This window comes from Neisseria sp. P0021.S007 (assembly GCF_051956855.1).
Genome location: NZ_JBQCXA010000006.1, coordinates 1 through 115343, shown reverse-complemented (window position 1 = coordinate 115343; position 115343 = coordinate 1). Strand labels below are relative to the sequence as shown.

At 47.7% G+C, this 115343-nt stretch carries 100 protein-coding genes, 1 other RNA gene and 3 pseudogenes (1 of these 104 running past the window's edge); 42 read left to right on the top strand and 62 right to left on the bottom strand.

The genetic code is table 11. The annotated features are described in order from the left end of the window. The 4 genes from ACTHUR_RS08735 to ACTHUR_RS08720 all read right to left on the bottom strand — a co-directional run. Positions 1 to 104 carry the 5' portion of a DUF456 domain-containing protein gene (locus ACTHUR_RS08735; protein WP_004519724.1) on the bottom strand. 385 nt of this gene lie to the left of the window's left edge, so only the first 104 of its 489 coding nucleotides appear in the window; the start codon lies at positions 102 to 104; its stop codon lies off the left edge, out of view. A gap of 143 nt (positions 105 to 247) precedes the next feature. After that, positions 248 to 1474, bottom strand: coding sequence for an MFS transporter (locus ACTHUR_RS08730; protein WP_440361170.1), 1227 nt, complete (start codon positions 1472 to 1474; stop codon positions 248 to 250). Positions 1475 to 1574: 100 nt separating this feature from the next. After that, a complete protein-coding gene (locus ACTHUR_RS08725) occupies positions 1575 to 1973 on the bottom strand; it encodes a hypothetical protein (RefSeq protein WP_004519722.1) in 399 nt (132 codons plus the stop codon). 96 nt (positions 1974 to 2069) lie between these two features. Continuing rightward, entirely contained in the window at positions 2070 to 4115 is a 2046-nt protein-coding gene (locus tag ACTHUR_RS08720) for a TonB-dependent receptor (RefSeq protein ID WP_049336630.1), read from the bottom strand. 395 nt (positions 4116 to 4510) lie between these two features. Here ACTHUR_RS08720 and ACTHUR_RS08715 point away from each other — a divergent pair, with 395 nt between their 5' ends. Further along, a complete protein-coding gene (locus ACTHUR_RS08715) occupies positions 4511 to 5131 on the top strand; it encodes a TetR/AcrR family transcriptional regulator (protein WP_004519720.1) in 621 nt (206 codons plus the stop codon). 91 nt (positions 5132 to 5222) lie between these two features. Here ACTHUR_RS08715 and ttcA read toward each other — a convergent pair whose 3' ends face one another. Together ttcA and ACTHUR_RS08705 are read right to left on the bottom strand one after the other, a co-directional pair. Then, complete coding sequence (gene ttcA, locus ACTHUR_RS08710; RefSeq protein ID WP_004519719.1) at positions 5223 to 6182, bottom strand: tRNA 2-thiocytidine(32) synthetase TtcA; 960 nt, start codon at positions 6180 to 6182, stop codon at positions 5223 to 5225. Positions 6183 to 6310: 128 nt separating this feature from the next. Further along, positions 6311 to 6664: a RidA family protein gene (locus tag ACTHUR_RS08705; RefSeq protein WP_070695578.1), complete on the bottom strand. Its 354-nt coding sequence runs from the start codon at positions 6662 to 6664 to the stop codon at positions 6311 to 6313. Between the two features lie 99 nt (positions 6665 to 6763). On the opposite strand from ACTHUR_RS08705, the gene ybaK reads away from it, so the two are divergent. The 5 genes from ybaK to hemB all read left to right on the top strand — a co-directional run bounded on the left by ybaK (position 6764) and on the right by hemB (position 10633). Then, entirely contained in the window at positions 6764 to 7249 is a 486-nt protein-coding gene (ybaK, locus tag ACTHUR_RS08700) for a Cys-tRNA(Pro) deacylase (RefSeq protein WP_004519716.1), read from the top strand. 15 nt (positions 7250 to 7264) lie between these two features. Beyond that, complete coding sequence (locus ACTHUR_RS08695) at positions 7265 to 7852, top strand: DnaJ domain-containing protein (RefSeq protein ID WP_004519715.1); 588 nt, start codon at positions 7265 to 7267, stop codon at positions 7850 to 7852. 3 nt (positions 7853 to 7855) lie between these two features. After that, complete coding sequence (locus tag ACTHUR_RS08690) at positions 7856 to 8728, top strand: DMT family transporter (protein WP_049344792.1); 873 nt, start codon at positions 7856 to 7858, stop codon at positions 8726 to 8728. Between the two features lie 160 nt (positions 8729 to 8888). Continuing rightward, the gene (locus tag ACTHUR_RS08685) at positions 8889 to 9599 is read left to right on the top strand and encodes a DUF6973 domain-containing protein (RefSeq protein ID WP_004519713.1); all 711 of its coding nucleotides are present in this window, start codon (positions 8889 to 8891) and stop codon (positions 9597 to 9599) included. A 32-nt stretch (positions 9600 to 9631) separates the two neighbouring features. Next, positions 9632 to 10633, top strand: a complete 1002-nt coding sequence (gene hemB, locus ACTHUR_RS08680; protein WP_003683488.1) for a porphobilinogen synthase — start codon at positions 9632 to 9634, stop codon at positions 10631 to 10633. Positions 10634 to 10824: 191 nt separating this feature from the next. On the opposite strand, the gene lipA is transcribed toward hemB, so the two are convergent. The 3 genes from lipA to ACTHUR_RS08665 all read right to left on the bottom strand — a co-directional run bounded on the left by lipA (position 10825) and on the right by ACTHUR_RS08665 (position 12815). Beyond that, positions 10825 to 11808, bottom strand: coding sequence for a lipoyl synthase (lipA, locus tag ACTHUR_RS08675; RefSeq protein ID WP_003683323.1), 984 nt, complete (start codon positions 11806 to 11808; stop codon positions 10825 to 10827). 129 nt (positions 11809 to 11937) lie between these two features. Next, the gene (lipB, locus tag ACTHUR_RS08670) at positions 11938 to 12540 is read right to left on the bottom strand and encodes a lipoyl(octanoyl) transferase LipB (RefSeq protein ID WP_004519711.1); all 603 of its coding nucleotides are present in this window, start codon (positions 12538 to 12540) and stop codon (positions 11938 to 11940) included. Next, positions 12540 to 12815, bottom strand: a complete 276-nt coding sequence (locus tag ACTHUR_RS08665) for an HP0495 family protein (protein ID WP_004519710.1) — start codon at positions 12813 to 12815, stop codon at positions 12540 to 12542. Before ACTHUR_RS08665 ends, lipB begins: the two co-directional genes overlap by 1 nt. A 213-nt stretch (positions 12816 to 13028) precedes the next feature. Here ACTHUR_RS08665 and lon point away from each other — a divergent pair, with 213 nt between their 5' ends. The 5 genes from lon (at position 13029) to ACTHUR_RS08640 (ending at position 18583) form a co-directional block, all read left to right on the top strand. Continuing rightward, entirely contained in the window at positions 13029 to 15488 is a 2460-nt protein-coding gene (gene lon / locus ACTHUR_RS08660) for an endopeptidase La (RefSeq protein ID WP_049333811.1), read from the top strand. 185 nt (positions 15489 to 15673) lie between these two features. Then, entirely contained in the window at positions 15674 to 15943 is a 270-nt protein-coding gene (locus ACTHUR_RS08655; protein ID WP_003683413.1) for an HU family DNA-binding protein, read from the top strand. A gap of 349 nt (positions 15944 to 16292) precedes the next feature. Continuing rightward, entirely contained in the window at positions 16293 to 16562 is a 270-nt protein-coding gene (locus ACTHUR_RS08650; protein WP_036490759.1) for a FeoA family protein, read from the top strand. A 27-nt stretch (positions 16563 to 16589) separates the two neighbouring features. Further along, entirely contained in the window at positions 16590 to 18458 is a 1869-nt protein-coding gene (gene feoB / locus ACTHUR_RS08645) for a ferrous iron transporter B (protein ID WP_049336637.1), read from the top strand. Continuing rightward, positions 18455 to 18583 (top strand): FeoB-associated Cys-rich membrane protein, encoded by a 129-nt coding sequence (locus ACTHUR_RS08640; RefSeq protein WP_003683546.1) that lies wholly within the window; start codon positions 18455 to 18457, stop codon positions 18581 to 18583. The genes feoB and ACTHUR_RS08640 overlap by 4 nt, the downstream gene beginning before the upstream one ends. A 115-nt stretch (positions 18584 to 18698) precedes the next feature. On the opposite strand, the gene ACTHUR_RS08635 is transcribed toward ACTHUR_RS08640, so the two are convergent. The 8 genes from ACTHUR_RS08635 to yhbY form a co-directional block, all read right to left on the bottom strand. Continuing rightward, a complete protein-coding gene (locus tag ACTHUR_RS08635; RefSeq protein ID WP_049333815.1) occupies positions 18699 to 19352 on the bottom strand; it encodes a DUF1287 domain-containing protein in 654 nt (217 codons plus the stop codon). A 222-nt stretch (positions 19353 to 19574) separates the two neighbouring features. Then, positions 19575 to 20951 carry a UDP-N-acetylmuramate:L-alanyl-gamma-D-glutamyl-meso-diaminopimelate ligase gene (mpl, locus tag ACTHUR_RS08630; RefSeq protein ID WP_049344804.1) on the bottom strand — a complete coding sequence of 459 codons (1377 nt, stop codon included), beginning with the start codon at positions 20949 to 20951 and terminating at the stop codon, positions 19575 to 19577. Between the two features lie 404 nt (positions 20952 to 21355). Beyond that, a complete protein-coding gene (locus ACTHUR_RS08625; protein WP_003683576.1) occupies positions 21356 to 21694 on the bottom strand; it encodes a P-II family nitrogen regulator in 339 nt (112 codons plus the stop codon). A gap of 89 nt (positions 21695 to 21783) precedes the next feature. Beyond that, a complete protein-coding gene (gene lpdA / locus ACTHUR_RS08620; RefSeq protein WP_049344805.1) occupies positions 21784 to 23568 on the bottom strand; it encodes a dihydrolipoyl dehydrogenase in 1785 nt (594 codons plus the stop codon). A 77-nt stretch (positions 23569 to 23645) separates the two neighbouring features. Then, positions 23646 to 25277 (bottom strand): dihydrolipoyllysine-residue acetyltransferase, encoded by a 1632-nt coding sequence (aceF, locus tag ACTHUR_RS08615; RefSeq protein ID WP_440361169.1) that lies wholly within the window; start codon positions 25275 to 25277, stop codon positions 23646 to 23648. 137 nt (positions 25278 to 25414) lie between these two features. Beyond that, entirely contained in the window at positions 25415 to 28078 is a 2664-nt protein-coding gene (gene aceE / locus ACTHUR_RS08610) for a pyruvate dehydrogenase (acetyl-transferring), homodimeric type (protein ID WP_004520617.1), read from the bottom strand. A gap of 620 nt (positions 28079 to 28698) precedes the next feature. After that, positions 28699 to 30126 (bottom strand): tetratricopeptide repeat protein, encoded by a 1428-nt coding sequence (locus tag ACTHUR_RS08605; protein ID WP_004520615.1) that lies wholly within the window; start codon positions 30124 to 30126, stop codon positions 28699 to 28701. 224 nt (positions 30127 to 30350) lie between these two features. Continuing rightward, a complete protein-coding gene (yhbY, locus tag ACTHUR_RS08600) occupies positions 30351 to 30638 on the bottom strand; it encodes a ribosome assembly RNA-binding protein YhbY (protein ID WP_004520614.1) in 288 nt (95 codons plus the stop codon). Between the two features lie 111 nt (positions 30639 to 30749). On the opposite strand from yhbY, the gene ACTHUR_RS08595 reads away from it, so the two are divergent. Together ACTHUR_RS08595 and ftsH are read left to right on the top strand one after the other, a co-directional pair. Next, positions 30750 to 31370 (top strand): RlmE family RNA methyltransferase, encoded by a 621-nt coding sequence (locus tag ACTHUR_RS08595; protein ID WP_004520613.1) that lies wholly within the window; start codon positions 30750 to 30752, stop codon positions 31368 to 31370. Positions 31371 to 31440: 70 nt separating this feature from the next. Then, the gene (ftsH, locus tag ACTHUR_RS08590; protein ID WP_004520612.1) at positions 31441 to 33402 is read left to right on the top strand and encodes an ATP-dependent zinc metalloprotease FtsH; all 1962 of its coding nucleotides are present in this window, start codon (positions 31441 to 31443) and stop codon (positions 33400 to 33402) included. 284 nt (positions 33403 to 33686) lie between these two features. Here ftsH and tpx read toward each other — a convergent pair whose 3' ends face one another. The 3 genes from tpx to trpS all read right to left on the bottom strand — a co-directional run bounded on the left by tpx (position 33687) and on the right by trpS (position 35858). Next, the gene (tpx, locus tag ACTHUR_RS08585; protein ID WP_004520611.1) at positions 33687 to 34181 is read right to left on the bottom strand and encodes a thiol peroxidase; all 495 of its coding nucleotides are present in this window, start codon (positions 34179 to 34181) and stop codon (positions 33687 to 33689) included. Between the two features lie 43 nt (positions 34182 to 34224). Continuing rightward, the gene (locus ACTHUR_RS08580; RefSeq protein WP_004520610.1) at positions 34225 to 34764 is read right to left on the bottom strand and encodes a hypothetical protein; all 540 of its coding nucleotides are present in this window, start codon (positions 34762 to 34764) and stop codon (positions 34225 to 34227) included. Positions 34765 to 34847: 83 nt separating this feature from the next. Continuing rightward, positions 34848 to 35858, bottom strand: a complete 1011-nt coding sequence (gene trpS, locus ACTHUR_RS08575; RefSeq protein WP_004520609.1) for a tryptophan--tRNA ligase — start codon at positions 35856 to 35858, stop codon at positions 34848 to 34850. Positions 35859 to 36116: 258 nt separating this feature from the next. Between trpS and clpB the strand changes: the two genes are divergently transcribed. Together clpB and ACTHUR_RS08565 are read left to right on the top strand one after the other, a co-directional pair. Continuing rightward, positions 36117 to 38690: an ATP-dependent chaperone ClpB gene (gene clpB / locus ACTHUR_RS08570; RefSeq protein WP_049336134.1), complete on the top strand. Its 2574-nt coding sequence runs from the start codon at positions 36117 to 36119 to the stop codon at positions 38688 to 38690. A gap of 229 nt (positions 38691 to 38919) precedes the next feature. Beyond that, positions 38920 to 40905: a site-specific recombinase gene (locus ACTHUR_RS08565; protein WP_440361168.1), complete on the top strand. Its 1986-nt coding sequence runs from the start codon at positions 38920 to 38922 to the stop codon at positions 40903 to 40905. A gap of 65 nt (positions 40906 to 40970) precedes the next feature. On the opposite strand, the gene clpP is transcribed toward ACTHUR_RS08565, so the two are convergent. From clpP to ACTHUR_RS08510, 11 genes and pseudogenes are all read right to left on the bottom strand, one after another. Beyond that, complete coding sequence (gene clpP / locus ACTHUR_RS08560; RefSeq protein WP_003683589.1) at positions 40971 to 41591, bottom strand: ATP-dependent Clp endopeptidase proteolytic subunit ClpP; 621 nt, start codon at positions 41589 to 41591, stop codon at positions 40971 to 40973. Positions 41592 to 41680: 89 nt separating this feature from the next. After that, positions 41681 to 42991, bottom strand: coding sequence for a trigger factor (gene tig / locus ACTHUR_RS08555; RefSeq protein WP_440361167.1), 1311 nt, complete (start codon positions 42989 to 42991; stop codon positions 41681 to 41683). Positions 42992 to 43183: 192 nt separating this feature from the next. Beyond that, positions 43184 to 44827: pseudogene (locus tag ACTHUR_RS08550) on the bottom strand (DNA translocase FtsK); the annotation flags it as partial. A 98-nt stretch (positions 44828 to 44925) separates the two neighbouring features. Next, positions 44926 to 45628, bottom strand: a pseudogene (locus ACTHUR_RS08545) (DNA translocase FtsK 4TM domain-containing protein); the annotation flags it as partial. Positions 45629 to 45816: 188 nt separating this feature from the next. Continuing rightward, entirely contained in the window at positions 45817 to 46368 is a 552-nt protein-coding gene (locus ACTHUR_RS08540; protein WP_049336128.1) for a hypothetical protein, read from the bottom strand. A gap of 36 nt (positions 46369 to 46404) precedes the next feature. Continuing rightward, the gene (locus ACTHUR_RS08535; protein ID WP_004520602.1) at positions 46405 to 46758 is read right to left on the bottom strand and encodes a hypothetical protein; all 354 of its coding nucleotides are present in this window, start codon (positions 46756 to 46758) and stop codon (positions 46405 to 46407) included. Between the two features lie 47 nt (positions 46759 to 46805). Next, positions 46806 to 48725: an ATP-binding cassette domain-containing protein gene (locus tag ACTHUR_RS08530; protein WP_070695595.1), complete on the bottom strand. Its 1920-nt coding sequence runs from the start codon at positions 48723 to 48725 to the stop codon at positions 46806 to 46808. A gap of 169 nt (positions 48726 to 48894) precedes the next feature. After that, positions 48895 to 49662, bottom strand: coding sequence for an amino acid ABC transporter ATP-binding protein (locus tag ACTHUR_RS08525; protein WP_371460221.1), 768 nt, complete (start codon positions 49660 to 49662; stop codon positions 48895 to 48897). Between the two features lie 9 nt (positions 49663 to 49671). Continuing rightward, positions 49672 to 50388, bottom strand: coding sequence for an amino acid ABC transporter permease (locus tag ACTHUR_RS08520; protein ID WP_083325003.1), 717 nt, complete (start codon positions 50386 to 50388; stop codon positions 49672 to 49674). Then, a complete protein-coding gene (locus ACTHUR_RS08515; RefSeq protein WP_070850484.1) occupies positions 50378 to 51202 on the bottom strand; it encodes an amino acid ABC transporter substrate-binding protein in 825 nt (274 codons plus the stop codon). Before ACTHUR_RS08515 ends, ACTHUR_RS08520 begins: the two co-directional genes overlap by 11 nt. Before the next feature lie 155 nt (positions 51203 to 51357). After that, a complete protein-coding gene (locus ACTHUR_RS08510; RefSeq protein ID WP_440361166.1) occupies positions 51358 to 53268 on the bottom strand; it encodes an alpha-amylase family protein in 1911 nt (636 codons plus the stop codon). 664 nt (positions 53269 to 53932) lie between these two features. Here ACTHUR_RS08510 and ACTHUR_RS08505 point away from each other — a divergent pair. Genes ACTHUR_RS08505 through ACTHUR_RS08495 form a run of 3 tightly spaced genes read left to right on the top strand, consistent with a single transcriptional unit; the run spans position 53933 to position 56861 of the window. Beyond that, a complete protein-coding gene (locus ACTHUR_RS08505; protein ID WP_049344813.1) occupies positions 53933 to 54712 on the top strand; it encodes a (Fe-S)-binding protein in 780 nt (259 codons plus the stop codon). Further along, on the top strand, positions 54709 to 55410 hold the full coding sequence (locus ACTHUR_RS08500) for a LutC/YkgG family protein (protein WP_049344814.1): 702 nt from the start codon (positions 54709 to 54711) through the stop codon (positions 55408 to 55410). Before ACTHUR_RS08505 ends, ACTHUR_RS08500 begins: the two co-directional genes overlap by 4 nt. Further along, the gene (locus ACTHUR_RS08495) at positions 55407 to 56861 is read left to right on the top strand and encodes a LutB/LldF family L-lactate oxidation iron-sulfur protein (RefSeq protein ID WP_049344815.1); all 1455 of its coding nucleotides are present in this window, start codon (positions 55407 to 55409) and stop codon (positions 56859 to 56861) included. Before ACTHUR_RS08500 ends, ACTHUR_RS08495 begins: the two co-directional genes overlap by 4 nt. A 187-nt stretch (positions 56862 to 57048) precedes the next feature. On the opposite strand, the gene ACTHUR_RS08490 is transcribed toward ACTHUR_RS08495, so the two are convergent. Beyond that, positions 57049 to 60882 carry a DUF3683 domain-containing protein gene (locus tag ACTHUR_RS08490; protein ID WP_049336118.1) on the bottom strand — a complete coding sequence of 1278 codons (3834 nt, stop codon included), beginning with the start codon at positions 60880 to 60882 and terminating at the stop codon, positions 57049 to 57051. Between the two features lie 260 nt (positions 60883 to 61142). On the opposite strand from ACTHUR_RS08490, the gene ffs reads away from it, so the two are divergent. Further along, positions 61143 to 61239: signal recognition particle sRNA small type (gene ffs, locus ACTHUR_RS08485), an RNA gene on the top strand. 117 nt (positions 61240 to 61356) lie between these two features. Here ffs and ACTHUR_RS08480 read toward each other — a convergent pair. The 4 genes from ACTHUR_RS08480 to ACTHUR_RS08465 form a co-directional block, all read right to left on the bottom strand. Continuing rightward, complete coding sequence (locus tag ACTHUR_RS08480; RefSeq protein ID WP_003679234.1) at positions 61357 to 62574, bottom strand: uracil-xanthine permease family protein; 1218 nt, start codon at positions 62572 to 62574, stop codon at positions 61357 to 61359. Positions 62575 to 62741: 167 nt separating this feature from the next. After that, positions 62742 to 63053 (bottom strand): hypothetical protein, encoded by a 312-nt coding sequence (locus ACTHUR_RS08475; RefSeq protein WP_004520589.1) that lies wholly within the window; start codon positions 63051 to 63053, stop codon positions 62742 to 62744. Positions 63054 to 63115: 62 nt separating this feature from the next. Further along, the gene (locus ACTHUR_RS08470) at positions 63116 to 63754 is read right to left on the bottom strand and encodes a hypothetical protein (RefSeq protein WP_004520588.1); all 639 of its coding nucleotides are present in this window, start codon (positions 63752 to 63754) and stop codon (positions 63116 to 63118) included. Next, the gene (locus ACTHUR_RS08465; RefSeq protein ID WP_004520587.1) at positions 63754 to 65016 is read right to left on the bottom strand and encodes a multifunctional CCA addition/repair protein; all 1263 of its coding nucleotides are present in this window, start codon (positions 65014 to 65016) and stop codon (positions 63754 to 63756) included. The genes ACTHUR_RS08470 and ACTHUR_RS08465 overlap by 1 nt, the downstream gene beginning before the upstream one ends. A 192-nt stretch (positions 65017 to 65208) precedes the next feature. Here ACTHUR_RS08465 and ung point away from each other — a divergent pair, with 192 nt between their 5' ends. Further along, positions 65209 to 65868 carry a uracil-DNA glycosylase gene (ung, locus tag ACTHUR_RS08460; protein ID WP_049336116.1) on the top strand — a complete coding sequence of 220 codons (660 nt, stop codon included), beginning with the start codon at positions 65209 to 65211 and terminating at the stop codon, positions 65866 to 65868. A gap of 54 nt (positions 65869 to 65922) precedes the next feature. On the opposite strand, the gene ACTHUR_RS08455 is transcribed toward ung, so the two are convergent. The 5 genes from ACTHUR_RS08455 to ACTHUR_RS08435 all read right to left on the bottom strand — a co-directional run bounded on the left by ACTHUR_RS08455 (position 65923) and on the right by ACTHUR_RS08435 (position 69591). Then, positions 65923 to 66996, bottom strand: a complete 1074-nt coding sequence (locus ACTHUR_RS08455) for a sulfate/molybdate ABC transporter ATP-binding protein (protein ID WP_049336114.1) — start codon at positions 66994 to 66996, stop codon at positions 65923 to 65925. After that, complete coding sequence (gene cysW / locus ACTHUR_RS08450; RefSeq protein ID WP_049336112.1) at positions 66993 to 67853, bottom strand: sulfate ABC transporter permease subunit CysW; 861 nt, start codon at positions 67851 to 67853, stop codon at positions 66993 to 66995. Before cysW ends, ACTHUR_RS08455 begins: the two co-directional genes overlap by 4 nt. An 84-nt stretch (positions 67854 to 67937) precedes the next feature. Beyond that, positions 67938 to 68774, bottom strand: a complete 837-nt coding sequence (gene cysT, locus ACTHUR_RS08445; protein ID WP_003683475.1) for a sulfate ABC transporter permease subunit CysT — start codon at positions 68772 to 68774, stop codon at positions 67938 to 67940. Positions 68775 to 68934: 160 nt separating this feature from the next. Continuing rightward, positions 68935 to 69384 carry a DUF4124 domain-containing protein gene (locus tag ACTHUR_RS08440; RefSeq protein WP_049336110.1) on the bottom strand — a complete coding sequence of 150 codons (450 nt, stop codon included), beginning with the start codon at positions 69382 to 69384 and terminating at the stop codon, positions 68935 to 68937. 12 nt (positions 69385 to 69396) lie between these two features. Then, complete coding sequence (locus ACTHUR_RS08435; RefSeq protein WP_049336152.1) at positions 69397 to 69591, bottom strand: hypothetical protein; 195 nt, start codon at positions 69589 to 69591, stop codon at positions 69397 to 69399. Positions 69592 to 69776: 185 nt separating this feature from the next. Between ACTHUR_RS08435 and ACTHUR_RS08430 the strand changes: the two genes are divergently transcribed. Further along, entirely contained in the window at positions 69777 to 71405 is a 1629-nt protein-coding gene (locus ACTHUR_RS08430) for an ABC-F family ATPase (RefSeq protein ID WP_049336108.1), read from the top strand. A 183-nt stretch (positions 71406 to 71588) separates the two neighbouring features. Then, a complete protein-coding gene (locus ACTHUR_RS08425; RefSeq protein ID WP_440361165.1) occupies positions 71589 to 74057 on the top strand; it encodes a type 1 secretion protein in 2469 nt (822 codons plus the stop codon). Positions 74058 to 74151: 94 nt separating this feature from the next. Here ACTHUR_RS08425 and ACTHUR_RS08420 read toward each other — a convergent pair whose 3' ends face one another. Further along, on the bottom strand, positions 74152 to 75369 hold the full coding sequence (locus ACTHUR_RS08420; protein WP_004520574.1) for a D-alanyl-D-alanine carboxypeptidase family protein: 1218 nt from the start codon (positions 75367 to 75369) through the stop codon (positions 74152 to 74154). Between the two features lie 203 nt (positions 75370 to 75572). On the opposite strand from ACTHUR_RS08420, the gene ilvA reads away from it, so the two are divergent. Next, positions 75573 to 77096: a threonine ammonia-lyase, biosynthetic gene (gene ilvA, locus ACTHUR_RS08415; protein ID WP_004520573.1), complete on the top strand. Its 1524-nt coding sequence runs from the start codon at positions 75573 to 75575 to the stop codon at positions 77094 to 77096. Between the two features lie 59 nt (positions 77097 to 77155). On the opposite strand, the gene trmB is transcribed toward ilvA, so the two are convergent. The 3 genes from trmB to ACTHUR_RS08400 all read right to left on the bottom strand — a co-directional run bounded on the left by trmB (position 77156) and on the right by ACTHUR_RS08400 (position 80423). Next, positions 77156 to 77872 carry a tRNA (guanosine(46)-N7)-methyltransferase TrmB gene (gene trmB / locus ACTHUR_RS08410; protein WP_039862398.1) on the bottom strand — a complete coding sequence of 239 codons (717 nt, stop codon included), beginning with the start codon at positions 77870 to 77872 and terminating at the stop codon, positions 77156 to 77158. Between the two features lie 137 nt (positions 77873 to 78009). Beyond that, entirely contained in the window at positions 78010 to 78666 is a 657-nt protein-coding gene (locus tag ACTHUR_RS08405) for a response regulator (protein ID WP_004520571.1), read from the bottom strand. Further along, positions 78663 to 80423, bottom strand: a complete 1761-nt coding sequence (locus ACTHUR_RS08400) for a histidine kinase (protein WP_004520570.1) — start codon at positions 80421 to 80423, stop codon at positions 78663 to 78665. The genes ACTHUR_RS08405 and ACTHUR_RS08400 overlap by 4 nt, the downstream gene beginning before the upstream one ends. Positions 80424 to 80682: 259 nt before the next feature. Between ACTHUR_RS08400 and mobA the strand changes: the two genes are divergently transcribed. Beyond that, positions 80683 to 81264 carry a molybdenum cofactor guanylyltransferase MobA gene (gene mobA / locus ACTHUR_RS08395; protein ID WP_004520569.1) on the top strand — a complete coding sequence of 194 codons (582 nt, stop codon included), beginning with the start codon at positions 80683 to 80685 and terminating at the stop codon, positions 81262 to 81264. A gap of 78 nt (positions 81265 to 81342) precedes the next feature. On the opposite strand, the gene ACTHUR_RS08390 is transcribed toward mobA, so the two are convergent. The 3 genes from ACTHUR_RS08390 to ACTHUR_RS08380 form a co-directional block, all read right to left on the bottom strand. After that, complete coding sequence (locus tag ACTHUR_RS08390; protein ID WP_440361164.1) at positions 81343 to 84462, bottom strand: type I restriction endonuclease subunit R; 3120 nt, start codon at positions 84460 to 84462, stop codon at positions 81343 to 81345. Positions 84463 to 84530: 68 nt separating this feature from the next. Next, complete coding sequence (locus ACTHUR_RS08385) at positions 84531 to 85742, bottom strand: restriction endonuclease subunit S (protein WP_440361163.1); 1212 nt, start codon at positions 85740 to 85742, stop codon at positions 84531 to 84533. Positions 85743 to 85751: 9 nt separating this feature from the next. Then, positions 85752 to 88505 (bottom strand): type I restriction-modification system subunit M, encoded by a 2754-nt coding sequence (locus tag ACTHUR_RS08380; RefSeq protein WP_440361162.1) that lies wholly within the window; start codon positions 88503 to 88505, stop codon positions 85752 to 85754. A gap of 305 nt (positions 88506 to 88810) precedes the next feature. Between ACTHUR_RS08380 and ACTHUR_RS08375 the strand changes: the two genes are divergently transcribed. Then, positions 88811 to 88945 (top strand): hypothetical protein, encoded by a 135-nt coding sequence (locus tag ACTHUR_RS08375; RefSeq protein ID WP_440361161.1) that lies wholly within the window; start codon positions 88811 to 88813, stop codon positions 88943 to 88945. Positions 88946 to 88951: 6 nt separating this feature from the next. Here the strand turns inward: ACTHUR_RS08375 and ACTHUR_RS08370 are convergent, their stop codons facing one another. Then, complete coding sequence (locus tag ACTHUR_RS08370) at positions 88952 to 89938, bottom strand: GlxA family transcriptional regulator (RefSeq protein WP_440361160.1); 987 nt, start codon at positions 89936 to 89938, stop codon at positions 88952 to 88954. A 97-nt stretch (positions 89939 to 90035) separates the two neighbouring features. On the opposite strand from ACTHUR_RS08370, the gene ACTHUR_RS08365 reads away from it, so the two are divergent. Further along, a complete protein-coding gene (locus ACTHUR_RS08365; protein WP_440361159.1) occupies positions 90036 to 90887 on the top strand; it encodes an MBL fold metallo-hydrolase in 852 nt (283 codons plus the stop codon). A gap of 57 nt (positions 90888 to 90944) precedes the next feature. Here ACTHUR_RS08365 and ACTHUR_RS08360 read toward each other — a convergent pair whose 3' ends face one another. Then, complete coding sequence (locus ACTHUR_RS08360) at positions 90945 to 91148, bottom strand: hypothetical protein (protein ID WP_004520559.1); 204 nt, start codon at positions 91146 to 91148, stop codon at positions 90945 to 90947. Between the two features lie 40 nt (positions 91149 to 91188). Between ACTHUR_RS08360 and ACTHUR_RS08355 the strand changes: the two genes are divergently transcribed. Together ACTHUR_RS08355 and ACTHUR_RS08350 are read left to right on the top strand one after the other, a co-directional pair. Further along, a complete protein-coding gene (locus tag ACTHUR_RS08355) occupies positions 91189 to 91536 on the top strand; it encodes a LysR substrate-binding domain-containing protein (RefSeq protein WP_440361158.1) in 348 nt (115 codons plus the stop codon). A gap of 250 nt (positions 91537 to 91786) precedes the next feature. Next, positions 91787 to 92365: an NAD(P)H-dependent oxidoreductase gene (locus tag ACTHUR_RS08350; RefSeq protein ID WP_004520557.1), complete on the top strand. Its 579-nt coding sequence runs from the start codon at positions 91787 to 91789 to the stop codon at positions 92363 to 92365. 57 nt (positions 92366 to 92422) lie between these two features. Here the strand turns inward: ACTHUR_RS08350 and ACTHUR_RS08345 are convergent, their stop codons facing one another. After that, complete coding sequence (locus ACTHUR_RS08345; RefSeq protein ID WP_039862396.1) at positions 92423 to 93055, bottom strand: histidine phosphatase family protein; 633 nt, start codon at positions 93053 to 93055, stop codon at positions 92423 to 92425. 90 nt (positions 93056 to 93145) lie between these two features. After that, a complete protein-coding gene (locus ACTHUR_RS08340; protein ID WP_440361157.1) occupies positions 93146 to 94744 on the bottom strand; it encodes a PEP/pyruvate-binding domain-containing protein in 1599 nt (532 codons plus the stop codon). A gap of 441 nt (positions 94745 to 95185) precedes the next feature. On the opposite strand from ACTHUR_RS08340, the gene ACTHUR_RS08335 reads away from it, so the two are divergent. The 7 genes from ACTHUR_RS08335 (at position 95186) to ACTHUR_RS08305 (ending at position 103723) form a co-directional block, all read left to right on the top strand. Next, positions 95186 to 95839: an IS1595 family transposase gene (locus ACTHUR_RS08335; protein WP_004520552.1), complete on the top strand. Its 654-nt coding sequence runs from the start codon at positions 95186 to 95188 to the stop codon at positions 95837 to 95839. Between the two features lie 160 nt (positions 95840 to 95999). Next, positions 96000 to 98198, top strand: coding sequence for a TonB-dependent hemoglobin/transferrin/lactoferrin family receptor (locus ACTHUR_RS08330; protein ID WP_004520551.1), 2199 nt, complete (start codon positions 96000 to 96002; stop codon positions 98196 to 98198). A 72-nt stretch (positions 98199 to 98270) separates the two neighbouring features. Then, on the top strand, positions 98271 to 99062 hold the full coding sequence (locus ACTHUR_RS08325; RefSeq protein ID WP_004520550.1) for a heme/hemin ABC transporter substrate-binding protein: 792 nt from the start codon (positions 98271 to 98273) through the stop codon (positions 99060 to 99062). Between the two features lie 142 nt (positions 99063 to 99204). Then, entirely contained in the window at positions 99205 to 100146 is a 942-nt protein-coding gene (locus ACTHUR_RS08320; protein ID WP_070625283.1) for a FecCD family ABC transporter permease, read from the top strand. Positions 100147 to 100192: 46 nt separating this feature from the next. Then, the gene (locus ACTHUR_RS08315) at positions 100193 to 100918 is read left to right on the top strand and encodes an ABC transporter ATP-binding protein (protein ID WP_004520548.1); all 726 of its coding nucleotides are present in this window, start codon (positions 100193 to 100195) and stop codon (positions 100916 to 100918) included. Positions 100919 to 101192: 274 nt separating this feature from the next. Beyond that, the gene (gene hutW / locus ACTHUR_RS08310; protein ID WP_004520547.1) at positions 101193 to 103013 is read left to right on the top strand and encodes a heme anaerobic degradation radical SAM methyltransferase ChuW/HutW; all 1821 of its coding nucleotides are present in this window, start codon (positions 101193 to 101195) and stop codon (positions 103011 to 103013) included. 92 nt (positions 103014 to 103105) lie between these two features. Then, positions 103106 to 103723, top strand: coding sequence for an NAD(P)H-binding protein (locus tag ACTHUR_RS08305; protein WP_049336082.1), 618 nt, complete (start codon positions 103106 to 103108; stop codon positions 103721 to 103723). A gap of 154 nt (positions 103724 to 103877) precedes the next feature. On the opposite strand, the gene ACTHUR_RS08300 is transcribed toward ACTHUR_RS08305, so the two are convergent. The 3 genes from ACTHUR_RS08300 to pptA are packed head-to-tail and all read right to left on the bottom strand — an operon-like array spanning position 103878 to position 105773. Further along, positions 103878 to 104579: a glutathione S-transferase family protein gene (locus ACTHUR_RS08300; RefSeq protein ID WP_049336080.1), complete on the bottom strand. Its 702-nt coding sequence runs from the start codon at positions 104577 to 104579 to the stop codon at positions 103878 to 103880. Positions 104580 to 104594: 15 nt separating this feature from the next. After that, positions 104595 to 105485 (bottom strand): alpha/beta fold hydrolase, encoded by an 891-nt coding sequence (locus ACTHUR_RS08295; protein WP_049336078.1) that lies wholly within the window; start codon positions 105483 to 105485, stop codon positions 104595 to 104597. A gap of 57 nt (positions 105486 to 105542) precedes the next feature. Continuing rightward, positions 105543 to 105773 carry a tautomerase PptA gene (gene pptA / locus ACTHUR_RS08290; protein WP_004520543.1) on the bottom strand — a complete coding sequence of 77 codons (231 nt, stop codon included), beginning with the start codon at positions 105771 to 105773 and terminating at the stop codon, positions 105543 to 105545. Positions 105774 to 105879: 106 nt separating this feature from the next. On the opposite strand from pptA, the gene ACTHUR_RS08285 reads away from it, so the two are divergent. Beyond that, positions 105880 to 106785 carry a LysR family transcriptional regulator gene (locus ACTHUR_RS08285; RefSeq protein ID WP_004520542.1) on the top strand — a complete coding sequence of 302 codons (906 nt, stop codon included), beginning with the start codon at positions 105880 to 105882 and terminating at the stop codon, positions 106783 to 106785. Positions 106786 to 106819: 34 nt separating this feature from the next. Here the strand turns inward: ACTHUR_RS08285 and ACTHUR_RS08280 are convergent, their stop codons facing one another. Further along, complete coding sequence (locus ACTHUR_RS08280; RefSeq protein WP_049336075.1) at positions 106820 to 107710, bottom strand: LysR family transcriptional regulator; 891 nt, start codon at positions 107708 to 107710, stop codon at positions 106820 to 106822. Positions 107711 to 107886: 176 nt separating this feature from the next. On the opposite strand from ACTHUR_RS08280, the gene ACTHUR_RS08275 reads away from it, so the two are divergent. The 4 genes from ACTHUR_RS08275 (at position 107887) to ACTHUR_RS08260 (ending at position 110443) form a co-directional block, all read left to right on the top strand. Further along, positions 107887 to 108465 carry an NAD(P)H-dependent oxidoreductase gene (locus ACTHUR_RS08275; protein ID WP_039862395.1) on the top strand — a complete coding sequence of 193 codons (579 nt, stop codon included), beginning with the start codon at positions 107887 to 107889 and terminating at the stop codon, positions 108463 to 108465. After that, positions 108465 to 108737: an aldo/keto reductase gene (locus tag ACTHUR_RS08270; RefSeq protein ID WP_004520538.1), complete on the top strand. Its 273-nt coding sequence runs from the start codon at positions 108465 to 108467 to the stop codon at positions 108735 to 108737. Before ACTHUR_RS08275 ends, ACTHUR_RS08270 begins: the two co-directional genes overlap by 1 nt. 78 nt (positions 108738 to 108815) lie before the next feature. Then, positions 108816 to 109316 (top strand): OsmC family protein, encoded by a 501-nt coding sequence (locus tag ACTHUR_RS08265; protein ID WP_440361156.1) that lies wholly within the window; start codon positions 108816 to 108818, stop codon positions 109314 to 109316. A gap of 86 nt (positions 109317 to 109402) precedes the next feature. Next, positions 109403 to 110443 (top strand): LLM class flavin-dependent oxidoreductase, encoded by a 1041-nt coding sequence (locus ACTHUR_RS08260; RefSeq protein WP_440361155.1) that lies wholly within the window; start codon positions 109403 to 109405, stop codon positions 110441 to 110443. Between the two features lie 74 nt (positions 110444 to 110517). Here the strand turns inward: ACTHUR_RS08260 and ACTHUR_RS08255 are convergent, their stop codons facing one another. Next, a complete protein-coding gene (locus tag ACTHUR_RS08255; RefSeq protein ID WP_004520533.1) occupies positions 110518 to 110946 on the bottom strand; it encodes a LysR family transcriptional regulator in 429 nt (142 codons plus the stop codon). 79 nt (positions 110947 to 111025) lie between these two features. Here ACTHUR_RS08255 and ACTHUR_RS08250 point away from each other — a divergent pair, with 79 nt between their 5' ends. After that, positions 111026 to 111160, top strand: coding sequence for a hypothetical protein (locus tag ACTHUR_RS08250; RefSeq protein ID WP_004520532.1), 135 nt, complete (start codon positions 111026 to 111028; stop codon positions 111158 to 111160). A gap of 162 nt (positions 111161 to 111322) precedes the next feature. Beyond that, a complete protein-coding gene (locus ACTHUR_RS08245) occupies positions 111323 to 111499 on the top strand; it encodes a tannase/feruloyl esterase family alpha/beta hydrolase (protein ID WP_157749784.1) in 177 nt (58 codons plus the stop codon). Positions 111500 to 112108: 609 nt separating this feature from the next. Here the strand turns inward: ACTHUR_RS08245 and ACTHUR_RS08240 are convergent. The 5 genes and pseudogenes from ACTHUR_RS08240 to ACTHUR_RS08220 form a co-directional block, all read right to left on the bottom strand. After that, complete coding sequence (locus ACTHUR_RS08240) at positions 112109 to 112591, bottom strand: hypothetical protein (protein WP_004520529.1); 483 nt, start codon at positions 112589 to 112591, stop codon at positions 112109 to 112111. Positions 112592 to 113050: 459 nt separating this feature from the next. Continuing rightward, positions 113051 to 113341 carry a pentapeptide repeat-containing protein gene (locus ACTHUR_RS08235; protein WP_224783370.1) on the bottom strand — a complete coding sequence of 97 codons (291 nt, stop codon included), beginning with the start codon at positions 113339 to 113341 and terminating at the stop codon, positions 113051 to 113053. A gap of 110 nt (positions 113342 to 113451) precedes the next feature. Beyond that, the gene (locus tag ACTHUR_RS08230; RefSeq protein ID WP_141744544.1) at positions 113452 to 113715 is read right to left on the bottom strand and encodes a hypothetical protein; all 264 of its coding nucleotides are present in this window, start codon (positions 113713 to 113715) and stop codon (positions 113452 to 113454) included. A gap of 18 nt (positions 113716 to 113733) precedes the next feature. Continuing rightward, positions 113734 to 114078, bottom strand: a pseudogene (locus tag ACTHUR_RS08225) (RHS repeat-associated core domain-containing protein); the annotation flags it as partial. A gap of 12 nt (positions 114079 to 114090) precedes the next feature. Then, a partial coding sequence (locus ACTHUR_RS08220; RefSeq protein WP_440361154.1) for an RHS domain-containing protein occupies positions 114091 to 115343 on the bottom strand: 1253 nt, incomplete at its 5' end.

Here is a 115343-nt window from a genome sequence, read left to right as displayed (position 1 = left end):
GCACCACCAAACATCAAACCCAATCCGGGCAAGGCAGGATAAATAGTGCCTAAAATACCGACAACAATGGCGATCAAGCCGAGAACGATGAGAACAGCAGTCATGAGGTTCCTTTTAAATTTAAGAGTGTAATAACGGCAGTATTATGGGCACGTTTTGTTATATTTTCATGAGAGATTGTGCAATAAAATGAAAAATTATCCGGAGGCGCGCTCAATTAAAATTGATGGATAAATATCTAAGCGAATTATTGTGAATCATGTTCTGAATGATTGAATAAATTTCTATTCAAATATAAAAGCAGGCCTACCAATACGGCTAAGTACACTGCAACCCAATACGCATCTGTATAACCAATAGCCTTTGCCAGCCGTAGGGCGGCGAAACCGGCTGCGTAACTGCCGAGCAGGACGACGGAAAATTGCAGGCTGCTGTCGAGTGCAGCGGTGGCGCGGTCTGATTTGTCCATCACCAACGCCAGTATCACCGGCAGCAGCAGCGTGTAGCTCAGGCTCAGGGCGATGATTTGCGCGGGCGGCAGCCAAGGGTGGGCACGTGCGAGCGTATCGATGGCGGTCATGGACACCAAAAGCGGCAGTTGCAGCGCGTAGAGCAGGAATACGAGTTTGCGGCGCGGATAATTGCGCGAAAACCAGCCCGACAGCGGCGTTACAATCAGGCAGGCAACAGGAATGCCCACCGCCAGAATCCCGCCCGTCTGCTTCGGGTTGAAGCCCAAATCCGCCAGCTTGGGCACAAAGGTTGCCGCCATAAACGCATACGGTACGGCAACGGCAAACAGCAAAACCAGCCACCGCCAGCCCGTTTCAGGTTGCTGCCAAAAAGAAACTAGCCGCGTTGCCAACGCCGTCCAACTACCTTGCGCAGTCGGACTTTCCGGCTCGCGGTAGTACAAGAGTTGCAGCAACATCAGCAGGCTGAACGCCAGCATAAAGCCAGCCGCCGCCGTCTGTCCGTATTCCTGATACAGCCACAATACCAGCGCGCCGCCGATCATTTTGCCGCCGCGTGCGGCCATCGTTTGAATCACGCCGCCGAAACCGCGTTCGCGGTGCGGCAGGACGATGCATGACAAACCCAGCATCGCGCAGCCGTACACCGCCGACATCGCCGAGAGCAGTACGCAGCAGGTCAAAAGCAGCGCGAAGTTCTGCGTTATGTCGGTACAGGCCATCAGCCCGAACACTGCCGAAAGTCCCAGCGTCGCCGCCAGCAGCCAGCCGCGAAACCGCCCCGCCGGCCGCCGTTCCATCAGTGCGGCAAACAATACCTTCGCTGCTTCGATACTGCCGATTAAATGAATCCAGCTCAGTTGATTCAGGCTATAACCGTGATTTTTCAAAATAGCGACCAGTGCGACCAGATAAAAACCGGTTAGCGTGAATTTGTAAGTGCTGCCGCCGATAAGCAGCAGCCAGTCGCGTGAGTTTGGGGAAGTCTGATTGTCGGACATCACATGATTCTTTTGAAGATGAGGCAAATAAAGGGACAAGGCCGTCTGAACATATTGGGTGGTAATACTTGATTTGTATTTAAATAGGTTTAGTATCTTTTCAGACGGCCTTCAACGCTTCTTCTGCGCGAAGTAGGGCGGTTGTTTCATCTGCTTCAACGATGTAGTTCACGCCCAGCGCGGGGCCGAGTTTGGACGATTGTTCGCGGAATAACGCCAGTTGTGCCGCGTCGGGTTCGATAAGGAGCATGGCGGCGCAGCGTTCGGACAGTTGCGGCCGATGTGCCTTTATCCATTCGATGTAAGTTTTACGGTCGGCAATGCGCTGTTCGTCGCTTACCTGCCGCCGCATCGGGGTGCAGACGGTGGCGAAGCGGGGGTTTTGGTTTAACAGGGTTTCGAATTCGGTCAGCCAGCCGGCGAAGTCGGCGACGTGGGTCAGGTCGGTCAGGTAGATGGTGCCTTCGGGCAGGGTTTTGGCGGGGGTGAAGTAGTGCATGGGATTCCTTTGGGTGTTTTGGAGGAATAAACGGTAGGCCGGGCATAAATGTCCGACCTATGTTTTTTCAGACGGCCTCTATCATTTCAGCTTCATTTAAAACTTCCATTCCGCACTCACGCCCACGCTTCTGGGGCGTTGGTAGAGCGCGTCTTGGCGGTCGGCGCTGGAAATGAATATGGGTTGGCGGCGGTTGAGCACGTTGTCGGCGTAGAGTGAGACGCGGCCTTGTTTGAAGTTGTAGGCGGTGTAGAGATTGACTTGGTTGTATGCGCCGATTTTGCCCGATTCGGCATTATCGGCGGCGGAGTAGTAGCCGCCGTAGAAGCGCACGTCGCCGCCGGCTTCCCAGCCTTTGTCGTTCAGGTATTTCACGCCGATGTTGGCGGTGTATTTGGGCGCGCGGCCGAGTTTGTTGCCTTCGATGCCGCTGTCGGGATAGCTTTTGATTTTGGTGTTGAGCAGCCCCAGTCCGGTGGTGAGTTTCAGGCTGTCGGTCGCCTGCCAGTCGGCGGCAAGTTCCGCGCCGTAGGTATGGACTTTTTTGGCGTTGCGGATGACGACGGAGTTGGTACCGAGATAGAAGGGGAGCTGCATGTCGCGGTAGTGGTTCAGGAACAGGTTGCCGGAGAGTTGCAGGCGGCGGTCTGCGCTGCGCCAGCGGGTGTACCACTCGTAGTTGTTCACATATTCGGGTTCATAAGTGTAGGTTACGACGGGGCGGCCGAAGGTGATGCCCGCGCCGCCGGGGTTGTAGCCGCGTGCGGCTTTGATGCCGCTGACCCATTGGTCGGTGGGTTTGAAGGCAATGTCGATTTTGGGCAGGAACACGGTCTGGCCTTTGTCTAAATTAAGGTGCAGTGCGCCGCTGCCGCCGCTTCTTTTGTGCGTTTCTTTTTCAAGGCGGGCGGCGGCCGTGATGTCCCATTTTTCGCTGGGGCTGTATGTGGTTTCGGCAAACAGGGCGCGTACGCTGTTGCGGTCGTCAAAGGTGTTGCGGCCGCCGACACTGCGGATGTCCACCCATTCGTCTTGTTTGCTGCGGAAGTAGTGCAGTCCGACAAGGCCTTTCAGACGGCCTTTGTTTGAAAAATGCAATACCGGCTCCCATTGCAGTTCGCGGCCTTTTAGTTCGGCGGGCACGCCTTGCGGGCTGACGGTCATTGGCAGGTGCAGCCGCTCGTTGTGGTAGCGGCCGTAAACCAGTTTGTTTTCCAGTTTCAGATAGTCGTTAAGCTGCCACGATACGTCCCAGATGCCCGATGTCGAGCCGGTTACGAACACGGGTTTTTCTTTTAAAAAACGGCGGCTGGCAGTGTTGCCCATGATTTCGTTTTGCGGCGCGCGCGAACGGATGTGGTTCAGCGTCAGGCGGCTGTAAAAATCGGGATGGTTTTCGGGCGTGAGCAGAAGTTTGAAGCGCACGTTGGTGTTTTCCACGCGGCGCGGATTGCCGGTTGGCTCGTAGGACACGAACGGCTCGTAGCTTTCGCGTTGCTGCCGTTCCGCGCTCAATCTGAAGGCAAGGTTGTTTTTCACAATCGGGCCGGACACTACGCCGGCGATGTTGCGCGTTTTCTGGTTGCCCAAACCCAAGCGTAGCGCGCCTTCCCATTCGTCGGTCGGGTCTTTGGAACGCATCACCACCGCGCCCGCCACCGCGTTCTGCCCGCGCACATGGCTTTGCGGCCCGCGCAAGACTTCCACCTGCTGCATGTCCCACAGCGATTGCGTGCCGAAGGCGTATTCGTTGTAAGTGGCGGAGCGGCCGTCTATGGACAGGTTCAGGCGCGGCCGCGTGCCCGCAAAGAACGCTACCGCGCCGACGGCAGGGCCGGAGCCGTCCACGCCTCGCACGGTCGGCAAATCGTTGCCGCTGCCCAAGTCCACCGTGTTCACAGTCTGTTTGATCAGGTCGGTTGCGGAAAGATTGTGGCCGCTGCGGTCGATGTTCGGCGTGGAGAAAACGCGGTTGGACGTGGCGGTTTCAAAGCCGTTGCGGTTGGTGCGTTCGCCGGTGACGACGACTTCTTCCAACTGCACCTGTTCCGCATCTTGCACCGCATCGGTGGCATAAATCCATTCGGAGGCGAAAGCGGCGGCAATCAATAGGGGGAGGCGGCGGAGGGTGTGTTTCTGCATTTCCTTATCCTTTCAGACGGCATACGTCGGGGTGGATTGAACATCAGGTAATCCAATTGCTCCGTCAGTATGCAAATATTTGTATTTACACATTTACATAAAACAAACTATTAATGTAAAGTATAAGAAATAAGAAACAGGAATGCAAGTGTTTATCATTCACTTTACTTCCCTCTTATCTTGTGAATCATCCAAAAAAATCCCTCTCCTATTTTTGGGAGAAGGTTGGAGGAGGCAGATTCTGTAATCTTCATGAATTTGGCCTGCCAAGCATCCGATAGTCCTCATTCGTAGGGCGGAGCGGAAGGATAAGGAAAGAGGCCGTCTGAAAGCCGTTATATTGCCATTGCCGCTGTGGGGAAATATGATGAGTATCCGACTTGCGGATAACTTTAATGAAAAACCTTTATGAACAAAATCAAAATCTTCTTACCGTCATGACTGCCAGCAAACAACAAACCATCGCCGACACCGCCCGCCGCCTATTCCGCGAACATGGCTTTTCCGCCGTATTCGTAGGCAGTATCTGCGCCGAGGCCAGCGTCAGCCGCGTCACTTTTTACAAATATTACAGCGGTAAAAACGCACTCTTGCAGGAAATTGTTACCGAGCAGAAAAACCGCGTCCGTGCCGAATTTGAAAATCTGCTTGAACGGCAATGCAGCCTGCGCGAAGCCGCCGAGGCTGTGTTTGTCTTGCAAAAACAATCGTTTGAAGAACTTTATTCCGCCGCTTTCCTGCGCGACATTGAAGAGAACACCGATTTGGAGCTGGAGCGATTTTTCCACGAATTGAACGAAGAAAAATACGCTTTTATGCGCGGCTTCTTCCATACTCTACAACAACGCCGCCTGATTCAGCCCGATTTGCCGGTGGAGCTCATTGACCTGTTCATCCGTCAGGCAGATATATTGATGCACCATCCGCAACTGACTGCACTTTATACCGCTGCACCACAAAAGCTGCCGCAGGATATATTGGGGTTGCTGCTGCACGGTTTGTCAGGGAAAGAATAGATAAAAAAGAATAGAAAAAATTTCAAATATGAATATTCAGACGGCCTTTCGGTAAATAGCTACCAAAAGGCCGTCTGAAAATTAAATGGAATTATAAACCGCAGGTTTTGGGTTTGTTTGCCAAAATATTGATGACTTTACGTTCAGCTTTTTGCGGCTCGATTTTGATTTCGCTTTCGTCTTCTTCGCTGCCGTCGGAGAAACGTTCCGGCATTTTTTCGCTGTCAAATGCCAAGTCGCCGCCGTGTTTCAGGCTTTGACCGCGTTCCAAGCCGACAAAGTCGAAAAGTTCGGTATCGGCCAAATGTGATGGAACGACGTTTTGTAGCGCGGAGAACATAGACTCAATACGGCCGGGGAAACGTTTGTCCCAATCGCGCAGCATGTCACCGATGACTTGGCGTTGCAGGTTGGGCTGAGAGCCGCAGAGGTTGCATGGAATAATTGGGAATTGCTTCAGCTCGGCGTATTTGATCAAGTCCTTCTCTTTGACATACGCCAGAGGACGGATGACAATGTGTTCGCCGTTGTCGCTGACTAGTTTGGGAGGCATGGCTTTGAGTTTGCCGCCGTAGAACATATTCAGGAACATAGTGGCAAGAATGTCGTCGCGGTGGTGTCCTAAGGCAATTTTGGTGCAGCCCAATTCTTTTGCGGTGCGGTAGAGGATGCCGCGGCGCAGGCGGCTGCACAGCGAACAAGTCGTTTTGCCTTCGTCCAACACGCGTTTGACGGTGGAATAAGTGTCTTCTTCAACGATTTTATAGGGAACGCCGATGCTTTCGAGATAGGTTGGCAATACTTCTTCGGGGAAGCCCGGCTGCTTTTGGTCGAGATTGACGGCGACCAGTTCGAAATCAATCGGCGCGCTGGCTTGAAGCTGGCGCAGAATGTCTAAAAGGGCGTAGCTGTCTTTGCCGCCTGAGAGGCAGACCATGATTTTGTCGCCCGGTTCGATCATGTTGAAATCGTTAATCGCATCGCCGACAGCGTGGCGCAGGCGTTTGCTGAGTTTGTTGTTTTCTAATTCTTGCTTGGTTTTTTTGGACATGGCTGTTTGTGCTTTGAAATAATAGAAAAATTTAAGGGCGGTATTGTACCGCAAAAGAATAAAGGTCGTCTGAAAAACTGCGCCTGCTTGGTTGAAGCGGCGTTTTCAGACGGCCTGATATTTGTGCTTTATTTGATTTGAAGGGCGGTGATTTTGATTTCAACCTTCCAGTCGGGCGAAGCCAGTTTCGCCTCCACGCAGGCGCGGGCCGGAGCGCGTTCGGGCGCTGTCCATGCGTCCCAGGCTTCATTCATAGCGGCGTAGTCGTTCATATCGGGCAGATAGATGGTGGCTTCTAAAATGTGGGCTTTGTTGGATTGGCATTGGGTGAGCCATGAATCGATTTGCGCCAAAACATTTTCAGTTTGCGCTTTGGCATCGGCTTCAGGATTTTCGGGAACCATGCCGGAGAGGAAAACCAAGCCGTTGGCCACGACGGCTTCCGAATAGCGTTTGTTTGTGCCAAGATAGCGGATGTCCATGTTGTCTCCTGATTTCAAAAAGAAGGTATGGTAACATTGCGACTGTTTACGTTCCACATTTAAGAGGGGCTGTCTGAAAAGGATGGCGGAAAACAACCCATGAGTAAAGCAGAATATCCGGTTACGCAGGCAGTACGCTTTTTACGCAGTAAGAAAATCGATTTTGTCCCTTATGTTTACGCATATGAAGAACATGGTGGTACGGCGCGTTTTGCCGAATGTACGGGCAAGCCCGAGCATCAGGTCATCAAAACGATTGTTTTGCAGGATGAGCATAAAAAAGGTTTGGTTGTTTTAATGCACGGTGACAAACATATTTCCACCCGCAATCTGGCGCGCGAACTGGGTTTGAAACACATCGAACCGGCAACGGCAGATCAGGCGGCGAAATGGACAGGATATTTGGTCGGCGGGACGTCGCCGTTCGGTATGAAAACCGCGTTGCCGGTTTATGTGGAAGAAAGTATTTGGGCTTTGGACGAGATTTTTATCAATGGCGGCAAACGTGGGTTTATCGTAGGCATGAAGCCTGAAAACCTGCGGACGCTTAATCCGCAAGATGTTCATGTTGCAGTGGACGCGTAAAGGAGGGGAATACAGATGGAACAAGTGAATTTATACGAAATCTTGGGTGTATCTCAGGATGCGGATATCAACGTTATCCGCGAAGCTTACGGCAAATTGGTGGCCAATCCGGATATTCAGAAAGATGCGGAGCGTTTCAAAGCCATCGGACAGGCGTTTGAAGTATTGTCTCATCCGGAAAAACGTTTGGCTTATGATGCGGCTATGCAGTACGAGCGTCAGGAAGCCAAAGACAACAGCTTCAATAATACGGCGACAAATGTGGTCAACACGCCCAGCTCTGACGTAAAAAACTATGTTTTTATTGCTTATGTTACATATGCTGTGGGCTTATTGATTTTGTTTACCCCCGTTGTCGGTGTGATTATGGCGTATGTTAAACGCGATGAGGCTCAAGGCAGTATTTACGCCAGTCATATCGATTATTTGATTAAGACATTTTGGGTGTCTTTAGTGGGTACGGTTTTGGGAACTTTTACTACACTGATCTTAATTGGTTGGCTGATTTTATTGGTAACTGCCATTTGGTTTATTTACCGTGTAGTCGTCGGACTGATTAAACTGAATGAAGATAAGCCTGTTTCCAATCAAGGATGGTTTTAAAGCATGGCATATTTATTGGCAAGTATCGTTTGCAGCGTGTTGGTGTCTGTCTTGCTGAAAGTGGCGCGCAAGCAAAAAATCAATATCGAGCAGGCGGTGGCGGTGAATTATATCGTTGCCGTCACTTTGACCATGCTGGTGTTAAAACCCGATTTGAGCAATCCGCAGGTATTTTTACCGACGTGGTGGCTTTTTGCGGCCTTGGGCATATTGCTGCCAAGCGTGTTTGTCATTATGGGCAAATCCGTAGATGCGGCAGGTATCGTCAAATCGGACGCGGCACAACGCTTATCGCTGTTTCTGCCGATTGTCGCTTCATTCACGCTTTTCCATGAGCAGTTGACCGAAGGCCGTCTGATCGGTTTGGTATTGGCATTTACGGCACTGTTTTTCTTGCTTTGGAAAAGCGATGGCGGCAAGAAATCCGGCGGCTTCAGCACGCAAGTAATGCTGCTTTTGAGCGTCTGGTGCGGCTACGGCGTCATCGATATTTTGTTCAAACAAGTGGCGAAAAGCGGTACCGCTTTTGCCGGTAATTTGCTGGTGGCGTTTTGTTTGGCCGGTATCTTGATGTTTGGCTACCTGTTTGCCAAAGGAAGCAAATGGACCAAAGAGGGCATAGTGGGCGGTATGATTTTGGGCTGTCTGAACTTTTTGAATATTGTTACCTACATCTCGGCACACCAAATCATGAAGGATAATCCAACCTTGGTCTTTGCCGGTATGAATATTGGCGTGATTGTTTTGGGTACGCTGATCGGTGCGGCAATATTTAAGGAAAAAATCAGCAGCATTAATGCAGCCGGTATCAGTATTGCTATTTGCTCGATAGCCTGCCTGTTTTATTGGCCGCAGATTCGCAGCTTACTGGGTTAAAAATACTCAGGCCGTCTGAAAGTTTTCAGACGGCCTTATTTTTATTATAAAATAGCCATTCATGCGCTGATTTGGCCGTGTGGAAATTATTTTGCGCTTACGGGCGTTTCTATGTTAAACAAAGAAGTTGAACTCACACAATAATATCGATAGTTACATCATGAAACATATTAAAAAACACATTCAATGCGCCGTTTTCGGCATGCTGGTATTGTCCGGTTGCCAATCGTATCAGGAAGATCAAAGCCGCCGCAGTAAAATGGCTCAATTCGCGCTTAACCATCCCGTGGCCGCCCAAGTTATCGGGATGGAAGACGAAGGCTTAATCAATATGACCAGTAATGCCACACGCTTTGCCGAGCGTACAGGTTTGGACGACAAAGCAAACGGCGACAGCAGGGGAACACAGGTCAATGCCGTACGCCAAGCATTGTGGCAGGCGGCGATTGCTTCTAAATTCGACAGCATTATTGCAGAAAAAGCAGGTAATGCGCGTCTGACGGATATGGAGTTGCGAGAAGGTAAAGACGACTACTTCAGCCGCTACCTTGCCGACCAGGCAGTCGATCAACGTAATAACCGTATCGGCCGCAGTATCGGCAGTGCCAAACCCGACAGCGATATGAAGACGCTGGCGGCAAGCATTTTGTTCTACTACAACAAAGTAGGCTTATGGACGGCTTCCGAAGTGAACAACCGTTGGCGCATCAAACAGGAAAAACTTTCAGACGGCCAGTATGCCGAGGCATTGAAAAATATCGCCAAATTGGATCAAAACGGTATGACCGAACAGGAACGTAATAGTTATAAAACCGGTACGTTCAGCGAAATCAAACGTTCGGTCAAAGCCATACGTCAAGTCGAAGACTGATTTTAAGACTTCATTATTGAAAGGCAATTGTTATGAATTTCCCTCCGCGTTATGTCTCAAACACCCGTATGCGCCGTATGCGTAAAGATGATTTTTCACGTCGTCTGATGCGCGAGCATACTTTGACGGCAGATGATTTGATCTATCCGGTTTTTGTATTGGAAGGCCAGAATCAGGAAGAGGCAGTCCCATCCATGCCGGGTGTCAAACGCCAAAGTTTGGACAAATTGTTGTTCACTGCTGAAGAAGCACTGAAGCTCGGCATTCCTATGCTGGCTTTGTTTCCCGTGGTAACGCAAAACAAAACCGAGTTTGCGGAGGAAGCTTATAATCCTGAAGGCTTGGTGCCGACAGTAGTACGAACCCTGCGCGAGAAATTCCCAGAGCTGGGTATCATGACCGACGTTGCCTTGGATCCCTACACCATTCACGGTCAAGACGGTTTAACCGATGAAAATGGCTATGTCCTCAACGATGAAACCATTGAAGTTTTGGTAAAACAGGCTTTGTGTCATGCCGATGCAGGCGCACAAGTCATTGCCCCGTCAGACATGATGGACGGACGTATTCTTGCCATCCGTGAAGCCTTAGAAGATGCCGGACATATCCATACGCGCATTATGGCGTATTCGGCAAAATATGCTTCAGCGTTCTATGGCCCGTTCCGCGATGCCGTCGGTAGTTCCGGCAATCTGGGTAAGGCAGACAAGAAAACCTACCAAATGGATCCTGCAAATACTAACGAAGCCTTGCACGAAGTAGCATTGGATATTCAAGAGGGCGCAGACATGGTTATGGTAAAACCGGGTCTGCCGTATCTGGATGTCGTCCGCCGAGTCAAAGACGAATTCGGCGTACCGACGTATGCTTACCAAGTTTCCGGCGAATATGCCATGCTTCAGGCTGCCATTCAAAACGGTTGGCTGGATGGCGAAAAAACCATTTTGGAAAGCTTATTGGCATTCAAACGTGCTGGCGCCGATGGTATTTTGACTTACTACGCGATTGAAGCGGCAAAATTGTTGAAGAAGTAAAATAAAGAAATAAATTAAAAAGCGGCAAACAGTGTTTATCCTGTTTAGCCGCTTTTTTGTATTACTTAAGATTGGCTCAATAGGGCCCGACTAAGGTTTATTTTTTGAAAATCTAAAGAGTTTTGCATAAACAAAGGCCGTCTGAAAAAATAGTCCCCTGATTTTTCAGACGGCCTTATATGATTTAAACCTTAGTGGTGGCTGCAACCGCCGTGGGTTTCACGCAAAGCTTCGGCTGCTTGTTCGTCTGCGTGGTAGCTGGAGCGAACCATTGCGCCGATCGCGGCATTAGTAAAGCCCAATTCGTATGCTTCTTTTTCAAAAACTTTAAATTGGTCAGGCGTTACATAGCGTAGGACGGGCAGGTGGCCGTCTGAAGGTTGCAGATATTGGCCGATGGTAATCATCTCGATATTGTTGGCACGCATATCGCGCATTATTTCGCGTACGTCCTCGTCTGTTTCGCCCAAGCCGACCATGATGCCGGACTTTGTCGGGATATGGGGCATCATTTCTTTGTAACGGCGCAGAAGCTCGAGGGAGTGTTGGTAATTGGCACCCGGACGGGCTTTTTTATACAGGCTTGGATGGGTTTCTAAGTTGTGGTTCATCACGTCGGGCGGTGTTTCTGCCAAGATTTCCAGTGCGATGTCCAAACGGCCGCGGAAATCGGGAACAAGGATTTCGATTTTGGTATTCGGGCTGGTTTCGCGGATGGCTTTGATGCAGTCGGCGAAGTGTTGGGCGCCGCCATCACGCAGGTCGTCACGGTCGACGGAAGTAATCACGACATAGCGCAGGTTCATGGATTTAACGGATTCGGCCAAGTGTTTAGGCTCGTCAGGATCCAGCATATTGGGGCGGCCATGACCAACGTCGCAGAACGGGCAGCGGCGGGTACAAATATCGCCCATGATCATGAATGTGGCCGTACCCTTGGTAAAGCATTCGCTGATATTTGGACAAGATGCTTCTTCGCACACGGTATGCATTTTTTGTTCGCGAAGAATGTTTTTGATTTCAAAGAATTTCTTGCCCGGTAATTTGGCGCGGATCCATTCGGGCTTTTTCAATTTTTGTTCCAATGGAACAACTTTAATCGGAATGCGTGCAGTTTTATCTGCGCCTTTCAGTTTGATGCCGCGTTTTGGGTCGTTTTTTACTTCTTCACTCATGGTGATGTGTTCTTTCTGTCGTTATAAAGGCCGTCTGAAAAGCTTATTGTAGTCTTTATGAACTAAGGGCTTGTGGGTTCAGAGGGGCAGTTAAAAGATGGTGTTGGGGTCGAATATTTTCAGACGGCCTTATGCCAGCTCTTTCTGTAAATGCTTGGTCAGTTTGTCTGAAACTTCTGCCAAGCCGGGTGCCGGAGAGACAAAGTCGGCAATTTGGGTCATTTCCATACCGGCATAACCGCAGGGGTTGATATGGGTAAACGGACTTAAATCCATGTTCACGTTAAGCGCCAAGCCGTGGTAAACGGAGCCGTCTTTGATACGCAGGCCCAGGGAAGCGATTTTACGCTCGCCGACATAAACGCCGGGACGTTTGGGGTCGGCGGCTGCTTCGATGCCGTATTCTGCCAAGGTGGCGATGATGCTGTTTTCAAGTGCGGAAACGATATGGCGCACACTGGTCTTACGGCGTTTGAAATTGATCATCGTATAAACGACCAATTGGCCAGGACCGTGGTAGGTAATTTGACCTCCTCTGTCAATTTGGACAACGGGAATATCGTCGCGGATGAGGAGGTGTTCGGGCTTACCGGCCAAGCCTTGAGTGAATACGGGCGGATGTTCGACCACCCATAATTCGTCTTCGGTATTTTCGTCACGCGAGGCATTAAATGCCTTCATGGCTTCGAAAGTCGGCAGGTAATCGACCAAGCCTTTGTGCACGATTTTCATTACAGCACCACTTTTACCAATTCGTGTGAAGTCAGGTCGCGGTAGATATTGTCGAGCTGCTCTTGATTTTCAACATTTACATGGACAGTCGCGCCGGTATAGTTGCCTTTGCTGCTTGGGCGCGTAGTAATGTGGTGCGGCTCGGTATCGGGAGCGTGTTTGCGCACGGTTTCCAAGATGGCGGATTCAAATTCCGGATGAACCACGCCCATGACTTTTACAGGAAAGGTGCAAGGGAATTCAATTAATGATTTTTTTTCGGTTGAGTCTGTCATGGTTTACTACCTTTTTTGGTTAGCCAGGGCCGTCTGAAAAGTTTTCAGACGGCCCAAAATCCGATATATTTTATCGTAAACGTCCATATCGGGCTATTAAAAATGATGTTTTAGAAAATAGGTGCGGATAAGCTGTTTTCAAGTCTTGAAATGGAGCGCTTCAGCCCAATTTTGAGCTACATTCTGATTTAACAATGATTGAGATTTCTAACTATGCCGACAAAAGACAAATATTTCGAGGAATACAGTGCGCTGGCTACCTTGCCTTTACGCGATGTCGTGGTGTATCCGCATATGGTATTGCCGCTGTTCGTCGGTCGTCCTAAATCGATTGCAGCCCTTGAGGCGGCAATGGCTAATGATGATCCGGTTTTCCTGTTGGCCCAGCTTGACCCTAATACAGAAGACCCTAAAGCTGAAGATTTGCACCAAACTGGTACGGTTGCCCAAGTTTTGCAGGTTTTGAAGCTGCCTGACGGCACCGTTAAAGTGTTGGTAGAAGGTATCCGTCGTGCGCGCGCATTGACGGTTGACGAAACAGGCGGACTGTTTTTATCCCATGTGGAGGCGATTGATGAAAACAGCGACAAGGACAATCCCGAAATTGAAGCCTTGCGCCGTACCTTGCTGACTCAATTTGAGCAATATGCGAAATTGAACAAAAAAATCCCTGCCGAAGTTATCAGTACCATCAGCAGTATCGATGACAACAGCCGTCTTGCCGATACTATTGCCGCGCATTTGCAGCTGAAATTAGAGCAGCGTCAATATGTACTGGAGACTGCCGGCATTGTTGACCGTTTGGAATTTCTGCTGGCGCAGTTGGAAGCCGAACTCGATATCATGCAGGTCGAGAAACGCATCCGTGGCCGTGTGAAACGTCAAATGGAAAAATCCCAACGTGAGTATTACTTGAATGAGCAAGTAAAAGCGATTCAGAAAGAATTGGGCGAAGAAGACGAGCGCGACGAGCTGGATGCGCTGGAAAACAAAATCAAAGAAGCAGGCATGAGCAAAGAGGCTGAAGAAAAATGTCTGTCTGAATTGAAAAAACTGAAAATGATGCCGCCGATGTCTGCGGAATCTACCGTCGTGCGCAACTACATCGATACTTTGCTTGAGTTGCCGTGGAAGAAAAAATCCCGTGTCAGCAAAGATATTGCCAAGGCTGATTTGATTTTGAATGCCGACCACTATGGTTTGGAAAAAGTTAAAGAGCGCATTTTGGAATATTTGGCCGTTCAAAAACGTATGGACAAGCTCAAAGGCCCGATTTTATGTCTGGTTGGCCCTCCGGGGGTGGGTAAAACTTCCTTGGGTGAGTCGATTGCCAAAGCCACAGGCCGTCAATATGTGCGTATGGCGTTGGGCGGCGTGCGTGATGAAAGCGAAATCCGCGGCCACCGCCGTACCTATATCGGCTCTATGCCGGGCAAAATCTTGCAAAATATGGCGAAAGCGGGTGTGAAAAACCCATTGTTCCTGCTTGATGAAATCGACAAGATGGGCAGCGATTTCCGTGGTGATCCTGCCAGTGCTTTGCTTGAGGTGCTGGATCCTGAGCAAAACAACAAGTTCGCTGACCATTATGCCGAAGTCGATTATGATTTGAGCGATGTGATGTTTATTGCCACTTCAAACAGCTTGAATATCCCGACTCCGCTGCTTGACCGTATGGAAATTATCCGTCTGTCCGGTTATACGGAAGATGAAAAAATCAATATCGCCATGCAATACCTTGTGCCGAAACAAATGAAGCGCAATGGTGTGAAAGAGGGTGAGTTGGTGGTTGATGAAAGTGCGGTGCGCGATATTATCCGTTACTACACCCGCGAGGCCGGTGTCCGCTCGTTGGATCGCGAAATTGCCAAAATCTGTCGCAAAGTGGTGATGCAGGTTACTTTGAATGAGGACAAGAAAAAAGCGTCCAAATCCAAAACAGTAAGCAAGGCCAAGCCTAAAGCGATTAAAGTTACTGAGAAAAATCTGCATGACTATCTGGGCGTGCGCCGTTTCGACTATGGTGTGGCCGAAAGCGAAAACCGCATCGGCCAGGTAACCGGTCTGGCTTGGACCGAAGTCGGTGGCGAGTTATTGACCGTAGAGGCGGTTGCCTTGCCGGGTAAAGGTACGATTCAATGCACCGGCCAACTGGGCGATGTCATGAAAGAATCGGTATCGGCTGCATGGTCGGTTGTCCGTTCCCGTGCTGAATCAGTGGGTTTGGCGCCTGATTTTTACGAGAAGAAAGACATTCACGTTCATGTGCCTGAAGGTGCGACGCCAAAAGACGGTCCGAGCGCAGGTATCGCCATGACTTTGGCGATGGTTTCTGCCTTCACCAAAATTCCGGTGCGTGCAGACGTGGCGATGACCGGCGAAATCACTTTGCGTGGCGAAGTCTTGCCGATTGGTGGTTTGAAAGAAAAACTGCTGGCTGCTTTGCGCGGCGGTATCAAGCATGTATTGATTCCAAAAGACAACGTCAAAGATTTGGAAGAAATCCCTGAAAATGTTAAAACCGGTCTGACCATTCATCCGGTCAAATGGATTGATGAAGTGTTGGCTTTGGGTTTGGAAGCTCAGCCTGAGCAATGGGCGGCTGAATTGGCGGTTGCCGAGACCCCGCAAACTTCTAAGACGAAGTCAAGAACAAAAGCAACCAAGCATTAAGTTGGTCGTCTGATGTTGCAAAAAATGTGGTTTTGCCCTGAATGCCACAAAAATAGGGCAATTCCACATCTTTTACTTGACATGATAATTTCAGAATTGCTATAAAGTGCGTATGTGCTTTAAAAGTGCTTAAGCCCCGAGTATTCGGGCATTTCATCATTTTTTACGATAGGAAGGGACTAATTGTGAACAAGTCTGAATTGATCGAAGCAATTGCTCAAGAAGCCGGCATTTCCAAATCTGCTGCGCAAAAAGCTTTGGATGCTACTACTAATGCCGTAACCAATGCGTTGAAAAACGGCGACACTGTTACTCTGGTCGGTTTCGGTACTTTCTACGTCGGCGAACGCGCCGAACGTCAAGGCCGCAACCCTAAAACTGGCGAGCCTTTGACTATTGCTGCTGCTAAAACTCCTAAATTCCGTGCCGGTAAAGCATTGAAAGACGCTCTGTAATTTAGAGTCTTTCCCTGAATGGGAATAAAAAACCGATTTGATTCGGTTTTTTATTTTGAAGGCCGTCTGAAACCTTTCAGACGGCCTTTAGTTTGTTGAGTGTATAAAAAGGCTGAAATCCTAATGATAAAAGGATTTCAGCCTTTTTAGTTTATCTTGTTACACTTGATTTTTACATTAATAAGATTTATCATTAGCAAAGAAAATAACAATACTTAAAACAAACCGCACTTATCGAAAGAAGAGGCAAATAGCCACTCATAACCAATCTTTCAAATGTGCCACACATTCGTCATTCTTCTCACGTTTTTTAATAATCTACTTTTAAAACAAATGAAAAGAGAGGCTTATGTCTACCATTCCTTTGTCGCGCCTGAAAAAAGGCGCAGTCGTACATATTGATTCTATTATTTCCAACCCTGTTTTTGGTGAATTGGATTCCTTGGTAACCCGTCGTCTTGCGGATTTGGGTTTTTCCAGCGGAATGCCGTTGCAAGTGATTGCCGTGGGCGGTTTTGGAAGAGGACCGTTTGCAGTACGCTTGGGCAATCAATCCCAATTTTCCCTGCGGTTGGAAGAGGCCGGGAAGATTATGTGTCGTATCGTTGAGGCCGTTTAAGGCCGTCTGAAAGAATAAGGAAAAATGATGGAACTAAGCTATTTTGCCTTGATTGGCGCGCCAAACTGCGGCAAAACCGTTTTGTTCAACGGTTTGACCGGCTCACATGCCAAGGTTGCCAATTATCCGGGCGTAACTGTCGATAAGCGCGAGGGCGCCTTCCTCGACGACGAGGCCGTCCGCATTATCGACCTGCCGGGCACATACAGCCTACGCACGACCAGCCCCGACGAAGCGGTGGCGAAAGATGTAATGGTAGGCAAGATGGGCATTCCGCCCGATGCCATTATTGCCGTTGCCGACGCGACCAACCTGCGTATGACCCTGCGCATGATTTTGGAACTGAAAACGCTGGGACTGCCTATGGTGGTGTCGCTGAATTTGAGCGACGTGGCCCGCAAAAGGGGCTTGAATATCGACGCGGCCAAACTGAGCGAGTTGTTGGATGCACCTGTTTTGGAAACAGTTGCAGTGAGCGCGTCGGGTGTACAGGCTGTACGCGAAGCCGTGGCGAAGCTGCCGCGCAAACGCTCTTTCCCCGCAAACCCCGCCTCTGCCGAACGCACGCTCGATGCGCTGGATAGCGACAAACTTTATCAAGAAGTCGAATCGATTTTGGCACAAGTGGTACGCACCCAGATGACGCTGCCCGCATGGCACAAAAAACTCGACGACATCGTGCTGCACCCCGTCTGGGGCATGATTATGCTGCTGGTCATCCTGTTTATGGTGTTCCAAGCGGTTTACACATGGGCGGCGCCGATTATGGACGCCATCGAAGGCGGCTTTACCGCGCTGGGCGAATGGATAGGCGCCAACATGGAGCCGGGCATCCTCAGCGACTTGCTCGTCAACGGCGTCATTGCCGGTTTGGGCAGCGTGTTGGTGTTCCTGCCGCAGATTACGATTTTGTTTGCCTTTATCCTGCTATTGGAAGACTCAGGCTATCTGCCGCGTGCAGCCTTCCTGCTGGATAACATCATGGCAAAAAGCGGTTTGTCCGGCCGTTCGTTTATTCCCCTTTTGTCCAGCTTTGCCTGTGCCGTTCCTGCCGTGATGTCGGCGCGTACCATTAACGACCCGCGCGAACGCCTTGTTACCATCGCGGTTGCGCCGTTGCTGACTTGTTCCGCACGTTTGCCAGTGTATGCGCTGATTATCGCCGCTGTTATTCCTGACCGTACAGTGGGTGGGATTTTCAACCTGCAAGGCCTGACATTGTTTATTCTTTATATCGTAGGCATTCTGTCGGCTGCATTGGCAGCGTATATCATGAAACGCTTGGCGCGGATGAAAGGCAATGTGCAACAATTCCCACTTTTGATGGAATTGCCGACTTTCCGTACGCCTAACTTCAAACACATCATGACCAGCTTGTGGGATAGGGTAAAAGCCTTCCTGAAACGCGCGGGTACCATCATTTTTGCGTTGGCCGTGGTCTTGTGGGGCTTGGTAAGCTGGCCGCAACCGCCTGAAGGCGCAACCGGTGCCGCCATCGATTACAGCTTGGCAGGTACGCTTGGTCATGCTATTCAGCCGTTTTTTGCACCTTTGGGTTTTACTTGGGAAATGTGTATCGCCATGATTCCGGGTATTGCCGCGCGCGAAGTGGTCGTTGCCGCATTGGGTACCGTTTATGCCGTCAGCGCGTCGTCTGAAGATGCCGTACAAAACGCATTAATTCCCATCATACACAACAACTGGGGCTTGCCGACCGCCTTTGCCTTCTTGGCTTGGTATGTGTATGCTCCGATGTGTGCCGCGACTTTGACCGTGATTAGACGCGAAACCAAATCCACGAAAAATATGCTTATGATTACAGGCTATTTGTTCCTGATGGCTTATTTTGCCGCATTCGTGGTTTACCAAATTTCTTCAAGGATACTATCATCATGACTCAATATATTATCGTCGGCTTGATTATGCTTGCCTGCGTATTCTTCCTCTTGCGAAAATTCGTATTCAAACCGAAAAAACGCGACTGCAGCAGCGGCTGCGGTAAATGCGGCGGTTGTGGTTAAATAAAGAGGGTTAGGTAAAAGTAAAAGGCCGTCTGAAATGGTTTCAGACGGTCTTTTTTATTGCTCTATGGCTTTTCAGATGCAAAACTAGGTATTTAGAGCTTAGCACCAGGATTTATTGAACGGGAAGCCTGAAATGTCCAGTGATGGTGTAGCGGTAGAGGACATCGTCTTCACGGGTTCCTGAACCGATATTATGGATAATCAGGGGCCTGTCTCCGATTTTTCGATCGGAGACGATACCGATATGGGGACGGTTGCCTTTCAGTTCCCAAGTTACAATATCGCCAGCTTGATAGTTTGTATCTTGAACGGCCCAGCCTTGACGCGTGAAATAAGTCATTAGGTTAGGTACGCGGCGGTGGTCAATATTGGTATCAGGTTGTTTCAAACCCCAGCGTTTCGGATAGACGGAAAAGTTGCGGCTCATGTCTTGATGAACAAGATCTTGCAAATCTATATTTTGGTCGCGCAAGGCACGGATAATGACGTCTGTGCAAACGCCTTTTGATATCGGCACATCTCCCATCGGATAAGTGAGCTTCGTGTAAGCTGGGTCGTAACGAAGGGTTTTGCCGATTTGGTTGCGCGCAGATTGTACGATTTTCGGTGATGGTCCTTTGGGTTCGGTAATTTTTTGTTGTAGGAAATCGGTATTAATACTTAGGATAGAATTGTGATGACGAGCAAAAAATACAACTGTTGTAATCAGAAGGATAGAAAGCGCAATACTGAGAACTATGGGCTTAAAGGCTATTTTGTGTTTCATGATATATGCACGGCTTAGATGTTGTCTGCATTATTATCAGATTTTTGAGTGGGTTGGCAATGCATAATGGAAAAATGGTCTTGAGCAAGTATGTACGGGCAAATAATAGATGAGTGTTATTTGGGTATTACCAAAACATTTTTTGTAAATATAGATTTTAAATTGGCATATGATAAAAGGCCGTCTGAAAACTTTTCAGACGGCCTTAGTTATTGGAGAAGGCTATTTCAATGCTTCTAACAGCTTCCCGTGTATTCCACCGAAACCGCCGTTGCTCATGACCAAAATATGATCGCCTGCTTCGGCATTTTTCACAATTTCGGCAACAAAGGCATCGAAGTCTTTGCCTACGTGCAGTTTGTCACCTAAAGGCGCGAGGGCTTCGGCGACGTCCCAGTCCACGCCACCGGCGTAGCAGAACACTTGGTCGGCATTGTTTAAGCTTGCGGGCAGGGCGGCTTTCATGGTACCGAGTTTCATAGTGTTAGAACGTGGCTCGAGGACGGCGAGGATGCGTGCGTTACCGACGTGCTGGCGCAGACCTTCGATAGTGGTTTCGATGGCGGTCGGGTGGTGGGCAAAGTCATCGTAAACAGTGATGCCGTTTACCGTGCCTTTGATTTCCATACGGCGTTTGACGTTTTTAAATGCACTTAAAGCTTCGCAGGCCGTCTGAATATCGACGCCGGCATGACGTGCAGCGGAGATAACGGCGAGGGCGTTCATACGGTTGTGTTCGCCCATCAGTTCCCACGCGACGTGTCCGACTGTTTCGCCGTGATGACGTACGTCGAACGAGCCGTCGGCATGGACGGTACCAACCTGCCAGCCTTGTTCGGTACCAAATTTTTCTACGGGCGTCCAGCAGCCTTTATCCAGAGTATCTTGCAGGCTTTGCTGTTGGCCGTTGCAGACGATGAGGCCTTCAGACGGCACGGTGCGTACCAAATGATGGAATTGGGTTTGAATGGCGCCCAAATCGGCAAAAATGTCGGCGTGGTCGAATTCAAGATTGTTCAAAATGGCGGTACGCGGACGGTAGTGTACGAATTTGGAGCGTTTGTCAAAAAAGGCAGTATCGTATTCGTCGGCTTCGATAACGAAGAATGGGGATTTTGAGTTAGGGTCTTGGCGCGGGGGTTGTGGCAGACGGGCGGAAACGCTGAAGTTTTCCGGTACGCCACCAATCAGGAAGCCCGGAGCGAGACCGGCATATTCCAAGACCCAGGCGAGCATGGAGGCGGTAGTCGTTTTGCCGTGTGTGCCGGCTACACCGAGTACCCAATGATGGTGTAATACGTTTTCAGCAAGCCATTGCGGGCCGGAAATGTAAGGCAGGCCTTTATTCAAAATGGCTTCAATCACATCCATGCCGCGTTTGGCAACATTACCGATAACGTAAATATCGGCTTTAAATTCGTCCAATTGAGCGGCATCAAAACCTTCATGTACGTCTATGCCCAAGGCTTCAAGCTGGGTGCTCATCGGCGGATACATCTTTGCGTCGCAACCGCTGACTTTAAAACCTGCTTCTTTGGCAATAGCCGCTACGCCGCCCATAAATGTGCCGCCGATACCGATAATGTGGATGTGTTTCATGATAAGACTGTCTTTGGATAAATTAATTTTAAAGCCGTCATTATAACGGAGTTTGGATAAAGAAAGGGGTCGTCTGAAAAGTTAGGCAACAACAAGAATAGGAAAAAATGCGAAGAATTGATTTTAAAAGGAGGGCGTTGAGGTTTTGCAAGTATGGGATTGGGGTTAGCCCTGCTTTGGAAAGAGTTATTTGATACGGTAAAGTCGTTCACGAAGGTCAGGTGAAGCATTGCCTCGAACTCCTCCATGCTTGATAGCGTGAAGTTTTCGATAATAGGTTTACTTGGATAGACTTTAGAGAATGGGGGGTATTCAATTAATGCCGTCTGAAAAATAAGTCCTGAGCAAACCACGCTACGACTTATTTTCAGACGGCATTTGTATTCTGTGTTTTGCGATTTCTATTAAAGCGCTGCTTCCGAGCGTTCACCGGTACGGATACGGATAGCTTCTTCAACCGGATAAATGAAGATTTTACCGTCACCGATTTTGCCGGAATGTGCGGTTTCTAAAATGGCATCAACAGCCTGATCGACTTTGTCGTCAGCCAATACCAATTCGATTTTCACTTTAGGCAGGAAATCAACTGCGTATTCTGCGCCGCGATAAATTTCCGTATGGCCTTTTTGGCGGCCGAAACCTTTGACTTCGCTGACGGTCATGCCGGTAATGCCGATTTCAGTCAGGATTTCGCGTACATCGTCGAGTTTGAAAGGTTTGATAATAGCTTCGATTTTTTTCATATTAAGTCTCCTTGTTTGCAAAAAGGCCGTCTGAAACATTCAGACGGCCTTTGTTCCATCAAGTTCGTTCAAATTTTATTTGAGTGAACTTATTTCTTTTTCTGAGCCGGTAGGTCGGTACATACGCCCAATGCCACTTCCGCAGCCATACCGATGGATTCTCCCAGGGTTGGGTGTGGGTGGATGGTTTTACCGATATCGGCGGCATCACAGCCCATTTCAATCGCCAAGCAGACTTCACCGATCATATCGCCGCCGTTAGGACCAACGATACCGCCACCGATGATGCGGCCGGTTTCAGCATCAAAAATCAGCTTGGTGAAACCATTGTCGCAACCGTTGGCAATTGCACGGCCGGAAGCAGCCCATGGGAAGTTGGCTTTGGTAATTTTGCGGCCGGAAGCTTTGGCAGACAACTCGGTTTCGCCAACCCATGCCACTTCAGGAGAAGTGTAAGCAACACCCGGAATAACGCGCGCGTCAAAGTAGGCTTTATGGCCGGCACAGTTTTCCGCAGCAACGTGGCCTTCGTGAACGGCTTTGTGTGCCAACATCGGTTGACCGACGATGTCGCCGATAGCGTAGATGTGCGGCACGTTGGTGCGCATTTGTTTGTCCACTTCGATGAAGCCGCGGTCAGTTACAGCAACGCCTGCTTTTTCGGCGCTGATGAGTTTGCCGTTAGGCGCACGACCGGCAGCCACCAATACGGCATCGTAACGTTGTGGCTCTTTAGGCGCATTTGCACCTTCAAAAGTAACGTAAACGCCGTCTTCTTTAGGCTCAACAGCAACAGTTTTGGTGTTGATCATGATGTTGTCAAAACGGTATTCGTTTTGTTTTTGCCATACTTTAACCAAGTCGCGGTCTGCGCCTTGCATCAGGCCGTCCATCATTTCAACAACATCCAGGCGAGACCCCAAAGTGCTGTAAACCGTACCCATTTCGAGACCGATAATACCACCGCCGATGATCAACAGTTTGCCTGGTACTTCTTTCAGAGCCAGTGCACCGCTGGAATCGATGATGCGTGGATCTTCAGGAATGAAAGGCAGTTTGGTTACGCGGCTACCTGCTGCAATGATACAGTTTTTGAAGGCAACGATTTTTTTCTCGCCGGTAGGAGTCGCTTGCTCGTACACGTCGCCGGTAGTCAGCGACACTTCCAAGTGGTGCGGATCTAAGAATTGGCCGTCGCCTTGGATAACGTCTACTTTACGGCCTTTGGCCATGCCTGCCAAACCGGTAGTCAAACGGGAAACCACGCCGTCTTTGTAAGCACGCAGCATGTCGATATCGAGTTCAGGCTCTGGGTATTTGATACCGTTGGCAGCCAAGTGACGCACTTCATCGATAACGGCAGCATTGTGCAACAGGGCTTTGGAAGGGATACAGCCAACGTTCAAGCAAACGCCGCCCAAAGTTTTGTAACGCTCGACGATGGCAACTTTCAAGCCTTCGTCAGCAGCGGCAAATGCAGCAGAATAACCGCCAGGGCCGCCACCCAATACAACTACGTCGTATTCGGCATCGGCAGAACCGCCGAATTGAGCAGCTTGAGGAGCAGGAGCGGCTGCTTTAGGTGCTTCTTGCGCAGGAGCAGCTGGTGCTTCGGCTTTAGGAGCGGCAGCCGCACCTTCGGCTTCAACGACTGCAATCAAGCCGCCTTCGGAGATTTTATCGCCGACTTTAACTTTAACTTCTTTAACGACACCTGCAACTTCGGCAGGTACGTCCATAGTGGCTTTATCGGTTTCCAAAGTAATCAGGGTATCGTCCACAGCAATGGTGTCGCCTACATTTACTTCAACCGCAATAATATCTACGTTTTCGTGACCGCCAATGTCGGGCACTTTTAATTCAACTAAGCTCATGTCTAATCTTTCTGAATGATGTTCGGACTTCTTTTTTCAGACGGCCTGAGTAAAAAGGCCGTCTGAAAATGCTCGGATTACAGAGTAATGCGGCGGAAGTCTTTCAACAGGTTAGCCAGGAATACGGTAAAGCGCATACCGGCGGCACCGTCGATGACGCGGTGGTCGAAGGACAGGCTCAATGGGCACATCAGGCGAGGAGCGAATTCTTTGCCGTTCCAAACCGGTTTAATTTGGGATTTGCACACGCCCAAGATGGCAACTTCAGGAGCATTCACGATTGGCGTGAAGCCTGTACCGCCGATACCGCCCAAGCTGGAAATGGTAAAGCATGCGCCTTGCATTTCTTGTGGTTTGAGCTTGCCTTCGCGGGCTTTTTTAGACAATTCGGTCAGCTCTTGGCTGATTTGTTTCAAGCCTTTTTGATCCACGTCTTTGATTACTGGAACAACCAAGCCGTTTGGCGTGTCTGCTGCGAAACCGATGTTGAAGTAGTTTTTCAGCACCAAGTTGTCGCCATCCAAAGAGGCGTTGAATTCAGGGAAGGCTTTCAGTGCAGCAACAGAGGCTTTAATGATGAAGGCCAATGGAGACAGTTTCACGCCTTCGCGTTCCCATTCTTTGTTCAGCTGTTTGCGGAATTCTTCCAATTCGGTCATATCCGCTTCCTCGTGTACGGTAACGTGAGGAATCACAACCCAGTTGCGAGACAGGTTTTGACCAGAGATTTTCTTAATGCGAGACAGTTCTTTAACTTCGACGCTGCCGAATTTAGAGAAGTCAACTTTAGGCCATGGCAACAAGTCCAGACCACCGCCCAAAGAGGCAGCGGCAGGTTTGCCTGCACCGCTTTGCATAACGGATTTAACGAAGGCTTTAACGTCTTCGCCCATGATACGGCCTTTCAGACCGGTACCTTTAACTTGACCCAAATCTACACCCAATTCGCGCGCCAGTTTACGTGCGGAAGGACCTGCATGGGCTTTGGCAAAAGCAGCTTCGTCAATTTTGGCAGCTGCAGGTGCAGCTGGAGCAGGCGTAGCGGCTGGTGCGGGAGCAGCAGGAGCCGGAGCAGCGGCTGGTGCAGGTGCGGCAGCTTGAGCGGCAGGAGCAGGAGCAGCTGCGGCGGAACCGGCGGTTTCTACTTCGATAATGGCAGAACCTTCAGATACTTTGTCGCCAACTTTTACAAATACGGCTTTAACAACACCGGCTTCTGTACATGGTACGTCCATAGTGGCTTTGTCGGTTTCCAGAGTAATCAGAGTGTCGTCAACGGCAACAGTGTCGCCAACTTTAATTTCAACGGCAATAATGTCTACATCTGTATGACCGCCAATATCCGGGACAACAACTTTTACAGTTGCCCCGCCTGCAGGGGCTGCGGCAGGAGCGGCAGCGGGAGCTGCAGGAGCCGGGGCTGCATCGGCAGCGGGAGCTGCAGGAGCCGGGGCTGCATCGGCAGCGGCGGCATCGGTTTCAACGGTCAGAATAACACCGCCTTCAGAGATTTTATCGCCAACTTTAACTTTAACTTCTTTCACGACACCGGCTGCATCGGCAGGTACGTCCATAGTGGCTTTGTCGGTTTCTAAAGTAATCAGGGTGTCGTCAACGGCAATGGTGTCGCCTGCTTTAACTTCTACAGCGATGATGTCGACGTTTTCATGACCGCCGATATCAGGGACTTTGATTTCTACGATACTCATTTGAGTTCCTTTAATATTTTCAGTTTGATGCCGTCTGAAAACTGTTTCACACGGCATCGGTACAGTTTGTCTGTTCAAACCATTCAAACATTTGGTTTTCAGACGGCCTAATGTTAACAGGCCGTCTGAAACATCAATTAGCGTTTCCAGCTAGGAGCTGCATCGGCTTTAATACCATATTTTTCAATGGCTTGTTGAACGGTTTCTTTGCTGACTTTGCCCTGTTCGGCCAGAGCGCTCAATGCAGCAACGGCAACGTTGTAGCGGTCAACTTCGAAGAAGCTGCGCAGGTTGGCACGGCTGTCGGAACGACCGAAGCCATCGGTACCCAAGACGTGGTAGTCGTTAGGGATGTAGGCACGGATACGGTCAGCATAGCTGCGGATGTAGTCGGTAGCGGCAATAACCGGACCGTCATGACCTTGCAGTTGAGAAGTAACAAACGGTACTTTTGCAGTTTCCAATGGGTTCAGACGATTGAAGCGTTCCACTTCGATGGCATCGCGGTGCAGCTGGTTGAATGATGGGCAAGACCAGATGTCTGCTTCTACGCCGAAGTCGGCTTTCAACAATTCGGCACCGGCAATGACTTCTTGCAGGATGGTACCGGAACCCATCAATTGGACTTTTTTATCGCCTTTGCCGCCGGCTTTCAGCAAGTACATACCTTTCAGGATGTCTTGTTCTACGCCTTCAGGCATGTCCGGATGGGTATAGTTTTCATTCATCAGGGTGATGTAGTAGAACACGTCTTCGTGGTTAACATACATACGGCGCAAGCCATCGTGTACGATAACGGCTACTTCATATTGGAATGTCGGATCGTAAGTTACACAGTTTGGAATCAAATCTGCTTGAATGTGGCTGTGGCCGTCTTCATGTTGCAAACCTTCGCCATTCAGTGTTGTACGGCCGGCTGTACCACCCAGCAGGAAACCGCGTGCATGCATATCGCCTGCTGCCCATGCCAAGTCGCCGACGCGTTGGAAACCGAACATAGAGTAGTAGATGTAGAAAGGAATCATGGCAAAGTCGTTGTTTGCGTAGCTGGTCGCAGCAGCAATCCAGTCAGCCATAGCACCTGGTTCGTTAATACCTTCTTGCAAGATTTGACCGTCAACAGATTCTTTATAGAACATCAGTTGGTCTTTATCTTGAGGAGTGTATTGTTGGCCTTTAGGGTTCCAAATACCGTATTGACGGAACATACCTTCCATACCGAACGTACGGCTTTCATCTGGAACGATAGGCACCACGCGTTTGCCGATTTTTTTGTCTTTCAACAAAGTAGACAGGATGCGGACGAAAGCCATGGTGGTTGAGAATTCACGGTCACCGCTGGATTTCAGTTGAGTCTCAAATGCTGACAGTTCAGGCACTTCCAGAACTTCTTGGGTAGGTTTGCGTTGAGGCAGGTAGCCACCCAAAGCTTCACGGCGTGCATGCAGGTATTTGTATTCTTCGCTGTCGGGAGCAAAAGTCAGGTAAGGCAGGTTGCCACTGTCGATTTGCTCGTCGGTAACAGGAATGTCAAAGCGATCACGGAATTGTTTCAGAGAAGCTTTGTCCATTTTCTTGGCTTGGTGAGCAACGTTTTGACCTTCGCCGGATGCACCCATGCCGTAACCTTTAATGGTTTTAGCCAAAATGACAGTAGGTTTGCCGTCGGCGTGGTTCACTGCGCGGTCGTAAGCGTTGTACACTTTTTGAGGGTCGTGACCACCGCGGTTCAATGCCCAAATTTGTTCATCAGTCATATCGGCGACCAATGCTTTCAGTTCAGGCGTATTGAAGAAGTGTTCGCGAACGTATGCACCGTCTTTGGATTTGTAAGTTTGGTAGTCACCGTCCAGGCACTCTTCCATACGTTTGCGCAGGATGCCATCTTTGTCTTTTGCCAAGAGGCGGTCCCAACGACGACCCCAGATGACTTTCACAACATTCCAGCCGGCGCCGGCAAAGTTGCCTTCCAGCTCTTGAATGATTTTGCCGTTACCGCGTACTGGACCGTCCAAACGTTGCAGGTTACAGTTGATGACGAATACCAGGTTATCCAAGCCTTCGCGTGAAGCCAGAGCAATAGCACCTTGGCTTTCAGGTTCATCCATTTCGCCGTCGCCACAGAATACCCATACTTTACGGCCTTTGGTTTTAGCTAGGCCGCGAGATTCCAAGTATTTCAGGAAACGGGCTTGGTAAATCGCCATCAATGGGCCAAGACCCATAGATACGGTTGGGAATTGCCAGAAGTCAGGCAACAGGTGAGGGTGAGGATAGGAAGGCAGACCATGACCGGCAACTTCTTGACGGAAGTTGTTCAATTGGTCTTCAGTCAGACGGCCTTCAACGAAAGCGCGTGCGTAGATACCAGGGGCAACGTGGCCTTGGAAGAATACCAAATCGCCTTCTTCGCCTTCACCTTTAGCTTTCCAGAAGTGGTTGAAGCCGACTTCGTACATAGTGGCGGCTGATTGGAAAGATGCAATGTGTCCACCCAATTCCAAATCTTTTTTACCTGCGCGCAAAACGATAGCGGCAGCGTTCCAACGAACGAATGCACGGATACGGTGTTCGATGTTTTGGTCGCCAGGGATGCCTTTTTCGTCTTCAACGGAAACGGTGTTCAAGTATGGAGTAGTGGTGCCATGGGGCATACGGATGCCTTTGTCACGGCTGTATTTGACCAAACTTTCCAGCAGATACTGGGCGCGTTCGCTGCCTTCATATTCTAAAACAGAGCTTAACGCGTCTAACCATTCTTTGGTTTCAATTGGGTCAACATCGTGTAATTGGGTGGACATAATATCTATCCTTGTGTTGAGTGTTTTTCAATGACGGAGTATTACTCCGATATTTTCGTTTGTGAACATATATGAGTTAAAAACGAAAATTCCTAGAGTCAAATTCGAAAAAGTCTTAATTACTGAAATGTTTTCAATACGTTATAACCGTTGATGAAAAATCAGAAAGAATAGAACTTTTTGCGAACCGGCCAACCTGCAAATGCTATCAGTAATTGGGCAAACTGGCAAATCATGCTGTAGATATTGATAGGATGTAAAGGTTAAAATAAGATTTTTTAAAAGAGTTATGGAGCTTGTTTTTAAATCGGGATATTGAGTGGATACAGTAAAAAAGCATCAGATATTTGAGTAAATGGATTCGAATACGAAAAATATTTTTCAAATTTCGTTTTAAATTGAAAGTTTATATTGGATTTAGGGTTTGAAAGAGAAAATTTAGATTATCTGATTCTTTACAAAGAGAATAGGCCGTCTGAAGACTTTAAAGAGATTAAGAGGAAATGGGATTTGAAGATGATAATTATTTAGGAAGAGTAAATGAAAAAATGACATGTACAGGCTTTTAGTTTAGCTCTGAACATGTCATTTATGTAGGAAGTTAGAATTTCAGACGGCCTTTAAACTGCAGAGGATTTTTGGGCAAATTGCTTCCATTGAGCTAAAAGCTCTTTGAGAACATCTTGCTGCTCATGTCCATGTTGGATGGCTTCTTGCAGCCAAAAACATGCGTTATTGATGTCTTTCTCTACACCTAGGCCGTGGTAATAGAGACAGGCAAGATTATATTGGGCCATTGTATCCCTTTGTTTGGCTGCAGCTTCAAACCATTTTGCAGCTTGGGCATAGTCGACAGGTACACCTTGTCCACTGTAATACATCATGCCAAGATTGGTTTGGGATTTGCTGTGTCCATGTTCTGCGGATTGATGGTATAGATCCAGTGCTTCAGCGTAATTTTGTTGACGTTTTAAGCCATAGTGCGCTGCAAATGCCAGTTTGTATAGGCGCTCGGCCTCTTGACGTTGGAGGGCGATTTCTTTGGTTAACTCATAGTTTTGCTGGTTATTCAACGCACTGTCAGATAGAAGTTTTTGGTAAGCGACAAGATTGCCTAAGTCGGCTGCGCGTTGATAATACTGACGGGCGGTGTTTGCATCAACTGCTCGTCCCAATCCGTAGCGATGGATATCTCCCAAAAGGCGCAAGCCTTCCGGATCATTTTGGTCCGCAGCAGACTTGGCGTGTTGATAGGCTTTTTGAGGGTTTCGCTCGGTGTTTTTTCCCAAAAGATAGATTTCGGCAAGTGCTACATGCGCATTGCTGTCACCTTGTGCGGCAGCTTTTTCAAACCATTCCAATGCTTCAGCAGGATTTGATGCGACTAAGAGTTCTGCAAGAGAAGTTTGCGCCGGAACAATGTCGTAATTGGCGGCAATGCGTAAATGTTCGATTGCTTTTTCAGGATTTTGTGCGACACCTTGACCCAATTTATATTGAAGACCAAGTTGCCAGTGTGCTGCAATAAACCCCTGTGCGGCAGATTGCTGGTAGAGTTTATGGGAGTATTCTAAATCAGGGGTGCTTGAGTATTGGTAGTGTTGGGCTAAGAAATATTGCGCCTGAGGGTTTTGTTGCTCGGCAGCTTTCAATGCCCATTTGACTGCTTCTTGGTCATTGCCGCTATCCGCATATAAACGCATCAGGCGCAGCTGGGCCGGGACCAAGTCTTCTTTGGCAAGTTCTTGATAGGCTGAAATAAGCGTTTCTACTTCTGCGCCGTTATTTTCTTGTAATTGGAGAAGATTGTAGCGGGCATAGGGATGACCGGCTCTTGCCGCTTGTTTTAAATATTCAACTGCAATTGCTAAATCTTGTTCGTTTTCTTGGTTTTCGAACAGGCATCCTGCCAGCTGAAATGCAGCCTCAACATGCCCGGCTTCTGCTGCTTCGCAGAGCAATGGGATGGCTCGTGCAAAGTCAGGTGGGTCTTGAGTGATTAATTTTTCTGCTAGCAGAAAAGATTCTTCATATTGTTGAGCATTCATCGGTTTGCTTTTATATTTTGTGAAGGATTAGGAATAAAATAATCGGCCGACAGGGTGCGGCCGTTATGATTTTGTAATTTTGAGGTTATTTACAAAAACAGGCAACCGTATTTGTACTTTTATACTTAGAATAATGGAATAATTTTTTTTATGCTGCATAAATACAACAGAAGGATATGATAAAGTGGGTTGAGAAAATACTTCTGCTGTTTATTCAGTTTAAATTATTTATCATCCGGTTTTTTACGCCACAAAACAAGTAATTTGCCAATATGTTGCACCAGTTGAGCACCCAGTGTTTCACACAGGGCATCACAAATTTCAATACGTTCAGCACGATCATCGCCAAAAACACGGACTTTAATCAATTCGTGTGCTGTCAATGCGGCGTCGGTTTCTTTAATGACGGAGTCGGTCAAACCTTGTTGGCCAACAATAACAACGGGATGAAGGTGGTGTGCTTGGGCTTTCAAGGCCAAAATTTCTTTGGTGCTTAGTTTGTTGTCGCTCATTTTGATAAGTATCCAATTAAAAAGAATAATGGCTATATTGTACGCGATTTAGAACATTTACGGGGGAAATAACGTACAATGCTGATTTCAACTTAAGCATTTCAAATCAAGATGGCTGTACGCTCAAAATCTTCAAAAGCATGGCTGCATGAGCACGTCAACGATCATTATGTCCATATGGCACAAAAAGACGGATATCGTGCCAGAGCGGCTTATAAATTATTGGAAATCAATCAAAAAGATAAATTAATCAAGCCGGGTACGGTTTTGGCGGATTTGGGCAGCGCGCCGGGAAGTTGGTCACAGGTAGCGGCCAAGCTGGTCGGTAAAACAGGGGCAGTGTTTGCTTTGGATATTTTGCCGATGGATGCTATTGAAGGCGTGTCGTTTATTCAGGGCGACTTTAGGGAAGATGCTGTTTTGGAACAGTTTGAAGCCTTATTGGATAATCGTCCGTTAGACCTTGTAATCTGTGATATGGCACCCAATATGTCAGGCAATGCCGTAACAGACCAGGCACGCAGTTTTTATTTGTGTGAACTGGCTTTGGATTTTGCCTCCCAACATTTGAAAACCGGAGGCAGTTTTCTAGTGAAGGTGTTTCAAGGCGCGGGTTATCAAGAGTATACGGCGGCTATGCGTGAAATTTTTGCCAGTGTACAAACTCGAAAGCCGGATGCTTCCCGCAATCGTTCCAGTGAGATTTACCTATTAGGTAAAAATAAACGCTGACAATGTAGGGTAGGTGCTTTAAAATTCTTTCCCTTGATTTTATTTATTTTGTAACCATGGAGCCTGTTCAGTGGGGAATACCATTAAAAACATATTAGTCTGGGTAGTGGGTGGTGCTATGCTTTTAGCAGCATTCAATGCACTCAGCGATAAGCAGGAAGATAAACAGCAAATCGAATATTCTCAATTTATTCAGCAAGTTAATAGTGGCGAAGTATCCAATGTCAATATTGAAGGATCTGTTGTCAGCGGCTATCTGATTAAAGGTGAGCGCACCGATAAAACTGCCTTCTATACCAATGCGCCTTTGGATGACAACTTGGTTAAAACACTGTTGGATAACAAAGTACGCGTCAAAGTGACTCCGGAAGAAAAACCAAGCATGCTGGCCAGTCTGTTTTACAGCCTGCTGCCTGTTTTGTTGTTGATCGGTGCATGGTTCTACTTCATGCGCATGCAAAGCGGCGGTGGCGGTAAAGGCGGCGCCTTCTCTTTTGGTAAAAGCCGTGCGCGTTTGTTGGATAAAGATTCCAATAAAGTGACTTTTGCCGATGTTGCCGGTTGTGATGAGGCAAAAGAAGAAGTACAAGAAATCGTAGATTATTTAAAAGCCCCCAATCGTTACCAAAGCTTAGGCGGTCGTGTGCCGCGTGGTATTTTGTTGGCTGGTAGCCCTGGTACGGGTAAAACATTGCTGGCCAAAGCGATTGCTGGTGAGGCAGGGGTGCCATTCTTCAGTATCTCAGGTTCTGACTTCGTAGAAATGTTTGTCGGTGTCGGTGCGAGCCGTGTCCGCGATATGTTCGAGCAGGCCAAGAAAAACGCTCCATGTATCATCTTTATTGATGAAATTGATGCGGTCGGCCGTCAGCGTGGTGCCGGTTTGGGCGGTGGCAATGATGAGCGTGAGCAAACATTAAACCAATTATTGGTTGAAATGGATGGTTTTGAAAGCAACCAAACTGTTATTGTGATCGCAGCAACCAACCGTCCTGATGTACTTGACCCTGCGTTGCAGCGTCCGGGCCGTTTTGACCGTCAAGTCGTTGTTCCATTGCCTGATATTCGTGGCCGTGAGCAAATCTTAAAAGTACACGCTAAAAAAGTACCTTTGGATGCCTCCGTAGATTTGACTTCTTTGGCTCGTGGTACACCTGGTTTTTCAGGTGCGGATTTGGCAAACTTGGTCAATGAAGCAGCTTTGTTTGCCGGCCGTCGCAATAAAGTTAAAGTTGATCAAAGCGACTTTGAAGATGCGAAAGACAAAATCTACATGGGTCCGGAACGTCGCAGCATGGTGATGCACGAAGATGAAAAACGTGCAACAGCCTATCATGAGGCCGGTCATGCAATCGTAGCGGAAAGCCTGCCGTTTACCGATCCGGTTCACAAAGTAACGATTATGCCTCGTGGCCGTGCATTGGGTTTGACTTGGCAACTGCCTGAGCGTGACCGCATCAGTATGTACAAAGACCAAATGCTGAGCCAGCTCTCAATCTTGTTTGGTGGCCGTATTGCTGAAGATATTTTTATTGGCCGTATTTCTACCGGTGCATCTAACGACTTCGAGCGTGCAACTCAAATGGCACGCGAGATGGTAACGCGTTATGGTATGAGCGACAAAATGGGTGTGATGGTTTATGCTGAGAACGAAGGTGAAGTATTCTTGGGTCGTAGCGTAACCCGTTCTCAAAATATTTCCGAGAAAACCCAACAAGATATCGATGCGGAAATCCGCCGTATTTTAGAAGAGCAATACCAAGTGGCTTACAAAATCTTGGATGAAAGTCGTGATAAGATGGAAACCATGTGCAGGGCACTGATGGATTGGGAAACCATCGATCGAGACCAAGTTTTGGAAATTATGGCTGGTAAACAGCCTAGTCCGCCTAAGGATTACAGCCACAATGTCCGCGATGACAAAGTAGAAGAGCCTGAAGCTCCTGTTGCTGAAGCTGTTGAACCTGTTGAGCAAAATGAGGTTCAGAATACTGAGTCAGTAGAAGCAGACAAAACAGATAAATCTGTATAAGGTTTGAAACAGAAAACGGTAGCTTTTAAGCTACCGTTTTTATTTTGAAGATAAGCTAAAGGTCTCAGGCTAAGTGCGCCTGTTGCTGCCTAAAAGGCGGTTGGATGCCTGATTAATCAGGTATCCAAGAGGGATTAAGGGGGTATTTGGGTAGAATCAGTGGATATTTGAAACACAAACAGCCGAAAATCTTTGTTTAGGTTTCGGCTGTCGGGGGAAAAGGAATTTTGCAAAGGTCTCAGGCCGTCTGAAAATTTTCAGACGGCCTGATTTTATTTGGTTAATTACAAAACAGCCAAAGCTGCTTCGTAGTCAGGCTCGTTCGCAATTTCAGAAACCAATTCAGCGTGGAGAACTTGGTTTTGCTCGTTCAAAACCACCACTGCGCGGGCAGTAAGGCCACGTAATGGGCTTTCTGTCAGTGTAACACCGTAATCGTTAGAAAAGCTGCTGCGGAATGTAGAAAGTGTCACAACATTTTCTAAACCTTCTGCGCCGCAGAAACGGGCTTGTGCAAACGGTAAATCGGCAGAAATGCACAAGACGACGGTATTGTCCAAAGAAGAGGCGCATTTGTTGAAAGTGCGGACGGACTGGGCACATACGCCGGTGTCAATGCTAGGGAAAATATTCAGCACTTTGCGTTTGCCTGCAAAGTTAGCCAATGATTTCTCAGATAGGTCTGCTGCTACCAATGTGAAATCAGGTGCAACTTGGCCGATGGCAGGCAAATTGCCGTTTGTAGAAATAGGAGAGCCTTGGAAAGTAACTTGAGCCATGATTCAGTCCTTGTGTCAGGAGGAAAATAGGATAGGCAGGATTTTAGTAATGACGGCGACGGAAATAGAACATGCCTTCGCTGTCAATTTCTAAAATATAGCGGCCGTTTTGGACGGCGGCATAACCGCTTTTGCCCTCGGTATAAGGCTGCAAAGCAGCGTGTGAAATCAGATAGTCGGTCAGTTTGCTGCCGTCTTGGGCGATATTGTCCACCATTTTTGCAAAGGCAGTGTGGCAGACGCCGTTGGCTGACCAGCCGGCTGAAACGCCTTTTTCATTTTTTTCCATGCATTGGCCGCTGATGACTTCTAAGTCGGTAGGGTGCTTACCAATCAGATTGATAACACCGCCCTCTATGCCGTTAATCGGATAGGTGCGTTGTTTCTTACCTTCTTTCGTTTCGCCGTCTTGAGCTGTACCTAAATCCAAACCGGCTATGGCTTGTTCATCGATATATTTAACTTTGAAGGTAGGCTTGGGCGCTTTGCCTGAAGCAGCATCATTGGCGGCAGTATCTTCAGATTTACCGCCGCAGGCAGCCAATGAAAGGCTGAGCAAGATAAGGGGGAAGGTTTTTTTCATATGAGAAACCCTAGAAAACGATTATATTTCAAATGATAAACGATATTATGGCCGTCTAAAATATTCAGACGGCCTTACTATTATTATTTCAACGGACGAATACCTACTGCATCGCGTACTTTATCCAACAATTCGCGTGCTTCTTTACGCGCTTTTTGTGCGCCGGCCTGCAAAATGTCTTCAATTTGAGAGGGTTTGGCTGTCAACTCATTGTAACGCTCGCGCGGTTCTGCGAGCTCGGCATTGATTTTTGCGCCCAAGAGTTTCTTAGCCTCACCCCAAGCAAGGCCTTCGGCCAGCATTTGTGTAAACTCGGCAGTTTCAGACGGCGTGGAGAAGGCTTTGTAGATTTCAAACAGAGGACTTTCATCAGGCTGTTTCGGTTCGCCGGGCTCTTTCATGTTGGTGATGATTTTGTTAACGGATTTTTGGGTTTTCTTGTCGTTTTCCCAAAGCGGAATGGTATTGCCGTAGGACTTGGACATTTTGCGTCCGTCCAAGCCGACCAAGAGTTCGACATTTTCGTCAATTTTCACTTCTGGCAGGGTGAAGAGTTCTTGGAAGCGGTGGTTGAAGCGGCCGGCAATATCGCGTGCCATTTCAACGTGTTGGATTTGGTCGCGACCGACTGGTACTTCATGGGCATTGAACATAAGAATGTCGGCAGTCATGAGGATAGGGTAGCTGTACAGACCCATTTCCACGCCATGATCCGGATCTTCCTGACCGTTTTCGGTATTTGCCTGTACTGCGGCTTTATAAGCGTGAGCGCGGTTCATCAGGCCTTTTGCGGTAATACAGGTCAGAATCCAGTTCAACTCCATCACTTCGGGAATATCGCTTTGACGGTAGAAAGTGGTCTGTTCCGGATTGAGTCCGCAGGCGAGCCATGTGGCGGCAACAGCTTGAGTAGATTGATGAATCATTTCCGGCTCATGACATTTGATGATGCCGTGATAGTCGGCCAAAAAGAGGAATGATTCGGTATTGGAATCTTGCGCCGCGCGGATGGCCGGGCGGATGGCACCGACGTAGTTGCCCAAGTGTGGAATACCTGTTGTGGTAACGCCTGTTAAAACTCGTTTTTTGCTCATGAAAGTATCCTTCGGCACAAAGGCCGTCTGAAAATAAATATGGTGCCGATTATACCTGATTATTCTTGATTTTTCAGACGGCCTTTTGAGTAAAGAGTAGATGGATAATAAAAGTTATGCACATAAAATCATAAAAATAAAACGTTATAAAACAATAATATAGTAAAAATTGTTGATTAATGGGATAAATGGCTCTTGAGTTATCCACATTTGCGCTTATATAGGCCCTAACAGAATATATTTGAAGAGGAACTTAAAATGAGATTTGATAAATTGACTGCCAAATTTCAGCAAGCTCTGCAAGAAGGTCAAAGTCTGGCTTTGGCTGCGGACAGCAGCTACCTAGAGGCAGGCTTTATCTTAAAAGCGTTGCTTGACGATCAAAACAGTGGTACTGCTGCGTTACTGGCTCATGCAGGTGTGAATGTGCCTCAAGTAAAACAACGTTTGCAGCAACATTTGAGCAGCTTGCCAAAAGTATCCGGTCAAGGTGGCGATATTATGCCTAGCCGTGAGCTGCAAGCTGTATTGAACTTGATGGACAAGGCTGCGACCAAACGTGGCGATGCCTATATCGCCAGCGAACTTTTCCTGCTGGCTTTGGTTCAGCAGAATGATGCGACCGGCAAAATTTTGAAAGAAGCCGGTGCAACCGAACAAAATATCAATGCCGCGATTGATGCGGTACGAGGAGGACAAAACGTGAACGATGCGAATGCCGAAGACCAACGCGATGCTTTGAAAAAATACACACTTGACCTGACTCAACGCGCCCGAGACGGTAAGCTCGACCCTGTTATCGGCCGCGATGATGAAATCCGTCGTGCAATTCAGGTATTGCAACGCCGTACCAAAAATAACCCTGTGCTGATTGGTGAACCTGGTGTGGGTAAAACCGCTATTGTTGAAGGCCTGGCGCAACGTATTGTTAACGGCGAAGTGCCTGAATCCCTACGTAACAAACGCCTTTTGGTTCTGGACTTGGCGGCTTTGATTGCCGGCGCGAAATACCGTGGCGAATTTGAAGAACGCTTGAAAGGCGTTTTGAACGACTTGGCTAAAGATGATGGTAACACTTTGATTTTCATTGACGAAATCCATACTTTGGTTGGTGCAGGTAAAACCGACGGTGCGATGGACGCAGGTAATATGTTGAAACCGGCCTTGGCACGCGGCGAACTGCACTGCATAGGCGCGACTACTTTGGACGAATATCGTCAGTACATCGAGAAAGATGCGGCACTCGAACGCCGCTTCCAAAAAGTATTGGTCGGCGAGCCCAGCGTGGAAGACACCATCGCTATTTTGCGCGGTTTGCAAGAGCGTTATGAAATCCACCACGGTATCGATATTACCGACCCTGCTATCGTTGCCGCAGCGGAGTTGAGCGACCGTTATATTACCGACCGCTTCCTGCCTGATAAAGCGATTGATTTGATCGACGAAGCAGCCAGCCGCATCAAAATGGAGCTGGATAGCAAACCTGAGCAAATGGATAAACTTGACCGTCGCATTATCCAGCTCAAAATGGAAAAAATGCACGTTGCCAAAGAAAGCGATGACGCCAGCAAAAAACGTTTGGAACTGATAGACGAAGAAATTGACGGCCTGCAAAAAGAATACGCCGATTTGGACGAAATCTGGAAAGCCGAAAAAGCGGCGTCTTCCAGTACCGCCGACATCAAGAAACAGATGGACGACATCAAAGTCAAAATCGAGCAGGCCAAACGCCAAGGCGATTTTGCCCGTGCGTCCGAACTCGAATACGGTGAGTTGCCGAAATTGGGCGCACAGTTGCAAGCTGCGGAAAGTAACCCCGACGGCAAAAAACAAAACAAACTCTTCCGTACCGAAGTTGGTGCGGACGAAGTGGCCGAAATCGTTTCCCGTATGACCGGCATTCCTGTGTCAAAAATGATGGAAGGTGAACGCGATAAGCTGCTGAAGATGGAAGAAGTATTACACCGCCGCGTGGTTGGTCAAGACGAAGCCGTGCGTGCTGTGTCCGACGCTATCCGCCGTAGCCGTTCTGGTTTGGCCGATCCGAATAAACCTTATGGCAGCTTCTTGTTCTTAGGCCCGACCGGTGTGGGTAAGACCGAATTGTGTAAGGCATTGGCAGGCTTCCTGTTTGACAGCGAAGATCATCTGATTCGTATCGATATGTCCGAATACATGGAAAAACATGCTGTTGCCCGCTTAATCGGTGCTCCTCCCGGCTATGTTGGCTACGAAGAGGGCGGTTACCTGACCGAACAAGTCCGCCGCAAACCGTACAGCGTGATTCTTTTGGACGAAGTGGAAAAAGCCCATCCCGACGTGTTCAACATCCTGTTGCAAGTTTTGGATGACGGCCGTTTGACCGATGGACAAGGCCGCACTGTGGACTTCAAAAATACCGTTATCGTGATGACTTCTAATATTGGTAGCCAACATATCCAACAAATGGGTACTCAAGACTATGAAGCGGTGAAAGAAGTTGTGATGGAGGATGTGAAAGAACATTTCCGTCCTGAAATGATCAACCGTATTGACGAAGTAGTCGTGTTCCATGGTTTGGATCAGGCCAATATCCGCAGCATTGCGAAAATCCAGCTTAAAGGTTTGGAAAAACGTTTGGAAGTGCAACATCTGCATCTGAAAGTCGATGATGCTGCCTTGGATCTGATTGCCGAAGCCGGTTTTGATCCTGTGTATGGTGCCCGTCCGCTCAAACGCGCCATCCAGTCAGAAATCGAAAATGCGCTGGCAAAAGCATTGCTTGAAGGCAAATATGCACCTGATAGCACAATCCATGTTAAAGAAGAGGGTGGTAAGCTCTTGTTTGCATAGGATTTAAACAATGTAGTATGTTGTTGTAAAAGGCCGTCTGAAAGAATTCAGACGGCCTTTCTTAGTTATTGATTCACATCATATATTTATTATGTAATTTGATTATTCATTGAATTTTAGAGAATATTAATTGAAAATCTTGTGACATGGGTTGATAAAGAATACGATATAATTCGACCTGTTTGCCGAGGTTCTTGCTAAATATCTCATTTTATGTAATAATGCTACAATGCAGAAACTGACTAATCAAAATCTTCACATTATTTTGTCGGAACGCTTAAATGATACCGACTTTGTTCTTATTCTCAATGCATTAATCAAATTTTTGCGCCGAGGAGGTAAAAAACAGGCTTCCGAACGTTTCGATTTGATTTTATCTACTTTAAAACAAGACGATGCTTTATGCCGTCAATTCAGCCTGCGCTTTTATACTTGGCTGTCTAAAGTTCACATTTATCCTGCGCTGATTAAACTGGGTATTTTCTCGCGCCATAGTTTTACCCGGGAAATGGGCATACGGATTTATGAGCGGTTCAGTCCGTCTTATAAAGATTTTTCCAACTTGCGCGAAGTGTTTTTATATCTTTTTCATTCTGAAAACGATGATAAATGGTTGCAAACACTGAGTTTGCGACAATGGTTGAGCATGTATGAATTGTTGCAGGGTAAGGCGGATCCTGCTTTGCTTCAGACGGCCAGCCGACAGTTGGCGGATGCCCGTTTGCGAGCGGTAGAAATGCTGTCTATTTGGATTGCTTCCGAAGCGATTGAGCCAGATTTAATACGGATTGCCCCCCGTTTGTTGGAAGCGGATTCTGCATTTGTCGCTTTACAGCGCGAAATTGCGAAGATGGTGGAACACTATCGCCATAGCGAAGAAGCTTATGACACGGCGCATTTGGAGGTTATGTTTGACCAGTGTGAAAAGCAAATTGACTATTTGCGCCGTCGTGGTACCGGAGCCGGGTCTGGTTCGTCAGTAAAAGTTGCCCACTTGCTCGAACGCCTGCAACAAACCATAGACCGCCTGAAATTGTTGACCAATATTCAAATCGAAACTAGCCGTACCCGCTTAACTGTCAATCTGATGAATGCGATGATTTATGCGGCGGTGGAGCAATACAGCACCAGCCACTTGCGTAAAAGCAGTATCCGAATGCTGGCACGCAGTATTACGGAAAACAAAAGTCATCATGGCGAGCATTACATTACGCGCAACCGTAGCGAATATTTCAAAATGTTTTATTCCGCAGCGGGCGGTGGCGTAATTATTGCTTTGATGGCATTGAATAAAATCCATATTGCGTCTTTGGGGTTCGGCGAGTTTACGACTTCATTCCTTGCCGGACTTAACTACGGCTTAGGCTTTATGCTGATTCATATGCTGCACTGCACTGTTGCGACCAAGCAGCCAGCCATGACGGCGGCGAGCTTTGCCGAGCAGGTGGACTCAAATGAAGGTAGCAAAGCGGTGGACAATAAATTGGCAAAACTGCTGATTGATGTGTGCCGTTCGCAAAGTGTTGCCGTGTTTGGCAATGTATCGATTGCCATATTGTTGGCGGCGGGGATCGCTTGGGGTTATGCCTACACGCATGGTCAGCCTTTATTAAACGAGGCGGTTACAGCCTACCAGCTTAAATCTATTGAGATTTTTACTCAGCCGACCTTATGGTATGCCGCTATTGCCGGTGTATGGTTATTTTGTTCGGGTATTATTGCCGGCTTTTTTGACAATCGTTCCGATTATCTGAACCTGCGTCAGCGTCTGCCGTTTAATCCGTTGTTACGAAAAATCATGCGCCCGCAGCCACGCCGCCTTCTGGCCGCTTATATTCATAAGCATTACGGCTCGCTTATGGGCAATTTTATTTTCGGTATGCTTTTAGGTATGACCGGCTATTTTGGCCATCTTTTCGGCTTGCCGCTGGATATTCGCCATGTGGCGTTTTCTTCGGCAAATTTGGGTTATGCCGCGATTAGCGGTCATGCAGATATATTCACTTTTATGCTTGGCTTGGCAAGTGTATTGGCAATCGGCATGGTGAATCTGGTGGTCAGCTTTTCTTTAGCTTTGGCCGTTGCGCTCCGCTCTCGAGGCACGCGTTTGGGCAGTATGCGTAATCTGCTGAAGAGTTTCTGGAGTCAAGTGAAAGCCAATCCTTTGATTTTGCTGTATCCGGTTCAAGTGAATAACAAAGACAACACGAAGTAAGATTGAAGAAAGGCCGTCTGAATATATATTTTTCAGACGGCCTTTTGATTTAAAAACTATAAAGATTAGGCTTGCAGAGAGGCGCGGTTTTCCAAAACTTGGTCAATCAAACCATATTCTTTAGCTTCATCGGCAGACATATAATTGTCGCGGTCGGTATCGCGTTCCAAGTCGGCCAAATCGCGATCACAATGTTTGGCGAGTAAGCGGTTCAGTTTCTCTTTGATTTTCAGCAGCTCTTTAGCGTGAATTTCAATATCGGAAGCCTGACCAGCCAAGCCGCCGCTGATGAGCGGTTGGTGAATCATGATGCGGCTGTTTGGCAGGGCAAAGCGTTTGCCTTTTTCGCCTGCGGACAACAGGAATGCGCCCATACTTGCCGCTTGACCCAAGCATAAGGTAGAAACATGAGGCTTGATGAAGTTCATAGTGTCGTAAATCGACATACCGGCAGTAACCGAACCGCCCGGAGAGTTGATATAGAAGAAGATATCTTTATCAGGGTTTTCACTTTCCAAGAACAGTAATTGCGCAACAACCAGATTGGCAGATTCGTCTGTCACCGGGCCGATCAAGAAAACGATGCGCTCTTTCAAAAGGCGTGAGTAGATGTCGAATGCGCGCTCGCCGCGACCGCTTTGTTCGATAACGGTAGGGACAAGGTAATTATTGAAATCGAAGGACATTTTTGTCTCCTGTTAATGATGGAAAAGCACCAAAGCATTTAAAGCGCTTCGGTGCTTTTGATTGTCTGTTTCAGACGGCCTTGGAGCAATTAAGCTTGTGCGCCCATTACTTCGTCAAAAGACAGCGCTTTTTCAGTTACTTTAGCTTTGCTCAGAACGAAATCAACAACGTTGCTTTCTACTGCCAAAGAAGTCGGACCTTGCAGGCGGGAAGGCTCTGCGTAGTACCAGTCGATAACTTCTTGAGGATCTTCGTAGCTTTCAGCGAAGTTGGCAACAACGGCTTTGATTTGGTCTTCAGTTGGCTCAAGTTTGTTTTCTTCAACCAATTTAGCCAAAATCAGACCCAAAGAAACGCGGCGTTCTGCTTGTTCTTTGAACATATCCAAAGGCAGATCCAAGTTGGCAGCGTCAGCCATACCTTGGTTAACGAAGTTTTGTTTCATTTCGTTTGCCAAGCGAGCGGCTTCTTCGTTGACCAAAGCAACAGGAACTTGCAAATCGGCTGCTTTGAGCAGGGCGTTCATTACAGATTCTTTAGTTTGTTCACCGATGCGGCGCTCAACTTCGCGGCCGACGTTTTTCTTCACTTCTTCACGCATTTTGGCAACGTCGCCGTCTTCAATGCCCAGAGCTTTAGCAAAGTCAGCGTTAACTTCAGGCAAAGTAGCTTCAGAAACGTTGTTCAGAGTGATGGTGAATACGGCAGATTTACCGGCAACATCTTTACCGCGGTAGTCTTCAGGGAAGTTTACGGTAACGTCTTTGCTTTCATCGGCTTTCATGCCGACAACACCGGCTTCGAATTCAGGCAGCATTTGACCTGCGCCCAATACAAAAGCGTAGTTTTTAGACGCGCCGCCGGCGAAAGGTTCGCCGTCGATTTTGCCTTCGAAGTCGATGATGACGCGGTCGCCGTTTTGGGCCTCACGGTCAACATGGTTGAAACGGGTGCGTTGTTTGCGCAGGATTTCTACAGTTTGGTCAACTTCGGCATCGCCAACAGTCGCAATAACTTTTTCTACTTCTTGGGCAGAAAGGTCACCGATGGTTACTTCGGGGAAGACTTCAAAAATAGCGGCAACTTTGAAAGACTCTTGATCGTCTTGTTCTTCAACGCCTTCAAAGCGTGGGTAACCGGCAACTTTCAATTCTTGAGCAACGGCAACTTCGTAGAATTCGCGTTGTACCAATTCGTTGATAACGTCGTTTTGTGCGCTTGCGCCGTACATTTGGGCAATCATTTTGAACGGTGCTTTACCCGGACGGAAGCCGTCAACTTTTGCACGGCGTTGGGTTTGTTTCAGTTTTTTCTCAGTTTCTGCGTTGATTTTGGACCAAGGCAGAGACAATACTACTTTGCGTTCCAGATTTTCTAAAGTTTCAACAGTTACGCTCATCGTAAGCCCTTAAATTTGTTGTGTTTAAACGGTTATCCTTCTGCTCAGTATTCCGAAAGATTTCGGAAGCGTGCATAAGGTCAAAATTTAGCTGCTTAGTATAACACAATGTTTCACGAATAACATAAAAAGGCCGTCTGAAAAGTAGGAAATTCTTTTCAGACGGCCTTTGCGTTTCAATATTGTTGTTTTTTACAGCTGGTCTTTTTGAGCCAGAATCCGTCGGCTGCCGTTGATGTCTGCAGGAGAGAGAACACCGGCATTTTCAAGCGCATCTACTAAATTGGCGGCACGGTTGTAGCCGATGCGTAATTGGCGTTGCAGTGCAGAAATGGAAGTTTTCCGGCTTTCCAATACGAAGGCAACGGCTTGATCGAATAGCTCATCGCTGTTTGCATTCGGATTGACAATATTGGTGGTTTCGATGGCTGCTTCACCACTGAGCAGACCTTCCACATAATTGGTCGGAGCCTGTTCTTTGACGAAATTGACGACCTGATGCACTTCATCATCGGAAACAAACGCACCTTGCAGGCGTGTCGGTTCCGCGCTGCCCGGTTGCAGGAATAATGAGTCACCGTATTTGAGCAATTCGTCCGCACCCATTTGGTCAAGAATGGTGCGGCTGTCGATTTTGCTTTGTACGGTAAAGGCCATGCGTGTCGGAATGTTGGCTTTAATCAGGCCGGTAACCACATCAACGCTTGGGCGTTGGGTGGCGACAATCATGTGAATACCTGCCGCACGCGCTTTTTGGGCAAGGCGTGCGATTTGCTGCTCAACGGATTTGCGTTCGGTCATCATCAAGTCAGCCAACTCGTCGATAACGACCACAATCAACGGCAGTTTTTCCAGAGGCTCAGGATCATCAGGATTTAAGCTGAACGGATTGAGTAATGGTTTGCCTGCTGCTTTGGCTTGTTCGACTTTTTGGTTGAAACCGTCCAGATTGCGCACGCCGGCATGGGAAAGCAGACGATAGCGTTTTTCCATTTCGGCAACACACCAGTTCAATGCTTGTCCGGCCTCGCGCATATCGGTCACAACCGGGCAGAGCAGGTGCGGAATGCCGTCATAAATGCTCAATTCCAGCATTTTCGGGTCAATCATGATGAAGCGGACTTCGTCGGGCGTGGCTTTAAAGAGCATGGACATAATCATGCCGTTCACGCCGACGGATTTACCCGAGCCGGTCATACCAGCGACCAAAAGATGCGGCATTTTTGCCAAGTCGCCGACAACGGGCGTACCCGCAATATCTTTACCCAAGGCAACGGTCAGTTTGGACTTGGCGTCGGTAAACACGGATGAAGAGAGGATTTCGCTCAACATGACGTCTTGGCGCTTCTCATTGGGCAATTCAATGCCCATGGTGTTTTTACCGGCAATAGTTTCTACGATGCGTACCGCTTGCAGAGACATCGAGCGCGCCAAATCTTTGGACAGGGCGACAATTTGACTGCCTTTGACACCTTGTGCCGGTTCGATTTCGTAGCGGGTAATCACGGGGCCGGAAGTGGCGGAAACAACCTGTACGCCGATGCCGAATTCAGCCAGCTTGGCTTCAATCAATTCTGCGGTCTGTTGCAATTCATCCGGATTGACGGCAACCGGTTCTTCAGACGGCATACGCAACAGGTTCATGTTGGGTTTGTGGTATTCGCCGTTGTTTTTAGGTTCTGTATCGTCAAACAGGGAAGTTTGGATTTTAGGGGGCGGCGCAACGGATACGGCAACAGTTTTACGGTTGCTGCTGCTGCCTGCCAACGGAGCAACCGGAGTGGCGGTAATGGTTTTGGCCTCTTTAACCATGCGGCGCGTATTTTGGGTTTCCAAAGCTTCGGTGCGGACATCTTCTTTTCTATTTTGGAATTGAGACAGTTTTTTCATCAGGCTGCCAAACAGGCCGCCCATATGGCTGCCGGATTTGGCCATGACTTCCAACCATGACACCTGAGCCAACAGGGAAATGGATAAAAGTAACATCACCAGCATAATCAACAGGCTGCCTGATTTGCCCAATAGCCAAGCCAAGCCTGAGCCCGCAAGTAAGCCGACCAAGCCGCCGGCACCAACGGGAAGGGATTCGCTCAATGCGTTGTCAAACAGAAAATGTTCGATAATCGGGCTGCACACCAGCAGGAGAAACAATGCCAAAGCGGCTACGCCATGATTGTAGGGCTTGTGGTTTTCCTGCTTTTTCATGGGGCGGAAGTTTTTGTAGAGGAAAACGCAAGATGCAGCTATCCACCACCAAAACGACAGGCCGAACAGATAATATCCGACATCGGAAAGATAGGAGCCAAAGAGGCCGCCAAGGTTGGCGACATCGTTGCTTTTGGGAACGCTGCGCGACCATGCAGGGTCGTCCATGCTGAAGCTGGCCAAGGAAATAGCCAGATAAATGGTGATAACCAAGCCAAACAGCCATAAAGCATCATTAATCAAGTTTACGACATGCTCGGGGCGCGCTTTTTTTTCTTCGTTTCTTTGCAGCTCTTTGGCGGCCTTGAGGCGTTGGGAGACTTTATTGTCGGCTTGAGTTTGTGCTTTGGTGGATTTGCGTGTGGTCGGTTTGGCTGCCGGTTTGGTAGAGACGCGTTTTTTTGTTTGGGTTTTAGAAGATTTTGCAGTCATGAGATAAAGGCCGTCTGAAAAGACCGGAGGTAATGTGCGTAAAGGGCAAATTATACCGTATTTACTGGGCACAAGAAATTGAAACGGGCGTAATCATTATGGGATTCAGGCCGTCTGTTTGGCGTGACGAAAATTTTGGATTTCGTTTCCACCTATTCAGACGGCCTGATGTTTTGATTGATTTGGACTTACATTCTGCCCAGTTCGCGTTGTAGGGCTTGAATGTTTTTCTCTCTATCCAGAACCGCACCTTGCAGCGTACTGATGGCCTGTTGATTGACGCTGCCACCTTTGGCTGTCCGCGCTTGGCTCAGTTGCTTTTTGGCATCGGCCAAAGCTGCGCGTTCATTGGATAACTCGGTTTCCAGAATAGAGCGGCGACTGTTGACGCCGGAGGATTTTGGAACCGGAGGAGGAGCTGTTTCAGAAGTGGTGCGGACAGGGGCAGGTTTGGGCGTTACCTTATGGTTGGATTTTGCAGCCGTATTTTTGCTTTTTGCCGGAGCCGCTTGTGATGTCGGCGCGTTGAGTGTAGGCGCATCGCTGACCGGGGCATCGTATCGGCTGCTGCTGTATTTTCCGACAATCGGCAAATCGTTGACGGCCTGGCAGTTGCCGCTTGGGCGCGAGGTATAGACAATCGAGCCGTTGACTTCACAGGTGTAAATTTTTGCGGCGTCGGCTTGGCTGTTGAAAACAGCGAGCGGCAGCAGGGATAGGGTAAGCAGATATTTTTTCATGATTCAGATAGGGCTGATTCGTTGCACTTGAGCATTTTATTCTTGTTCAGACGGTATGGGCTGCTGTTTTTTAGCTTTTGCACTGTTTTTGTTTTTGCTCGGTTTGTCGGCTTTTTTCTCTTGTTTATCAGATTTTTCCGCGCGTGCCTTTTTCTTAGGCTTTGCACTTGCGCGTTCATCAGAGGCATTGAGGCTTCGGATGTTAAGGTGGTAACCGCTGCCTTGATGGCCGCTGATTTTAGGCAATTGAGCCTGTGCGCAGGAGGATTTGGGTTCGGAGGTATAGCTGCCGTTGCCGCAGGAGTAGACTGCGGCGGCTGCATGAAGAGAAATGCCCAAGACGAAAGAGGATACGAGGAAGTATCCGGCTTGTTTGATGGTTGAAGTCATGTTTTTCCGTATTGTGTTTTATTTCAGACGGCCTGATGGCTCTATTTTTATTGGGAAAACTCGGCTTCGACATCAACTTGGATTTGCTCAAGCTCTTCCTGCCATTGCAGCCAGTTTTCTTCCAGTTGCGTTAATTTTACTTTAGTTTCTGTTAATTGTGCGAGTGTCTCTTGCAATTTGGGTTTATTTTCTTCTGAATAAGCAGATTCTTGTGCCAAAAATGCTTCACAGGCTGTCTGAATATCAGTCAATCGTGCGATTTCTTTTTCGGCTTTGTCGATCTTCTGCTGAATCGGTTTGCTGCGTTTGGCTTTTTCCTGACGGATTTGTGCTTCTATGCGCTTGGTGTCCTTGCGGCTTTGGCTTTGGGCAGATGCGGCGGGGGCTGCTGCAGCGTTTTCTTGTGCCAACCGCCATTGACGGTAGTCGTTCAAATCGCCGTCGAAGTTGTTCAGACGGCCTTTGTCGATAAGGAGGAAGCTGTCGGTAGTCGCTTCAAGCAGGCTGCGGTCGTGCGATACGACAATCAATGCGCCTTGGAAACTTTGCAGGGCAAGTGTTAGGGCGTGGCGCATATCCAAGTCTAGGTGGTTGGTCGGTTCGTCAAGCAGCAGCAGATTAGGTTTTTGCCAGATAATCATGGCAAGGGCGAGCCGCGCTTTTTCACCACCCGAAAAAGGCTCGGTCTTTTGAACCGCCATATCGCCGACAAAGTTGAAACCGCCTAAAAAGTTGCGGATTTCCTGTTCGCGGACTTCGGGCGAAAGCTGTTGGATATGCCAAACCGGACTTTGATCGGCGCGCAATGTGTCCAGTTGGTGTTGGGCAAAATAGCCGATATTGAGCTTTTCGGAGCGTACGATGCTGCCGGAAAGTAAATCGATTTTTCCTGCCAATGCTTTGATAAATGTGGATTTACCGCTGCCGTTAACGCCCAATAGGCCGTAACGTGCGCCGCTTTCCAGAGACAAGGTGATATCGTGTAAAACGGTATTGTCGCCATAGCCCAAGTCGGCATGGTCGAGTTTCAATAATGGGTTGGGCAGGTGGGTCGGATTGGCAAACTCAAAGGAAAACTCGCTATCCAAATGAGCAGGGGCGATGCGCTCGAGCTTGGCTAATGCCTTCATGCGGCTTTGAGCTTGTACGGCCTTTGTGGCTTTGGCTTTGAAACGGTCGATAAAGGATTGCAGATGTTTGATTTGCGCCTGCTGTTTGACGTAGGCGGCTTGTTGTTGCGCCAGACGTTGGGCGCGTTCGGCTTGATAGAAATCGTAATTGCCGCCGTATTGGGTCAGTTTTTGTTGCGACAGTTCGATGGTGTGCGTTGTGGTGGCATTCAAAAAGTCGCGGTCATGGGAGATGATGATTTGCGTACAGGGCAGGGAAGCGAGATGGTTTTCCAGCCATAGTACGGTTTCTAAATCCAAATGGTTGGTCGGTTCGTCCAAAAGCAGCAAATCAGCACGACAAATCAGCGCTTGGGCAAGGTTGAGGCGCATACGCCAGCCGCCGGAAAAAGATTTGACGGGACGGGTATGTTCTTCTTGTGCGAAACCCAAGCCGTTAAGCAGTTTGGCGGCGCGTGCCGGAGCAGTATAGGCATCGATTTCTTCAAGTTTGGCGTGATATTCGGCTTGCTTCATGCCATCGTTTTGCGCTTCTGCTTGAGCCAAGGCCGTCTGAAAAGCCTGCAATTCAGCGTCACCTTGCAAAACGTAATCTAAAGCGGAGATATCTAAATCAGGCGTTTCTTGAGAGACAGAAGCCAGACGCCATGTTTTGGGAATAAGAATTTCGCCGCCATCTTGTGTGATTTCACCTTTTATCAGCGCAAACAGGCTGGATTTTCCCGTACCGTTTTTACCGATTAAACCAACGCGTTGGCCGGGGTTGATTACGGCATCGGCTTTGTCGAGTAGGACTTTCAAACCGCGTTGGAGGGTGAGTTTTTTAATTTCTATCATGATGGCAGGCAAGGGGGTGTAAAACGAAAGGCATTATTTTACCTGAAAAGACATATAAAAGGCCGTCTGAACAAGTATGAAAACGAAATCACTGATTTCTATTTTACTTATTCAGACGGCCTTTATGAAATGACAGTCGGAAATGCTTTCAAATTGTCTGTCGTTTCAATTAAATTTGAAGATCGCCATTGTCCGCACGGATTTGGCGCAGGAATTTTTGTGTCCGTTCATGTTTGGGATGATTGAACAAATCTTGCGGGCTGCCTTGTTCGACAATAACGCCGCCGTCCATCACGACGACGGTGGTTGCCACTTCTAAGGCAAACTTGATTTCATGAGTAACGACAACCATGGTCCAGCCTTCTTGTGCCAACTCCTTCATGGTATCCAAAACATCTTGCACCAATTCGGGGTCAAGCGCGGAAGTCGGTTCGTCAAACAGCATCAGTTCAGGCTGAATCGCCAATGCTCGGGCAATACCGACGCGCTGCTGTTGACCGCCGGAAAGCTGGTAGGGGTAGAGGTCGATCTTGTCGCCCAAACCGACTTTTTCAAGCAATTTGACAGCCTCTTCACGCGCTTGGGCGACAGGCTTGCCTTGTACGGCAACCGGCCCTTCCATGACGTTTTCCAACGCAGTTTTGTGCGGAAAGAGGTTGTATTGTTGGAACACCATGCCGGACTTGCGGCGCAGTGCCAAAATATCGTGTTTGCTTGGTTTTTTGGAAAAATCGATGCTTAACGGCTGTGCGTTGTCAAACTCGATCTGACCTTGTTCAGGCATTTCCAAAGCGTTTAAACAGCGTAAAAACGTGGTTTTGCCCGAGCCGGACGGGCCTAGGATAACAACCACTTGTCCTTTGCCGACATCCAAATCGATGCCGCGCAAAATGGTATTTTCGCCAAAGGTTTTATGGATATTGCGGATTTTAATCATGACAACTCCTTATTTGGCGACATAGCGGTCAAAGCGTTTTTCCAAGCGCGCCTGAATCATAAACAGCACTTTGCAGAAGCACCAATAAACCAATGCGGCTTCGATATAAACGGGCAAAAAGTCATAAGTACGGTTTGCTGTCTCTTGGGCAACACGGAAAAGCTCGGTTACCGTTACTACGGCGGCAAGCGAGGTATTTTTGAACAAGCCGATAAACTCGTTGCTCAAAGGCGGTACGGCAACGCGGAATGCCTGTGGCGCGATAATGCGGCGGAACGTCTGCATATAGGTCATACCGATGGAGAAACCGGCTTCCCATTGGCCTTTAGGTACGGACAAGATTGCCGCGCGTATGGTTTCGGAAGCGTATGCGCCGACATTGAGCGAAAAGCCGATGATGGCGGCAGGAATCGGATCGATATAGATGCCGACGGAAGGCAAACCATAGAATACGATGACCAACTGCACCAAAAGCGGCGTACCGCGAATGACGGAAATATAAAATTCTACCAGCTTCAGCAAGCATTTTTGGAAAACACCACCGGAGGGCATGATCCGCACCAAAGCAACTGCTACGGCAATAATCATGCCGATAACGAAAGAAGCGATCGCCAAAGGCAAAGATACTGCGAAGCCGGCTTTGACCATGGGCCAAAACGCGCTGATGAGCATATCAGCGCGTGTTTCCGTCATAAACGGCAGAGAGGCAAGGAAATTATTTAACACTGATGTCTTTTCCGAAGAATTGTTCGCCCAGTTTTTTCAGCGTGCCGTCGGCTTTCAGTTCGTTCATGGCTGTGCTGAATTTAGCCAATGCTTCATCGTTGCCTTTATTGACAATCAAGCCGGAGCCGACTTTTTCGTTAGCCGGTGCAGACCAAACGATTTTCACGCCGGCATTCGGATTTTTCTTCAGGTAGTCCAATACCGCCAATTCGTCGTTCAGAGTTGCATCGGCACGTTTTTGTTCAATCAAGGTCAGGGATTGCGCCAAGCCGTCTACCGGTACAAGTTCAGCTCCTGCCGCTTTGGCTTTTTCGCCATAGTTGCTGGTCAGGGATTGTGCGGTTTTCACGCCTTTGATGTCGTCGATGGATTTGATGTTGCTGTCTTTGCGTGCAACCAATACAGCACCGCTCCAGCTGTAAGGCTCGGATTTGTCAAAAGTTGCTTGACGTTCAGGGCTGGTTAGGCCGACTTGGTTGGCAACCACGTCGAAACGGCCGGCTTTCAAACCTGCCATCATGGAGTCCCATTGTGTTTCTTTAAATTCGACTTTTACGCCCAATTTGTCGGCAACGGCGCGGGTAACTTCGACATCGTAGCCGGTCAATTTGCCGTCTTTATCATGGTAGGTGAAGGGTGCGTAAGTGCCCTCTGTGCCGACAGTGATGGTACCTTTGTTGTTGATACGCTCAATCAGTGAGCCGGAGGCCGCGCCGGATTGGGCCGGTGCAGAAGAAGCTGAGTTGCTGCTTTCGCCGCCGCAAGCAGCCAAAACTACTGCAGCGATGGTGCCAAGTACGAATTTTTTCAACATGGATTTTTACTCCTGATTTTTAGTGTGTCATCTGGTATTAAAGCATGCATTCTAAGCGAAACTGCCCAAAATACAAAATACATCTTAGTTTCTTAAAAGGCCGTCTGAACGCTGATTTGTTCAGACGGCCTTGAGTGGTGTATCAAAATTTCGGCTTATGCAATTTCAAGCCACATGACTTGATAGGGTTGCAGTACCAAATCCTGATTCAGGGAAACGGTTTGACCGCTGATCAAATCGTGTGCTTTAAACGGCATGGCTTGCAGCGTATGCGCACTGATGGTTTGCGGATGTTCGCTGAAGTTGCCGAATGCCAATAGTGCGTTGTTGCGCATATAGCCGATGATGTGTTTGTTGTTGGTATTGAAGGTAACCAACTTGCCGCCGTCAAAGCGCGGATTGCTTTGGCGAATGGCAATCATATGGCGCAAACCTTGGAAGATTTGACCGGCAGTGGTCGAGCTGTCATGGCGTTGGTTGTACAACTCTTCATTATAACGAGGACGGTGTGCCCAGCGGCTGTCGTCGCTCTTATTGCTGTCTTGCGACCAGTCGTCATCGTTGAGCGTACCCACTTCGTCACCCAAGTAAATCAGCGGCAGACCGCCGGTACTCAGAGCGATGCTGTACAAAAGTTTGATGCGGTCAACGGCATACGGGTCATTTTGAGCCAAACCAACCAATGCTGCGGCTGTACCGCTGACACGGCAGTCGCCAGTGTTGGGGTTGTATTGGAACGGTACACCGCGCGCGAAGCTGCCGTCAAAATGGTTGACGAAGAAGCGGTTGAGGAATTGTCGGTGGTCGTAGCCGTGGATGCCGAACTGCCATGCGTCCTCATCCGCAAAGGTCCAGCCGATGTCGTCATGGCTGCGGACGTAGTTGACCCATGCAGTGTGGTCGGGCAGGTTGTGGCGGTAGGTCAGTGCCTGATGGAGCAGGTTGACTTCGCGCGTGGCGAGGGTGTTCCACAACAATGCCATTTGCAGAGGGTTGTAGCCGATTTGACATTCGTCTTGGCTGATGTATTGGACAACTTGGTCAGGGTGGACGATGGCTTCGGATTTGAAGAACACGGCTGGCGCTGCGATACGCATTACAGAGTTAAACGCGCGAATCAGGGCGTGTGCCTGAGGCAGGTTTTCGCAGCTTGTGCCCATTTGCTTCCAAATAAAGGCAACGGCATCCATGCGCAGAATATCAACGCCCAAGTTGGCAAGGAACATCATTTCGCCTGCCATGGCACGGAATACCCACGGGTTGCTGTAATTTAAGTCCCATTGGAAGGAGTTGAACGTCGTCCATACCCAGCGTCCGTCTTCCAGTTGGGAGAAGCCGCCCGGATGTTGGTCAGGGAAGATTTCACGCAGGGTGCGGTCGTATTGGTCGGGCATCCAGCGGTCAGGGAAAATATAGTAGAAGTTGTCGTAGAGTGGATCGCCGGCAGCGCAGCGTTTTGCCCATTCGTGTTCGTTGGAAGTGTGGTTGAAGATGAAATCGACAACGGCGGAAATGCCTGCTTCGTGCAAGGCGGCAATGACATCGCGCAAGTCGTCTATTGTACCCAGTGCTGGATTGACATCGCGGTAGCTGCTGACCGCATAGCCGCCGTCGCTTTTGCCTTCAGGGCATTTAAACAGGGGCATCAGGTGTAGATAGGTCAGGCCCAATTCTTGGAAATAAGGGATTTTGGCTTTCAACCCTTGCAGATCGCCTGCGAACAAATCGACGTAGCACACGCCGCCAACCTGTTTGTTGGACAAAATCCAGTCAGGATCGTTTTCTCGCGCGATATCAATATCTTTTAAAGATGCGTTGCGTTGGGAATAGCTTTGCCATGCTTGGGCAATCAGTTGCTCCAGCATAGGGAGGACGGCTTCGTTGTTGTTGTATACGTTGTCCAGCTCATGCATCAGTTTTGGGAAGTGTTCCTCAAGTCGTCTGTCAAACTGTTTCCAGTCTTCAGATGTCTCGATGCTTGCACGCTGTTCGGGGGTATAAATCGATAGGGTGCGTTCTTTAAGGTGATGCAAGGTCAAATCAACCTGTTGAGTCTGGGTCAACATAATGCCTACTCTGAAATTAAGGTGAAATTGTTTTGAAGCTTGGTTTCACTTCTTTTACAAATCCATGCCGATTGTGGGCGGCTAAGACTGTAATTTTGCGTCAAGAGACTGTCTCAATGATACTGGAAGTGCTTGAGTGTGCATAGAGTTTTCAAGGTTAAGAAGGATGATTTTTCAAGTGTTTGATTTTGATTAAAAGTAAGGTTGAGCATATGGAAAGCGGCCTTTTGACGAACTTATCTTTCAGACGACCTGAGTCTTGTGAGAAAAACTTTTATTTTTATTATCTTAGACATCTTTTTATTCAGATATGGCCGTCTGAAACATATGTACAGCATAATGGGTCGCTTATTTTGTTTAAAAATGAGTCATAGAGATTAAGTTCATGACTTCTGATGTAAATCAAGATTCTATAAAGAGGCAGTTATTGTGTTTTAAATAGAGAGAATGTACGAGCTTCATTCATTAAAAAATGAATCCATCAGTTTTCTTATTGATAGTGGTTATTATGTAGATTATCAAGTTAATAAGGAAAAGGTGTTTGTCTGGTTTGTCATGCTTTTTTAATATTATTTTTTAAAATTAGACTTGACCCATTACAAGCAATTACTTAAAGTATCCATCTTATTTTTACACAAGAAAACGGGTTGTCCCGTTCTAAAAAATGAGCGCAATCAAACCACCACAAATCACTGTATTCGACAGCAAGCCAACCGATGCTTATTTCTTCGGTACTTGCGTTCTCGACCTTTTCATGCCTGAAGCAGGCATGGATGCCATTACTTTAATCGAACAACAGGGTATCCGTGTCCATTATCCAATGGAGCAAAGCTGCTGCGGTCAACCGGCCTATTCGTCAGGCCATCCTAAAGAAGCCTTTGATGTTGCCAAAGCGCAACTGGATTTATTCCCTGAAAATTGGCCGATTGTCGTGCCTTCCGGTTCTTGCGGCGGCATGATGAAACACCACTGGCCGACTTTGTTCAAAGGTACCGAGTACGAGCAAAAAGCCATTGATTGCGCCAATCGTATCATTGAATTTACCCACTTCCTGCTGGCGATTGGTTACAAACCTGAAGATAAAGGCGAGCCGGTTAAAGTGGCTGTTCATACTTCCTGCGCGGCGCGTCGCGAGATGAATGTACATTTGTCAGGCTGGCAGTTGATCGACGGCATGGAAAATGTTGAACGTATCGTTCACGACCATGAAAGCGAGTGCTGCGGTTTTGGCGGTACATTCTCTGTGAAACAAGCCGATATTTCCGGAGCGATGGTAACCGACAAAGTTGCCGCGCTGAAAGAAACCGGCGCAACTGAAATCATCAGCGCGGACTGCGGTTGCATGATGAATATTGGCGGCAAAATCGCTAAAGACGAACCCAATATGCCACGTCCGAAACATATTGCATCTTTCCTGTTGGAACGCACCGGAGGTAAAGCATGAGCGCGCGCGAAAATATTTTAGCGAAATTGAAAAAAGCCGATGCCTTGCCGATGGAAGAACCGCCGGTTTTCGATTATTACCGTGAAATGGGTGTTTCTTGGGCAAACGATGTCGAACGCTTGAAACATTGGGCGGCTGCCATGCGTGCCGTCAAAACTGAAATCTATTGGGTTACCAAATCCAACTGGCCGCAAGTATTCCGTCAAGCCGCCGAAGGCAAGGGCTTGAAAAACATTCTGCTTCCATTGGAAACAGAACATGGTCAGCTGGCCCGTGCAGCTTTGGCCGATACCGATATTGAACCGCGTGGTTTTGAGCGAAAAATCGACGACTGGAAAAACGAATTCTTTACCGATATTGAGGCTGGTTTTAGCGGCTCTAAATGCGGTATTGCCCGTACCGGTACGATTATGCTGGAGTCCAGTCCTGTCGAGCCACGCAGCCTGAGTTTGGTTCCGCCTGTGCATTTCTGCTTGTTTGACACCAGCAAAATGTACAACGAATTACATAATGCTGTTGAAGGCGAAAAACTGGTAGAAAAAGGCATGCCTACCAACGTTATTTTGATTTCCGGCCCGTCTAAGACTGCTGATATTCAATTGACTTTGGCCTATGGTGCACACGGCCCGCGCGATTTGGTGGTTTTGGCCGTTCTGCCTGATCACATTTCCCCTGCCGATTTGGAGGAAAAAGCATGAGTTCCCAAACCATTAAATTCCATATGAAGCCGGAAACGTTCAAGCAAAACGCCGCGATTTCTTTGCAAGACAAACCTTTGCGTAAAAGCTTGCGCACAGCGATGGACATGCTGATGACCAAGCGCAAAGCCGTTTTGACAGATGAAGAAGAGCTGCAAAGCCTGCGTGACTTGTGTGAGCATGTCCGTCAACGTTCGTTGTCCAAATTGCCTGCATTATTGGAACAGCTGGAAGAAAACCTGACCAAGTTGGGCGTTAAAGTCCACTGGGCAGAAACACCTGCCGAAGCCTGCCAAATCATTCACAACATCATTACCGATAAAAACGGTAAGCTGATGGTGAAAGGCAAATCTATGGTCAGCGAAGAGATTGAGCTGAACCATTATCTGCAAGATCAAGGCATCAAAGCGATTGAGAGCGACTTGGGCGAGTTTATCGTTCAAATGGCCGGCGAGAAACCAACCCATATCGTGATGCCTGCCATTCATAAAACCAAAGAGCAGGTTAGCGAGCTTTTCCATCAAAACCTCGGCACTCCATTAACAGATGATGTAGACCAGTTGACTGGATTTGCGCGTAAAGCATTGCGCGATATTTACAGCACTGCCGATGTCGGTTTGAGCGGTGTGAACTTTGCCGTTGCTGAAACGGGCACTTTGTGTCTGGTCGAAAATGAAGGCAACGGCCGCTTGAGTACCACTGTACCGCCTGTGCACATCGCCATTACCGGTATTGAAAAAGTGGTTGCGAAGCTGTCGGATGTTCCGCCTTTGTACAGCCTGCTGCCACGCTCCGCCATCGGTCAGAACATTACCACTTATTTTAATATGATTACCGGTCCTCGCCGTAGCGAAGAGCTGGACGGCCCTCAAGAAATGCACTTGGTACTGCTTGATAACGGCCGTAGTCAAGCGTATGCAGAAGATCAAATGCGCCGTACCTTGCAATGTATCCGTTGCGGTGCGTGTATGAACCACTGTCCGGTTTATACCCGTATCGGTGGCGCGGCCTACGGTACGACTTATCCCGGCCCGATTGGCGAGATTATCTCTCCGCATTTGTTAGGCTTGGATGCGACACGCGATCTGCCGACTGCATGTACCATGTGTGGCGCCTGTGTTGAGGTTTGTCCGGTACGCATTCCGATTACCGAACAAATGCAACGTCTGCGTGTTGAAGCGCAACGTTCGCCAACAGAAACCGTTCCTCATCCTATCCGTGGTCAAGGCGCATCGCATACCTTCGGCGAGCAAATGGCGTGGCGTACGTTTAACGGCATTTTCAGCGGCAGTAAGGCTTATCGAGCATTCGGCTGGGCTGCTACCAAATTCCGTGCATTGACGCCAAGCAAGCAGTTAAGCTGGACCAATAACCATGTTCCGATGAAACCTGCCAAGCAAACATTGCATGAGATGATGGCAGAAAGAAAACGTCAGCAAGAAAAAGCATAAGACTTGAAAATAAAACCTGGGGGATAAAAGCCTCAAGTTTTATTTTTTATTGAATACTGCTGGTGTAGCATCGCTATTTGTAAAGGCATTTGATTTGATTATTGTATTTTGATTCTTTTGAATAAAAAGGCCGTCTGAAAGATTTTCAGACGGCCTTTATTACATCCAAAAGTTTTTGTCTAAGTCCTTAGAGCAATACTTTTTCTACACCGCCGTTATTGGCTTTTTTTACAAACTCATCCAGCCAGTTTTCGCCGAGGATGTGTTTCGCCATTTCGATGACAATGTAGTCGGCAGGCATATTGTTGTCGTCGGCGTAGCGGCTCAGGCCTTGCAGGCAGGCTGGGCAGGAGGTAAGCATTTTGACGGGTTCGCCCTGAGGCAGCTCTTTGAGGTTTTTCTCAATTTCCTCTTGTTTGCGGAACTTGACCTGAGTGGCAATGTCGGGTCGTTTGACGGCAAACATACCGGACTCGCCGCAGCAGCGGTCGCTTAAGACGACTTTCTGTCCCATCAGGCTGCTGGCCATTTGGGTGGCATTCATGGTTTTGATCGGGGTATGGCAAGGGTCGTGGTAGAGGTATTGCTGACCTTGTACGCCGTTTAGCTGCACACCTTTTTCAAGCAGATATTCATGGATGTCGATGATACGGCAGCCTGGGAAGATTTCTTCAAAACGGTATTTTTCCAGTTGGTCGTAGCAGGTACCGCAACTGACGACGACGGTTTTAATGTCGAGGTAGTTGAGGGTGTTCGCCATACGGTGGAAAGCCACGCGGTTGTTGGTGCTCATTTCTTCGGCTTTAGCCTTATTTCCGCCTGCGTCTTGCGGATAGCCGCAACACATATAGCCCGGCGGCAGGACGGTTTGTACGCCGACATGCCAGAGCATGGCTTGAACGGCTAGTCCGATTTGGCTGAACAGGCGCTCAGAGCCGCAGCCGGGGAAGTAGAACACGGCTTCGGCATCTTCCGGAGAAGCCGGATTGCGGATGATAGGAATACTCTTGTCGTCTTCTATACCCAGCATGGAGCGTGGAGTTTTAGCAGGCACGCTTTTCGGCAAAGGACGGTTGATGAAGTGGATAACCTGTTCTTTGATTGAGGCGGTACCGACGGTGGCTTTCGGTTCGGCTTTTTGCTTTTTAGTGCCAATCGGAAGAAGCTTGCCGATTTTGTAGGCAAAGTTTTGCGCTGGGAAGCCGGTCTGTATCATGGCGGCGCGAAGGGCTTTAATGGTTTTCGGGCCTGTGGCGTTCAAAAATGCCATACCCATTGAAGCTGCAGGCGCAAAGCGTTTGTGGCCGGAATCGGCAAGGTAGTTGCGGACGGCTACGGTAACGTCGCCAAAGTCGATGTTGACAGGGCAGGGCTTAACGCAGCGGTGGCACACGGTGCAGTGGTCGCCGATGTCCATCAGTTCTTCAAAATGCTTGACGGAAACGCCGCGACGGGTTTGTTCTTCGTATAAGAAGGCTTCGGTCAGTAAGCCCACACCGAGGATTTTGTTGCGGGGGCTATACAGTAGGTTGGCACGCGGAACATGAGTAGAGCAAACAGGTTTGCATTTGCCGCAGCGCAGGCAGTCTTTGACGGAATCGGCGATGGTGCCGAGGTCTGATTTTTCCATAATCAGCGATTCCGCACCCAAAAGCTCGAAAGACGGCGTATAGGCGTTGCGCAGGTCCGAGCCTTTCATCAGTTTGTGACGGTTGAAGGTGTGTTTGGGATCGACTTGGTTTTTGTAATTCCAAAACGGTTGCAAATCTTCATCTGTCAGGAATTCGAGCTTGGTAATGCCGATGCCGTGTTCGCCGGAAATTACGCCGCCGAGCGAACGGGCGATTTTCATGATGCGTTCCACAGAACGGTAGGCCGTCTGAAGCATTTCGGCATCGTCTGAGTTAACCGGAATATTGGTGTGAACGTTACCGTCGCCGGCGTGCATATGCAGGGCGACGAAGACGCGGCTGCGTACGGTTTTGGCGTGGATTTTGCCCAAGCCTTGGATAATTTTGGTATCTGTTTTGCCGCTGAAGATTTCAGAAAGCGGCTTCATTACGTCCGCTTTGACAGACACGCGCAGGCGGAAATCGCGGAAGGCAATAAAGCAGCTTTCATTGTTTTTGGCTTCGGGCGCAGCGTGGACGGCTGCGCCATAGCGTGCTTTATAGTCGGCAAGCGGCGCGTCTAAGTTAGCAAGCAGCCATTCCCAACGCGCTTTGACAGCGGAAACGTGGGCTAGGGCGTGTTTGCCGCGTTCGCCCAATAGTTCGGCGGTTGGCAGGTCTGTTCCCATTTTGTCGATGGGGAGTTTGCCGGACAGATATTGCTCTAAGGCGGCACAGAGTTTGAGTTTGTTTTGAATGGAAAGCTCAATGTTGATGCGCTCGATGCCGTCTGAATACTCACCGAGCCGCTCCAGCGGAATCACTACGTCTTCGTTGATTTTAAAGGCGTTGGTATGTTTGGCGATGGCGGCGGTGCGGCTGCGGTCAAGCCAGAAGGTTTTGCGCGCTTCTGGAGATATGGCGATAAAGCCTTCGCCGTCGCGGGCGCGGGCAAGTTTGCAGATGTGTTCGGCGGCTGCCTGTACGGCGGCTTCGTCATCGGAAACCACGTCTGCCAGCAAGACCATTTTAGGTCGGCCTTTACCTGCCGCTTTGGTGGCATAACCGACGGCGCGGACGTAACGCCAGTCTAAATGCTCCAAACCCGCCAGCCGAACGCTTTCATGGGTAAGCAGGAAATCGCGGATTTCGACGATGGAAGGCGTTGCGGTGGCGACTGTACCGAAAAATTCCATACATACAGTACGCGTGTATTTCGGCATTTTGTGCAATACGAAGGCGACGCTGGTGATGATGCCGTCTGTGCCTTCTTTCTGCACGCCGGGCAGACCGCTCAAGAATTTGTCGGTAACGTCTTTGCCCAAACCGACTTTGCGGAATTTGTGGCCGGGGATTTCCAAGCGTTTGGTATTGACGATATTGCGGCCGTCTGAATCCAACGTATGTACATCAAACAAGGCGATTTCTTCATCGTGGATTTTGCCAAAATTGTGGCGAACGCGTTCGATACGCAACCATTCGCCTTGAGGGTTGATCATGTTCCAGTAGGCGAGGTTGTCCAAGGCAGTACCCCACAGCACAGCTTTTTTGCCACCTGCATTCATCGCCACATTACCGCCCACGCAAGACGCATCGGCGGAAGTCGGATCAACGGCAAACACCAAACCCGCCTGATGCGCGGTTTCTTCCACCCGGCGGGTTACTACGCCTGCGCCACAATGGATAATCGGATGTCTGCCGTCCAAGCCTGCCAGCTCAACATATTCGACGCCGCGATGCTTGTCGAGTTTTTCGGTATTGATGACTGCGCTGTTTGCGTCTAAAGGTACTGCGCCACCAGTGTAGCCGGTACCGCCACCGCGTGGGATAATGACCAAGTCCAACTCAATTAAAGCGCGCACCAAAGGCGCGATCTCTGCCTCGGTATCAGGATTAACGACAACAAACGGATACTCCACGCGCCAGTCAGTCGCATCGGTAACGTGCGTTACTCGAGCCAATCCGTCAAACATAATATTGTGCGGCTTGGTAATTTTGCTTAAGCGATCCAAAATTTGATGGCGTTTTTGGCTGGTTTCATCAAAACTGCTATCAAAACGCTCGACTGCTTTTTCTGCTGCTGCAACCAAGACATCCACTTGCCGATTATCGTCGCGGCGTTTGCGGATTTCATTTAAGCGGTGGCGCATTTCCCGCACCAGCGCGGCGCGGCGTTTCGGATGCTCCAGCAAATCATCGACCAGATACGGATTACGCACGACCACCCAAATATCGCCCAATACTTCAAACAGCATTCGTGCCGAACGTCCTGTTTTGCGTTGACCGCGCAGGTCTTGCAGGATTTGCCACGCTTCGTTGCCCAACAGTCGGATGACGATTTCGCGGTCGGTATAAGAAGTATAGTTATAGGGAATTTCTCGAATACGCTGAGGGGCAGTAGTCGTGGTCATGGTCGTGTTCCGTTGATGGATGTAATGTTTTTATATTAAAGGCCGTCTGAAAAATGCAATTTCTTCTTGATGGCGTAAAGTGTTAATGTAGTGTAATTTTCGATATTTTTCAACGGAAAAGACAATAAACATTTCAATGGGAATGATTTTCAACTAGGTAATATTGTTTACAATCTTGTCATGTAAATGATTTTCAGACGGCCTGACAGATTTTATCGCTTGAGTTTTTCTGTAAAACCGCTATAATGCGTTTCTTCTATGGCGGGTCTCCCCGCATGGTAATTCGGAACACCGGGTCAGGGGCGGAAGCCAGCAGCCCACTCTGATGAGCCAGTGCCGGGGGTTCGGCTCGCCACCTTATTCAAAAATGCCGGAGATGGTTAAGTCTCCGGCATTTTTCATTGTATAAAGCGTAATAAAAAGGCCGTCTGAAATCTCATTTTCAGACGGCCTTTGAGTTTATGAGCCAGCTATTTATGCTTCTTCTGATTTTGTATTGGGCAAAACGCAGTTCAGGATAATGGCCAATACGGCGCATAAACCTACACCGGCGAAGCTCAAAGTACCTACTTTGATAATCATGCCGCCGATACCTGTCGTCAATACGGAACTGACGATAACCAGATTTTTCGGCTGCATCAAATCGACTTTCGCATCAATCAATGTTTTGATGCCCAAAGAGGCGATTGTACCGAACAGCAGCAACATAATGCCGCCCATAACCGGCATAGGAATCGAAGCCAAAAACGCGTTGAACTTACCGAAAAATGCCATGAAAATCGCAAAAATTGCCGCCCAAGTCATGATAACGGGGTTGCTGTTTTTGGTAATCATCACCGCGCCGGTCACTTCACCGTAAGTGGTCACAGGCGGGCCGCCGATCAAACCGGCCACGCACACGCCCAAGCCGTCGCCGGCGAGGGTTTTGTCCAAGCCCGGGTCTTTAGTGTAGTTTTTGCCGGTTACATTACCGATGGCCATAATGCCGCCGATGTGTTCGATGGCCGGGGCGATGGCAACGGGCAACATAAACAAGGCAGCCTGCCAGTTGACTTGAGGCGTTTCAAAATGAGGGACGGCAAACCAAGGAGCGTTGATGATGGCGCTGGTATCGACCAAGCCCATGATCAAAGCCAACACATAGCCTGAAGCCACGCCGATCAGAATCGGAATCAGCTTCATCATTTTGCTGCCGAAGACAGAAACAATGACGGTTACCGCAAAGGTAAAGCCGGACAGAATCAGCGAGTCGATATAGTCGATGACCTGTTTTCCATCCGCCTGACCCATGGCCATGCTGCTGGCTGCAGCGGCCACGGACAAACCGATTACCATAATCACCGGACCGATAACCACGGGCGGCAACAGCTTGTGTACCGCATCTAGACCGCGCCATCTAATTAGCGCGGCAAAGACAAAGTACATGAAACCTGCCGCAAACAGGCCGAACATGGTAGAAGGCAGGCCCCATTCGCCGATGGAGTAGATAATCGGTGCAATAAAGGCAAAAGAAGAGCCGAGGAAAATCGGCACTTTACGTTTGGTAACCAATTGGAACAACAAAGTGCCCAAGCCTGCGCCCAATAATGCCAAAGCCGGGTTCAGTCCCGTCAGAAGCGGCACAAGCACCATGGCACCGAATGCGACAAACAAAATCTGCGCACCGGCTACCGCCGTTTTAAGCTGATTCATAAAAGCTCCGAAGAAAATTCAAATGGCGCAGATTATACTGATTTATCCTAATTGTGAACATTTATTTACAAAAGGCCGTCTGAACATATGTAACGATGACACCTGTTCAGACGGCCTTATTCGATAGCGAATTGTTAATAACTTATCAAAATCGATTAGGAAAATTTTCAGCCGCGTGTTTCGCGCCAAACCAAATAATCGCGCAGGGGTGGCATGGGCGGATTGATGCAGTGCGGACAGATGCCGGTTGTGTCTTCATCGTCGCTGTCGATATGGTAGTCGTTTGGATCGAAGCGCACCTGCTGCATCACAGCTTGCGCCAATGCTTGTTCCTGTACGACATCAAATTCAAATTTTTCCAAAATCTCATTCAATAGGCAGATTTCGCCGTCGCTGAAAGATTCGCTGTGTTTGACAATGAGGCGTTGATAATCTTTATTGCTGATTTTTTCGTGAAGTAAATTGGTCTGGATAGTCATGATTTTATTGTTGAAATAAGATGGTTAAGGTGCGGATTATAGCGGATATCGTGTCGGCTGTTTCAAAGGGCGTCTTTAAGTTGACGGGCTTTGGCGAATGTGGGGATAAATCTGTTCAATTCAATATTGACTGCCTGAAAATCGCGGCTATCAAAAAAATCGCCGATACGTATGGTTTTTCCCTGATAATCGAAAGACCATGCACCTTGTACACATTTTTGGATACGTAAAATATTGGGGACATTGTGAATTTTTCGTTTCATACCATTTTGGTAGAGGTTTTCGTTTGGCAACCTCTGTTTCCTTCCTTGTGCAACAGGAGCTTGGGGAATATGGTCACGAGAATGCCATTCGGAGATTTCTGACAACGGGAAACTACGCCAACGCCCAATGGAAAACAAGGTATAACCATGAGACAGCGTATGGTTACGGATCTTGATGTTTTCACGTCCGAAAAGTTGCCAAAGAAGGCCGTAAACAAGTGAACCGACTAAGTAGAAAGTAAAAAGTAAAGGGATGAGAATGGCTTCTAAATTAGTGAAATAGTGCTCTTCAAGGTAAAACGGCGCGATGCATGTAAGAACAAAGGAAAACATAAGAAATACCGCGGTAAAACCGATTTCCTGCGAGTCATGTACAACACGAGCAGATACGGCAATGCCGTCGGGCATGCGTTCGATTTTATAACGCGAAGATGCCATCAATAGCCTCCTATTTTTTCAGCCTGATACGCTTTTTGCAGCGGCCTAATTTGCGCCAAGCGGGCATGATCGATTTGTTCGGCAATTAAATGGGCTTTGCCTTGTGCGCGGCACTCGGCGGCAATTTTGCCTGCATCTACTTGATTGGCGGCCTCAAGTAAGGCCAGCCAGTGTTCACGTTGCGGATAAGGCGTGTTTTCAAGATTCAGACGGCCTTGTTTGTCGGCCACGCAGACGTTTAAGGCCGTCTGAAAACGTTCGGGGCGGCGGAATGCGTCGGTTTTTTTCAAAACATTCAAAATAGTTTTACTTTTGAACTGCCCGACTTGATGGAGCATGATGTGCCAACGGCAGACGAGTTCGGCAAGCTCGGCGCAGTGTTTGGGCGCGCGCAGGCGTTGATTGACTTCGCGGACGGGTTCGACGCCGTTAAGGTCGTGTCCGTAGTGTTTCGGCAGTATATCGGCCGGTGTTTTTGCCTTGCCCAAGTCGTGCAATAAGGCAGCATAGCGTTCAGCGAGGGACAGGTTCATCTCGGCGGCTCGTTGTACAACCATCAGCGTATGAATACCGCTGTCGATTTCGGGATGATAGTCGGCGCGTTGCGGTACGCCGAAAAGGGCATCGACTTCTGGCAGTAAAACTTTGAGTGCGCCGCATTCGCGCAAAACTTCAATCATTCGGCGCGGATTTTTCTCCATCAAGCCTTTGGCCAATTCCTGCCAGACACGTTCGGCAACCAAGGCATCCGCTTCGCCGTTTTCTACCATTTGCCGCATCAGCGACATGGTTTCATCGGCAATTTGAAAACCATAACGCGCGGCAAAACGGGCGATACGCAAAATCCGCACAGGGTCTTCGGCAAAGGCAGGCGAAACGTGGCGCAGGATGCCGGCCGCCAAATCTTGTTGTCCGCCAAAAGGATCGATGATCGTGCCGTCTGAATCCTGAGCCATGGAATTGATGGTCAGGTCGCGGCGCATTAGGTCTTGTTCCAGCGTAACGTCTTTATCGGCATGAAAACTGAATCCGGCATAGCCTTTGGCAGTTTTACGCTCGGTACGGGCGAGGGCGTATTCTTCGTGGCTGTCCGGGTGGAGAAAGACGGGAAAATCCTTGCCAACAGGTTGATAGCCTTGAGCCAACATGGTTTGCGCATCTGCACCGACGACTACCCAGTCGCGGTCTTTGACGGGCAGGCCTAAAAGATGGTCGCGGACAGCGCCGCCGACAAGATAGGTTTTGATGGTTTGTGTATTCATATAAAAATCGAACGATATAAAAAGGCCGTCTGAAAAGCCGTATTGGGTTTTCAGACGGCCTGAGTCAGAACGCTATTATGACGCTTTAGGTTTGTTGCTGTCGATAATCTTCAGTCCTGCGGCGACAACAAACCATATCGTTATGCGGCATATCCTTTATAATAAGCCCATTCAAATACGGAGCGGCAAATAATGCAGACTTGGCACGAGGCAATTGGTGCGGAAAAAGAAAAGGCGTATTTTCAAACGATTTTGGAGAAGGTGCGCCATGAAAGGCAGGCGGGGATAACCGTTTATCCGCCCGAGCGCGATGTATTCAATGCCTTTCGGACGACTGAATTCGGAAATGTAAAGGTAGTGATTTTAGGGCAAGACCCGTATCACGGTGCGGGTCAGGCGCATGGTTTGGCGTTTTCCGTCCAGCCTGAAATTGCGGTGCCGCCGTCGCTGGTCAATATTTATAAAGAGTTGGCGACGGATATTGAGGGTTTTCAGATTCCGCAACACGGCTATTTGCAGCATTGGGCGGAACAGGGCGTGTTGCTGTTGAACACGGTATTGACTGTCCGTGCCGGTTCAGCGCATTCCCATGCGACTTTTGGCTGGGAGGCGTTTACCGATGAAGTCATCCGACAATTGGATAAGGAACGCGAGCATTTAGTCTTTATGCTGTGGGGCAGCCATGCGCAGAAGAAAGGCGCGTTTATCGACCGCAATCGCCATTTGGTGCTGACCGCGCCGCACCCTTCGCCTTTATCGGCATATCGCGGCTTTTTTGGCTGCAAACATTTTTCGCAGGCAAACGCTTATTTGCAGGCACATGGTTTAGAGCCGATTGATTGGCAGGTTTAAATAAGATGAAAGGCCGTCTGAAAGCAGATTTTCAGACGGCCTTATGCTTTAGTCTCAAATCGAATATTCAATCAGCTCGTTTTGAGAAAAGACATAAACCTGTTTCGGAATCAGCCTCAATTCTTTGCCTTCGGCGATTTGGTAACGCGCGGCATCGCTGCCTGCCAGCGTGATATGCACGTCTTGTTTGTCGTGTTTTACCACAATATGCGTCAATGCGCCGACGGCGTGGATTTTTTCGATTTTGGCGCGGATCATCGGGGTTTCGTTTTCGGCGGCAAGCTGCCATTCGTGCGGACGGATGTAGCCGATAGCGGTTTGTTCCTGCCATTTGTAGTGCGTGTCCAATTTCCACGCGAAGCCGTTGTAATGCCAGATGCCTTTTTCGATTCTGCCTTCGAAGGCGTCGGTTTCGCCGAGAAATTCGGTAACGAAGGCGTTTTCAGGTTTGCGGTAAATGGCTTCGGCACTGCCGGTTTGCTCGATTTTGCCGTGGTTCATGACGACGATTTCGTCGGAAACTTCAAGGGCTTCTTCTTGGTCGTGCGTCACCAGAATGCTGGTTACGCCTAGGTTGTGATGGATGTCGCGCAGCCAGGTGCGCAATTCTTTGCGCACTTTGGCATCCAGCGCGCCGAAGGGTTCGTCCAAGAGCAGAAGTTTGGGTTCGACGGCGAGGGCGCGGGCGAGGGCGATGCGTTGGCGTTGGCCGCCGGAGAGCTGGTGCGGATAGGATTTGGCGAGTTGGGAAAGCTGCACGAGTTTGAGCAATTCTTCGACTTTGGCGCGGATTTGTTCTTTGGACGGGCGTTCGGACTTGGGCAATACGGTCAAACCGAAGGCGACGTTGTCAAACACGTTCATGTGGCGGAAGAGGGCGTAGTGTTGGAATACGAAGCCGACTTTGCGCTCGCGCACATGCTTGGCGGTTACGTCTTGGCCGTCAAAGAGAATTTGGCCGCCATCGGCGTTTTCCAGTCCGGCGATAATGCGCAGGAGCGTGGTTTTGCCGCAGCCGGATGGGCCGAGCAGGGAAACGAGTTTGCCGGTGGGGACGTTGAGGTTGATGTTTTTCAGCGCGTGGAACGCTCCGAAGTGTTTGTTTAGATTTTGAATAGTAATGCTCATGCTGCGTTCCTTTCAGCGGCGGCGAGTTTTTTGTCTTGTAATTTTGTGATGATGTTTTGCACCAGCAATGTGGCCAAGGCTAAAAGTGCCAATACGCCGGAGAGGGCGAATGCGCCGGTGAAGTTGTATTCGTTGTAGAAGATTTCAACCAAAAGCGGGATGGTGTTGGTTTCGCCGCGGATGTGTCCCGATACCACGCTGACCGCGCCGAATTCGCCCATCGCGCGGGCGTTGGTGAGGATGATGCCGTAGAGCAGCGCCCATTTGATGTTGGGTAGGGTAACGCGCCAAAACATCTGCCAGCCGCTTGCGCCGAGTATTAGCGCGGCCTGTTCTTCGCTGTCGCCCTGCGCCTGCATTAAAGGAATGATTTCGCGCGCGACAAAGGGGAAGGTAACGAACAGCGTCGCCAAAATAATGCCGGGGATGGCGAAGATAATCTGTATGCCTTGCGCTTCAAGCCAGCCGCCCAATGCCGTATGCGTGCCGAACAATAAGACGAACATCAAACCGGCCACCACGGGCGATACGGAAAACGGCAAATCGAGCAGGGTGGTCAGCAACTGCTTGCCGCGAAAGTCGAAACGGGTCAACAGCCACGCCATCGCCACACCCAATACGGCATTGATAGGAACAACAATCAGAGCGGTAATCAGGGTTAATTTGATGGCAGACCATGCTTCGGGATCGGTCAAGGATTGCAGGTATAAATCCCAACCGCCTTTTAAGGCCTCGTAGAATACGGCAACCAAAGGCACGACCAGCATCAGCAGCAGAAAGCCCAAGGCGGTAGCAGTCAGCAATACGCGCAGCCAACGCGGTTCGCTCAGGTTTGGATTGGTAGAATGGGTTTTCATGTTAGTGAAGTCTCTATTTATTCTTGTATCCGTTTAGGCCGTCTAAAAAATGTTTGCTTGATGTTTCAGACGGCCTATTGTTTGTTAAACCTTCGCTCCGGCACGGCGGCTCAAAGTCCATTGCATAATGTTTAAAATCAGCAGGATGACAAACGAAATCATCAGCATAAACAGAGCAACGGCAGACGCGCCCTGAGCATCGTATTGCTCCAGTTTGCCGGTAATAATCAAGGGCAGGATTTCAGACACCATCGGAATATTGCCCGCGATGAAAATGACCGAGCCGTATTCGCCGGTAGAGCGGGCAAACATCATGCCTGCACCGGTCAACAAGGCCGGTGTGATTTCAGGCAAGAGAACACGGCGGAACGTAGTCCAACGGCTTGCGCCCAAAGTTGCCGCTGCTTCTTCATACTCGCCCGACAATTCTTCCAATACCGGTTGTACGGCGCGGACGATAAAGGGCAGGCTGACGACAATCAGCGCAATCCAAATACCGATGGGCGTAAAGGCGATTTTGATACCCAAAGGCTCGAAAAAACGGCCTATCCAGCCATTGGGCGCATACAGGGTTGCCAACGCAATGCCTGTTACCGCTGTCGGCAGCGCAAACGGCAAATCGACCAAAGCGTTTACCAACCCTTTGCCCGGAAATTCATAGCGCACCAATACCCAGGCGACCAACGTGCCGAACACGATATTGGTTAACATCGCATAAAACGACATCCGCAAGCTCAGCCAGACGGCCGCCAAGACATTGGGTTCGGTAATCGTGTTCCAAAATCCGCTCCAGCCGATTTCTGCTGCTTTGGCCGCCATCATCGCAAACGGCAAAACCACCAAAAGCGACAGGCATAAAACCGTCAAACCCAAACTGAGCTTGAAACCCGGCAATACAGAAGGCGTTTTGAGTAACAACATAATGGCAACCGTCAGAATTTAATACACGCTTACTTTAACAAGGCAGTCTGAAAACTGGAAAGAATGCTTTGTTTGGTATAAAGACGATTTTGTTATATTGAAGACATGAAAAGGCCGTCTGAAAACCAAATTTCAGACGGCCTTGCTGGTGTGGTAAGGATCAATAGGCAACAGGATCTTGAGATGCAGGCTGGTGTTGCGCCGCGTCATAGTTTTCCTGAGCCGAGCGGACGGCTTTTTCCAAACCCTTGATCCGTTCGAGATAGCGGGCATAGTTGCGTTCATTGCCATAACGCACTTTTTTGCCTTCTTCCAAGTTTTTCTTGGCGGTATCCAAAGCACGCTTGGCTGCGCCGACGTCAGCCGGATTGACCGGGGCGACAGCTTCTTCCGCTTGCTCGGTTTTGCTTGGGGAAATCGGCGTTGCCGGTGTTGAAACAGGCGCAGAAGTATAGACGGACGGTTTGCCGATATTGCTGGCTTTGCAGTTTTTGCCGCCGGCTTGGGTATAGACTTTGCGGCCGGCAGAATCGGTACATTCAAAAATAGGCGCGGCGGAAATTGCAGTTGTCAAAGTGAGTAGTAATGTACTGATCCAAATTTTGTTCATTTTTATTTTTCCTTAAAACCATTTCCACCAAACAAGCAAAGCCGCAATCATGATGATGTTGGCGAAGAGGATGGGCTTCCACTGTCTGGGCGCACGTCGTAATTCAGCGCCAGATCGTGTGCGGCGGATATAGAAAAACGGGCTGAGCAGCATGGAAGCGGCGCATACCAAAATAATCACGGCGTAATAGATTTTGTGCGTTTCCATATTGTTTCTCCGTTTCAGACGGCCTGAAATGCTGCCTACAACGCATTTTTGCGTGAAGCGCTGTCTGTTTTTATCTTGCATAGGCATTGGGCACACTTGCTATGGCCTCAATCCTGAGGTCTTTGCAAAAATATGCTACAATCGCGTCCGATTATAACATTCTATTTATAAAGGTTTTACGAATAATGATTTCTACCAACGGCATCACCATGCAGTTCGGCGCAAAGCCGCTGTTTGAAAACGTATCCGTCAAATTTGGCGAAGGCAACCGTTACGGCTTGATCGGCGCCAACGGCTCAGGCAAGTCCACCTTCATGAAAATCCTCGGCGGCGATTTGGAACAGACTGCCGGCGAAGTAGCGATTGAAAACGGCGTGCGTTTGGGTAAATTGCGCCAAGACCAGTTTGCCTACGAAGACATGCGCGTGCTGGACGTAGTGATGATGGGCCATACCGAAATGTGGGCGGCGATGACCGAGCGTGATGCGATTTACGCCAACCCCGAAGCTACCGAAGACGACTACATGAAAGCCGCCGAACTGGAAGCTAAGTTTGCCGAATACGACGGCTACACTGCCGAAGCACGCGCTGCCGAATTGTTGAGCGGCGTGGGCATTTCCGAAGATTTGCACAATGCGACCATGGCAGAAGTCGCCCCGGGCTTCAAGCTGCGCGTATTGCTGGCGCAAGCCCTGTTCTCCAAGCCAGATGTATTGCTTTTGGACGAACCGACCAATAACTTGGACATTAATACCATCCGCTGGTTGGAAGGCGTGTTGAACCAGTACGACTCCACCATGATTATCATCTCGCACGACCGTCACTTTTTGAACGAAGTCTGCACCCATATGGCGGATTTGGACTACAACACCATCACCATCTATCCGGGCAACTACGACGACTATATGCTTGCTTCCGCCCAATCGCGTGAGCGCGCCCTGAAAGACAACGCCAAAGCCAAAGAGAAACTGCAAGAGCTGCAAGAGTTCGTTGCACGCTTCTCTGCGAACAAATCCAAAGCCCGTCAGGCAACCAGCCGTCTGAAGCAGGCAGACAAAATCAAATCGGAAATGGTCGAAGTCAAACCTTCTACCCGTCAAAACCCGTATATTCGTTTTGAAGCCGACGAAAAAGCCAAATTGCACCGTCAGGCTGTGGAAGTTGAAAAACTGGCCAAACGCTTTGAAACCCAGTTGTTTAAAAACCTGAACTTCATCCTTGAAGCAGGCCAACGCCTTGCCATCATCGGCCCGAACGGCGCGGGTAAATCTACCTTGCTGAAACTCTTGGCAGGTGCGTACAACCCCGAATATTCAGGCGGCCTGCTGCCGGACGAAGGCACCATCAAATGGGCGGAAAAAGCCAGTGTCGGCTACTATCCGCAAGACCATGAAAACGACTTCGACGTCGATATGGACCTGAGCGAATGGATGCGCCAATGGGGTCAGGAAGGCGATGACGAGCAAGTCATCCGCGGCACTTTGGGCCGCTTGCTCTTTGGCAGCAACGATGTTGTGAAAAAAGTGAAGGTTCTCTCCGGTGGCGAAAAAGGCCGTATGCTTTACGGCAAACTGTTGCTGTTGAAACCCAATGTCTTAGTCATGGATGAACCGACCAACCACATGGACATGGAAAGCATCGAATCCTTGAACATGGCACTAGAAAAATACAACGGCACGCTGATTTTTGTATCGCATGACCGTCAGTTTGTATCTTCATTGGCTACCCAAATCATCGAATTGGATGGCAAAGGCGGATATGAACACTACTTGGGCGATTACGAAAGCTATCTGGAGAAAAAAGGTTTGGCTTAAATCTTTATCAACAATCTAATAAGGCATTGAGATGCCGTCTGAAAATTTCTATATTTTCAGACGGCATTTTCTTTTCAAAATTAAACAATAGTATATTGAACTTTTATGCCAAAATTATGACTAATAAAAGCATTTTACAAAAGAATAATTCAATATTACGACATTTTTGAAGGAATATATTAAATGGTAAACATTAAAACAGCAGTACCCAATGCCTCTCAATATGGTGCCAAACTTGGCTATACGACTTATGAGGCAGAACAAAGTGAACTGAAAAACGGCGTTGTTAAAAATGCCTCTTCTTCAGAGGCAGAACGCGCAACTGCCCGTGAAGCAAGCGGTCAGGCATATGTTGATTTGCCTACTAATGCATCTGTGTCATTTATTGCACAAGCAGATGCCAATGCCGTAACCATCCGTTATACCGTTCCTGACGGTGAAAGCGGTAAAGTAGAAGTCAAAGTCAATAATACAGTGATCGGTACTTTGGATTTGTCTTCCAAATCTAACTGGCAATATTTGGATAACTATACATATCATCCGAATGATGATATTAAAGTTCATGATACGCCTGCGGCAGATAGGCTTGCCCGCTTCCAATTTGACGAAGTCAGCCAATTATTTAAAGAGGCCAATATCAAGGTAGGGGATAAGGTTACAATCACTAATATCGACAGCACGCCCGTAGGCATTGACTTGGTTGATTTGGAAAAGGCACCGGACGCCATTAGACAGCCTGAAAACAGTGTCAGCATTACTGATTTCGGCGCAGTCGCCAATGACGGCTCGGATGATTACCAAGCATTCATAGCTGCGATTGAATCTGCAAAAGCGTCTAAAAAATCTGTTTACATTCCTGAAGGTCAATTTGATTTTTCACGACCGATTTCCCTTTATGTTCCTGATGGTATTAAGATTACCGGTGCAGGGCAATGGCACACTAAGTTACATTTTTTGAATACTGAAGCTGCTAAATACGATGATAAGGGTTATGCGAGCGGTGGCGGTGGTATTACTTTTGAACCCGGTAGTAAAGATATAGATTTGGGCAATCTCTCTATGGATTCAAATCTAAATTCAAGACATGATGAGAAAGCCAATTATAAAGGGATATCCGGCACTTTAGGTACTGGCTCTTCTATTCACGATATCAAAATTGAACATTTTGAAGCTGGCGTATGGATTGGGGATTATTCTAAAAACAAACCTTTAAATTACACTGATGGTTTGACTATCTCCAATGCCACTATTCGCAACAACTTTGCAGACGGCGTTAACTTTGCACAAGGTACCAGCAATTCCACTGTTATCAATTCCAATATCCGTGGCAATGGTGATGATGGCTTAGCAACATGGTCAAGTCATCATGAGAATACCAATGCCCATGTTGCTGAAAATAACCACTTTTTAAACAATACCGTTGAATTAGGCTGGCGTGCGGCAGGTATTGGTATCTTTGGCGGCAAAGGTCATGAAGTAGCCAATAACCTTATTAAAGATAATGCCAATTGGGGTGGCGTACGCTTAAACACTGTATTCAAAAACAGCCATAATTTTGATTTCAATGATACGGGTATTTCCGTTCACGATAACTTACTGGTAAACAACGGGACTAATGCCGACACATATGGTCGTGTTAAAGGTTCTATCGATTTGGAAGAAGGCAGGGATTATGCTACTCCCGAAAAAGATATTTTGGGAGAACTCAACAATATCAAAATTGAAAATAACACTATTGTGAATAATCTTTCCGACCAAGAGATTACCAAAACCCGTAATCCTAAAGAAGGCAATATTCCGGAGCCTGTAAACGAGACTACATTAACCATCGAAAATAATCATAGCCTTTCGGTAGCAGAAAATACTTCTGCAAAAAATGTAGCGGAAATAGATGATCACAGTCTTACCCAAGCTGCGAATCATTTAGGTGCTGATAATATCATCACAATTACAGACAGCAGCCATGCTCTTGTCAGCGGCGGCGATGGCAATGACCGTATCAGAGGCGGTTTGGGCAATGATACGATTAACGGTGATTCAGGTAATGACATTATTTTTGGCTATGATGGAAACGATCGTCTCAATGGCGGTATGGGTAATGATTCTATACATGGAGGTAACGGCAACGATACTTTATGGGGTGAAAGTGGCAATGACCGTTTGAATGGCGGCGATGGCAACGATGTTTTATTTGGCGGACAAGGAACCGATTACTTGGTAGGCGGTAAGGGTGCCGATACTTATGTTTTCAGCCTTGGAGAAGGTAAGGATACGATTACCGATAATGTGGGCGAACATAATGCACTGCAATTTGGCCAAAATATCTCTGTTAATGACCTGCATATTGATGCCATCACTGATGTTCGAGGCAATATCGATTGGAAAATTACCGTTAAGGGATCAGAAGGGGACAGCATTACCATCAATGACCAATTCTTTTCCGGTAACACTAACAATGCCGTGATTGATACCTTCCGTTTCGATGAAGGCACATTGAGCCTGCAAGAGTTGATGGGTAGGTTGTCAGGTAATGACAATATCAGTAATTTGTCAGACGTCAATACGCATACTGACCGCATGAGCTACTCGTCTGTCGATACGGTTGATGTTCACGATGACACAGCATCTACCGCCAACGCTGGAATTATCTAATTAGCTGTCTTTTAGGCTGAATAAAGGCCGTCTGAAATCTGGCAAACAGGTTTCAGACGGCCTTTTTGTGGCTTATTTTGTTATGGTTGATTGTTTAACTGAATAAACCTTTAAACCACAACACAATCGCGTCCCACATACGGCGCAACCAGCTGCCTTCTTCCACGCCGGTTAGGGCGACGACGTCTTTTTCGGCAATGATTTTGCCGTCTTTCATGACTTTCAGTTTGCCCAATACTTGACCTTTTTCAATCGGGGCGAGGACGGGCTGAAGCGTTTCTAAGATTGGTTTGACGTTTTTGCCGGTATCGTGGGGAATGGTAATGTAAACATCGTCCAAGAAACCGATGTCTACGGCTTTGGTGCTGCCTTTGTAAACTTTGACTTGGGAAATCACTTCTCCGCCGTTGTAAAGTTTAGGCGTATCAAATGCCTGCAATGACCAGTTGAGCAGTTTGCTGCTTTCGCTTGCGCGCGCTTCGGTGGATTCGGCACCGGCAAGGATGGAAACAATACGGCGGTTGTTACGTTTGCTGGAAGCAGCAAGATGATAGCCTGCTCCTTCAGAATAGCCGGTTTTCAAACCGTCGATACTGCTGTCGCGATAGAGCAGAAGATTGCGGTTGGGCTGCTCGATATTATTGTATTTGAAAGATTTATTTGCAAACAAAGGATAGTATTTCGGATAGTCGTTGATCAGCGCGGCTGCCAAAATGGCCAAGTCGCCAACGGTTGAAACATGGCCGTTAGAAGAAATGCCGGTCGGGTTGTTGAAGTGGGTGTGCTTCATGCCCAAGCGTTTGGCTTCTTCATTCATTTGTTTGACGAATTCATCGATAGAGCCGTTACCGATGGCTTCTGCAAGGGTGATGGCGGCATCGTTGGCCGATTGGATGGTTGTCCCCTTAATTAAGGAGCTGACGCTGACAGGCACTTTTGGGTCGAGGAACATACGCGAACCTTCGACTTTCCATGCGGCATTGGAAACGGTCAGCATTTGGCTTGCTTCAAGTGTACCGTTTTCTAATGCTTTAAAGGCAAGGTAGGCAGTCATCATTTGCGTCAACGCGGCAGGTTCGATAGGCGCGTCGGCATTGTTGGATGCCAAGGTTTGCTTGCTGTGCAGGTCGGTAACGATGTAGGCGGTTGCCGCGATTTCCGGAGGCGTTGTCGGACTGTTGATGCTGTGCAACAATGGCTGCGGCTGTGCCTCGCCTTGTACGGCAGGTGCGGAGGCAACCGGGTCGGCGGCAAGGGCGTGGGTATTCAGGAGGGCAGCAAAAATTAAGCTAAGTAGCGTTTTTTTCATCATTGTTTGTAAATTTGAATATGGGTGGATACTGTTATCGAGTAAACAGTTTGGCATACTAAATAGATAGTAAGCGGACATTATACCGTTTCATTCAGGCTTTGCTAAGATTTTTCTTGCCTTCAGACGGCCTCAGGGGTATGGTTTTAACTTTTTCCTCAGGCCGATTCGGCCGAATGACAATTTATTTTCGAACACTGAATACCATGAACCATCCTCTTCCTCTTTCCGATTATCTGACCCGTATTTTGACCGCTTCCGTTTATGATGTAGCCGTAGAAACGCCTTTGGATTTGGCACGCAGTCTGTCAGGCCGTCTGAACAATCAGGTTTTGCTCAAACGTGAAGATTTGCAGCCGGTGTTTTCGTTCAAAATCCGCGGTGCGTACAACAAAATGGCGAAGCTGCCGAAAGAAGCTTTGGATTGCGGCGTGATTGCTGCCAGCGCGGGCAACCATGCGCAGGGTGTGGCTTTATCGGCGCAGTATTTGGGTTGCCGCGCCGTCATCGTGATGCCGGAAACAACGCCTAAAATCAAAATTGACGCGGTAAAGAGCCGTGGCGGCGAAGTGGTATTGAAAGGCGTGTCTTACAATGATGCCTATGATTATGCGATGGAGTTGGCCGAAAAGGAAAAGCTGACTTATATTGCGCCTTTTGATGATCCGGATGTGATTGCCGGCCAGGGAACCATCGGCATGGAAATCCTCCGTCAACACCGCAATATCAATGCGATTTTTGTTCCGATTGGTGGAGGCGGCTTGGCAGCAGGCGTAGCGGCGTTTATCAAACAAGTTTGTCCTGAAATTAAAGTGATTGGCGTGCAAACTGATGATTCTTGCTGTATGAAGCAATCGGTTGAGGCAGGGAAAATCGTACATTTGAAAGATGTCGGCCTGTTTTCAGACGGCACGGCGGTTAAAGTGGTGGGCGAGGAAACCTTCCGCCTGTGTAAAGAGCTGTTGGACGAAATTATTACGGTCAATACGGATATGTTGTGCGGCGCGATTAAAGATATTTTTGACGATACGCGTAGCATTACTGAGCCTGCGGGCGCATTGGCTCTTGCCGGCCTGAAGGCTTACGTTGCGAAAAACAATATCCAAGGTCAAAATTTGGTTGCCGTCACCAGTGGCGCCAATATGAACTTCCACCGCTTACGCCACGTTTCGGAGCGCAGTGAGCTGGGCGAGGGCAACGAAGGTATTTTCGCCGTTACCATTCCCGAAGAAAAGGGCAGCTTCCTGAAGTTTATCAATTTGCTGGGAAGCCGGAACATTACTGAGTTCAACTATCGCTACGGCAGCGATAAAAATGCGCATATTTTTGTCGGCTTGCAAACCGCCGGTGCGCAAGACTTGGCCGTCATCAGCAAACAACTGGCTGACGCAGGTTTGCCCAATGTCGATCTGACCAATGACGAAATCGCCAAAATCCATATCCGTTACATGGTCGGCGGACGTACGGAAAAAGTATCCAGCGAACGCTTGGTCAGCTTTGAATTTCCGGAGCGTCCCGGCGCATTGTCCCGCTTCTTGAACCATATGCGCGCCGAATGGAATATTACTTTGTTCCATTATCGCAATCATGGTGCGGACTACGGCCGTATTTTGGTCGGTATCGATGTACCTGAAAGCGACAATGAAGCCTTTGCCGACTTCTTGGAGAGCTTGGGTTATGTTTATAAAGAAGAAACCGATAATCCGGCTTATAAACTTTTCTTGGCTTAATCAGTAAGATAAAAGGCCGTCTGAAAAATTTCAGACGGCCTTGTGTTTTATGTTCGGCTTTATTTTTTACGGAACACCAAGTCCCAAACGCCATGACCCAATCGTTTGCCTCGGGCTTCAAATTTGGTTTCAGGACGATAATCGGGCGTAGGGGCGTAATCGGCAGCCGTGTTTTGCAAAGCGTCGAAACTGCTCAAAACCTCCAGCATTTGCACGGCGTATTCTTCCCAGTCGGTCGCCATATGGACATAGCCGCCGCTTTTGAGTTTGGGCAGCAGCTTTTCAACAAACGGCACTTGTACCAAGCGGCGTTTATTGTGACGTTTTTTGTGCCAAGGGTCAGGGAAGAAAATATGAATGCCGTCTAAAGAACCGTCTTCCAGCATCTTTTCCACTACTTCCACCGCATCATGACGCATTACGCGGATATTGGAAATGTGTTCTTCCTCAATCAGCTTCAAGATATTGCCGACGCCCGGGCCGTGAACATCAATTGCTAAAAAGTCGGTATCGGGCAGACGTTTGGCGATTTCCACTGTCGCGACGCCCATACCGAAACCGATTTCCAAAACTTTAGGATTATCCCGGCCGAATGCGCGGTTCAAATCCAAAGGAGCTTCTTGGAAGTCCACACCAAATTGCGGCCACATTGTATCGATGGCGCGCTGTTGGGCAGCGGTCATATGGCCTTGACGCAAGACGAAACTGCGGATGCTGCGTTTGTGTTCTTCAGGAACGGTATTTTCGGGTGTATTTTCTGGAATGTTTTCGGACATGTTGTTTTAAATCAGTGAGAAATCAAATAAAAAGGCCGTCTGAAAAAATCAGACAACCCTGCATATAAATCGGCGTGATTATAGCGAATAAACGCTTTTCCTGAAACCTTTTAAAAAGAAGGTTTCAGACGGCCTTTTTAAGACAATACCGGTTGCGGTACTTTGTGTTGCACCGCATAAACCGCAGCTTGGACGCGGCTGCTTAGATTCAGCTTGCGCAATAGGTTCTGCACATGCACTTTGACGGTTGACTCAGCCAAGTTTAAATGGCGGGCAATGATTTTATTGCTGTGTCCGGCGGCAAGGTAGCCCAAGATTTCCATTTCGCGCGGGGTCAGCTGCGCCAGCAGGTGGTCGGAGCGTGAAGGAGAAGGGGAAATCAGCGATTGCACCAAGCGGCTGGTCATTTCTGGAGAGAAGACATTGTCGCCATCGACGGCTTTGCGAATGCTTTCCAAGAGGAAGTCGGCGTTGATGTTTTTCAGCAAAAAGCCTTTTGCACCCATACGCATACATTCGGTCAAGTCGTCGCTGTCTTCGGAAACGGTCAGCATGATGACGGTCAGTTGTGGATTGATGCTCAAAATTTGAGCCAGTGCTTCGCGGCCGTTCATGACCGGCATATCCAAGTCCAACAAAACTACGTCAGGCTTAAGCTGTTCGACCATTTTTACGCCGGCCAGGCCGTCTGAAGCTTCGCCGACGACTTCAAAATCGGGCTGGCGGGAGAGCAGGGCTTTGATGCCGCTGCGAAATAGGGTGTGGTCGTCAATAAGGGTAATTTTAATCGTCATGATGCTGTTCTCATTTGTTGCGGCAAAGTCAGCATAACCGCCGTACCTTGCCCAATCTGCGATGTAATGGCCAATTCTGCGTTAATCCGTTGGGCCCGTTCCTGCATAATGCCCAAGCCGACATGTTCGCCTGAAGGCCGGTTTGATAGATGTTCTTTATTAAAGCCTGCGCCGTCGTCCCGAATCGTCATGACAAAATCGCCGTGGTTGGCAATTTCGACGCTGACATGTTGCGCACGCGCGTGTTTCCGGATATTGGACAGGCTTTCCTGCAAGATGAAGATGATTTGCAAGTGTTCATCATAATTTAATGCCTGTCCGTCGTCCTGCCATTTTAAATCAACCGGGATACCAGTTTGCCGTTCAAAACGCGCCAGCAGCGATTCTACCGCTTCGGGAAAATCTTTATTACTGATTTTGGTGCGGAAATTCATCAAAAGTTCGCGGACGTCTTCGTAGCATTCCTGCACGCCGTCTTTGATGAAGCCGATATTTTCTTCGGCCTGCTCGCGTTGGTCTGAAGCAAACGCGCTTTCCAGCATTTGTACCTGCAAATTCAAAAAGGTCAAAGCTTGCGCGATGCTGTCATGCAAACCTTGCGCAATCAAGTTACGCTCCTGTAAAACTGCAAGCAGGCGGCGCTCTTGTTCCATGCGGTTGCTGGCGATGGAAATGCCCAGCTGTCCGCTTAAGGTATGCAGCAGTTTTTCGTCTTGCTCATCAGGCATATGGCCGTCTGAAAAATATAGGGTCAGTACGCCGAGTTGTTCGTCTTGATAAACGATCGGAAATTCTACACGATTTCCTTCTTCGGTTTCACCGACGCTTGCCGCCAAATCAGAACGTTTCCGTTCCTCATCGGAAAGATATACCGTACCGCCCAAAGCGGAAAACGCCGGCAGAATCTGAGCCAAAAATTCTTCTGCGGCCTGTTGCGGCGTAAAGGTTTGGTGCAGGTTGCGCGTAGTCTGGTAGAGCAGGGTCAAGTCACGGTTTTGCCGGGCCAAGTCTTGGGTTTGTTGGGCAACCTGTCCTTCTAAATCCGTATAAAGCGTTTTCAGACGGCGGCTCATTTGGTTGAAGCCCTTGCTGACTTGGGAGAATTCACGAATTTGGTCTGTATCGATTTGTACCCCGAAACGACCTTCGCTGATGGTTTCTACCCCGTCGCGCAATTTTTCCAGCGGCCGGATGATCCACGAATAATGCCAAACAATCATCAAGCCGGCAGCCACTAAAATCATCAACATCATCGCCATTTGAAAACGGCGCAGCCACAAAGTATTTTGCTCGTTGGCGTTTTCCATCGCCTGTAAAAACAGCTCGATATTGCCGGCAAAACGGTATAAGCCGATTTGGGTCGGCCGCTCGTAATGTTGCAAAGAAGGCTTGATGTTGGATTCCCAATCAATTAACAGCATCGATTGGATCAAATCGTAAGCCAGCGGCATTTGTGACGGAATCAGCGGATGAATGGCATCGCTTTGCGTTACATTGGCCAGCGTACGTTCAAATTCTTTGATTTGGTTGTCAATTTGAGCATTGGGCGTACGGACGCTTGCCATATAAGCCAAGCGATACACCTGCATTTTCAAGCTGCCCGCATCTTCAATCGTTTTGGCCGCGCTTTCCAAACGCCAAGAAAGCAGCAGGGTAAAGGCAATCGACAAAAAAGCCGAGCCGACCCATAACACAGTCAGCAGTTTTAAACGCGAGGACAGGCTCAGGCCGTCTGAAGATCCGGAGAATAAACGCATAAAGCACGCAGGAAGACTAATCCGATAATCTTATAAAAATATCATTCTTTCGGCCTATAAACAACCTGTCTAAAATAATTGTATGGTTATGATAAGAAAAAACAGGGGTTTAATGTAAAATCATGTTATGATAAAATTCATCTTAAGTGAATTAAATCACAAAATCAGGTTTTAGACGGCCTGAAGCCTTAAAACTTATTCCATAAATACAACATCTCGAATAACACTTACGCACTCTGCTTTGCAAAGGACTACCAAAATGAAAATTTTTGCACTGATATTGGCCGGCGGGCAGGGAAGCCGGATGGGAGGTGTCGATAAAGGGTTGGTGCAGTGGCACAACAAAGCCTTGATAGATCACGTTATCGAAAAAATCCGCCCGCAAGTCAGCCATATCGCCATCAGTGCCAACCGCAATCTCGAATCCTACGCCCAACGCAGCGCGCACGTTTTCTCCGATGCGCGCCAATGGCAACATTACGGCCCTTTGGCCGCCTTGTGTACCGCCGCCAACGATTTACAAATTGCTACTGCCGATTGGCTGCTCATCGTATCTTGCGATATGCCGCGGATGCCGGAAAATTTGGTGTCCCAATTTGAAACCATCGCGCGGCGCACGCCATTGTGCAATGCGTTTTATGTAGAGACCTCTGCCAGGCCGCATTACAGCGTGATGTTTATCCGACCGCAAATCCTACAAAGCACCGTGCCATACCTTTATTCAGGAATGCGCAGCATCCGAGGTTGGCTGCAGCAACAGCGCGCGAGGGTTGTCCATTTCCCTCATGAGCAGGATTTTATCAGCTACAACACGGAAAATGATTTGGCTCAGCCTTTGTAGTTGGGTAGGTAAGGGGACTAATATTCAGATAGGAATACGTCATTTGATGATGCTTAAAAATCTTTCAATAGGTAATAACTATCTTGTAATTAGTTCCCTTAGAAATTCATCAATCCGTATATTTAAATAAAATATACGTTCTTCGTTAAAATAAACTTTGGCTTTTTCCCTATCGACTGTAGCTTTTAGGTCATTTAGTCTGCCTAAGTCTAAATTTTCGCTGGTATATTTTCTTGCCAACAGTGCACGTAGCAAATCTCCATCTAGCCCTAAACCTTTAATTACTTTTAGCACCTTATCATTGGCATCTTTTTGTTTGTACGTGGTGATGTAATCACTTAATGCTAAATTTGGATCAAGCTTGATATCGCCGGATTGCACATCGTGTAAAAACAACTCAGCAAATTTTTGATCTTCTTTAGAAAGCGTAGCAAAAGAGTGGTGTAGCTCCTCAAGTGCAGCAGCTTCTTCTATGCCGCCGATGGTTTTAAGCCATTTTTCAAAACGGGCATTCATATAATTTTGATCAATTTTATCGGTTTCGATTTCGTTGATGTGCGAACGCAAATCAAATGGCACATCATCGCTACCGCCACCATTGCCTGAACTTTCTTTAAACAAATCTTTATAACGAGCCAGCAGTTTATCGTAGGTCTCTTGATCGAAATTGAGTGTGGCAGTGATCACGCTGTCGTCTTCCTGTACCACATCATAGCTTGATTTTCCCCAAGAAAAGCCCAAGAGCCGAGCAGCTTGTAAGTGCTCATTGAACTGATTGAATAGTTTGACAAACTTTGCGCATGAGGTTGTATCATCAGGGTTTTTTGAAAAATCTTCTAATCCTGCCCATTTGAAAATATCGGCAATATCGGCAAAGCAGACATTTATTTTGTCGATAACCTTATCTAAATTATCGACAAACAGCCCCATAGGACGGTCGCCCGAATAAAGTTTTACGGCTCGCTCAATATTGCGTTGCATCGTATGCGGCTTGCGGTAATAGCGGATTAAACCAAAAGGCTTATCCGTTTTGTCGCATACGCGGTTAGTACGGGAAAACGCCTGAATCAAGTTGGCGTAATCCAAAATTTTGTCTAAATAGAGCGTATTGAGCCATTTGCTGTCGAAGCCTGTCAGCATCTGATCGACCACAATCAACAAATCCAGCTGTTCGTCGGGCTTGATTCTCTTATACGCATTGATATGCGACAACCTATCCGACAAATCCGTTTTAAATCGGGAATAAGTGGCATAGTCGAAGCTTGTGTGGAACTGGGCGTTGTAATCTTCCAAAATTTCGGCAATCCATATTTCCTTGTCGTTGCCTTGCCCATCGTTGAGAATATTCGGATCGAAAAGGGCGGTCAGTTTCAGCTCGGCATTTTTGGCTTCCTCAAAATTTCCGACTTCCTCAGCAATTCTGACTTTCTCAGCAATTTTGGCTTTAATTAAGCGATAATAATTGACCGCTTCGGGAATAGAGCTGGTGGCAAAAATGGCATGATATTTTTTGCCTTGGCTGAGGCGTTTCCAATTTTCCAGCATATCGTCTATGACGGCATTAACGTGTTCCGGCGTTTGATATTGCGCATTGGGTACATAATCTTCAATACCTTTTTGATATTTCCCGTCTGAAGTATATTCTCCCGCCATCGGCACATCGTTCATAAATTGATTGTAGATTTTTTTCTTTTGATCATCGGCAAATACTTCGTTTTCATCTGTTGCTTTAGCTTCTTGCAATGCGACGGCTCTGCGTAAATCGCTGTCTTTAAAGGTTCGGATATGGAAGGGGTGAAATCCCAATACATTTTCATCACGAATGCCGTCTGCAATCGAATAGCGGTGCAATTCATTACCGAAAACCGTGGCAGTGGTTGAATTTTTCTTAGCGTTTTCTTCTTCAATCGGCGTGCCGGTAAAGCCGAAGAAAAGCGCATTGGGGAAGGTGTGCTTAATGGTGAGCAACATATCGCCAAAAGTAGTGCGGTGGGCTTCATCAATAATAAACACCAGCCGTTTGCCACTGATTTGCTCGATGTCAGCCTCATTTACCCCTTCTTCCGCTTTGATATTACTCATTTTTTGAATGGAGGTAACGATTAAGCGGTCGCGGTCTTGTTTACTTTTCAGCTTGGCGAGCAAAATGGCGGTGTTTTCCGTTGCCTGTACATCATCTTTACTATCGGCAAAATTCTGATATTCCTCCAGCGATTGCTTGCCCAGCTCAATACGGTCGAGCAAGAAAATCACCTTATCCGCATCTTTGCGGCGGCTGATTAACTGTGCCGATTTAAAACTCGACATCGTTTTGCCCGAGCCGGTGGTATGCCAAATATAGCCGCCACGCTGATTGCCCGAAGTCCAATCGGTTTTTGCCACTGTGTCGGCAATCTTGTTGACCGCATAATACTGATAGCTGCGCAACACTTTCAGCTGCTCGTCTTTCGCATCAGCAATGGTGTAATCGCCGATAAACTGGTGCGCCATCGGAATCGAGAGGAAATGCGTCGCCACCTTATCCCAATCGTTCATATACACATTATTGAAATCCGCCCAACGGAAATAAAACGCCGGATTTAATTGACCGCCGGTATTGGCAAAATAGCGGCATTCTTCCGGCGTCATCGCCACAAACACCTGCACCAGGCTAAAAATGCCCGAAAACGCGCCCGCCTTATGGTATCGCTCAATTTGATTGGTCGCTTGGCTGATGGGCACGCCTGAACGTTTCAACTCAATATGGAACATCGGCATCCCATTAATTAACAACATCAAATCGCCGCGCTGCTTAGGGTATAAATCCGAACGAGGAGTAAATTGGGGCTGCTGGGCAATTTGATAGCGGCTTTTGCCGGCAGAAATTTCCTCACGGTCAAAAATATCCAGCGACACTTCCTTGCCGAAATGACGGCTTGCCTCATTTTCACGCTTGATTGCCACCGTTTTGCCGTTGATAAAGCCGTTTAAAGCATAAGGCGTTTTCAATGCCTGCACCTGCTCCAAAATCTGGTTCATTTCCGTGTGAAGCAACGGCACATCGAGCTTGTCGATATGTTGGTTGGTTTTATTCAAATGCTCCTGCCAGTTGGCAATCAACTCTTCTTCGGTGGGATAGAGCAACACTTCCTTTTCCCAGCTTTTGGTGGCAAGCAAGGCAATCAGTGCGTTTTCAAAATCAGCTTCTTTATTAAACATTCTTTTTCTCCGTAAGGGCGCTACCACAATTTTTCAGACGGCCTCAATCATGGGCAGGAACGCCCGCCCTATACCAACATCACCGCCAACAGCCCTTTTTTGAGTTGGTTTAGTTTTTCGACCTCTGCCGACTGTAAGGCAATGGTTTCGTCCAATTGGCGGAAAAAATTACCAATGGCGCTTTGTTCTTTAGGGGTAGGAATAAACACAATATTCTTCTCAATATCTTTTGCATTTATGGATGGCAAAGCTCCGATTTGGGCTAATGCAGGCAAATCAATCGTATCAAAAAGTGTTTTCATAAAATAATTATCCAAGCTTGAATCTAAGATAAACGCCATTGTATTGTTATCAAGTAAAAATGGAGTATTAACCAGCCGTTTACGATTTAACAGTAAAGCTGCTCCAACTTTGGCAAAAAATATACATGGGAGCTGTTGAATAACTTGCCATCGTTGTTTATCAATTTGTTCTTGGGTTACATAGTTATTGGCTTTTCTTAGATAAACTTCGTTACCCGATAAATTCATATCTGACACTTTGAAAAATGGTATGCCATTTTCTCCACCTTGCTCATTTTCAGAAAAACCAATACCTGATAAGCAATAACCCAAGCAGCCTAATTCATTTCGCTCCCACTCCCCCTCAAACCCTTTAAAACGGATTTTCGGTATTTTTTCACCGTTTGCGGGGAACATTTTTGCCAACATGGCCTTTTTAAGCTGACGGCTTTTTTCCAACACCGTACGGCTCTCTGCAATTTGGCTGTCTAAGCGACGGAAAAAATTGCCAAGATGGGCTTGTTCTTCAGCAGTTGGAGGAAGTAAGATTGCTATGTTTTGTAGACTACTTGTATTAATTGCTGGGTAACTTGTCCCCGTGCAACGTAATAGAACTTCTTGAACAAATTCTTCTTTCTGCACCAACGTTAATAAAAAATAACCATCATTTTGTGGACGAATTTGAATATATCCAGTTGAAAATACGAAATTTTCATTATTTTTCTCAAATAGATAATTGTTTTTTTGGTAAGGACGAACAGCCTGAAAAAACAAATCCCCATTTTTAGCTAATCTTTGTGCTCTTGAAGGTGCTGTTTCCTTAAATTCTTCCCTATAGGAAATTAGTTGAGTACCAACAACAGACTCTAAATCAACATACTGGAAAATTTGGGGAATTTCTGCTTTAGGATTAAATTCTCCAACGCTTTCAAAACCTTCCGTCTTCCATTCTCCCGTAAAACCCTGAAACCGCAAACGTGGCTCTTGTTGCTTATTCATTTTTCCCCCTTAGCCTTTCAAAATCGCCTGCCATGCGGCAATACCCTGCAAATCAAAGTCGCTGCCGGTGAGTTCGTCCATCATTTGCGCCAGTGCGGTGGCGCTTTCTTGTTTACGTTGGCTGATATGCTGATAGGTGTCGGCATATTTGTCGCAAAGTGCGGTCAGTTTTTGGCTGAATTGCGCCAGCATGTTTTCAGGCAGCCTACGCATCGCCGCATTGAGCGGAACAAACCATTTTTGGCGGAGCAAAGCGAGGGCTTCGGCATCATCCAGGGCTTCAATAGCGGCTTTGGTTTTGCTGTGGAGGTTCGCTGAGTCGGTTTTAATCTGGGCTTTTATTTCTTTTTCTTCCTCCAATAATGCTTGAACTGTTAATAGTTTGTTCTCTAAGCTATCTTCGTCAAATTCATAACCGCTACGCAAAGATTTTAAATATGCATTCACTTTCGCTTTTGCATAAGTGCCATCTTTTGAAGCTTCAATATTTTCCCAATTTACAACCGTATTTTCTTGAATAAATACTAATTTTTCAGCTTTTTTAGCCTTGTTTGACAATAATTCTAGGTAATTTTCCAATGCGATTGTTTCTTCTGTTGTAACGCTTGCATAAATTACTTTGAAATAAGCAGCAATTTCTTTAGCAATAAATGCATCATTATCGTCATTGACATAAGGTCCACTTTTTTCTTCTTCGCTCAAATCATCTAAAATACTCTGTAGTTCGGCGGTGATTTCCTCTAAGCGATTTTCTTTGGCTTTCAGGTTTGTCAATTCCTGCGGCAATTTGACGGCTTGCACCAATTCAAATGGCAGAATATGCCCTACCCAGCCGTCTTGTACTTCGGCTTCTTTTTTGGTTTTGCTGTCTTTTTTCAACACCATAAATGGATCAACCTGCTTAATTGCTTGTTTGCCTTCGGTTTGAATCATCTCCAAATCGGCGGCAATGCCTGCCACATCGGCGCGCCATAGGTCATCGAGTTTTTGATAGGCGGTATAAAAATCCAATAAGGGCATTGCCTGCACTTTTTCCCGAATGAGTTCGGCGAGTTGCTGCTGGGTTTGGGAGATGTTGAGCGTTTCCATCGGTTCAATCAGCAGGGTTTCCAAGCGAGCGGGGAAATCGGCAAAGTTTTGGGCAAATTGCGCTTGGTAATTCAGCACGCTGGCGTGGCTTTGCATGGCGGCTTTGAGATTGTCGGTTTTCGGCTGCACATAAGGTGTGCCGTTATCGGTAAATAAGGCCGTCTGTAAACCGTCAAAGGCTGCCCAATAGTCTGCGAATTGTGCCAGCTCGGCTTTGGGAATGCCGCCGTGCATGGTGGCGAAAATATCCCATTGCTCCACCGGTTCGGCGGAATCAACATAGCGCGGAATGTTGAGGTTGTAGCCGTTTGCTACAATTTCGGCTTTCGGCACAATGCGGGAGAATTTAGGCAATTCCCGGCGATGGGTCACGCAATCGACAATGCGCTTGATGTCACTTGCCTGCAAATGGTTGTTTTTGCCCACTTTGATGAAATGTTTGGAGGCGTCAATCATCAATACGTCGTTACGTTCGCGCTCTTGGCGTAAAACGACGATGATGGTGGGAATGCCCGTACCAAAAAAGATATTGGCAGGCAGACCGATAATGGCATCGATATGATTGTATTCAATCAGATTTTTTCTGATTTTCTCTTCTTCTCCGCCCCTAAAAAGCACGCCATGCGGCAAGACGATGGTCATGATGCCGTCGGGCTTTAAGTGGAAGAGGTCGTGCAATAGAAAGGCAAAATCGGCTTTTGCCTGCGGGGCGACGCCAAAACGTTTGTAGCGGATGTCGCCTTCTTTGTCTTTGGGATTCCACGGCTGGGAATAGGGCGGATTGGACACTACGGCATCCAGATACAGCGGCTCGCCTTCCAGCGGCCAGTCGTCTTCTAATGTATCGGCATTGCGGGTGAAAATATTGCTCGGCAAAATGCCGCGCATGACCAAATTCATACGCGTGAGGTTGTAAGTGTTTTCTTTTAATTCTTGTGCGTAATATTTGATGCTGTCGGCGCTTTTGAGATGTTTGGCAACGCTATGGCCGATGTTGATCAGCAATGAACCTGAGCCGCTGGTCGGGTCGTAAATGCTGATTTCTTCACGGTCTTTGAGATGGTCGGCAATAATTTCAGACATCAGCAAAGATACTTCGTGCGGCGTATAGAATTCGCCCGCTTTTTTGCCTGCATTAGCGGCAAACATACCGATGAGATACTCGTAAATAAAGCCCAATACGTCATAGCCTTGTTTGCCGTCCATTGGAATATCGGCAATCAGCACGAAAAGGTCTTTCACCGCATTGGTTTGGCTGGCGGCGGTATCGCCCAATTTGCTCAAACCGGATTCTAAGGTTTTGAAAATGCCGTCAAAAACTGAGATGTAGTTTTCTGCAATATTGCGGCTGAAAGCGCTCATTGCAGTGCGGACGTTGGCAATATTGAAATCCGAGCCTTGGGCTAGCCAAGTTGAGAATAGATGTTCGTAGCTGATGAAATAACCGAGGTTTCTTTTGATATGGTTGACAAGATCCACGTTAGATTCGGTAAGCTCATCGGCAAAATTTGATTTTTCTAAGCCTTGTTCAAGGGCAAATTTCTCCAGTTTGTCGGACAAAAATTTGTAGAAAATAAAGCCTAAGATGTAGTCTTTGTATTCGTTCGCTTCAATTTTGGAACGCATTTTATTCGCAGATTGCCAAATTTTGGCTGCAAGTTGTTGTTTATTCATTTTTTCTCTTATTGGTTTTTGATTTTATACATATTGCGGTATTTATGATTGCTTGGTGCAGGCTTTGCTATGATAAACCATCAACACAGTGTTTACATAATTTACATCGTAGAGGGAGTATGATTCATCGATGCAAGGAAAAATGGTAGGAAAGCTCACATTACACAAAGGCCGTCTGAAACTCAACTTTCAGACGGCATCTTGTATTCATATAAGAGCCGCTATCTCTATTGGCGAGGATGAGATTGAGATTGTCATCTTTGAATATAAATGATTAGGATAGAACAAGCGTTTGGATTTTGAAGATGATTTATAAAAACTCTTTGAAATTTCTCTACTCTTTGAAAAAGAAAAAAGGCCGTCTGAAAAGTACAGGCTGCTTTTTGGGTTTTCAGACGACCTCCAAAGCAGCCTGCACTCAGGTATTTTGGATTGACTAACGCAAGCTATCTGCCAAATACTTTCCGCCAGGCATTCGGATTGATTTTAAACTTGGCTTTGAACTGCAAACGTAGGTTTGACGCGCTGCCGAAGCCGCTTTGTTCGGCGATGCGTTCTATCGGCAAATCCGTATTTTCCAACAAATCCTGTACCTGCCATAGCCGCTCTGTGGTGAGCCACTCACCGAAATTCATGCCTGTGGCTTGAGAAAAATGGCGGATAAAGGTACGGCGGGAAACGGCTAATTTTTTTGCCAAATCGTCCAAGCGGTATGGGGTCGCAAGGTTTTGGCGCAGTTCGTCCAATAGGTGATTGATTTTGTCATCGGCGGTACGACGTTCGACAGGTCGGTGGATAAACTGTGCCTGCCCGCCTTCGCGGTGTGGTGCCGCAACCAAGGTACGGGCAAGGTCGTTGGCAACGGTTGCACCGTGGATTTTGCGGATGAGGTACAGGCAACAATCCAGCCCACCCGCCGCACCTGCCGATGTTAAAAAGTTGCCGTCTTCTGCATATAGGCGGTTGGTATCCAGATGAATTTTAGGGAAACGGCGGACAAAGTCGTCTTCGGCAAGCCAGTGGGTGGCGGCGGTTCTGCCGTCTAAAAGTCCTGTGTAGGCAAGGGCGTAAGTGCCGTAACATAGGGCGGTGATATGCGCACCACGTTTCGCTGCCCGCTGTAAATTCTCAGCCAGTTCTGGCGTCGGGGCTTCTTCAATATTGCGCCAGCCTGCGATGACGATGATGTCGGCTTCTTCCGTCAAATCCAATCCGTCGTGTACGGGAATGCTTGCGCCCAGTGCCGTGATAACGTCTTTGCTATCATCGGAACAGATTTTCAGGTCAAAGAGCGGATTGTCCCGATAGGTCGTCTGAAAAACAGAAAAGGGAATGTTGAAGACAAAATCATTCATGCCCGATTGAGCATATAGCACGATTTTGGGAACAGTTTGATTTTGGCGAAACTCGTTACGCTCGTTTTCAGACGACATTTTGGCACTATCCTTGCGTTTGTTGGCAATATTGCCTATTTTAGCCGATACACCTGCAGCTTAAAATACGCTCCATAATTTTCTAAGGAGCAACATCATGAAATCCAAGCAATTTATTCTTGCCACTGTTTTGGGCGCGACAGCCTTTTCCGCTTGGGCAGACGATTCATACCAACATATCCGTAACGCTACCGCCAAAGTCGAATATGCGGGGCAGACTTTTTTGATTGACCCGTTTTTCGCACCCAAGCACTCCATGAACGGCTTTGCCGGCACGTTCAACAGCCAAGCCAAAATGCCGCTGGTCGGGCTGCCGATGAGCGTGAATAAAATTTTGGACGGTGTGGATGCAGTTGTCGTTACCCATACTCACGAAGACCATTGGGACGAAACCGCCGCACGTTCCATTCCGAAAAACCTGCCCGTATATGTGCAGCACCAAGCCGACGCGGCAAAAATCCGCAGCCAAGGCTTTACTGATGTACGCGTGTTGAACGGCAGCACTGTATTCAACGGTGTAACCATCAGCAAAACCGGCGGCGTACATGGTACAGAAGCCATGTATGCCAACCCTCAGCTAGCCGAAATCTTAGGCGATGCAATGGGTGTGGTATTTCAAAGCAGCGGACACAAAACCGCTTATATTATGGGTGATACTGTGTGGACGGCAGATGTAAACAAAGCATTGAACCGCTACAAACCCGATTATCTGATTATGAACACGGGCTACGCGCTGATTTCAGGCATTTCAGACGGCATTATTATGGGGACGGCTGATGTATTAAAAGCCAGCCAAGTCATGCCTAAAGCCAAAATCATCACCGTACACATGGATACCGTGAATCATACCGCCGTCAGCCGCACCGATATGCGTAAATTTATACGCGGTCAAGGCATTGAAAGCCGTGTGAACGTTCCGGAAGACGGAGAAATCCTGAAACTGGATTGATAAACGGCTCATTATCCTAAAGCAGCCTGTACCTTGTTTTTCAAAGTGCAGGCTGCTTTATTTTTTCGCGGCTTTTGTTAAACCGTCTAACCATGCTTGATGGCCGTTTACCATTGGATTTGGCACAGTTACTGCCAAGCCTTTGGCGAGTTTGCCGATTTGGCTTTCTTCGGTTAATACACGCACGCGGTTGTTAGGCAGGCTTTCTAAAATCCAAGCGCCGAAAATTAAAGTGGTGGTGCTGGCGATTAACGAAAGCATCGTACAAAATCAGCTTGAACAGCAGTAAATTGACTTTGCGGTGGTTACACTAGACTTCCAAGCACCGGATATTCATGCAAAAAATCTGTATGATGAACGCTATATTTGTGCCGTTCGCCACGATCACCCAATAGCCCAACAAACAGAACTTACCCTTGAGCAATTTTGCCAGTTAGAACAAGCCTTGATTTCCTATCATGGCGGTAACTTCAGCGGTGTTATTGACCAAGCCCTGAAAGCGATGGGGCTACAAAGAAATGTCAGTCTATCGGTACAAAACTTTATTGTTTTGCCTGAATTACTAGAACAAAGCGATTTATTGGTAGTCCTGACTGAACGTTTAATTAGCAACTTGCCCAATCTCAAACGCTTTGAGCCCCCCCCTTGAAATTCAAGGTTTTACCAAAACATTGATTTGGCACGAACGGACACATAAAGATCCTGCGTATCGCTGGGTTAGAGAGCTGATTGAAAAGGCTTATTTGGTTGAAGGAAGATAATGAATGCTAATGATAGGTATGATAAATTTCCCTTTATGGTCTGTAAAAGCGTGCAAGCCAATGTACTTTTAAAAGATGCAGTAAAAAGGCATAATTGAAGCTCTCATTTTTCAGAATTATTTGTTGTAGGAGCAAAAGATGAATATTTTATTACTAGACGGTGGTAAAAATTTCGGACATTCGCATGGTGAGTTAAACCACACGCTTCATAAAAAAGCGAAAGAAGTTTTGACCGTACTTGGACACAATATACAAGAAACCGTGATTGATGCCGGCTATGATGTTGAAGCAGAAATCGAAAAATTCTTATGGATGGATGCCGTGATTTGGCAGATGCCGGGCTGGTGGATGCACGAACCTTGGACAGTGAAAAAATACATAGACGAAGTATTAACCGCCGGACACGGCAAGCTTTACCATAGTGATGGTCGCCATCGTGTCAATCCGACTGAAGGCTACGGCACAGGTGGTTTGTTGCAAGGTAAAAAACACATGCTCTCGCTTACTTGGAATGCCCCGATTGAAGCCTTTACTCGCGAAGGCGACTTCTTCGAAGGTAAAGGTGTGGATGCTTTATACATGCACTTCCACAAACTCAATGAGTTCATCGGTTTGACCCGTCTGCCAACATTCGTATGTAACGATGTGATTAAAAATCCACAAGTAGAACAATATTTAGTAGACTATCAAGCATACTTGGAAAAAGTATTCGGCTAATGGCAAAAAAGGTGGGTAAAAATGCCCACCTTTTTTATTATTGATGAATAGTTGTGATCATTGTAAATGAGCCACATCGTTAAGTTGCTCAATATGAAAACCGCTTTCACTATCGTATTTCACAATACTGATCGAAGTATTTAACAATGACACGGATTTACCCTCATCACGATGGTTTTCCCAAGTCGCTCCGCCTAGTAAGGATAATAAAAGCCGCAAGGTATGGCCATGTGATACCACTAAAATATTGGCTCCCGATTGATGTACTTTAATGATATCGCAAAGGGCGTCCATTGCACGTACTGCTAATTGTTCAAAGGTTTCGCCACCATTGCTTAATGCTTTATAAGCTGCCGGGTCATTGGTCAGTTGTTTAAATTCGGTTAACTTCCGTAGGTCAGTGATCTGCATACCTTCCCAACTTCCAAAAGATTGCTCATTTAGTCCACAGTGCTGAAAAAGAGGAATAGGACGCTGACCGATAATATGGCCAGCCGTATCAATGGCACGTTGTAAAATGCTGGAATAAGCAGCGGTAAATTCTACTTGTTGTAGCGCCGCCCCGGTTTTCTGAGCTCCTGTAATTCCTTGTTCGGTCAGTGGTGAATTGCCTGATCCCTGCAAAAGCTCTTGTTCGTTCCATTGGGTACGGCCATGGCGAATAAAATAAAAAGTGAGTTGTTTTGACATCATAGTTCCTTGGAGATCTGGAAGTATAGGGTATAACTAACTTATGATGCAAAGGCCGTCTGAAACGATAATTTCAAACGGCCTTTTACTTTAACGTGTACCGTTTAGATACGGTCGTGCTTGGAGGATAACAAGCTTACCATTGTCAAACGCCCATTCGATATCCTGCTCGCCATTGGCAAATAGCTGTTTGATTTGTTGGCCGGTTTGGTCAAGGCGACGGATTTGTTCTTGATTCATCACATTGCCACTGGTTACAGGCACCTCCCGTACTCCACCATTTTTATCCAGTTGCAACGCTGTGGTTTCATTAGAGGAGCTGAGACGTTGTACAGAATCATTGCGACGGTTATAGACCACCTGTTCGGCTACCCGTTTGCCTTCAACGACACGAATACCCAACCCGCGTTTGGCGGCAATGTAGGCGCTATTTTTCTGAGCAATATCATAAGGATTGATGGTAACCAACACGCCGGAGAGATCTGCATTGATGCTTTGTTGCACAAAGACACTCATTTTCACGCTATCGTGAGGCAATCCGGCAATACGGCGGGCTTCGTATGCACTGTAATTGAAAACAGAAGCCCAAGATTGCTTCACTGCTTCGGCCAACGCGTTTTCATCGGTAACATTTGGCACGGTGGTGTACAGCCCTGCGCCGCTGAAATTGGGTAGGTCTTCGGAATTAGAGGAGCTGCGGACAAACACGCCTTTGCTGTTTAATTGATTGCGCCATTGCTCAGCCCATTTATGTTTCCATTCCGACGGGATTTCGGCATCGGTAATTTTTTTCTGCAGCGTGAGTAAAGCAGTACGGCGCTTGCGGTTGTCTCCATCACTTTGTGTTTCGATTTGGGCCAGTGTTGTTGCATTAATACCCAGCCTATCCATCATGGCTTGATAATAGGCAAACGGAATGCAGAATCCGTCAGGTACATTACTACCTTTAATATGGGCGCGGATATGACCGAGGTTGGCAGCCTTACTGCCGCAGTAACGGCTGTCATCACGGCGCAGGTTTGACAAAGCCCTAAGGCCATAATCGGAAACATCAGGTTGGGGCAGGGTAAGGCCGTCTGAAAAGCTTTTACTGGTAGTGTTCCGGTTGGTTTGGACAATTCGGTATTGCTTAGCAGTCGCTTCAAATTCGATACGACGGCCAATATATGGGGTTAGGATTTTTTCTGCGTCTTTAAGGTAAATATTGGGAATCCCCCAGCCGCGTGCCAATACATTCACATGCGATAGTGCAGTAGATGGTTTCTCGCTGATAATCCCTGCCACAGGTGGCAGCTCTAGGGGAACCTCTTTCAAAATAATAATATCGTCGGCGCCAACATTATGAAGATCATCTTCTTTGACAATAACGCGTAATGTACCTATCGCTTTACCTTGGTTTAGAGGCAGGTAGGGGAAATTTTTAATCAAACTTTCTTGGGTAATAAAAGGAACTTTGCTTTGCTCGGCAACGGTTTCCTGCCATAAAGAATTGGTTTTATAACGCAACGGAGCGTAGAAACTGTCTTTCAGACGGCCTGCCGCCAATTTCAACAATTCAGGTGTGATTTTGTCTCCTTCCCAAAACTCATAAACATATTCTTGAGTACTATTCTGCCAACTGATAGTACCCAACAGATAACGCCGGTTAGGACTACGGTATTGTTGATTCAATTCAGTTTTTGACAGCATGGGTTTCAAGATGGTAGCCAGATAGTGCTCATGCAGCCGAAATTTGGGAGTATTGATGTAGTCTGTACGGTTATTATTTTCACGATCGATGAGGAAAAGGATATGAGGAATTTCATATTCACTACCTTGCTCATAAATACGCGACAGTAAGTCAAAATCAGCTTGGTTTTTGATTGCAGATAATGCAGGAATTTGTGTTTTAACTGGGGTGGCTACAGTTTGACGCTTTTCAGACTCGTAATTAAGAAGGCTTACGCGCCGTTGGTGCAGCCATGTCGGCTGTCTCAGCTTCAGGACGGCACGCTGAAAGTAAAAACAATATTGGGAGGTAAAAAGCAGGCTTCATGATGTTATCGGTTATCTAAATCAGATGAAAAGAAATATACCTATGGTAAAAATCTAGGGGCTGACGTAGATTAGCGGTTATGCTAGGCTACGAAAATGCAGATAACCAATTGTAAATTAAGCAAGAGAGTTCAAAAGAAACTACTTGAATTTTTTGTACTCCAAGTTACCGCCCGTTCCGCTGCCGATATTTTGGGCATTCAGCCCAACTCCGCTATTCTGTTCTACCGCAAAATTCGTATGGTTATCAGCCATTATCTGGCCTTGGTTGCCGATGAGGTTTTTGAGAGCTCTGTTGAGCTGGACGAAAGTTATTTCGGCGGAAGGCGTAAAGGCAGACGTGGTCGCGGCGCAGCAGGAAAAGTAGTTGTCTTTGGCATCCTGAAACGCAACGGACGGGTCTATACCGTTGTCGTAGATAATGCCAAATCTGATACTTTGATGCCTGTTATCAAACAGAAAATCATGCCGGACAGCATTGTTTACACGGATAGCCTGAGCAGCTATGACAAGCTGGACGTAAGCGGTTTTATCCATTACCGTATCAACCATTCCAAGGAATTTGCAGACCGTCAGAACCACATTAACGACATTGAGAATTTTTGGAATCAGGCAAAACGCGTCTTGCGTAAATACAACGGAATTGATCGCAAATCCTTCCCGCTGTTCTTGAAAGAATGCGAATTTCAGTTTAACTTCGGCACACCGTCTCAACAGCTTAAAATTCTGCGGGATTGGTGTGGAATTTAGGGCTAATCTACGTCAGCCCCATTATTTATCCAGCTACGTCATACTATATTTTGCGTTTTTGAAGTGGTTTTAGTGCTATCTTGTGGTTTCTAAACTTGCAAAAATCGCCTATTTATTTTATAAATGCAAACCATTTTTATTCAAATAATAAGGTTGTGTAATGAAAAAGAAAGCGATTGCCTGTGTAATAGGGGCGGTTTTTTCCGGACAGTTATATGCGGCTCAGATGCCGGTGGCTCAGGCAGAAATAGAGCCTGTGGTGGTTACGGCCGACCGTAATGCGCAAACCTTGGATAAAGCGGCGCCGAATGTGTCGGTTATCGGACGCAAAACCTTGAATCAAGCCTCGGCACAGAATTTAGACGATATCGTGATGTATGAATTCGGCGTCAGCGTGCCGTCAGACAACAATCGCCGCGGTCATGCGGGTATCAATATCCGAGGCATAGACGGCAACCGCATTCTGATGATGGTGGACGGCGTACGCATTCCCGAATCTTATGCAGGCGGCGGTTCCAACGGCGCGATTTCGGGACGCGATATGGTCGAAAGCGACACGCTCAAGCAGGTCGATATTGTCAAAGGCCCTTATTCCGCGCTGTACGGTAGTGATGCGCTTGGCGGCGTGGTGAACATGGTGACGCTCTCACCGAGCGATTTTGTCGATGCGGGCAAACGCGGGTATTTCGGTTTAAAACACAGCTACCGCGGCCGTGACCGCAGCCATGGCGTGACGGCGACTGTGGCAGGTTTCCATGAAAACGCCGAAGGTCTGCTGATGCTGACGCGCCGTCAAGGTCATGAAACCGAAAACATGGGCAGCGATACCAGCTACTCGACTGCGCGTACTGCCACCAACCCTCAGAAAAACAATGCCTATAATATCTTGGCGAAAGGCAATATCGGCAACGAACGCCACCGCTTGGAAACTTTGTACGAACAGTATTACCACGCCAACGATACCGTATTGGCAAACGGCTTGGGTTCGCAATCGCGCGGGCCGGTAACCATCGCAACATCTGAGAGCAACGCCCGCGACCGTATCCGCCGTCAACGTATCGAAGCAGGCTACCGCTACACTGGCGAAGGCCGTCTGAAAGAAGCCAACCTGACTGCCTATCAGCAAAAACTGCGTACGGAAGACGATGCCGTCGATGCGAGCATTACGCGTATGGGCACGCGCCAATTAGGTAACTCGACCCGTTATTCCGACTACGGTTTCAATCAGACCATACGCGGGCTGAACGGACGCAGCGTATGGGAATTTGACGGCGCGGTCAAACAAACCGTCGTTGCCGGCGCCGAATACAAACACACCGAGACCGCCCGTCCGCGCGACAGCCTGACAGTGGACAATCTGACCGGTGCCGTCAGCAAAGTTTATGCAGGCAGCACCTATCCGAATAAAACTTTCCCCGACAGCAAGCGCAAAACGTTCAGCGTTTACGCACAAGACAGCCTGACTTTCGGCAACGGCATCGTCCTGACACCGGCCTTGCGTTACGAAAAAGACAAGCTGAACACTTCGACCGATCAAGCCTATCTCAACGCCAACCCCAGCGGAACGGCGACGCGCTTTAGCGATTCCGCGTTTACACCCAGCCTGCGCCTGAGTGTACCGATGGGTGAGCAGTTCACCAGTTTTGCCACTTATTCCCAAGGCTTCCGTACGCCGCCGTTTGACAGTGCGACCATGGCGTTTGCCAATACGACCTACGGCTATGCCGTCATTCCCAATGCCAACCTCAAATCCGAACGCTCCAACAGCTTTGAATTGGGGATGAAGTTCAAAAACGAACGCACCCGTGCGCAAGTTACCGCGTTCTACAACCGTTATCGAAACTTCATCGACCGCACCGAAGTCGGCACTGCCTCCATAGGCGGTCGCCCGATTATCCAGTACCAATATCAAAACCTTGATCACGTCAAAACCTACGGTGCCGAAGCCTCTGCCGCCTACAAATTCCTGCCGGGCTGGCAAGTCTCCGGCAGCATCGCTTGGATGCGTGGCAAGCAGCAAGACGGCACGCCGCTGGATTCCGCCTACCCGCTCAACGGCGTTTTGGGCGTGGACTACGCGCAAGAAAAATGGGGGGGCGATACCAAACTGCGCTGGTCGAAAAAACACAGCCGCGTCAGCAGCGACAGCATTTTCCAAGCGCCGGGCTACGGCGTATGGGATGTCGGAGCGTGGTACAAGCCGTCTAAAAACGTCGAAATCGGCGCGAACATTTACAATATCGGCAACAAAAAATACTGGCAACACGCAGACGTCGCCGGCATGAGCCGCTCAAGCGTGATGGATTTGTACACCGAAACCGGCCGCAATTTCGCCGCAACCGTACAACTGAAGTTCTAATGTGATTTAACCGTTTTCAGACGGCCTGAGAAAGCGAGCAGGCCGTCTGAAAGCATTCGACAAGGAAAATAAATGAAACTCAAACTCCTTCTGCTTTCCGCACTTATTTCGTTGACCGGCACTGCACACGCGCAACGCATCGTCGTGTTGACCCCCGATACGGCAGACATCGTTGCCGCGCTCGGCGCATTGGACGAAATCGTCGGCCGCGATCAGACCGTTCAAAATCCGGCATTGAAAAACAAGCCCAGTATCGGCATTCATCGCCGCCTGACGGTTGAACCGATTGTGGCCGCCAAACCCGACATCGCCATCGGTTCATGGATGGCGCAGCCTGCCGATATTTTTACCCACCTGCAAAAAGCAGGCATTAAAGCCGTCAATGTTGCGCCCGATGACAGCATCGCCGCCTATCCGCAAAGTATCCGCAACATCGGTCAGCTTATCGGTAAAAGCGCGCAGGCGGATAAGTTGGCCGGTAAGTGGCAGGCGGATATGAAACAACAGCCTTCCAGCGGCAAACGCTACCTCTTCAGCTACGACGGGCGCATCGTATCGGGCAAAAACACTGCCGCCGACGAAATCATCCGCCGCGCCGGCGGTATCAATGCCGCAGCCGCCATTGACGGTCTCAAACCGATGACGCGTGAGGCATGGATTGCGGCCAAACCCGATATCATCATTATTGCCGACCACAACACCGCTATGATAGGCAACGTCAAAACCTTTGCCGCACGCCCCGAAATCGCCGGCTCGCCTGCCGCGAAAAACGGCAAGATTTATTTGTGGAAGGCCAACGATATGTTCCGTTATGGTCTGGATACGCCACAAGTGATTCAGCGTTTGCATGGTTTGGCGAAATAAACGCACCTGTTTTGAAAACTCTGCCCGATTTTTGTTTTCAGACGGCCTCGATTTGTTCCTTCTTGTTGAGTAGGAAGCAAAACGGTTGTCTTAAAAATGCCGTCTGAAACCGTCCCTCAATCCGCTTAAACCGCATGATGTCATGAAACCGCATATCCTTACCCTCTGCCTGCTGCTTACTGCCGCCGCCGTTTATTTGTGCTGCGGCATCGGCTTTGGCGCGTGGGAGTCGCCGTTGGCGATGGATGAAACCGTCCGCCAAATTCGTTTACCACGCATCTATACCGCGCTTTTGGTTGGAGCCGGTTTGTCCGCTTCGGGGGCGGCATTACAGGCTTTATTTGAGAACCCGCTGGCCGATCCGAGTTTAATCGGGACGTCGGGTGGGGCGGCCTTGGGCGTAATTGTGTTATTGGCTTTGGGCGGTGGCGAGATGGGTGTGCCGGGCGCGGCTTTTCTCGGTGCATTGGGTGTGTGCCTGCTGATTTTGGCGGTGCATAAACTGCTCGGCGGCGGTACTTTGGGATTGCTGGTGTTGGGGTTTGTGTTGAGCGCGTTTTCGGGCGCGGTGGTCAGTATGATTTTGTTTTTATCTGACGATTTGGTATTGCGCAGCGCGACCACATGGCTGTCGGGCAGCCTTGCCGAAGCCGGTTTCTCATCGCCTGTCGCGGCAATCGCGGTCATGTTGCCCGGTTTTCTGATTTTGCTGTCGGCAGGCAGGCGGCTGGACGTTTTGATGACGGGCGAAGACACGGCTGCCAGTATGGGGGTGTCGGTCGGGGCATTGCGTGTGCAAACCGTAATCGGCGCGGCATTGATGACGGGGGCGGCGGTATCGCTTTCGGGCATCATCGGTTTTCTCGGCATGATGATCCCCAATGTGCTGGCGCAAACCGTCGGCGGCAGTCGCCGCAAACTGATTACGCTGTCGGCTTGGTTGGGCGCAGTATTTTTGATGGTGGTGGACGGCGCGGCGCGCTGGCTAACATACCCTGTCGATCTGCCGGTTGGTATCGTGATTGCCTTATTGGGCGGACCATTTTTTATGTATTTGTTTATCAAGCCTTTGAAAAGCCGTTGATGCCTAAACAGGCCGTCTGAAACTTCATTGCACCATATCTTTTGCCATGCATACCTTATTTCAAATCCGTAATCTTTCCGTCCGCGTCCAAGACAAAACCCTGCTTGAAATCGATCAACTGGATATACCTTCGGGCATGACCGTCATTATCGGCCCGAATGGTGCGGGTAAATCTACTTTACTGCGTGCCTTAATCGGGCAAACAGGGCAGGGGAAAATCACTCTTTTCGGTGAGGCCATTGCGCCGCAAATCCGTGCGGGCAGGGTGGCATGGGTCGGGCAGCATGGCCGTTACAATATGCCGATGACCGTACGCGAATACATTGCGTTGGCGTCATTCGTACAAAAAGGCCGTCTGAACCATGAATGGTCGGACGAGTTGCTCGATTATTTTGATTTGACAGCATTGGCGGATAAGCGTATCGGCAAGCTCTCAGGCGGCGAACAGCAACGCGCCAACATCATCCGCGCCCTGTTGCAAAATGCGCCGGTCTTGCTTTTGGACGAACCGTGCAACCATCTCGATATCCGCCACCAACACCGCCTGATGCAGTATTTGGTCGGGCATTCAAGCCGTGCCTCATCAATAATGGTATTGCACGATTTAAACCTCGCCGCGCGTTATGCGGAACATATTATCTTGATGAATAAGGGAAAAGTCATTGCATCAGGCAAGGTGGGCGAAGTGATGCGCCCCGACTTGCTTGAATCGGTTTACGGTTGGCAGATACGCCGTTGCGAAGATGAAGCAGGGTTTTATTTCAGAAGCTGAGCGCCAACAGGCCGTCTAAAAAACGATAAAGAAAATTTATTTTATCGTTCAAAAATCAAACGAGATGGGAGGATGTTCCCGACTTGAAGAACCAAATTTTACACATTTCACAAGTAAAATGCCGATTTCCATCAAATAGAAATACATTTAATTATTTATAGAATACAATATTTTAAAATAATACTGATTTTTAATTACTCAAAATTATTGACAAGAAAACGATGATGGTTATTTAATATATCAATCTTATTAATAATTTTTATTAATCATTATCATGGTACAGCAGCTTGTTTGGACTCCGAAACAATCCGCGCCCAAGGCATTTCCCGAACGTCAGGCATTGATGCCGGTTTGGGGCGGCGTTCCAATGCCGCGTCCCCAATGGCAGAACATTTGGAAGAAAAAGCTTCCCCATGCCACCGATGTGGACGCGCTTGCTTATCTGCATATTCCATTTTGCGCCAACCATTGCGTTTTTTGCGGCTTCTACCGTAATGCGTGGAAGGATAGCCAAAGCAGCGTGTACACCGACAAAATTATCGAAGAAATGGCCGCTGAAGCTGAAGTCCGTACAGGCAAGGGCAAAATCCGAGCCGTTTATTTCGGGGGTGGTACGCCGACCGCGTTGCTTACGGAGGACCTTGTCCGCCTGATTTGTGCCTGCTACCAATATCTACCGCTTGCCGAAGACTGCGAGTTCACCATCGAAGGGCGCATGAGCCATTTCGATTTGGAAAAAGCACAGGCTTGTCTCGAAGCAGGGGCCAACCGTATTTCCATCGGCGTGCAAACCTTCAATACCGCCATCCGCCGCCGTCTCGGTCGCAAACACAGCGGCGACGAGGCGTTTGAATATTTGGCAAAATTGTGCGAACTCGATGCCGTGATTGTCGCTGATTTGATGTTCGGCCTACCCAATCAAACCGATGAAGTTTGGCAAAACGATATCGCCCGCGCCGCCGAGCTGCCGCTGTCCGGTTTGGATACGTATGCGTTCAACCTTTATCCCATGCTGCCCATCAACCGCATGATTGAAAAAGGCGCATTTCCGACACCGCCGGGTTTCGATATTCAGGCAGACCAATATGCCTACACGGTTGAAACACTGCTGGAAAAAGGCTGGGAACATGTCAGCAACAGCCACTTCGCCTATCCCGGCCGCGGCGAGCGCAACCGCTACAATACCCTGATCAAATCTGACATTCCCTGTTTGGCGTTCGGCTCCGGCGCAGGGGGTAACTTCGGCGGTTTCAGCTATCAGGTGCAGGGCGATTTGGAGAGTTATCTTGCTACGCCGAAAGGCGAGAAAAACATCGCGTTTATGAGCGGCCATAGTCCAAATAAAGCACTGCTCAGCAAAGTTCAGCACGATATTGAAACAGGCCGTCTGAATCCATTATTGTTTGACGGCAACAAAGCAGCGCAAAAGCTGATTGCCCAATGGCAGGAAATGCAGCTTTTTAAAGAACCTGATTCAGACGGCATTATCCGTTTGAATACCAGTGGCCGTTATTGGTCGCCCACCCTTATCCGCAAACTCATGCTCACTCTTCCAACTCAAGAAAAGGATCAAACCATGCAAAAACTTTCAGCCGAACAACAAACCATGTTGCGTCAATCATTGGAAAAAAATCCCGGCCAAGTACTGGAAATGCTGGCCGCGCAAAACCAATGCAGTTTTGAAGACGTTATCCGCTGCCTGCCTGAAGAGAACGTGCGCCAAACCGAAGGCAGCCGCATAGTCGAAATTCTCCAAGCCGTTGCCGCATGGAATGAATCCGTTACCTTCATCGCCCACACCCCCGATGCCATCGTCGAAGTCAGCGGCAAACTGCCTAACGGCAAAGTCGGCCGCGGCTTCTACAACTTTGACCATCCCGAAACCGACGGCGGCGTACACGGCCACATCTACTATGAAAACTGCGCCTCCATCTACCTTTTGGAACGCCCGTTTATGGGTAAAGCCACTTGCTCGCTCAACTTTATCAACCGCAACGGCGGCGCCATGTTTAAAATTTTCGTCGGCCGCGATGAAGCAGGCGAGTTGAAACAACATCAAATCGAAGCCATGCGAAAACTGTTTGATGCCGCTTAAACGGTTTCAGACGGCCTGAAAATCCGTTCCTTGCCGCGTAGAGGAGCGGATTTTCTAACAATAAACATCTACCATACAAAGGAGCCCCAAACATGCAACTCATCTTCGGAGCCAACGGCCCGTCCGGCCGCGCCTATATCCGCACATTGACTGACTCAGCCGATACCGTCGCCGTATTAAGAAAGCCGTCTGAAGACAGTTTTTTTGTCGAACACAATATTCAAACCGTTGTCGCCGATGCGCTTGATGCCGACGCGCTCGATAAAGCGTTGGCACAATACCATCCTGATACCGTGATCAGTTTTGTCGGCGGCAAAAACGAAGAGGGTATCCGCAGCGATGCGCTGGGCAATATCAACATTATTGCCGCCACGAAAGCCGCCAATCCGCAAGCCCGCTTTGTACTGATTACCAGCATGGGCTGCGGTGAACAATGGGACATGATGAGCGAGCCGTTCAAACAGGCACTAGGTGAAGCCGTCCGTGCCAAAACAGAAGCCGAAATCTATCTCAAACAAAGCGGTTTGAATTGGACTATCTTGCGCCCCTGCGGCCTTGCCGATGGCGAAGATAATGCCTATACCTTGACACAAAATGCCCAAGAAATTCCGCAAAAATACATGACACGCAACGGCTTGGCCGCTGCCGTTGCTGCCATTGTTGGCCAAGCGGACAGCAAGGGCGAAACGTATAGCGTTGGTGCGGCATAACCGGATTGAATAGATTGCCCACTTTCCATTGTTAAAGTTGGAGTAGGTAATTGATTAGCAGCCGATCAAACAATAAAGGATTTGCTGAGAAAAGACTGGGAGATATAAATAAAAGGCCGTCTGAAACATTTCAGACGGCCTTTGATTTCTTGCTTTATTCTCCAAATACTGCCCGATCGAAACGTTCAATATAGGCGACTAAATTTGCTTTGGTTCTTGCATATAGCGCAATTTCAGTGTCGATGGGGGTAAGAATCAGGTTTGCAACAACAGGCACGATGGCCACATCAACGGAGGTTAATTCTTCGCCGAAAAAGTAGCGTTTTGTGCCTAAGTAGTTGCTAATGGCGTCTAAATCTCCTTTTCCAAAAGCGTAAATATCGGATTGCGTGTGTCTTCCGATACCATGTCCGTACATTTCTTTTTTCGCGTTTTCCTGTAACACAGCAAAAATCGCTTCGGCTTGTTCGGTCGGCATACCATCAAACATTGCCTTCATCATAAATGGTTTGCCGAGAGGATCGACGAAACGGTTATATACGCCCATCCAATATAAATGTTCTTCTGTCATACGGCGAAAGGCTTCAGCAATCGCTTTTTGTTCAGGCGTTAAATGTTTATCTAAATCAATGCCGTAGGTTTCGGTTAGATAACGCTGAATGAGAGAGCTATCAGGGATCAACTTCTCACCATCTTGCAATACCGGAACTTTGCCTTTAGGCATTTTGCTAAGATCGGCAACATATTCTTTTTCGAAATCTAAGCCGGATAAACGCAGCATCGCTTCGGTTTTCCAGGCGAAAGGTGATGGACTGCGAATTTTACCTTCACCAGGTAAAGTAAATAATTTAAGCATTTTGTTTTCCTTTCATTATTTGTTATTCAAATACGGTTCTACAATAGTCCAAACAGCCGGGAAGTTCAAGACAAATACCGGATGTGGCGCATTAGGGATAACGGATAAATCGGCATTCTGTGTCATGCGATAGGCGTTGATGACTGTATCCAAGGGTGCATTGGCATCGTCTTCGCCAACCACAAACAACACCGGCGATTGGATCTTACCAAATGTCTCTTTGCCAACTTGGGTGTTGTCATAATTTTTCTGCGCATTGTCAAACCACGTTGCCGTTTGTTGTAGGTTGGGGCGAATGCTTTGTTGCATTTCCCAATAACTTGGATCTAACTGGCGGATTTGTTCATAGCTTGCACGTTTATTTCCCCCGCCTTGAATAAAACCACGTTTCCATTCGCCGGCACCGATAGCAATAATTTTGGCTGCCTGTTCGGGATAATCGGCAGCAAAGGTGAGGGCGGTATAAGCGCCGTCTGAAAAGCCGAGCAAATCCACTTTACCGTTAATTTGTGCGGCTTTTAATACGGCAAGCACATCAGCCGCTTTTTGTGCATAAGTTGGCGCAACACTGCCGACTTCAGATTTGCCATGACCGCGTGTACTGATGGCGATGACTTCATGATTTTGGCTTAAACGGTCAATAAACTCGCCCATTTCAGCTGTTGAACCCACTAATCCGCCATGCAAAACAATTACAGGTGAGCCTTTGCCATAGCGTTCAAAATAAATTTTCGCCCCATCACTTGCCGTCGCATAACGACCAACTTTTTCATTGTTCCCATAAGGCACTTGGCTATGGTAGGCAGTTTCATTTTGTCCAAAATAGCGCAACGGTTCACCGGCAAAACTGCTCGTTGCAAGAGTGGCGAAAAGTACGCTAAACCCTAATTTTTTAAATGCTTTCATGCTGTTCTCCTGAGTAAAGTGCGGTCGTTTTTTTAGGGTTTTGATGATACGCGCAGGTTACATGTCATATTCGGGTTTACGTAACAGGTTCTCTACATTTGGCTCAATTTCTTTGTCCCAAACCTTTTCTTTCCATTCATCATCCGGAATTTCAGTGTAGGCAATAGTGATGAATTCTGCAGGCGTGTTTAGACGCTCGCTGGCAAAAGCCGTTAAATCATCTGCAAAGGCTTGCAATTCCTGTTCAGACAGGTTCTTTGGACAACATTTGATATTGATATGTGGCATAAAGTACTCCTTGCTTCATCTGTTTGTAATGAAATATATTGTATATTACTTTAATTAACTTGATAATCTATCAAATTAAATAAACAGTTTTAAGAAAGGCTTTATAATGGAGCAATTCAAACTTATCTATATTTTTGCCACCGTGCTGCAATACGGCAGTATGAATGCCACCGCGCCGCATTTGGGCATGACCGCCAGCGCAATCAGTCAAGCCATTCGCAAGCTGGAAAATCATTACGGCGTCAAATTGCTTAACCGCACCACACGCAGCCTCACGCCGACGGCAGAAGGGCGGCAGTTGCAGCAATACGCCCGTCAATTAACCGACTGGCACGATGCCGTTGAGCGCGAAATGGGTATTTTGCAAACCGAACCGGAAGGTGAAGTCCGCATCAGCCTACCGACCGGTTATAGCGCGGTTGAACCGATGAAACGTACCGTGCAAACCTTACGACATCGTTACCCAAAAATTCGCTTAATACTCAATGAAAACAACCGCTTGGTGGATTTGCAAAACGATACCGATATCGCTATCCGCGTTGTTTTACATCCTGACGATCCCGACAGCATCGCGCGCCCGTTGGCACAATGGCAAACCTTGATTTGCGCTTCACCAGACTATTTGCGTGAACACCCCATTGCCCAGCCGCAAGATTTACTCAATGCCGACTGGCTTAATCACAATAGCAATGTCCTGCTACACGCATTCAAGTGTTTAGGGCTACCGGAAACGCTGCCCGAAAATCGCACCGATTGCCCAGATTCTTCACTGGTCGCACGAGAATATGCCTGTGCCGGCATGGGGTTGGCGGTGTTGCTTTCTGGCGATGTGGCGCCTTTGATAGAAAATGGTCAGTTAAGCATTGTATTACCTGAACACACACTTCCCACCCGCACCCTTTATGCCACCACCGCACATCGCACCCAATCAGCAAAAGTACGCACCGTATTGGATTGCTTAATGCGTTGTTTTGGTGAAGAAAAGGGATTGATAAAAAGTGCTGGAAATTGACCGCACTTTGTTATTAAAAAGGCCGCCTGAAATTTCAGACGGCTTTTACTTTTAACGCATCCACAATCAACTTAAACACATTGGAATGCCCGCGGCGGCTGGGGTAATAGAGGTAAAGCGGATCGTAAGTGATGGCATACTCGGGTAACAGCTCAACCAACTGCCCAGAATGGAGTGCGTCTGCGGCGATGATATGTGGCAGCCAAGTGATGCCAAGGCCGTCTGAAACGGCTTGCAGGCGCAGATGATTGTTGATAGAAAACTGCGATTTTGGTGTGAACGTAATCAGCTTTTTTTTATATTTGAATTCCCATTGAATTTCCGTGCCGTGTTCGGCGGAGAGCTTCGCACCGATAAGGCGGTGCTGCTGCAAATCATCAATATTTTTCAGCGAACCGTATTGCGCCAAATAATCGGGCGAGGCGACCAATACCATTTTGAACGGCGCAGAAATCGGTACGGCAATCATCTCTTTCGCTACCTTGTTACCTAACCGAACGCCCATATCAAATCCTTCTTTCACAATATCTGCCCAACGATCGTCCACCACGATTTCCAAGCGGATTTTCGGGTATTGGTTCAAAATCGGCTTTAATTTTGGATACAACACGGCTTCCGCTGCCATCGCCGGGGCGTTGATGCGAATCAATCCCGATGGCGTATTCAAAAAATCATTTAATGCATCGACTTCTTGGTTTATGGCTTGATAAAGTGGGAAAAGTTGATCGAAAAGCTGTTGCCCGGCTTCGGTCAGCGATACATTGCGTGTAGTGCGGTTGAACAGACGCAAATTTAGCCGCATTTCTAAATTTTTCATGCTATGACTCAACGCCGAAGAAGAAATCCCCAAAAGTTGCCCCGCTTTCACAAAACTCTGCGTTTGCGCCAGTGTTAAAAAATAATTCAGTTCGTTAAAGTTCTGCATTTTCTCTTTAAACTCTTTTTTATTAGTGAATTTAATTCATTACATTATAAAGATAAACCCTATTTATCTCAATAAAAACAAATCATAAAATGACTTCAACTTCTGAGAATAAACAGAAGACAATATCCGTAAACATCACATCCTTTTTTTATAAATTATTTATTCTAGGAGTAAAAATGAACATTTTATTATTAAACGGTGGTAAAGCTTTCGGTCATTCTCATGGTGAGTTAAACCACACGCTTCACAAAAAAGCAAAAGAAGTTTTGACCGCACTTGGACACAATGTAAAAGAAACTGTGATTGATGCTGGCTATGATGTTGAGGCAGAAATCGAAAAATTCTTGTGGATGGATGCCGTGATTTGGCAGATGCCTGTTTGGTGGATGCACGAGCCTTGGACAGTGAAGAAATACATAGACGAAGTATTTATCGCTGGACACGGCAAGCTTTACCACAGTGATGGCCGTCATCGTGTCAGCCCGACCGAAGGCTTCGGTACAGGTGGTTTATTGCAAGGCAAAAAACACATGCTTTCGCTTACTTGGAATGCGCCGATTGAAGCGTTCACCCGTGAAGGCGACTTCTTTGAAGGCAAAGATGTGGATGCTGTGTACATGCCTTTCCACAAACTCAACGAGTTCATCGGTTTGACCCGTCTACCGACATTTACATGTAACGATGTAGTTAAAAATCCACAAGTAGAACAATACTTCGCAGACTACCAAGCACATTTGAAAAAAGTGTTCGGTTAATGATAAAACATCAACTTGAAGCGGTGGGCTTTTGCCCACCATTTTGTCAGTCGCTAATTGGTACGAAATATGGCAAATCCGTGGCGCAAGTGATTACCCGCTGGCTGGTGGAACGTGGCATCATTGTATTGGCAAAATCCACCAAACCCGAACGTATGGCGGAAAACCTGAATGTCTTTGATTTTGCTCTCAGCGATGAAGACAAGCTGAAATTGCCAAACTGGACAGCACGTTCGCCGCCATCGTCAATCACGACACGGTGGATAATTTGAAGCGCATCTCCGCGTGGAAAATGGGCGTGTAAGTGTAGCGAAAAACCATCTGCAATTCATCATATGAAAGGACAAAACATGATTAACGGGTTAGATATCGAACGTTTCCGAACTACCATGGCAGCGGTTGAAAACGACCATGCAAAAGGCAAGGCAGTATTACGCGCCGATTCGCGCTGGGTATCCGGCACGAAGAATGAAATCTCCGTGCGCCGCTTCCCTGCCTTTACCACAGACGAACCGAAAAACATGGGCGGTGAAAACGCCGCCCCAAATCCGGTGGAATACCTGATCAGCGCTGCGGCAGGCTGCTGCTCCATAGGTTTCGAGTTGCAAGCAGCATTGGCAGGCGTGAAACTGGAACAGTTTGAAATATCCGCAAGGGGCGGTATCGACATGGCCAAACTGTTCGGCATGGAAGATGGCTACGGCGGACTGGATAATCTGGTGCTAACCATAAAAGTAAAAGCCGACGCAGACCTTCCTACCCTGCAAAATTTCGCTGACCGCTCCGCCGCCAGCTCGCCAGTGTTGAACAGCCTGAAAGCGCGGGCAAAAGTGGTTGTGGAAAAAATCTAGACGACTCAAAACGTTTTCTTGTTTTCATTTCGTTTTGGGAAAGTGATGTTGGATTTCACTTTGCTCAATCAATAAGGAGAAACACCATGAAACTTTCCATTCTCAATCTTGCCCCCGTTCGTGAAGGGCAAACTTATTTACAAGCGGTCGATTCGATGGTGAATCTTGCAAAACACGCGGAGTGCATTGGCATTGAGCGCTATTGGATTGCTGAGCATCATAATATGAAAAATTTGGTGAGTTCAGCGACCGCACTTTTAATTCAGCATACGCTAGCCAATACGAAGACCTTGCGCGTTGGCTCGGGCGGCGTGATGTTACCGAATCATTCGCCTTATGTGGTGGCCGAGCAATATGGCACACTGGAGACGCTTTATCCAAACCGTGTTGAACTCGGTTTAGGGCGTGCGCCAGGAACTGATATGCAAACGGCTGCAGCACTTCGTCGTGGACGAAACAGTCTGGATTTCCCTGCGGAAATTGCGGAACTTCGCGGTTACTTTAAAGATTGCAACCCGGTTTCTGCATATCCTTCTGCCGGCTTGAATATACCATTTTATATTTTAGGATCTAGCACCGAAAGTGCGTATCTTGCGGCAGAACTTGGCTTGCCTTATGCATTTGCTTCACACTTTGCGCCACGTATGATGGAAATGGCAGTGGAGATTTACCGCAAAAACTTCAAACCTTCTACCTATCTTGCTGAACCTTATGTCATCTTAGGTGTGAACGCGATTGTTGCAGAAACCGATAACGAAGCGAGACAACTCGCGACGACACAAACACTATTTTTCTTAAATATAGTGACTAATGCGCAACAAAATTTACAACCACCGATGGCGTCAGAAGAAGACGTTTGGAAAGCCCAAATGCATGCCCAAAAGAAACCACACTTTGGCCCAGTCGATTTTGAGGAAATCCCGATTTACAATCAAGAGCGTGCCGTAGTGGAACAAATGACTGCTTGTTCGCTTATCGGTAGTCCTGAAAGTGTGGAATTTCAACTCAAGCAACTGCGTGAACGGGTACATTTTGATGAAATTATGGCGGTGAGTTATATTTTTGATGAACAAAAACAAGCCCAATCTTATACGATGTTAAAATCGATTGTGGATAAGCAATCGTGATAAAAACATGGCGAGATCATCTCGCCATGTTTTATGCCTAAACCATTTTCGACAATAACATCTCCTTCAACTTGTTATACACCCACACCACTCGCTTGGTCATCCACACTTTTGAGCTTATCAATTCCCACCCGCCAATCAATCACAATGTCGGAGTAGGGCTCAAGTGCGGTCAATAATTCAAACAGAATTTCATCGTTATAAGCATTGGCGGCAGGGTGTACCACACCTTGCATTGCTTTTTCTTTTACATTGTTTTTAGCAAATAGCCGTTCGCTTTCCGCCAAATATTGCGTCGCTTTCGGCAAAAATTGTTCGCCAAATTCAGTGAGCTTGATGTTTCGCGTGTTACGTTTGAACAAACTTTCACCTAATAAGGCTTCGAGATCGGCGATCATTCTTGTGACGACTTGAGGCGAAACGGCGAGCCGCTGGGCGGTTTCACGAAAATTAAAGGTTTCGGCAGCGGAGCAAAAATAGCGAAGGGCTTCTAGTTTATTCACTATTATTCCTTTTTTCAGAATAGTTTATTCTTATTTTATTAATTTTTAAGTCAGAATACTAGGGTTATACTGCATCAAAGTGTTGAATGAAGACATTACCGGCCAAGTAAACAAAGATCGTAATGTGCTAACTGGCGACAGCCCGCTGGCATCAAATAATCTTGGAATTTTAGCGGCAGATGCGTTGTTGAAAAAAGTAGCTAGCTTGGGTTAATTCATTCAATCTAGTCCAAACAAAAAAACAGTCCGCAACTTTAAAGTGAAGTTGCGGACTGTTTTTTTTTGTTTTACATCGGTGGTCCGAAAAATAGCCATGGCGAACTATTTATAATGGCTGGTTCTACGATAGCGGTATCAACCAAGAAGGTTGGCGCGGTTGGAAACTGACAGATTCACAAACCGCCGAGCCAAACGCACGCAATATCGTGCTTTCCAAAGGGTCGATGACGTATTACTTTATAACGCCGAAGGCGCAGAAGAGTTCTCCCGTTTCTTTGCGATTCCAGGTTTGAACCACTGTGATGGCAGCGTCGATTTGCGCTTATATAAGTAATTGTACTACTGAAGAAACAGGAGTTAGCAGACTAAAATCGTAGAGTTATGAATTTAACATAATATAAATTAATTTCCTTTTCCCTATTCTTCTACAAATTCCGCTGTTTTGTTCCTATATGTCAAATGAGAATTAATGGTACTCAAGAGAGTGTGCTCATAGTACTCCAATTTTTAGTATAAAATCAATAGGTTTTAAGAGAGATTTGGCTGTAACTCTACCACTTAATTATTGAGTAGTAGTAGGGTTGAGGGTAGAAAACTTATTACGATACTAAGTACCTTCAACTCATAGCATATAGCTAATTTATAAAGGCCATCTGAATATCAGACGGCCTCCTGTCTATTAGAATTTAGACATTGTAAATTTCTTCGTTCTTAACATTTTCTTAAGGCTTCCGCTTCAGTCGTACCCGGAGGGTTTATACCAAAAAAAGCTGAACCATCCTTGTAACTTGAGACAACTAATACGATCGATCTAAAAAAAAACTTGCTCAAACTGAAATCAAAATAAAGCCATCGTTAACACCGAGATTTGGAAAGCTACGTGAAGGCTTTTCAAATAGTACGAAGCATTTTACTTTCAGGACAAGCTTTGAGTTGGAATAGATCATTTGTTCTTATAGATGAGATTTTCAGGTTTTTTGTCGGGAGAAATAAGAAGTTTATCAAGGTATTCGGGGTCATGCCAGTCATCCCAAGGTGCTAGACTAAAATAAGCTTTAATAAAACCATCAATAATAGCTGAACCTTCGGTATTAATACCAATAATATTTCCTTGTTCAATTAAGTCAATATTAGGAAAATATTGCTTCAGTATATTTTTATTTACTATACCTTTTTGAATAATTGGCCAGAATCCTTTATCTAACGATTCTTCAGTAATAAACATAGCAGCAATAATATCGTTTTTATCTATTTTTATATCTTCATATAAAGGAAGGTTTTTTGAGGAAATTTTCATTTTGGTAATTAAGCAGGCTACACCTATCCAATCATATTTTCCAAGAATCTGTCCAACAGCTAAAAAATCATCTTCTATGGGAATGCCAAAATAATCGCCTACCTGCCATTTCTGTTTTTTTCTTGCCATTTTTTAAAGTTCCTTTCTGTAATTCAATAAGGCATGGGAATTTTTCCACCTGCTGCACGGTAGCGAGGTTCAGACATCTGATGACGTTTATTGGCCAAAGGTCCTCCTCGACTCTTGATACCGCCTTGTAATCTAATGTGATCTTCTTCCAATCGGTCTAGACATTGACCAGATTTAGTTTGCCCAAGTAAGGTAAACCTGTGAGTTGCTCTGAATGCTCTATTATGTTCTCTTTGCCTGGCAAAATATCTTATTGAGGATTTGGCTCGGCCTACATATTTTTCGCCAGTTTTAGGATGTGTCCTCAGATAAACAATTCCACAAGTACCTGGCGGACAATAGCAGGGGTCAGTTTTCTCTGATTCTGGTTTGCTACATACTCCTTATGGCCTCTAGAGGCAATTACTGCTGTTGCCGCCTAAAAGGCGGCTCGGATGCCTTGTTCAACATTGTAATAAATTATATTTCATTTGTAGAAAATATATTATCTTCTATATAGCAGTTTTGAAAAGAGCAATTAGATATTAAATTATCTTGTATATGCATTGATCTGAATACACAATTAATAAATGTGCAATTAGTAAATTTTGTATTACAAACTATTGCCGTAATAAAAGAACAATTAATAAAATTACAATTAGTAAAGGAACTATAGCTTATGAAAGCGCCACGAAATGAACAGAAAAAAAATTTAAGACTTCCAATTTCCCTATGGGATATTTCGTATCTGTGAAAATCAATATTATCCATATGGATTAACTGTCTAGAAATTAAGACATCTAATTCTTTTGTTTCGATTTTAATTAGAGACTTTGTAATATTTTTAAGTAATTCTTGAATGTCATTTGATATCATTTTTATTACCACCAATCTATAGGGTCTAGTTGTATATCTCTCAAAGGTATTCTTGGTTTAGATAATGGAGCAGTTCCTGGTGTACTGGCAGGTATTTGATTACACAATAATCCGGCTACCATTCTATGGTTACCATCTACAATAGTATTTCCATCCATTTTAACTGGAGGGGCAATACTACCTTTTTCAATCAATGCTGTGTATCTCGCAGCAGCAGGGATGGAAACACTTTTTTGTAATGTTAGATAAGATGTTTTCGCTGTAACCATTGTTGTCTGCTATTGCATCTAAACATTTCTTACGTTTTTTTTCTTCTTGGCATTTTCCTGTACATGTATCGCTCTCCGATGATGCAACGACACCTGTTGCGGCAGCTCCAAGCCCCCATATGCAATCCATTTAGGCAATGCCGCATCAGTGGGGTCTGGAGTCATTGTATCAATTACAATCATAGACAATGCCCATTTGGATATGCTAACAGCATTTAATCCCCAAGGATCCATCATATTTTGTATATTTGTCGAAAATTGATAAAAGTTACTTCCACCTCCCAACCCAATCGGATCCTGATTTACAAACCGACCCACATCAGGCTCATAATACCTGAAGAAGTTGTAATACAACCCCGTTTCACGGTCGCAATACTAGTTCTGTAATCGGAATGGTTGGTATGCGCTATCCGTTACCTTGGTTTCCTCTTTCAGAAGGCACCAGCCGGTGTAGTTGTCGAACCACAAGAGGTTACCGTCCTTATCGGTCATCTCTCTTGGGATGCCGATTTGGTCGCAGTGGAAGTAGTAGATTTGTTGGCGGCTTTCGCCCTCGGCATTGGTGTGGTTGTGTACCTGTGCCAAGGGTTCGTAGCTGTCGGGATCGGTGTAGATATAGGTATATCTGCCGTTCGGGTGGATTTCTTGCAAGAGGTGGCTGCCGTCCCAAACGAAGCGGGTTTGGTTTTCGAGGTCGTTCCCGCTTAAATCATGCTGGAATGATGTTTCTGAAACTTCTTCGTTTTTCAAACAGCCTTTGCCTATCCTTCTGCCCAAGGCGTCGTAGCTGTACACCCAAGTTTCTTTCGTACCGTCTTTTTTAAAGATTTCGGCTTTAACCAGTTGGTCGTGCAGATCGTAGAAGTAGTTCTGCACTTCGCCGTCGGCCAGTTCGCGGTGGATCAGGTTGCCGAGGTCGTCGTAGTAATAGCTGCTGCCGTTGTAGGTTTGTAGGCGGTTGTCGGGGACGGTAGGGCTGTTGTTGTCGGACAGGATATTGTGTGCGGGGTCGAAGGCGAATACTTCGCTATCCGCTTTGGTAATCTGGCCCAGTTTGTCGTATTCAAACCGGGTCGTGCCCGTCCGTTGGTCGGTGCTGTGGGTCAGGTTGCCGGTGCGGTCGTAGCCGTAGCTGCGTTTGACGGCATAAGCCGATGTTACTGCATTTTTCGCTGTTTCGATCTGCGTCAGCTCGTTGAGTGCGGCAATTTGTTTTTTCAGACGGCCTAAGGGGTCGAGTTCGTAACAGCTGGCGAGTTTACCCTGGGTGCGGTAGATTTCGCGGTACAGCTTATCGCGTTCAATGTCGGAGATGACTTCGTCGTCGAGGCTGATTTGGTGTAGGTGGCCGCTGCCGTAATACAGGTAGTTGATCTGTCTGCCGTCGGGCAGGATGGTGGCGGTACGGTTGCCGTTGAAGTCGTAGTGGTAGCGGATGCTTTCGGTAACGGGCAGGTACAGCATATCGTACTGCGCATCGCGCCAGTCGGTTTCGGGCAATCCGTTTCGGGCGTTCTCTTCCTTAGCCGGTACTTTCCATTGGTGCTGGCCGATGATTTGGCCGTTGCCGTTGTAGTCGAAGCAGGTAATGCTGTGACTGTTGGCGGCGCGGACGAGGTTGCCGTCCA

What these genes read in the sequence shown, in the direction of transcription:
- ACTHUR_RS08730 (WP_440361170.1), bottom strand. Translation starts at nt 1,474, where the DNA reads ATGTCCGACAATCAGACTTCCCCAAACTCACGCGACTGGCTGCTGCTT.
- ACTHUR_RS08725 (WP_004519722.1), bottom strand. Translation starts at nt 1,973, where the DNA reads ATGCACTACTTCACCCCCGCCAAAACCCTGCCCGAAGGCACCATCTAC.
- ACTHUR_RS08720 (WP_049336630.1), bottom strand. Translation starts at nt 4,115, where the DNA reads ATGCAGAAACACACCCTCCGCCGCCTCCCCCTATTGATTGCCGCCGCT.
- ACTHUR_RS08715 (WP_004519720.1), top strand. Translation starts at nt 4,511, where the DNA reads ATGAAAAACCTTTATGAACAAAATCAAAATCTTCTTACCGTCATGACT.
- ttcA (WP_004519719.1), bottom strand. Translation starts at nt 6,182, where the DNA reads ATGTCCAAAAAAACCAAGCAAGAATTAGAAAACAACAAACTCAGCAAA.
- ACTHUR_RS08705 (WP_070695578.1), bottom strand. Translation starts at nt 6,664, where the DNA reads ATGGACATCCGCTATCTTGGCACAAACAAACGCTATTCGGAAGCCGTC.
- ybaK (WP_004519716.1), top strand. Translation starts at nt 6,764, where the DNA reads ATGAGTAAAGCAGAATATCCGGTTACGCAGGCAGTACGCTTTTTACGC.
- ACTHUR_RS08695 (WP_004519715.1), top strand. Translation starts at nt 7,265, where the DNA reads ATGGAACAAGTGAATTTATACGAAATCTTGGGTGTATCTCAGGATGCG.
- ACTHUR_RS08690 (WP_049344792.1), top strand. Translation starts at nt 7,856, where the DNA reads ATGGCATATTTATTGGCAAGTATCGTTTGCAGCGTGTTGGTGTCTGTC.
- ACTHUR_RS08685 (WP_004519713.1), top strand. Translation starts at nt 8,889, where the DNA reads ATGAAACATATTAAAAAACACATTCAATGCGCCGTTTTCGGCATGCTG.
- hemB (WP_003683488.1), top strand. Translation starts at nt 9,632, where the DNA reads ATGAATTTCCCTCCGCGTTATGTCTCAAACACCCGTATGCGCCGTATG.
- lipA (WP_003683323.1), bottom strand. Translation starts at nt 11,808, where the DNA reads ATGAGTGAAGAAGTAAAAAACGACCCAAAACGCGGCATCAAACTGAAA.
- lipB (WP_004519711.1), bottom strand. Translation starts at nt 12,540, where the DNA reads ATGAAAATCGTGCACAAAGGCTTGGTCGATTACCTGCCGACTTTCGAA.
- ACTHUR_RS08665 (WP_004519710.1), bottom strand. Translation starts at nt 12,815, where the DNA reads ATGACAGACTCAACCGAAAAAAAATCATTAATTGAATTCCCTTGCACC.
- lon (WP_049333811.1), top strand. Translation starts at nt 13,029, where the DNA reads ATGCCGACAAAAGACAAATATTTCGAGGAATACAGTGCGCTGGCTACC.
- ACTHUR_RS08650 (WP_036490759.1), top strand. Translation starts at nt 16,293, where the DNA reads ATGTCTACCATTCCTTTGTCGCGCCTGAAAAAAGGCGCAGTCGTACAT.
- feoB (WP_049336637.1), top strand. Translation starts at nt 16,590, where the DNA reads ATGGAACTAAGCTATTTTGCCTTGATTGGCGCGCCAAACTGCGGCAAA.
- ACTHUR_RS08640 (WP_003683546.1), top strand. Translation starts at nt 18,455, where the DNA reads ATGACTCAATATATTATCGTCGGCTTGATTATGCTTGCCTGCGTATTC.
- ACTHUR_RS08635 (WP_049333815.1), bottom strand. Translation starts at nt 19,352, where the DNA reads ATGAAACACAAAATAGCCTTTAAGCCCATAGTTCTCAGTATTGCGCTT.
- mpl (WP_049344804.1), bottom strand. Translation starts at nt 20,951, where the DNA reads ATGAAACACATCCACATTATCGGTATCGGCGGCACATTTATGGGCGGC.
- ACTHUR_RS08625 (WP_003683576.1), bottom strand. Translation starts at nt 21,694, where the DNA reads ATGAAAAAAATCGAAGCTATTATCAAACCTTTCAAACTCGACGATGTA.
- lpdA (WP_049344805.1), bottom strand. Translation starts at nt 23,568, where the DNA reads ATGAGCTTAGTTGAATTAAAAGTGCCCGACATTGGCGGTCACGAAAAC.
- aceF (WP_440361169.1), bottom strand. Translation starts at nt 25,277, where the DNA reads ATGAGTATCGTAGAAATCAAAGTCCCTGATATCGGCGGTCATGAAAAC.
- aceE (WP_004520617.1), bottom strand. Translation starts at nt 28,078, where the DNA reads ATGTCCACCCAATTACACGATGTTGACCCAATTGAAACCAAAGAATGG.
- ACTHUR_RS08605 (WP_004520615.1), bottom strand. Translation starts at nt 30,126, where the DNA reads ATGAATGCTCAACAATATGAAGAATCTTTTCTGCTAGCAGAAAAATTA.
- yhbY (WP_004520614.1), bottom strand. Translation starts at nt 30,638, where the DNA reads ATGAGCGACAACAAACTAAGCACCAAAGAAATTTTGGCCTTGAAAGCC.
- ACTHUR_RS08595 (WP_004520613.1), top strand. Translation starts at nt 30,750, where the DNA reads ATGGCTGTACGCTCAAAATCTTCAAAAGCATGGCTGCATGAGCACGTC.
- tpx (WP_004520611.1), bottom strand. Translation starts at nt 34,181, where the DNA reads ATGGCTCAAGTTACTTTCCAAGGCTCTCCTATTTCTACAAACGGCAAT.
- ACTHUR_RS08580 (WP_004520610.1), bottom strand. Translation starts at nt 34,764, where the DNA reads ATGAAAAAAACCTTCCCCCTTATCTTGCTCAGCCTTTCATTGGCTGCC.
- trpS (WP_004520609.1), bottom strand. Translation starts at nt 35,858, where the DNA reads ATGAGCAAAAAACGAGTTTTAACAGGCGTTACCACAACAGGTATTCCA.
- clpB (WP_049336134.1), top strand. Translation starts at nt 36,117, where the DNA reads ATGAGATTTGATAAATTGACTGCCAAATTTCAGCAAGCTCTGCAAGAA.
- ACTHUR_RS08565 (WP_440361168.1), top strand. Translation starts at nt 38,920, where the DNA reads ATGCAGAAACTGACTAATCAAAATCTTCACATTATTTTGTCGGAACGC.
- clpP (WP_003683589.1), bottom strand. Translation starts at nt 41,591, where the DNA reads ATGTCCTTCGATTTCAATAATTACCTTGTCCCTACCGTTATCGAACAA.
- tig (WP_440361167.1), bottom strand. Translation starts at nt 42,991, where the DNA reads ATGAGCGTAACTGTTGAAACTTTAGAAAATCTGGAACGCAAAGTAGTA.
- ACTHUR_RS08540 (WP_049336128.1), bottom strand. Translation starts at nt 46,368, where the DNA reads ATGAAAAAATATCTGCTTACCCTATCCCTGCTGCCGCTCGCTGTTTTC.
- ACTHUR_RS08535 (WP_004520602.1), bottom strand. Translation starts at nt 46,758, where the DNA reads ATGACTTCAACCATCAAACAAGCCGGATACTTCCTCGTATCCTCTTTC.
- ACTHUR_RS08530 (WP_070695595.1), bottom strand. Translation starts at nt 48,725, where the DNA reads ATGATAGAAATTAAAAAACTCACCCTCCAACGCGGTTTGAAAGTCCTA.
- ACTHUR_RS08525 (WP_371460221.1), bottom strand. Translation starts at nt 49,662, where the DNA reads ATGATTAAAATCCGCAATATCCATAAAACCTTTGGCGAAAATACCATT.
- ACTHUR_RS08515 (WP_070850484.1), bottom strand. Translation starts at nt 51,202, where the DNA reads ATGTTGAAAAAATTCGTACTTGGCACCATCGCTGCAGTAGTTTTGGCT.
- ACTHUR_RS08510 (WP_440361166.1), bottom strand. Translation starts at nt 53,268, where the DNA reads ATGTTGACCCAGACTCAACAGGTTGATTTGACCTTGCATCACCTTAAA.
- ACTHUR_RS08505 (WP_049344813.1), top strand. Translation starts at nt 53,933, where the DNA reads ATGAGCGCAATCAAACCACCACAAATCACTGTATTCGACAGCAAGCCA.
- ACTHUR_RS08500 (WP_049344814.1), top strand. Translation starts at nt 54,709, where the DNA reads ATGAGCGCGCGCGAAAATATTTTAGCGAAATTGAAAAAAGCCGATGCC.
- ACTHUR_RS08495 (WP_049344815.1), top strand. Translation starts at nt 55,407, where the DNA reads ATGAGTTCCCAAACCATTAAATTCCATATGAAGCCGGAAACGTTCAAG.
- ACTHUR_RS08490 (WP_049336118.1), bottom strand. Translation starts at nt 60,882, where the DNA reads ATGACCACGACTACTGCCCCTCAGCGTATTCGAGAAATTCCCTATAAC.
- ACTHUR_RS08480 (WP_003679234.1), bottom strand. Translation starts at nt 62,574, where the DNA reads ATGAATCAGCTTAAAACGGCGGTAGCCGGTGCGCAGATTTTGTTTGTC.
- ACTHUR_RS08475 (WP_004520589.1), bottom strand. Translation starts at nt 63,053, where the DNA reads ATGACTATCCAGACCAATTTACTTCACGAAAAAATCAGCAATAAAGAT.
- ACTHUR_RS08470 (WP_004520588.1), bottom strand. Translation starts at nt 63,754, where the DNA reads ATGGCATCTTCGCGTTATAAAATCGAACGCATGCCCGACGGCATTGCC.
- ACTHUR_RS08465 (WP_004520587.1), bottom strand. Translation starts at nt 65,016, where the DNA reads ATGAATACACAAACCATCAAAACCTATCTTGTCGGCGGCGCTGTCCGC.
- ung (WP_049336116.1), top strand. Translation starts at nt 65,209, where the DNA reads ATGCAGACTTGGCACGAGGCAATTGGTGCGGAAAAAGAAAAGGCGTAT.
- ACTHUR_RS08455 (WP_049336114.1), bottom strand. Translation starts at nt 66,996, where the DNA reads ATGAGCATTACTATTCAAAATCTAAACAAACACTTCGGAGCGTTCCAC.
- cysW (WP_049336112.1), bottom strand. Translation starts at nt 67,853, where the DNA reads ATGAAAACCCATTCTACCAATCCAAACCTGAGCGAACCGCGTTGGCTG.
- cysT (WP_003683475.1), bottom strand. Translation starts at nt 68,774, where the DNA reads ATGTTGTTACTCAAAACGCCTTCTGTATTGCCGGGTTTCAAGCTCAGT.
- ACTHUR_RS08440 (WP_049336110.1), bottom strand. Translation starts at nt 69,384, where the DNA reads ATGAACAAAATTTGGATCAGTACATTACTACTCACTTTGACAACTGCA.
- ACTHUR_RS08435 (WP_049336152.1), bottom strand. Translation starts at nt 69,591, where the DNA reads ATGGAAACGCACAAAATCTATTACGCCGTGATTATTTTGGTATGCGCC.
- ACTHUR_RS08430 (WP_049336108.1), top strand. Translation starts at nt 69,777, where the DNA reads ATGATTTCTACCAACGGCATCACCATGCAGTTCGGCGCAAAGCCGCTG.
- ACTHUR_RS08425 (WP_440361165.1), top strand. Translation starts at nt 71,589, where the DNA reads ATGGTAAACATTAAAACAGCAGTACCCAATGCCTCTCAATATGGTGCC.
- ACTHUR_RS08420 (WP_004520574.1), bottom strand. Translation starts at nt 75,369, where the DNA reads ATGATGAAAAAAACGCTACTTAGCTTAATTTTTGCTGCCCTCCTGAAT.
- ilvA (WP_004520573.1), top strand. Translation starts at nt 75,573, where the DNA reads ATGAACCATCCTCTTCCTCTTTCCGATTATCTGACCCGTATTTTGACC.
- trmB (WP_039862398.1), bottom strand. Translation starts at nt 77,872, where the DNA reads ATGTCCGAAAACATTCCAGAAAATACACCCGAAAATACCGTTCCTGAA.
- ACTHUR_RS08405 (WP_004520571.1), bottom strand. Translation starts at nt 78,666, where the DNA reads ATGACGATTAAAATTACCCTTATTGACGACCACACCCTATTTCGCAGC.
- ACTHUR_RS08400 (WP_004520570.1), bottom strand. Translation starts at nt 80,423, where the DNA reads ATGCGTTTATTCTCCGGATCTTCAGACGGCCTGAGCCTGTCCTCGCGT.
- mobA (WP_004520569.1), top strand. Translation starts at nt 80,683, where the DNA reads ATGAAAATTTTTGCACTGATATTGGCCGGCGGGCAGGGAAGCCGGATG.
- ACTHUR_RS08390 (WP_440361164.1), bottom strand. Translation starts at nt 84,462, where the DNA reads ATGTTTAATAAAGAAGCTGATTTTGAAAACGCACTGATTGCCTTGCTT.
- ACTHUR_RS08385 (WP_440361163.1), bottom strand. Translation starts at nt 85,742, where the DNA reads ATGAATAAGCAACAAGAGCCACGTTTGCGGTTTCAGGGTTTTACGGGA.
- ACTHUR_RS08380 (WP_440361162.1), bottom strand. Translation starts at nt 88,505, where the DNA reads ATGAATAAACAACAACTTGCAGCCAAAATTTGGCAATCTGCGAATAAA.
- ACTHUR_RS08375 (WP_440361161.1), top strand. Translation starts at nt 88,811, where the DNA reads ATGATTTATAAAAACTCTTTGAAATTTCTCTACTCTTTGAAAAAGAAA.
- ACTHUR_RS08370 (WP_440361160.1), bottom strand. Translation starts at nt 89,938, where the DNA reads ATGTCGTCTGAAAACGAGCGTAACGAGTTTCGCCAAAATCAAACTGTT.
- ACTHUR_RS08365 (WP_440361159.1), top strand. Translation starts at nt 90,036, where the DNA reads ATGAAATCCAAGCAATTTATTCTTGCCACTGTTTTGGGCGCGACAGCC.
- ACTHUR_RS08360 (WP_004520559.1), bottom strand. Translation starts at nt 91,148, where the DNA reads ATGCTTTCGTTAATCGCCAGCACCACCACTTTAATTTTCGGCGCTTGG.
- ACTHUR_RS08350 (WP_004520557.1), top strand. Translation starts at nt 91,787, where the DNA reads ATGAATATTTTATTACTAGACGGTGGTAAAAATTTCGGACATTCGCAT.
- ACTHUR_RS08345 (WP_039862396.1), bottom strand. Translation starts at nt 93,055, where the DNA reads ATGTCAAAACAACTCACTTTTTATTTTATTCGCCATGGCCGTACCCAA.
- ACTHUR_RS08340 (WP_440361157.1), bottom strand. Translation starts at nt 94,744, where the DNA reads ATGCTGTCAAAAACTGAATTGAATCAACAATACCGTAGTCCTAACCGG.
- ACTHUR_RS08335 (WP_004520552.1), top strand. Translation starts at nt 95,186, where the DNA reads ATGCAGATAACCAATTGTAAATTAAGCAAGAGAGTTCAAAAGAAACTA.
- ACTHUR_RS08330 (WP_004520551.1), top strand. Translation starts at nt 96,000, where the DNA reads ATGAAAAAGAAAGCGATTGCCTGTGTAATAGGGGCGGTTTTTTCCGGA.
- ACTHUR_RS08325 (WP_004520550.1), top strand. Translation starts at nt 98,271, where the DNA reads ATGAAACTCAAACTCCTTCTGCTTTCCGCACTTATTTCGTTGACCGGC.
- ACTHUR_RS08320 (WP_070625283.1), top strand. Translation starts at nt 99,205, where the DNA reads ATGAAACCGCATATCCTTACCCTCTGCCTGCTGCTTACTGCCGCCGCC.
- ACTHUR_RS08315 (WP_004520548.1), top strand. Translation starts at nt 100,193, where the DNA reads ATGCATACCTTATTTCAAATCCGTAATCTTTCCGTCCGCGTCCAAGAC.
- hutW (WP_004520547.1), top strand. Translation starts at nt 101,193, where the DNA reads ATGGTACAGCAGCTTGTTTGGACTCCGAAACAATCCGCGCCCAAGGCA.
- ACTHUR_RS08305 (WP_049336082.1), top strand. Translation starts at nt 103,106, where the DNA reads ATGCAACTCATCTTCGGAGCCAACGGCCCGTCCGGCCGCGCCTATATC.
- ACTHUR_RS08300 (WP_049336080.1), bottom strand. Translation starts at nt 104,579, where the DNA reads ATGCTTAAATTATTTACTTTACCTGGTGAAGGTAAAATTCGCAGTCCA.
- ACTHUR_RS08295 (WP_049336078.1), bottom strand. Translation starts at nt 105,485, where the DNA reads ATGAAAGCATTTAAAAAATTAGGGTTTAGCGTACTTTTCGCCACTCTT.
- pptA (WP_004520543.1), bottom strand. Translation starts at nt 105,773, where the DNA reads ATGCCACATATCAATATCAAATGTTGTCCAAAGAACCTGTCTGAACAG.
- ACTHUR_RS08285 (WP_004520542.1), top strand. Translation starts at nt 105,880, where the DNA reads ATGGAGCAATTCAAACTTATCTATATTTTTGCCACCGTGCTGCAATAC.
- ACTHUR_RS08280 (WP_049336075.1), bottom strand. Translation starts at nt 107,710, where the DNA reads ATGCAGAACTTTAACGAACTGAATTATTTTTTAACACTGGCGCAAACG.
- ACTHUR_RS08275 (WP_039862395.1), top strand. Translation starts at nt 107,887, where the DNA reads ATGAACATTTTATTATTAAACGGTGGTAAAGCTTTCGGTCATTCTCAT.
- ACTHUR_RS08270 (WP_004520538.1), top strand. Translation starts at nt 108,465, where the DNA reads ATGATAAAACATCAACTTGAAGCGGTGGGCTTTTGCCCACCATTTTGT.
- ACTHUR_RS08265 (WP_440361156.1), top strand. Translation starts at nt 108,816, where the DNA reads ATGATTAACGGGTTAGATATCGAACGTTTCCGAACTACCATGGCAGCG.
- ACTHUR_RS08260 (WP_440361155.1), top strand. Translation starts at nt 109,403, where the DNA reads ATGAAACTTTCCATTCTCAATCTTGCCCCCGTTCGTGAAGGGCAAACT.
- ACTHUR_RS08240 (WP_004520529.1), bottom strand. Translation starts at nt 112,591, where the DNA reads ATGGCAAGAAAAAAACAGAAATGGCAGGTAGGCGATTATTTTGGCATT.
- ACTHUR_RS08235 (WP_224783370.1), bottom strand. Translation starts at nt 113,341, where the DNA reads ATGGATAATATTGATTTTCACAGATACGAAATATCCCATAGGGAAATT.
- ACTHUR_RS08230 (WP_141744544.1), bottom strand. Translation starts at nt 113,715, where the DNA reads ATGGTTACAGCGAAAACATCTTATCTAACATTACAAAAAAGTGTTTCC.